This is a genomic window from Chitinivorax tropicus, from assembly GCF_014202905.1.
Taxonomy (GTDB): Bacteria; Pseudomonadota; Gammaproteobacteria; order Burkholderiales; family SCOH01; genus Chitinivorax; species Chitinivorax tropicus.
In genome coordinates this window covers 114,978-230,320 of sequence record NZ_JACHHY010000002.1, presented here as the reverse complement: position 1 = coordinate 230,320, position 115,343 = coordinate 114,978, and the positions used below count along the sequence as shown (strand labels likewise).

Here is a 115,343-nt window from a genome sequence, read left to right as displayed (position 1 = left end):
TCGAGGTGACCATACCACGCCACTGGGCGAATTCCATATCGTGGCGATCAGGCGCCCCCACCGATATGACGCTTTCTATGCCCTGGATTACCCACAGCCCGCCCACGCGGCATTGGCCCTTGCTGATGGCAAAATCCAGCCCGCCACGCAGGCGCGTATTGCACGAACCAAGCCATTCAGCTTGCCGCCTACCGATACGCCGTTGGGCGGGGGGATCGGTATCCATGGTATTGGCCGAGGCTCGTTGGCTGTGCATCAGGCCTTCAACTGGACCAACGGCTGCGTGGCCTTGACCAATGCGCAGCTCCACGAATTGGGGCATTACATTGGCGTGGGGACGCGGGTGGTGATCCAGGAGTAGCAGCCGGTCACTTCATCATGGTCTTTTTAAACATGCGATCGATTTTTTCATTTGCCTCTGCCACCCCGCTATTGGCCGCCTTGGCGTCGTTCAGGGCTTGATCCGCCTTCCGGTTGGCTTCCAGCGCCAGTTTGCGCGCATCATCGGCAGTCTGGCTCACACTGTCTGCCTTGCGGGCGGCGGTGTCGATTCGTAGCGCGGCTTGGTCGGCAATCCGTTTGGCATCCATGGCGGCGGTTTCCGCGTTGACAGCTGTGCGCAGTGCTTGGTCGGCGGTCGATTGGGCTCGTTGCACAGAGGCTTTCAGCGCTTCGATGTCGCTGCTGCTTGAACAACCTGCCAGTGCGAGGGCCGCGAGCAATGTGCAGGCTGACAGAATGAGACGATGGGTCATGATGTTCTCCTGAATGATCAAAAGCGATGGATGGCGAAGGCTTGGTTGACCGGTTTCATGCTGCACAGCCTGTGTCGCGGCCACAAACCACCAAGCATGGATCGCCATGCTGTGTGCTTTGTTCCTCTGCCCAAGCCTAGGGCCATGTGAATATGGGCACAAAACCAAGTCAACAACACTTGATTACCGCAAATGATGTGGCCCGGCATTGACACCGGTCAGAGCTTGTTCACTTGCTGCGAAGACCGTTGGGAGTCGTTCAGGTCAGCGCCACCAAGGCTCGCTCATCTTCAACACCCCACGCTGCAAATCATGCCAGGCCTGTGGATGATAGGCTTGTAGGTGGCGATGGTCCCGATCCCAATCGAAATGTTGGGAAATATGGTGGATGAAGCCGATCGGCAACGGCTCGAATTCAGACAGACCCACCATCAGCTCGCCTTCGAACAAGGACTTCACATCTACGTTCAGCAAAATGTCGTCGTCGATGACCTCGTCAAATGCCCGGATCGCAATGTCTTCACCCTCGTCCTCGATCAGGCGGAAGAGTTCATCGACTTTGGCCAGTGCGCTTGCTTCCTGCATGCGTACCTTCAGGTAATCGACAGTGCTCGGGTCCTTCTCGGCCAGCCAGTTACCAGGCTCGACCCAGCCATAGTGGTTGAGCAGCATCTTGACGAAGTCGTCCTGCACATCACGATCATCACAGGCCAGATAGAGCATGCCATCCTCAAACATGGTCTGGTGTAATGCCTGTTCGACCAGATAGGGATCCGTGGTCATCTGGCGGAAGCGCTGGATGGCCTCGTCCACTTTGTTGGCTTTGTTCAGATCCGACAGCTCGTAAATCCATGGACGGAGCTTTTCGACGATCGGCTTTTCGTGTTCGGGGACGTCTTCCAGTGGCTCATGGATCTTGCCGCAGTGTGGGCAAGGCTGGCCGCGCTCTACCTGATGCATCTCGGACTCGATAGGTGCCTGAGCCGCCGCCTCGACCTCGAATGCGGTACGCTGCGCCTCGAATTGCACCTGCTCAAAGGCATCTCTCAGTCGTTGGAAACCCTGAGGGTCATCTTCTGGCCGGGTGGTCTTCAATAACTGTGCATAGGCGCGTTTGATTTCGCGCAGATCCTGGGTTGGCTCAATGCCGAGTGTGTGCCAAGGGTTCATCGTGTCGGGTTCATAGAAAGGCGTGCCATGATATTCCGTGGCCCATTGCAGCCTGCATTGCCAGCTGGCATCGTTGTCGCATGTGCAGTTTGCCACGGAGGCGGCGTGTTGCGAGTTGGACAATCCATACTTGCCCAGGTTCGTGGGGGTTATATCATGGTTTACCCAGAAAAATGGCGATGTTGATCAAATTTCAGCCAAATTTGCTGCTGACTGCACGCAGCATGCCAAAACTGACCCAGACCACCCACCACCAGTTTCTGCTCCACCATGTGGATGTCGGCTGATCTTCATTCACCCGGTCGGTTCGGATGCGCCAATACAGGGTGCCAAAGCACAGCACCCAACTGATCGGCGCCAAAACGGCCAGTCGGAATGGCAGATCCACCGCCGCCAACACAATCGTCAATCCCAGCGTCGCGGGAATGGTAAACAAACAAGCCTGAATGCCTTGCCTGAGGAATCGGAAGCCCCGCTCAAATGCAACAGGGTCTTTTTTGAGGAGGCGCTGGCTGAGCCGTTCATCCCATGGCTTGATATATCGTCGCCAGAACCAGGGTAGACATGCACTCGCGGTCAGACCAGCCACAAAGAGCGCCAGCAGCAATAGCAGGAACAAGCCCAGTCGGGGGGTCTGGCTGTTCAGGGCCACCACCATGGCAAGTAAGGTGGCCATGATACCGATGGTGATGATGGGTTTGATCGGCTCTTCACCCAGGTGGGGTTGATCTTGCCGGTAGAAATCAACCGTTCTGCTATCGAATTCATCCAACAATACAGGATGTGTTCGCTGCCAGTTTTCGATCAGGTAGGCACCAGCCATCTGATTTTTCATATCGAGTGCTTGGAACTGTAATTTCAGTCGATTGTAAGGTCGCAGTAGCATGGTGGCCGCCAAGCTGAGCGGCTTGACCCATTCGGGTTTCAACCCGGCTTCTTGTCGCCGGGCGATGGCATGCAAGCGGCGGCGTTCCTGGGCCATGTCCAGGCGCCAAGCCAATTTCTGCCACGATTCCAGATCCGCATCGCGTAAATGCAAGTTGCGGTGATGCCATTCGAGATGTTCGGCAACCAGCAGTGCAACATCGTCTGAGGGGTGGGCGTCCGAGGCAAGCCATTGCATCAGATACACCTCGAACAGCACACGGGCATCAATCGACTCAAGCGCTTCGTTGCCCAGCGCACGTTGAAAAGCCAGCTGTATTGCCTGATCCCCCTGCTGGGCGGACTCGACGATGGTTTTCACGGCAGCCTGTGCAACGCCTGCTGTCTGCGCATATCGCATCCCTGCCAGCAATGGCGCCAAGGTGCTGGCGTGGCGGTGGCCAGGCTTCAGCCAGTCAAAGAGATCAGCGACGTGTTCCATGAATCCAAGAGACAAGGATTTGGCTGTCACACAGAGATTGACCAGTAAGTCCTCCAACTCGGCACGCCCTGGCTCCCCGACATCGGTCAACGCGATGTGCAAAACGGTAATGCCTCGTTTAGGGTCGTCATCAATGGCGCCGGCAAGCTCGCGTTGCCATGTTTGAGAGGGCTCGCACCTGCTCTCTTCGTCTGTTTGCACCACAGGCTCGGTGTCTGATTCGGGCTCATTGTGGTGTGGTGTGGTGGCCTCTGCGATATCCTTCGCTGTCACGGTGGTAGCGCCAACAGCCTGGGCATGTTGCATGCCAGCCAGCAGGGAGGATAAAGCCTCAGCATGTCGGTGTGTCGGGTTTGACCAGTCAAACACGTCCACAGCATGGGCCAGGAATGCCAGAGACAGTGCTGGGGCGTTGTTGCAGAGCATGACCAGCATGTCCTCCAGCTCGGCCTGCCCGGGTTCGCCGACATCATTCAACGCGGTTTGCAAGACCGCAATACCCCTTCTCGTTTCGTCACAGATCGCGTTGGTCAGCTCCCGTTGCCAGGGCAGGTTGCGCACCGGCGCGGCGGTGTCTGTCTCTGGTATGGGTGCGTCAGTCGGTTGTTCACATTCCGGCGGGCTGGGGGCGGGGTTGGCCTGATGCATGGCCCAGTGCTGCGCCCAGTCGTAGGCATCACGCAGCAGCTGGAAGCCTTGCGGGTCGTCGTCAGGGCGTGTGACCTTCAGGCGTTTTGCATAAGCACGTTTGATTTCACGTAGATCGGGGGTAGGGTCAATCCCTAAAATTTGCCAAGCAGTCATATCTGTCTACAGCGCGCCAACCACCTTCGCACCGGACTGGCACATGACCTGTCGATTTCCTGCAGTGGCAAACGTCGTTAAAAATTACAGCTGGTGATGCCTTCTATTATTACGCTTCACCCGCAAAATGTCATGAAAGATATTGTTTAACATATGTTTATGTAAATAGCTACCACTGCTGGTCTACAGCAGTGCCAAGTGTATCGCTGGCTTGGGGAAAGCGGTAGTGGATCAATGCGGCTGCGATCCGACGATTGGGCGTGGTCAGATCAGTTGATTGGTGATTCTCTGTAGGATTCGCTACAAAGAAATCTCCAGCATCAGCCGCTTGAGGACATCATGAGCGAAAAACGGGTATACGCCCGCAAGACGATTCGTGGCACCGGTAGCATTGCAGACGCACGAGGCGAGTCATGGGAGCCTGTGACCATTTTTGATTTATCACAAGGTGGTGTCGGGTTTCATACCAAATCAAGTTTGACAGTTGGACAAGCCAGAATGCTCAGGTTCTCGATTCCAATTGAGCCACCACTGGAAGTCAGCACCACCATTCGGATCGTGTACTGCACCCCACACCCGCATTTGGGGGGATATCGTGTGGGTGGGGAATTCAAAAAACTGGATCAGGAAAAACTCGACGCCATCATCATGCTGGTCAACCACCATTGAAGGCCGTTGCAGGTGATCTTGCTGCGTGGCCACATCAGCTCCGCTCCTGCCTGGCTCAAAATGTGGCTACCATATTGCATTGGCGGCGAGCGCCGTCTTTTCCTGTAGATGGAGCCCCAGATGCGTTTTGCCCTTTTGCCAGTCGCTTTGCTTCTCGGTTGGTCAGCCCAGGACAGCCATGCAGCTGACCGGTTGACCGATCTACCTTTTGCTACACGATCTGAAGTCTTTGCTCCCCAAGCGATGGCAGCCACCAGCCAGCCACTGGCGACTCAGGTTGCGCTGGATATCCTGCGGCGGGGTGGCAATGCCATCGATGCCGCGATTGCAGCCAATGCAGTGCTGGGCCTGGTCGAGCCGACCGGCTGCGGAGTAGGTGGCGATCTGTTTGCCATGGTATGGGATGCAAAAAGTGGCAAGTTGCACGGGTTGAATGCCAGTGGCCGTTCGCCGCAGGGGCTGAGTTTGCCCCAGCTAAAGCAGGAGCTGGCCCGCCAGCAGCTGAAGGAGATTCCTGCCCTGGGCCCATTGCCGGTTTCCGTGCCAGGAGCGGTGGATGGTTGGTTCGAGCTGCATCGACGTTTTGGCCGCTTGGGTATGGGTGAGATCCTGGCGCCCGCCATCCAGTACGCCAGGCAAGGGTTTCCGGTGAGCGATGTGATTGCATATTACTGGCAGCGCAATGTCCAGGCATTGATGCAATACCCCGGCATCCGCGAGCAATTCACCAAAGCAGGTCAAGCGCCACAAAAAGGGGAGCTTTGGACCAACCCCAACCTGGCCCAAACTTATGAGCAATTGGTAACGGGTGGGCGAGATGCGTTCTACCGCGGCCAGATCGCCAAGACCATAGCCGCTTACATGAAGCGCAACGGGGGTTATCTGAGCGAGGCTGATTTGGCCCAGCACCGCAGTGAATGGGTCGCACCAGTCTCTACTCGTTATCGTGGATACGATGTGTGGGAGCTGCCGCCGAATACCCAAGGTATTGCTGCGTTACAGATCTTGAATATTCTCGAAGGTTTTGATCTGAAGCAGGCAGGTTTCGCCAGTGCTGATCATGTCCATTGGTTTGTCGAAGCCACCAAACTCGCCTTTGCCGACCGGGCCCAATACTATGCCGATCCTGACTTTGCAAAAACACCGGTTTCCCAATTGATCGGTAAAGATTATGCCGCCACACGCCGCAAATTGATCCAACCCAATCACGCTTTGGCGGCTGTTCCGCCTAGCAATCTGGCATTGAATGAAGGGGACACCGTCTATCTGACCACTGCTGATGCAGAAGGCAACATGGTGTCGTTGATTCAGAGCAACTACCGAGGCATGGGCTCAGGCATGGCCCCGGAGGGCTTGGGGTTCATTCTGCAGGATCGCGGCCAGATGTTCAGCCTGACGCCTGGCCACGCCAATGTGTACGCGCCGGGTAAACGCCCCTTCCATACCATCATCCCGGCTTTCATCACCCATCAGGGCAAGCCTTGGGCCAGCTTCGGTGTGATGGGGGGCGCCATGCAGCCACAAGGCCATGCCCAGATCGTCATCAATCTGATCGACTTCGGGATGAATCTGCAAGAGGCAGGCGATGCTCCGCGTATCTACTGGGAATCGGCCATGGAGCCGACCGGTGGTGAGATGACGGATGGCGGGACGGTCTATCTTGAGAGCGGCTTCCCGCAAACGACATTACGTACCCTGCAGGAGCGCCACCACAAACTGGGTAGCAACCATGGCGCATTTGGGGGCTATCAGGCCATCCGACGATTGGACAGTGGTGTATGGGTCGGGGCGTCAGAATCACGGAAGGATGGTCAAGCCGCAGGGTTCTGATCCACTGGATGTGGTGTCCGGATTGATCTGGACACCACATCAGACTCAATGACCGCTGCCTGCCTCATCTGGCTCGTCTTCCTCCGCCGTATCCCCTTTTGTCGGCTCAACATACCGTGCCATCATCTGCTCGCGGCTGCTGGGGGTCTCCAGGCTGAGGCGCCCAAGCACGCCACCACGAAAATCAGTCAGCAGGATCAGCGACGCCTTTTCAAGATCGAGATCACCACCTTTCTTCCGGCAACCCCTGCGCAGTGCAATCGCCTCGACGACCGCAACACCGTCCATCCCGTCCAGATTCAAGTTGTAACGTTTGGCAAGGGCCTCCGGGTAGCAGGCCAGCAGCATGTCCGCCAGGGCAGCGGCCACCTCTTCCTCCAATACCGCATTGGTACCAACCGCATGGCAGGCTGCCAGCATGAATCCATCCAATGGATAGCGGATCTTCGGCCACAGTAAGCCGGGTGTGTCATACACCGTCAGGCGCGGGCTGATGTCGATGCGCTGCTCGCTTTTGGTGACGGCGGGTTGGTCACCGACCTGAGCGACTTTGCGCTTGACCAGCGCATTCATCATCGTTGATTTGCCCACATTGGGAATGCCCATGATCATCATGCGCAGCGGTTTGACATTGTCGTCACGATGAGGGGCCAGTTTTTGTGCCAACGCCGGTATCTTGGCGACATCACTTGGTTTGGCACAAGAGAGGGCAACAGCCGTGACATTTTTCTCCTGCTGGAAATGGGCGAGCCACTGGGCCGTCGCGACAGGGTCGGCAATATCGCTTTTATTAAGAATTTTCAAACACGGGCGCTGTCGCTCACGGCGCAACTCGTGAATCATCGGGTTACTGCTTGCAGCGGGGATTCTGGCATCAACCACCTCGATGATGACATCGACCTTCGCCAGGGTCTTGGCCGCTTGCTTGCGAGCAGAGGCCATGTGACCAGGAAACCATTGAATGCTCATAATGTTTCATGAATACAGGATCAAGCCTTGATTATCGCATCTTCCGCCCACAACAACCGAGCTTACCCATGAAAACTGCCCATTTCCCAAAAACCATGATGGCCGTTGCCATGGCAAAACGGCGATGGCAGGGCACCATCGCCGTGGTAGCGCAGATCAATTGGGTGCGAAGGTTTATTTTTTGATCGCCTCTTTGGCTTGTTCCACGGTCTGATTGACTGAATCCCTGACCTCATTCACCGTGTCCTTGGTCTTATCCATAGCCGATTTCGCGGTATCACGGGCTTGTTCGGATGCTTCAGTCACAGCCTCTTTGGCTTGTTCACCCACTTCTTTCAAAGTCGCCTCACCTTCTTTCGCCACATCCTGTGCAGACTCTTTGGCGGCCTCGCCCAGCGATTGAGCTGCTTTCCCTGCGTGCCCCGCTGCATCCTTGGCTGCATCCCATGCCTCATTGGCCGACTCTTTGGCCGCTCCGACATGTTCATCTGATTTGTTACATCCCATCAATGGCAGTGTGCACAACAACAGGGCCAGCAGTTGCTTGATCATTTTGGGGCTCCTTTCCGTCGCTTGGTTGACAGTGAGACAAATCGACTTGCTGGGGGTTCCATTAGTATCTACGCTGCAAGCTGAATGTTATTTGAATGCAGCGTAATGAAAATGGAAATTCAGCCAATGAACAAAATAAAACTCCTTTTTCTGGCAATTACCACCATGTTTTTGTTTGGTTGCGGCAGGAGTGGGCCATCCTCACCTTCATTGAAAAGGGAGCAACTGATGCAGGTGGTTTTTCCCGGTTGGGCGGCAAGTGGTGACAAGCAGAAGCAATGGGTTGAATGGAAGGAAACGCATAGTGACCAGCCCAAATCAGAAAAGCCTACATTCAAGAAATATGAATTTTTCGTTTTGCCAGAATTCGTGATCAGATTGAAAGAGGATAGCGCCATATTGATCACCCACTCAGAAAGCCCTGAGACAATGAAAGCAAGAGAGGAAGGTGGGTTTTTGACGCCAGAAGAGATCGCCATTGGCGCATATTGGTTCAAGAAAGTTGGGGAGAATTGGTATCTTGATAAGCGACTTGATGAGGCTATTTCTATAAGAGGTGACTTAGTAGATGTCATTAGAATATCAAAGCAGGGGTATGCGCTGGTGGTAGGTTCTTTCTATAAGGCAATGGGGTACGATATTGAATATATAAACTTTTTAGAGGTATACGATGGCGGGTTAAGATTCATGATGGATGATCCAATTTACTCGCACGCGGATAATTTATATAAATCAAGTGACTGTGACAAATTATTCAGCTTGCAGCCCGGTCAATCGATACTTGAGAAAGCCAGTCCTAAGAGCCATGATGTCTGTTTTGAAGACGAAGGGAAATGGAAGATCGCGGCGGAAGGTGATCAACCTGGTGATCTGATCGTCAAAGTCAATGGTAAACATGAGGTATCGGTTGATCTGGGCGCAGAAACGGTTGATGACGAAGTGGATAAGGGTAATGATGTCGATCACACTTTCAGGCGTAGCTGGAAGCCGGTGTCTGGTAAAATTGTCTATCAATACCAAGGTGGAAAGTATATTTTCCACTCCTCCACAAACCCAGAAATCTCCCTTTCCCATTAACGCCATACTATGACGCGATATATCGATTTCACTTTTTTGTTTGCCGAGCCCGACGAGGCGGAAGCCTTTGCCGATGACTGCGCTGAGCTGGAGTATCAGGTTGATATCAGCGAGTACGACGGTGATGATGATCGATATGGCTGGATTGCGATTGTGACGCTGAAAATGGAGCCGCATTCTGCTCCAATGACCGCAGCCGAGATAGCCATGCGTGGTTTCGCCACGCGCCATGGTGGGCGCTATGCCGGGTGGGCATGAGTCTTCAGTTGGATGGTCTGCTCACGGACGCGGCGGAAGAGCGATGACTTGAACTGACCCGGGGCACGCCCCATATGATGCAGATGCGCTGGTGCCATGTGGTCGCCAGGCATTTGAGTCAGGAGCCCTGATGCGGTCGCCCTTGTTTTTGCTGATTGCGGTCAGCTTGATTACCCTGCTGCACCTGTTCGTAGGTTGGCAGCTGATTCCCATGCTGATGTTGAGCGAAGTCGGCCAATGGCTGGCCTGGGCCATGGTGGCCGCTGGCAGCGTATTGATGCCTCTGGGCCTGCTTGCACCTGCCATTCGGTATCAATCCTGGTCCGACCGGGTGGCCTGGATCGGGTTGACATCAATGGGGTTGTTCTCATCCCTGCTGGTGCTGACTTTGCTGCGTCTTGTCGCGCTAGGGGCAGCGGGCTGGCTGGCATGGCCGGTGAGTCAGCCTGTTCTGAGTTACAGCGCTTGGCTGGTGGTCGGGCTGAGTGTGGCGATGAGTGTCATTGGCTGGGTCAATGCCCGGCGCCGCGCAGCGGTAATCGATGTCGACATACCCTTGCCCAACCTCCCGCTCGCCCTGCATGGTTTCACCATCGCGCAGATCACGGACATCCACGTTGGCCCGACCATCAAGCATGGATACCTCAGTCGGATCGTCAGCGCGGTGAATCATCTGGAGGCAGATCTGATTGCCATCACGGGTGATCTGGTAGATGGTCGTGTGCCGCAATTGGCAAAGCACACCCAGCCGCTCGCCTGGTTACGTGCCAAACATGGGGTGTATTTTGTAACCGGCAATCACGAATATTATTCAGGTGCCCACGCCTGGATTGACGAGCTGAAGCGGCTTGGCCTCACCGTGCTGATGAATGAGCACGTGGTGATCGACCACCAAGGCGCGGCATTGGTGGTCGCCGGGGTGACTGATTACACCGCACATCATTTTGACCCTAGCCATCGTAGTGACCCGCATCAGGCGGTGGCTGGTGCGCCCATCGGGGCCATCAAGCTGCTGTTGGCCCATCAGCCTCGTACCGCTGCCGTTGCGGCAGCGGCAGGATTTGATCTGCAACTATCAGGCCACACCCATGGTGGGCAGTTTTTCCCCTGGAATTGGTTTGTCCCTTTGCAGCAACCTTTCACAGCTGGTCTGCATCGGATCGGCCAACTGCTGATCTACATCAGTCGGGGGACAGGCTACTGGGGGCCTCCCAAGCGATTCGGTGCTCCATCAGAGATCACCCGCTTGCGGCTGGTGCCGATGGCTGGTACAAGCAAGGCATGAGAAAAAAGACCTTACTCAGCTGGAGCAGTGGCAAGGACAGCGCCTGGGCCTTACACGTATTACGGCAGCAGCCTGAATATGATGTCGTGGGCTTGTTCACGACAGTGAACGCTGTCTTTGATCGGGTCGCCATGCATGCGACCCGTTCCCAGTTGTTGCAACTGCAGGCAGCAGCAGCTGGCCTGCCCTTACATATCATTCCTATTCCCTTCCCCTGTTCAAACGAAGCCTATGCACAGGCCATGCAAGCTTTTATTGATCGAGCCAAGGCCATGGACGTGACATGTATGGCATTTGGGGATCTGTTTCTGGAAGATGTCCGGCGCTATCGCGAGGCACAGCTGCAACCGACCGGCATTGAGCCGGTCTTCCCACTGTGGGGGCAACCAACCGACCAGCTCGCCGCGACCATGTTGCAAGCGGATATTGAAACCTATGTGTGTTGCGTCGATCCGCGCCAAGCACCTGTCCAGCTGGCCGGTCAGCGATGGGACGCCCCATTGCTGGCCAGCTTGCCCGCTGGAGTTGATCCATGTGGCGAGCGAGGCGAATTCCACACCGTGGTAGTGAATGGCCCGTTCTTCAGCCACCGCATTCCCATCAGGGTAGGCGAAGTGGTCGAGCGAGATGGTTTTGTGTTTGCGGATATCATCCCCATGCAGGAGGGTATATGTCGCTGACTATTTGGGTGGATGCCGATGCCTGCCCAGCGGCGGTGAAAGAGATGCTTTACCGCGCGGCAGAGCGTGTGCAATGCCAGTTGGTGCTGGTGGCCAATCAGTTTCTGCGTGTTCCGGCCTCTCCCTACATCCGCTCACAACAAGTGCCAAAAGGGTTCGACGTGGCCGATCATCACATTGCAGACAGCGTGACAGCGGGCGACCTGGTCATCACCGCTGACATTCCCCTGGCGGCGCTCGTAGTGGAGAAAGACGCTTTCGCATTGAATCCAAGAGGTGAGTTGTACACGCATGAGAACATCCGCCAAGCACTCGATATGCGTAACTTCATGGATACCCTACGTGCCAGCGGCGTCGAAACCGGCGGGCCAGCCGCATACAGCCAGACAGATCGCCAGGCATTTGCCAAGCAATTGGATCGGTTTCTGATGCGGGGCATACACAATCGTAGATGAATTAGTGAAAAAAACACTTTCTAAAAATCCAGTTTTGTCGCACAATGCCAACCGCAGGATTTTCAAGCAGAATTTGTAAGCCGTTGTAGTGGTTGAAACCGTACCTCAGTTCGCCGTTCCCCTTGATTCTCATGCATAACTGGGCGAAGCCCGTCATTTTTTCACCATTGCTCAAAAGGGATATACTCATGGCAACAGGTACCGTTAAGTGGTTCAACGACTCCAAAGGTTTTGGCTTTATCAAACCCGATGATGGTGGCGACGATTTGTTCGCACACTTCTCTCAAATTCAGTCCAACGGCTTCAAGAGCCTGGCTGAAAACCAGCGCGTGAGCTTCGAAATCACCACTGGCCCCAAAGGCAAGCAAGCCTCGAACATTCAGCCGCTGTAATCGCTCGCTGATTGGTCAAAAAAGCCCGGTGTGAACCGGGCTTTTTGCATTGTCTGGCATGCTGTAGTTGATCAAAGATTTGGCAGACTGCTTGAGTCACTTTTTGTTGGTTTATTCAGGGTATCTCCACCGATGAAACAGATTTCTTCCTCACAGCTTCATGAGCTGGCGGCACAAGCCCAGCGTTCGCCACGGCGTCGAGCCAATCTAAACCTCCACCCGGTGCTGGATGATCCCATCCAGCGGTTGGCGATTGCCATGGAGCCCGATACCTATGTTCGGCCTCACCGGCACCCGCATACCTGGGAGTTGTTATACCCATTGAAGGGGCGATTCGTTGTATTGCATTTTGACGAGCAGGGGGTAGTGACCGACCGTTGCGTGTTGGGTGAAGAGGCCGCCGTTGTCGAAACCCCGGCGGGGCAATGGCACGCAGTTCTGTCTCTAGATGAAGGTGGCGTGATTTTCGAGGTGAAACATGGCCCATACCAGCCGTTGCTGGAGGTGGATCAGGCCAGCTGGTCGCCTGCTGCTGATGCATCTGACGTAGAGACCATGCTGGCTTGGTATGAGCAGGCCCTGGTGGGCGATTCATTTGCAAAACGAGGGTGATGCAATGGCATTGAAAGCAACTATTTTCAAGGCCCAGCTGCAGATTGCTGACATGGATCGTCACCATTACCAAGACCATCACGTTACCTTGGCGCGACATCCGTCAGAGAATGATGAGCGTATGATGGTCAGGTTGCTGGCCTATGCCTTGTATGCCGACGAACGTCTGGATTTCGGCAAAGGGCTTTGTGACGATGAAACGCCCGACATCTGTTTGATGAATCTGACCGGTGAGATGGCACTGTGGATCGAGTTGGGTCAACCAGATGAAAAGCGCTTGCGCAAAGCATGTAGTCGGGCGGCCCGTGTTGTGGTGGTGACGTATAGCGGTAACAGTGCAGATATCTGGTGGGATCAGATCAAGGGTAAGGTAGGTCGCCTGGAAAATCTGACGGTCTATAAGCTGCCCAATGGTACGGCAGCAGACCTGGCCAAGCTGGCACAGCGCTCAATGCAGCTACAGTGTACGATCCAGGAAGCACAGGTCTGGCTGACAGATGGTGCGGAGACAGTTCAGGTGGACATGGCCACAGCCAAAGTCATGTGAGCATGCGCCAAGTCGGCATCGCAGCATACTGACTTGGCTGTTGAAATGGCGGGTCAAGCGTCTTTTTTCAGGCACTCGCTCATGAATTTCTTCCGCTCATCCCCTTTTTTGCCCTCGGCTTCTTTATTGCAGGAGGCCATTTTCTCCTGCTGTGTTTTTTTCTTGTTTTTCAGGCATTCACTCATGAACTGTTTGCGTTCATCCCCTTTTTTACCTTCAGCATCCTTATTGCATTGAGCCATCTTGTTTTGCTGTTTATTGGGGGCATCCGCTGCGTGGGCTACGGACAGAGTCAGCATCAGGGTGGCGAACAGGGCAGTGATCAGCTTCATGGTTTTCTCCTGGATATGAGTCTTGACGCGCCTTGGCGTCGCATGCAGTCTGTCGTGCAGCATAGCAGAGTTTGTCATTGGCATGTCAGACATGCCTTTCATGCAGATGTCAGGTGACAAGGGGTCTGGAACTCCGGAAAATGTCGGGCATCCAACATCTTATCCATCACTTGCCGGAGCCCCGAATGTCCAACCGCCTCCTCCGCACTTCCATTGCAATGGTCATGTTGGTCGCTTTGTCCGCTTGTTCGCCATTTGGCGGCGGTGACAAGGCACCTCAACTGGAAATGACTTCTGTCAAAGGGCAGGCGGTGTCGATGCCGCCCAAGGGCAAGGTGACCTTGGTGAACTTCTGGGCAACCAGCTGTGGCACTTGTGTCAAAGAAATGCCGCAATTGGTGGCGACATACAATAAATATCGCGAAAAAGGCTACGAAACCGTGGCTGTTGCCATGAGTTATGATCCGCCGAACTATGTTCTGAACTATGCTGAAAAGAATCAGCTTCCGTTTCCCGTGACATTGGATGTACAGGGCAAGGCTGCGGAAGCCTATGGCGGGGTGATGGTGACCCCGACAACTTACCTGATCGACAGGCGCGGCAATATCGTTCAACGGTTCATTGGTGAGCCGGATATGGCGGAGCTGCACAAATTGATCGAGGCCAAGCTGGCGGAACAAGCATGATCGCCAACTGTTGATGGAGTGATCTTGGGGCGGTTGCGGGGCCGCGTCGGAACAGGTTCGGTTGAGGAAAGGATGATCGGCATGATTACCTGGAAAAAGCACTTCCTGTATCAGATTGACTATCAGCATTGGGCAAATGATCAATTGTTTGCTGCGATGGATCAGCTGGATGAGCGCGCACTGAATCAATTAGGCAATTTGTATTACGACACTGCGTTGGGAATGGCCAATCATATGTTGGTGACGCTGCTCAATTGGTGGGCCCGAATGCAAGGTATCGTTGCCCCCCATGCCCAGACGACGCAATTGCATGCTGACTGGCGTGCGATGAAACAGGCGCTCAGACAAGAAACCCGTGCTTTTCAGCATTGGTTGGAAAAGCAGCCGGAGCAATTTTTCGAAGACAGCATTACCTATCACAACACCGCCAATCATCAACAGACCAGCTGGGTGCCTGATGTGTTGACGCACGTCATGACCAACCTGGCACATCATCGCGGGCAGCTGGCGGCCATGGCAACCCGCCAGGGGGCTCCGCTGCCAGAGATGGAATTCATTGCCTATCGGCGTGAAATGGCGGATCACCTGATGCGTCTGAAAGAGCAGCAGGTTTGAAATACCTTGATTCCAGTCGAGTAGGGTATGATCGTCTGCCTCGCAGAATCAGATCCAAATCATGCTTGATCAACCGATAGTCTTTGTTGACCTGGAAACGACTGGTGGATCAACCACCGCAGACCGCATCACGGAAATAGGCATTGTCGAGGTGGGGGTAGATGGTGTCTCGGAATGGAGCACCCTGGTCAACCCGCACATGGCCATCCCACCCTTCATCGAGAAATTGACTGGCATCAGCAACGACATGGTGAAAACTGCGCCGAGCTTTGCAGAGGTGGCAGGTGATTTGGCACAGCGGCTGGCCGGTAAGTTGTTTGTGGCCCATAACGCCCGGTTTGACTATGGGTTTCTCAAAAATGAGTTCAAACGCCTGAATGTCACCTTCCGCGCCGACGTGCTTTGTACGGTCAAGCTGTCTCGGCGCTTGTATCCACGTGAGTACAAACACAATCTCGATAGCATCATTGCCCGCCATGATCTGCCAATCGAAGCGCGTCACCGTGCATTGGCCGATGCACGTGCGCTATGGCTGTTTTTGCGCAAGGTTGAACAAGAGCAGCCTGCTGAGCTGAAGGCCGCCATTCTGGAGTTGATCAAACAGCCTGCACTGCCACCATTTCTGGATCGCGACGTGGTGGAGGATCTGCCCGAGTCCTGTGGTGTCTACCTGATGTATGGTGAGAACAATCTACCCATCTATGTCGGCAAAAGCACCAACATCCGCAAACGGGTACTACAGCACTTCGGCGCTGACACACAACACGGCAAGGAAATGCAGATTGCCCAGCAAGTGCGGCGCATCGATTGGATCGAAACCGCAGGTGAATTGGGGGCCTTGCTCACCGAGTCGCGACTGATCAAAGAGCTGCAGCCGACGTTGAATCATCGGCTACGTCGAAACAATGAGATGTGCGCCTGGCAATTGCAGGAAATGGAAGATGGTTTTTTGCGACCCAAGCTGGTCTATGCGCAGGATCTGGATTTCGGCTGGCAGGAAAACCTCTATGGGCTTTACCACTCGCAGCGCGAGGCTCACAACACGCTACGTAAGATCGCTGAAGTCAACCAGCTCTGTCTGATCCGCCTGGGGCTGGAAACCGCCAACCGGAAAGCATTGAAGCCCTGTTTCGCCTATCAGTTGCGGCGTTGTCGCGGTGCGTGCATCGGTCGCGAAGAAGCCGGTATGCACAATATCCGCCTGTTGACGGCGTTGAGCAAAGTGCGGGTCCAAGTCTGGCCATATGGAACAATCATCGCGCTCCGCGAGAGAGATGCCCTGGGGGCTCGTCAGGATCTGCATATCGTTGACCACTGGTGCCATCTGGGTACGGTCAGTGATGAAGCAGCCTTACAGGCGTTATTGGCCAGCCCCCCGAAACCACGCTTTGATATTGACACCTATAAGCTGCTGACCAAATACCTGAAGCATGCCAAGGCCGAAGACATTGTGATGCTGAATTGTCCAGTGGTATCAGTGGCCGACTGAGCAGATTCGTCATGACTATTTTTTCAAACGGTCGCTTGATTGAATGGCAGGGGCAAGGCATGATGCCCAGACTCATTCTTTGGAGCCTGATATGTCAACGATGAAGCTGGATAAACAGGACAGCACCTATGTGCTGACCCTGACCAATGGTGTGCGTGCCAATACGCTGACAGACGACGTGTTGGATGAATTCCATGCCGCACTGGATCAGATCGAAGCCGATCAAGGCAATGCGGCCTTGGTGCTGGCCAGTGATGATCCCAAGTTCTTCAGCAATGGTATCGATCTCGACTATATCCAGTCCAAGGGGATGGACTATTTGTTCACCCGCTTTGTGCCGCGCCTCGATCAGCTGTTGCTGCGGGTGGCCTTGCTCAACCTGCCGACCATCGCCTGCCTGACTGGCCATGCCTATGCGGGGGGGGCGCTGCTGGCTGCCGCATTCGATTTCCGCACCATGCGGGCCGATCGTGGTTTCCTATGTTTTCCAGAGGTGGACCTGAAATTGGGCCTGAGCCCGGTGATGACGGAAATCATCAAGTTGTTGCCGAATGAGCAGGCCCGTTTGGAGCTGGTGTTGACCGGGCGCCCCATGGGTGGGGAGGAAGCGGCCAAGCGGGGCATTGTGGATGTGGCTTTCTCTGTAGATGACTTGGTGCCGCAGACGCTGGAAATGGCAGCCAAATTGGCAAAGAAAGACCGCCGTACCTATGCCCAGATCAAGCACGGCTTCCGCGCACAGCTGCAAGGGCTGGTGGATTCCAGTAGGCGTTGATACTCAGATTGGTTTGAATTGAACCAGCCACACCTCTGGTGTGGCTGGATCTGATGTGACGTGTTGGTGGCATGGTCACGAAAAGAATGTAACGATGCAATACCACGCAAAATGACTGGTTTAGCCGGTCAGTTGGCAGGTTTCAGGTAGGTTTCCATGAAACGTAGGGTATGCCCCATGACGGCGACCCGATTCTCACGTTTTTGTACCCCATGGCCTTCGTCACTGAGCAGGATCAGCTCGGCGGGCACATTTCGCTTTTTCGCAGCTTCATACATCTGCACGGCCTCGCCAACAGGTACGCGCGGGTCGCTGACGCCTTGGACGATCATCAACGGTGCCTTCAATTTCTCAACATGGTTGATGGGGGACAATTGCACCAATGCGTCCTTGTCAGTATCTGGGTTGCCATATTCTGCAATCCGCAGCTGGCGGCGGTAGGAGGCTGTGTTCTGCAGGAAGGTCATCAGATTGGAAATACCAACCGAGGAGACGCCCGCATCATAGGCCCCTGCGAACAGCGTCATACCAATTAGGGTGGCATAGCCGCCATAGCTGCCGCCCATGATACCGATCTTGGGTGCTTTGCCGTCTTTGCCCCAGTTGGCGCGGATATAACGGGCAGCGTCTTCGATATCCGTGATCACATTCAGGCGTTTCGGGCCATCGTCCATGGCCAGCCAGCTTTTGCCATAGCCATCTGAGCCACGGACATTGGGTGCGGCGAAGATGAAACCTGCATCAACGAACAACTGTGCGTAGGTGGAAAAGCCCGCAGTTGTCTGCCCTTCCGGCCCACCATGGAAATACACCACCACAGGGCAAGGGCCAGGTTTGCATTGTGCCGGGCGTCTGACAAACATCGGGATTGGCGTACCGTCACGTGCAGGGTAGCTTTCCAGTGATGCATTCGCAAAGTGGCGGGTCTCGACTTCTGGCGTCATCGGTTGTTGCCACTGGGTCAGTTTGCCGGTCTTCCACTCGTAGACATAACTGACTTTGGGCATTGTGGCTTTTTCGACCGTCAATACCGAATAGCGACCATCAACGGAGTGACTGCCTGCGGTGACGTGATCCACGTCTTTGAAGACCGGCAATTTGAGGGGGGTGAATGTGCTGGCGTCCAACGCGGTCAGACGGGTGTAGCCGCCTTCGTTGGTGGTGTAGGTCAGGTGCTGGCGGGCCTTGTCGAGTGAGAAGTGGCTGATGTCCCACTTGATCTCAGGCGATAACGGCGTGAATTGCCCTGCCTTCCAACGATACAGGCGACGGAAATCACCGAATTTCGAGGTCAAAACGATCAACTCCCCTGCCTTGCCACCATAGCGGGCTGCGAATTCGGCTTTTTCACCTTGTCCGAATAGTGGCAGCAGTTGTTTGGTCTGGGGCTGATACTCGAAATATTCGGTGATGACGTTGGACAGCGATTTCTCCAGCAACATACGCCCATCTGATTGATGGTCGGCAATCAGCCACAGCCCGGGTTCATTCAGGATCTGTTCCTTCTCGCCACTGGCGATTGAATAGCGGTAGATCGCATAGCTATCCGTGCGTTGGTCATTGGAACGGTAATAGATGAAGCGGCCATCTTTCGAGGCAAATTGGAATTGTGTCTGCACCCCTGGCTTATGTTGGATTTCCATCAATGGCCCACCGTCGGCGGGTTGCAGGTAGAGCCCTGGGTTTTCTTCTCCCTTGCGGTCGCGCGAAATGATCAGGAACCGGTCATCCGCCGTGATACCCACCAACTGGGTGGCATCTTCGCCGCCTGTCATCTGTACAGGGAAGTGTTGCGGGCCATCCAACCGCCAGACTTGCGATACCCCTGTCACCCGCCACGAAAAATACAGCCGCTTGCCATCACTGGTGAGCATACCCGCACCGGGGCTGGAAATATCCAGCATGTTCTGGATGCGGCGGCTCAAATTGGCATCGAGTGGCTTGGGCCGGAATTGCTCAATGGTTTCCTTGGCAACGCTGTCTGCCCCTAAGCCGGTGTATCCATCTGCGAGTAGTGGGTTGGCAAGCAAGCTTGTCAAAAGCGGCCAGATGGTTCGTACTGCAAACTTCATAGTGGAGCGGTCCTTCGAGTGGGTACCTGCCGCGTGATGGCAGCCAACAGGCGGGGGTATTGATCATGATGGAGATGGTGGGCGGTCAGGATGAAAGTCGGCAATCAACCGCCACCCCGGATGGTAACCATGTTGAATGGCTGCCCGCAATGACAGTCATCTGCCAATACCTATGGTGCCCCTCAAATTCCGCTGACCTGGCCAGCTTTCAAAATCGGGTGAGACGATAAGCCGCCCACTCTTGATGGATCAAGTGCTGATGCCGGGAGCTGAGGGCTTGTTGTTGCTCCTGATCTTCAGCAGTGGTGTGGCGGGTGGAGAAGAACCACGCCACCAGGCAAGTTAACCATTTCATGATGATCTCCGCAGTGTCGAATGTGCGGAGGCGAACTGCGCGCTCGCTCGTCTCCTGAATGTCATGCAAGCCATGTCCTCACGTCTGAGGAGGCTTGTCTGAACGATAACACTTGTCCAAAATGCATGAGAATTGGCAAATGCACAGAGTAGGCATGCAAAAATGAATGACTGGGATGACTGGCGGGTGTTTCTGGCGGTGATGGAGGCGGGCAGCTTCACCAAGGCGGCGGAGTGTTTGTCGCTCAATCAACCGACAGTCGGGCGGCGCATTGAAGCGTTGGAAAACCAACTGGGCGAGAAGCTGTTCCAGCGGCATGCGCGTGGCTTGCGTCCCACCGAGCTGGCGGACAAATTGCTGCCCCATGTCCGGCTGATGGCGGACGGCGCGACCTCGGCGTCACGTGTGGCCGCGAGTCAGGGGGATTGCATCCAAGGCGTGGTCACGCTGTCTGCAGCCCCTGCAGTGGCGAATGGCTGGTTGGCCCGCAAATTGGCTGATTTCCATTGCCGCCACCCTAAGCTGGAGATCTCGCTGCAGGGCAATTCCAAGGTGGTGGATCTGAATGCGGGCGAGGCCGATATCGCTATCCGGTTGTTCCGCCCTGATGAGCCGCAGCTGGTGATCCGGCGCTTGGGCGTAGTAGCCAACCGCTTTTATGCGCACCCGGATTATCTGGCCAGCCAAGGCGAGCCCTATACGTTGGGTGACCTGGCAGGCCATGACATGGTGGGGTTCAGCGATATGCTATCGAGCTATGAAATGGTATGGCTGAACCAGCACATACCCGCCAACACCCGCTATGTCTTGAAGACCAACCATGCCATGACGGCCATGCAATTTGTGTCGGCAGGCGGGGGAATCGCCTTGCTGCCAGACTATGTTGCCACGCTGAACCCTGCATTGAAGGTAGTATGCCCGGAAACGGTGATCCATTTGCGAGACATCTGGCTGGTCATGCACCGTGATTTGGCGAAAACGGCGCGCATCCGGGCACTGGCGGATTTTCTGATCGAAGCCTTCGACAATGACCCGCTTTGGCAAGGTAAAGCGGCAAACCCAACAGACGGGGCTGCCGCAGGTTGAATCTGCGTCGTTCAGCCCATCAACTGCTCAGCGTAGGCCATGAGCGCATCCAGCACCTGGGCTTGGTCTGGCGTCATGGCCGGATCGGCCTGTAGAAGCTCGATCTTGGCCAAGTAGTCGTCGATCGTCAGGCTGGCCCCACCAGCTGGGTCAGTCAAGCGCCACTCCCGGTACTCGGCCCACTGGGCGGCTTCGGCATCTGATAATGTCTCGGGGAAGTTACGGGCACGATAGCGAAACAGTAGCTCCGGCAGGCGGCTGTCCTCAAAATCGAAATGCTGTCGCGCCAGCTCTACGGGCGTACTTGCCCTGATCTTGTTGATCTGGGCTTTGTCTTTCGGGCCGAAAAATCCACTGTACAACATCTGATCAGGGTCGGTCAGCGGCTCCCGCTCCGGTCGCTCGAACACCGTTGCCAGTTTCTGCGACAAGTCCCATTGGCGTAGCATCTGCCAATGCGCTTCACATTGAGCCCGATCCACCTGCCAGCGCTCGGCCAGCTTGGGTTCCAACAGTTTGGCCGACGCCACTACCGGACACTTGTTGAGGTGGATGGTTTTCAAGGGTAAGCGGCCTACCCCCTCCGGCAGCTGGTCGGCTTTGGTGAACAACCGCTCACGGATCGCGTCGATATCCAACTCAAACAAGGGGGTCGGGTCAGCGCGTAAATCGAACACCACCACTTCGTTCTTGTTGGTGGGGTGCATGGCGATGGGTGCCACCAGTGCCAAGCACCCTTGTTCGACTGGATACATGCCTGACACATGCAGCAACGGGCGTTTTTCCTGCAAATCGATCAGCTCACCGACTTTACGCTTGTCCCGCATCTGGTAGACATAATCATACAGCTTGGGTTGGGTTGTCTTGATCAGCTTGGCCATGGCAATGGTGGCCAGCACGTCAGACAACGCATCGTGCGCTGCATCGTGCTGCAGGCCGTTGGCTGCAGACAGTTGCTCCAGCTTGAAGCTGGGCCTGCCGTCGTCGTGGGTGGGCCATTGAATGCCTTCCGGGCGCAGCGCCCAGGTCAGGCGTACCATATCCAGGATGTCCCAGCGCGAGCAGCCATGTTGCCATTCGCGTGCATAGGGGTCGTAGAAATTCCGATACAGCAGGTTACGTGTGAATTCGTCATCAAACCGCAGCGTGTTGTAGCCCACCCCGCATGTGCCAGGGGCAGCCAGCTCATCGTGGATGCGAGCGATGAACTCGGCCTCTGTCACCCCTTGTCGGGCGGCATGCTGTGGGGTGATGCCAGTGATCAGGCAGGATTCCGGGTCGGGCAGAAAATCCTCTGCTGGCCTGCAATACAACATCAATGGTTCACCAATGATGTTCAGATCTTCATCAGTACGGACGCCCGCAAACTGGGCGGCCCGGTCACGGCGCGGGTCGCGCCCGAACGTTTCATAATCGTGCCAGTAGAGAGTGGTTGTCACAGCAGTAAATCAGGTCGATGCCAAGTGCTGGCAATGGGTTGAAAGAGAGGCATGCCGTCAGCGGCCTTTGTCGCTGGCGGCATGATAAAGCGGAATCATGGCCTTAGGTCAGAGGCAGATCGTGCCATCACCAATATAAACCACCCGGCCCCCGACATGGATCTGATCATGGTCATCCAATGTCAGGTACAGATGGTTGATGCGATGGATCATATGGCCTTGTTCAACAGTCAGTCGCAGCGGCCCTTTGACGCCATTGGCCAGCAGCCAGCCCCCGAGATTGGCGCAGGCCGATCCGGTACCAGGGTCTTCGCGCGCCATCCCTTGCACATCAAAGAAAAAACGCGCGGTGACGATATCGCCGTCACGATGCCACAACAGTGCATTGGTCCACCCGACTTGGTTGCGGGTATGGTTCTGCATCAGTGCGTAATTGGGCTTGGCTGCGAACACCGCCTGCTTGCTGGTCAGGGGAACAATGGTCTGCTCAACACCGGCATTCACAAACATGGCTGGTGCATCGAAATCACTGGCGGCTAGGTTGAATGCCGCTGCCAACTCCGCTGGGGTGGCCGGAACCGTACGCCAGCTGGGTGCCCTGGCCTGCAATGTCCACACATCCCCACATGCCTGCACTGGTATGACACCGGCGCGCATGGCCAGTGTCACCTGGTCGCCTGTCTGGTGAAGGTGCCTGACAATATGTGCCGTACCCAGCGTAGGGTGGCCCGCAAATGGCAGCTCCCCATCAGGTGTCAGAATGCGCACCGCAGCTGTTGCCTGATCGGATGGCAACAAAAACGTTGTTTCAGACAGATTCAACTGCTGCGCGATGGCCTGCATGTCTTCATCAGACAACCCGCTACCATCTTCAAACACGGCCAGCTGATTACCAGCAAAACGCTGCTCCGCAAACACATTGACCAAGTGATATCGATAGCTGCGCATGATGGCCTCTTTTGAGATGGGATGGCTGGCAGTGTCGCATCGGATGGAAGTGGTTTCAAGCGGTAGCGCCCACTGTGTTGCGGGTTGTAGCATGAGCAGCAGAATCCCCGCCATGCCCGCATACGCTGAATCGGCAAATCACCGGGCCGTGCAGTTGTAAAACCAGCCGTGGCGGAAGCCAGGGTGGGAGCAATCAAGGAAGTAGGCGGCGATACTCGTTGCTGAATAGCAAATTACCAGCTCGATGTGTTTGGACGTTGACCCGTTCAGGGGAAATGCTGGTCTGCAGGAATTCGATGGTGTGTGGTGTCCAGGGGGCTGCGCTGCAAAAATGTATTGAAATGGTATTTTCTTTCCATTCAATGTCGAAGCAGATGGCTGTCTCACCAGTGTTCTGAAATCGTAGATCCTTATGGCCATATACCACTGTGGCGTCGGCGCCCAGCGGCGCAAAGCGGTTTGTCTCAGTGTAGATGTCCAGGCTGTGCGGGTGGCGCTCAACAATGGCGAGGCCCGCTTGCAGGGCGGCCAGGTACAACATTCCACTGAGTTGGCATAGCCCGCCGCCAACACTGGTGCTGACTTGGCCATTGATCAGCATCCGGCCTGCCTGGTAACCACGGGCTGCGGTCGGCTGGCCGATCAGGGTGGAAAATGAAAAGATCTGGCCGGGCAGGATCAACCGATGCCTGATCAGCTGCGCAGCCAGTTGCAGGTTGTGTTGTTTGGCGGCGGTGTGCGGCCCAGGCAGGATGGGTTGTTGAATCGACCAGCGCCTGGGAAGGACTTGTCGCCGTCCCGCAGTGGTGACCAGCTGACGGGTAGTGCCTGTCAGCTGGTCGCGTAGCCATCGCCAGCCGACCCGGATGGACAGTTTGATCGGGTCTGGCAGCTGTCTGGCGGCATGTCGGATGAGGTGCTTCATGCTTTTTCAAGACAGATGACGAGGTATGAAGACCATTCCGGCATCAGGCGGCTCAGGGCGCGATCCACCAGGGTCATATAGGAGCGGATGGCTCTGGGCAGGCGATGGATCGGGAGCCACAGCAGGCCAGTGTGGGTTTTCAGGCGGAACCCTTGGGCCATGTGGGTGATGTCTTGCAGGGTATAGCTGGTGCTGCCATGCCACGCCCCAGCAGGTGTTGCGCGAGTACGCTTGCCACGCCTGCGGGCGGAGGGGAAATCCAGGATCAGCAGGCCGCCAGGCTTGAGGACGCGATGTGCTTCGTTCAGAATGCGGGCGCAGATATCGGGCTCCAGATGCATGAGCAGATGAAAGGCGAACACCGTTTGTACGCTTTCATCCGGCAAAGGCAACTGCTGGGCGGTGGCATGTATCAAGGGTCGTTCTGGCCATTTCTGACGGGCCTCGGCCAGCATATTGGCGGATAGATCAATGCCGATGTCCGCGAATGCCAGCAACCGACCTGTTCCACAGGCCAGGTCTGCGGTGGGGGCGTGTCGGGTTTGGGGCAGCCAGCTACTCAATATATGGCGTTCGGCCTGGTCGATGAATCGACCATAGCTGTTCCCGAATCGATCATGGTCGTATTCCCTTGCCAGCTGGTCGTAGTATTTACGAATCAGATCCATTGAACCGTGCAAACCTGCCAATATGTCGTCATGAAAAGGCCCGCCATGGAATTGGCGGGCCCGCTGAATAGATCGCGAAATATGCGCTTGCCACTATAAAGCGTTTGTCATGGTTTCGTCACGTTGAGGCGCCAGACGGTCGAACGTCAAATACAGAACCGGTGTGATATACAAGGTGATCGCCTGCGATACGATCAGGCCGCCTACCACCGCCAAACCCAGTGGGGCACGCAATTCGGCGCCTGCGCCCAGCCCGAGAGCAATCGGCAAGGCACCCATCAGTGCTGCGAATGTCGTCATCATGATGGGGCGGAAGCGTTTGATACAGGCTTCCCGGATGGCCGACGCCGGATGCATTTGCGCCGTGCGTTGTGCTTCCAGTGCGAAGTCGATCATCATGATGGCGTTTTTCTTTACGATGCCGATCAACAGCAGGATACCAATCGCAGCAATGATGGTGAGCTCCTGACCAAATAGCATCAAGGTCAGCAGCGCCCCGATGGCTGCGGATGGCAGCCCAGCCAAGATGGTCAGTGGGTGGATGGCGCTTTCATACAGCACGCCCAGTAGGACATAGATCACCAGAATCGCCAAGGCCAATAAGACGGTCTGGCTGCCTTGTGTCTCTTGGAAGGCCGCTGCATCGCCTGCCCAGCTAGTGATGATGGTACCGGGCAGGCCGATTCGCGTCTGTAGCGTGTTGATATGTTCGGCGGCATCGCTGAGCGGCACGCCAGGCGCCAGGTTGAATGACAGCGTCACAGCCTGTAGCTGGCCTTGGTGGTTAACGGCGGTGGGCCCGGCCACCCGATCGACACGGGCGATGGTATCCAATGGGATCAGTTGGCCTGCCTTGCTGCGCACATACAATTTGCCCAAATCGTATTCATTGCGCTGGTGGGCGTCATCGACCTCCATCAGTACCGAGTAGTCGTCAGTATCGGCAAAGATGGTTGACACCTGGCGCTCGCCATAAGCCGAGTACAGTGCTGTGCGGATACTCTGCATATCGATGCCCAGCATATTGGCACGCTCCCGGTCGATGTGGAGGCGAGCCTGCAGGCCTTTCAGTTGTGCGTCCGACGCCACATCACGGAACAGCGGGTCATTGCGCATGGCCTGCAACAGCTTTTCCGCCCAGGGGTTCAGCTCGTCAGCCTGCACGGCCTGCAGCACATATTGATAGCGGCTCTTGCTGCCCCGCCCGCCCAGGCGCAGGTTTTGTACGGGGTTCAGAAACACGGACAGACCCGGCACTTTACGTGTTTCCCTGCGCAGGTCTTCCAGTACCTCATCCAGTTTGCCACGCTGGGCCTTGGGCTTCAGATTGATGAACAGACGGCCAATGTGTTGGTTGCCCTGCCCACCGCCGACTGTGTTGTTTACGGTATCGACAGCTGGGTGTTTGGCGATCAATGCTGCGACTTGCTGCTGTAACTTGACCATCTCGTCATAGGGCAGATCTTGACGCCCTTCGGTGCTGACTTGAATCAGGCCGGTATCCTCTTGCGGGAAAAAGCCCTTGGGAATGGTGACGAACAGCCATGCAGTGACAGCAAAGGTGGCCAGTGCCAACAGCTGCATGCTGCGGCGGTGCTGCAGCGCCCAATCCAGGCTCCGCACATACCGATCAGCCATCCAGTTGAACGCGCGTTCAAAGCTCCGCACCAGGGCGGTTTCCGGCGGCAATTCGTGCTCTGCTTTCAGATAACGGGCGCACAGCATCGGGATCAATGTGAGCGACACCATGGCAGATGACAGAATCGCCAGAGTGACCACAATCGCGAATTCATGGAACAACAGGCCGATGGTGCCTTGCATGAAGAAGATCGGAATGAAGATGGCCACCAGGCTCAACGAAATCGACAGAATCGTAAAAGCGACCTCTTTCGAGCCTTTCAAAGCAGCTTCAAGTGGTGCCATGCCCGCTTCGACATACCTGACGATGTTTTCAAGCATCACGATGGCGTCATCAACTACCAAGCCAACAGCCAGCGTGATGGCAAGCAGTGAAATGTTGTTGAGACTGAGGCCCAGCCAATGCATCAATGCCACCGCCGACAATAAGGAAACCGGCAACGAAAGAGCTGGAATGACGGTTGCCGCCGCACGCCTCAGGAACAGGAAAATCACCATGACCACCAGCACAATGGTCAGCGCGAGGGTCAGGTTGACGTCGTGAATGGATTCGCGGATGGACTGGGAACGGTCATTCACCAGCTTGATGGTCACGGAATCCGGCAGTTGGCTGGCCAGCTTGGGCAAGGCGGCTTTGATCTCATCAACGGTGGCAACCGTGTTGGCATCGGGTTGGCGAAGCACCGCCAGGCTGATCGAGCGGGTGCCATTGATCCAGCTACCGACCCGCAGGTTTTCAACACTGTCCTCGACGGTCGCGACTTCATCTAACCTGACCGGCTGGTTGTTGCGGCTGGCCACGATCAGCTGGGCGAATTCGGCGGCATTGGCCAAAGGCTTGTTGGTGCTGATGGTCATGACCTGCTGTCTACCGGTGATCACGCCCAATGGGGTATTGGCATTGGCGCTACGAATAGCCTGGGCCAGCTCATCCAATGTCATGTCGCGTGCGGCCAGCTTGGTGGGGTCAACCTTGATCCGTACCGCGTAGCGCTTTTGCCCATTTACCTGCACCTGCGCCACCCCGCTCAGTGTGGCGAGATTGGGTGACACCAGGTTTTCGGCATAGTCATTCAACTGTGCAAGCGACATGGCTGGCGAGCTCAATGCCAAAAACAAGATGGGGGAGTCTGCCGGGTTGACCTTACGATATGACGGTAGAGAGGTCATCTCCTGCGGCAGACTGCGTTGCGCCCGTAGCAGAGCAGCCTGGACATCTGCCGCCGCTGCATCGATATTGCGGTCGGGGGCAAACTCCAAGGTGATGGAGGTGCTGCCCAGCGTGCTGGATGAGCTGATCACATTCAGCCCGGCAATGGTCGAGAACTGCTTTTCCAGCACTGACGCAACCGACGATGCCATAGTCTCCGGGCTAGCCCCAGGCAGGTTTGCTGAGACATTGAGCGTGGGTGTATTGAAAGAAGGGAGCGCAGCAATGGGCAACGCGTACCAGGACAAGATACCTAGCAGCACGGCGCTCAGCGTCAGCAGCACGGTCGCGACGGGGCGTCGTATACACAGTTCAGACAGATTCATGAGGAGGCTTTGATAAACGGTTGGGTATTTTCGCCCACCAAGTGCATGGCTGTAATCACAGTTTCAATGCTGGCAGCGAGTTTTGCCAATTTTTACATCTGGCCGTGTCAATGTCTTGTCGACCGAAAGCCGATGAGGAGCGCGGGTAGCGTGAGAGGGGATGGAAGCCAGGGTGAGGGCCACCCCGGCGCTGGTGGCCACAGGCCAATCGTCGTTCTACGAACGTCAGCGCGTGATGAGCTGACTCAATCGCGCCAGCATCTGCTCGGTGCCAGTGGTGACCGGAAACCCACAGGACAAGCGTAGACAGTGCTGGTAGCGCCCGGTTGGCGAGAAGATCGGCCCCGGCGCAAAGCTGATATGCTCCCGCGCGGCGCGCTCGTGCAGGGATAAGGTATCCAACTCATCTGGCAGCTCTACCCACAGCACACATCCACCTGCTGGTTGTGAAATACGGGTGCCGCTGGGGAAATGGCGCAGCACCAGCTCGCTCATATCAGCTACTTGCTGCGCCAATGAGCGACGTAGCTGGCGCAGATGATGTTCATAACCACCGGTTTCCAGAAACTCCGCCAATGTGTGCTGAAGTACATTGGGCATCACCCCGCTGTTGAGCAGCTTCAGCTGCTCGATTTGAGGCCGATATCGCCCAGGCATGATCCAGCCGTCTGAAAAGCCGGGTGACACCGTCTTGCTGAATGAGCTGACCAGAATGACGTTCCCGTCTTGATCATAAGCCCTGAGCGGCAGAGGGCGGGGGCCGCTGAAATGCAGGTCACCAAAGACGTCGTCCTCGATGATCGGCACCTGTCTGGCCGCCATCAGCTCAACCAGTTGGCGCTTGCGCTCCGGGCTCAGCGTCACGCCCAATGGGTTGCTGGCATTGGGCACAATGAACAATGCCTGCACCGCATGGTCGCGTGTGGCCAGCTCCAGCGCTTCCAATGAAATACCGTGGTGCGGATCGGTGGGGATTTCCAGCGCCTTCATGCCCAAGGTTTCGATCAGCTGCAGCATCACAAAGTAGGTGGGCGATTCGACTGCGATGGTGTCACCGGGTTTGGCAACCGCCCGTAGCGCCAGATTCAATCCCTCCATACAACCATGGGCCAGCAGGATATCGTCCTCAGTGGCAGAGAATCCCAAGTCCAGATACCGTCTGGCGATCTGCCGACGCAAGGTTCGGCTGCCACGCAGCCGACCATTGGCAGAGCACTCCGGGCGGGCGTTCCGGGCCTGCCTTGCCAGTATCTTCATCAGCTTATCCGTCGGATAGAGCTCTGGGCTTGGGTTGGCTGAGGTCAGCGGCTCCATCGGCGGGTTCTGGCACGATTCCCGTACCTTGGCTACCACGGCATTCACACCCATGAAATTCGAAGGCGGAATATGCGCCGTCACCGGCGCAGAGGGTGTCAGAATAGACTGTTTACGGACAAAGTAGCCAGATTGAGGCTTGGCCTCGACCAAGCCTTTGTTCTCCAGCGTGCGCAACGCAAGCGTGACCGTTGAAATGCTCAATTCACGTTGCTTGGCGATCTGCCGGATGGATGGCAGCCGTTCCCCTGGTTTGAGAATGCCGTGCCGGATGGACGCCATCAGCTCGTCGGCCAGGCGTTGGTAAAGCAGCTCAGAGCGTTGAATTGTGTCCATGACGACGTCCTGTCCTAAAGAAGGTATTTACAAAATGTCCGTACTTGCCCATTTGCCTCAGCCATTTTGTAAACAGCTCCCATTTTTGCAAAATGAGTGGTGAACTCCTGCTGCTATGACACAGTAAAGTATCGTGATTATCAAGGATTGGAATAAGATACAGTTGAGTGGTCAGCAGACCGGTACAGTCGAATATGTGAAACTGTCCACCTGGCTACGGATTTTCTCTATATAGACAACTTCTTGAATCCATCCACCTTGCCTACCTATCGTGAATTTCTCAATGCAACAGGGCTGGAACCTGTTGATGCCAGAGCGCTGATCTGTCATGCACTGGGTGTCAGCCCCGCCTGGCTGGCGGCTCGCCAGCGGGATGCCATGCCGTCAGATGAAATCGAGCGTGTCAGCCCCGCCATCAAACGACGCCAACAAGGTGAGCCGGTTGCTTATATTGTCGGAACGCGGGAATTCTATAGTCTGGAATTCGCCGTCAACCCCGCCGTACTGATCCCCAGGCCAGAAACGGAACTGCTGGTTGATGAAGCCCTGGCGCGGATACCAGCAGAGACAGCGGCGACGGTGTTGGATCTCGGCACCGGTAGTGGAATCATTGCCGTCACCATCGCACATCACCGCCCCAGAGCGCTCGTCACAGCGGTGGATGCCTCGGCACCCGCATTGGCGGTGGCCCAGCAGAATGCCAATCAGCATGCGCCCGCCAATGTCACCTGTTGCTTGAGTGATTGGTATCAGGCATTGCCAGGCAATCGACTATTTGATGTGATTGTCTCCAACCCGCCCTATATCGTGGCAGAAGATCCGCACCTGGCGCGGGGGGATCTGCGTTTCGAGCCGATCTCGGCACTGACCGACCACGCCGATGGCTTGGCCTGCATCCGCACCATCACCCAAGGGGCAGTCGATCGCCTGAAACCTGACGGTTGGCTGCTGTTCGAGCATGGCTATGATCAAGGTCAGGCGGTGCGACATCTGTTGCAGCAATATGGATTCATTAAAATCAATACCTTGCAAGATCTTGCAGGGATTGATCGTGTGACACTCGGCCAATTGCCTGGATCAGGATTTGGCGATACAATTCCCGAGTAATTTGTTGGGTTATTTGACAGGAAATCGATATGGATATTCAGGCCGTCATTCAAGAGCAAGTCAGCAGCAACCCGGTCGTGTTGTATATGAAGGGCACCCCGACATTCCCGCAATGTGGTTTTTCAGCCAATGCGGCAGGCATTCTGAAAGCCTGTGGCGTGACCAGTTATCTGTCCGTCAATGTATTGGAAAATCCTGAAATTCGCCAGGGAATCAAGGAGTTTTCCAACTGGCCGACCATTCCCCAGCTCTACATCAATGGCGAATTCGTTGGCGGCTCTGACATCATGCGCGAGCTGTTCGATTCAGGTGAATTGCAGCAGATGCTGGCCAAGCGCTGATCGACGCTTGCTTGCAATCAACCCGGCGATGCCGGGTTTTTTTATGCCTGCGTGGCAAGGACTGGATGGTGATTGATTACATCACAAGGTATCTTGCATACGATAGGTATTTTTTTTGGCAAGGTATCTTGCGCCGCAAGATACCTTGCGCTACACTGCAAACACTGAAATACGAACTGCGTGAAAGCCACGCAATTGAACAGCTAATTCATGATCAGGAGATTGAAATGCGTACAGCTCAATTTGCAAAAATCAATCCGGTGGTACAGTTTTCTTTGGCAAGCGTACTGACCGTGGCACTGTTTCTAGGTATGTTGTCTACAGTTGATTATTCAATGAATGGTTTCAACGATTGGGTTGCCATGCCACAGCGACATATGGTGGCCAGCCAGCAAGTGGCTGATTGGAACGACAGCGAGAATTGTGTAAAGCAGAAAGCCGTCAGGGACGTGTGATAGGAGCATTGTGACTCTGATTCGTACAAACCAAGTCCGGCAGGTGTATCTCCCACTCTCTCTTTCTGCGGCTGCTTTGCTTGGCGAGTACACGTCTCTTTTGACACGGTGGGCCTAACGCTCCACCGTGTTTTTTTTCATCCTGCCCATTCATTTTTTGTTCATGTCATTGTCTTAAAATGTGGAAATATATGCCATCAGTGGGGGGATATCATGACAGGAAAGGAACGATTGAACCGGTTGCATGATCAACGTTGGCAACTGCTACCTTCTCTTCTGCAGCGCAATGCCGACAAAGCGCCCCGCGACCATGCCGCCCACCTCTATGAAGCGCTTGGGTATCTGATTCAAGACAAGCGTTTGTCGGAATCAGCCAGGACAACGCTGCGGAAATGGCTGGAAGCAACCCACTTCGACCGGCTCGCCAACCGCACTGCGCAGTGGGTAGAGCAATATGGTTATATGATGGATGGACAGTGCGTTTCAAAACCACCTGGTGAGCAAGCCGGTAGCCTATACCGTCGGGTGTGGATGGAGTGGCTGAGTTTCATCCAAAAGGTCATTTCAGCCCGATCCAGCTTTGATCTGTTCAAAGCAGGCAATCGTCTGATTCCTGTCTTGACCCAGGGTCATCGAGAGCTGGATAATCTGTTTGCCCGTCCTTTGCCCGAGGTGGGGCATGGTTTACCCGACACGGCCTCGATCGCTGATACGCCCTTCTTATTGCGGCCTAAACACAGGGTCGAAAACACAACCGGCAAGCCAAGCTGGGCGTGGCCTTTCTCCAAAACGACTGTTTTCATTCCAAAACGGATGATCCGTAAACCGATTGGTAATCCAGATACGCAGTCTGGCTATTAGGTTGTCCTGAAAGCGCCATGCCATTTGCTTCGGCGTGAGCCATATAATCACGCCGATAGCGTCTGGAAGGCCGTGAGGTGGCTTGATTGTGATGGCGAGCAGCCGGTAGGCTTATAGCCCCACGACCCGATAGACAGGAGCCAGCATGTCCATCACGCCGTCTCAACAGACCCGTCTGCCGATGGGTGTCTGGGTGCTGGGTGGCGTCAGCTTGTTGATGGATGTCTCGTCCGAGATGATCCACAGCCTGCTGCCGATGTTCATGGTTTCGACGCTGGGCATGAGCCTGCTGATGGTCGGGCTGATTGAGGGGCTGGCAGAAGCCACGGCCTTGATGGTGAAAGTCTTTTCTGGCGCACTCAGTGATTATTGGGGAAAGCGCAAGGGGCTGGCGGCATTGGGCTACGCAATGGGCGCCCTGACCAAACCTCTATTTGCATTGGCGAATGGCGCCGGGCTGGTGTTGACGGCGCGGGTAGTGGATCGTATCGGTAAAGGCATTCGCGGCGCACCACGTGATGCCATGTTGACTGACATGGTGCCTGCCGCACAGCGCGGGGCAGCATTTGGTTTGCGACAATCACTCGACACGGTGGGTGCCTTTTTGGGGCCGTTATTGGCGGTGGGCTTGTTGTGGGGGTGGACGAGCGATGTGCGGGCCATATTTTGGGTGGCGGTCATCCCAGGTGCATTGGCTGTCGGCTTATTGCTGATCGGTATCCGCGAACCGATCGCCGTTGGAAGGCAAAGTAATGGCCACCCTATCAGCCGGGCCAATCTCATGCTGCTGGGGCGGGATTATTGGTGGGTGGTCGCGTTGGGGGGAGTCTTCACCCTGGCGCGGTTCAGTGAGGCATTTCTGGTGTTGCGTGCACAGCAAAGTGGCGTAGCCCTGATGTGGGTACCCTTGGTCATGGTTGCGATGAATCTGGTGTATGCACTCACCGCCTATCCATTCGGCAAATGGTCCGATACCCGCAGCCCCGCACAGATCCTGCTTGGTGGCATGGTGATGCTGATGGTGGCTGATCTGGTATTGGCCTGGGGCACCCACTGGCTGGCCGTGCTGGCGGGCGTGGTGTTGTGGGGCGTGCATATGGGCATGACCCAGGGCGTGCTGGCGCGTATGGTGGCAGATGCCGCGCCCACCACATTGCGTGGCACGGCCTTTGGCTTGTTCAACCTGAGCAGTGGGGTCGCCATGCTGGTATCCAGCGTGGTGGCGGGTGGGCTGTGGGATGCCTATGGCCCGGTCGCGACCTTTCTGGCTGGCGCCCTGTTCTGCCTGCTGACCTGCGTGTTGTTGGGGGTCAGATATAGCAGAGTGGGTTGATGGTCGGTCGTGCTGACACAATCTAAGCCCCCCATGTGACAGGGGCGTCCTCTGCCAATGAGCGTTCCAGTAGATCCAACAAAGGGAAGGCGCGTTGGTGCAGGCTCACTGCCATCTGCCGTATTTCTTCCTGCGCCTCGTTCTGCTCTTCCGCATCATCAGCTTGTGTTGCAGATTGGCCTTTGTCAGTGTGCATGGCTGTTTTCAGTGTGGAAATGGCTTTCGGTAATTGCTCCACAGTAAAAATTCCTTGTCTGTCCTCACCATTTTTTCCCAACAGATTCAGCAAAGGCTGGGCATGCTGGCCTAGCATCAGCACCTCGCCACAGCGTGTGGATTTGAATTTGTACAGCATGTTTTCACCTCATTGTGTGCCCGCAGCACGGAAAATGCCTGGGAAGCCTCATCAGTAAACGATTTACAGGTGTTTATACAGTCAACAATCGTTACAATCCTGTGACTGGAAAAACCATGGTCTGTTTGGGTTCATCCAGGTCGGTTGAAAATAACCCGTTTCATCATAGCGTCACGGACAAGGAACGAGCATGACGGTTCACATTCGTTGCAGCATTGCCGAAAAGATCGGCTTTGCCTCCCATCAACATTCTGTACCAGTTTTACGTGAATTGGAGCTGGTTCATCTGGGTGATACGCAGCTGAATGATCTGGTGCTGACCTTGACGGCCTCACCATCATTTCTCGTCCGTAAGACATGGCAGATCGACCGCCTGAACCCAGGCGTGACCCTCACGATCACTGATCGGAACTTGATGCTGGATGCAACCTTGCTGTCCTCGCTCACCGAGGCGGTCAGCGGACAGGTGATCATTCAACTGCGGCAGGGTGATCAGTTGCTGGCCTCGGCCTCTGTTTCGACACAGGTGTTGGCCAAGTACGAGTGGGGTGGATCGGAATCGATGCCTGGATTGCTGGCGGCCTTTGTCATGCCTAATGATCCGGCGGTGGATGGTGTACTACGGCAGACATCGGATGTGTTGCGCCGCTCTGGCCAGCCCGATGCAATCGAGGGCTATCAACGTGGCGAACGTCAGCGGGTATGGGAAATTGCTGCAGCGATCTGGTCTGCTCTTTGCCAGCAATCGATCCGGTCGGTGCTGCCGCCAGCCAGCTTTGAGTATGGCGGGCAAAAGGTGCGCCCCCCTGGGAATGTACTGGAGCACCGCGTGGCGACCTGTCTCGATAGTGCGCTGTTGTTTGCGGCGGCACTGGAGCAGGCTGGCTTGAACCCCGTACTGGTGCTGACCCGGGGGCATGCCATGGCTGGTGCCTGGCTGCAGCCCCAGGAATTCCCTCATCTGTTGATCGATGATGCCGCTACGGTACGCAAGCGGATCGATCTGCAAGACCTGATCGTTTTTGAAACCACCCTGGTGATGGAAGCAAACCCGCCGTTATTCAGCCAGGCGATCCGGGCTGCTTCGCACACCTTGCAAGACGACGACGCATTCGTGATGGCTTTGGATATCCGTCGGGCGCGTATGCAGCGGATTCTGCCACTGCCGGTCGTGGTCACAGCCCCATCTGCCATGGGGGGTGAGTCTGTACAGCATCGGCCACTGGAGCCCGCCCCACGACTGCCCGCATTTGATTCGGAGGAGTCGGGCATGGCCGCCGGCCCACTGGACAAATTGGCAATGTGGCAGCGTAAACTGCTGGATCTGACAGCCCGCAACCGATTGCTGCACCTGCCCGAAAGCAGTAAGGCAGTGCCGCTGCTATGTCCGGCGCCCACCCAGCTGGAAGACCTGCTGTCAGCTGGCAAGCGGGTCAAGATCGTCCCGCTGCCCGAGCTGGATTTGGCAGGCCGGAATGCAGCTCTATACCACCAGCAGCATCAAACCGATTTGCAGGCGCAACTGGCCAAAGCCGCCTTGGGCCGTGCAGAAGTGCTGTCTCCACTGGCGGCGGACAAGCTGGATGCGTTATTGGTGGATTTGTACCGCAAAGCCAAGAGCGATCTGGATGAGGGGGGGGCCAACACGCTGTTTCTGGCGTTGGGTTTCTTGAATTGGCACAAACATGGTGACAGCCGGATCTATCGGGCACCGTTGATCTTGCTACCGGTCAAGCTGGAGCGGAAGAGTGCGCTGTCTGGTGTGGTGATGACCTTGGGCGAGGACGAACCCCGCTTCAACCTCACCCTGTTGGAGCTGTTGCGGCACGACTTCGAGCTGAACATCGCTGGCCTGGAGGGTGAGCTGCCGCGCGATGAAAGTGGGGTGGATGTGGAAGGTGTATGGCATATCATCCGCCGCGCCGTGCAGGATCTACCGGGTTTTGAGGTGGTGACCGATCTGGCGCTGGGCACCTTCTCGTTCGCTAAATATCTGATGTGGAAAGATCTGGTGGATCGCGCTGATCAATTGATCGGCAACCCGGTAGTGAATCACCTCATCCATGGCAATGGGGTCGCCTACCCCACACATGGCGGGTTTCCCAATGCCCATCGCCTAGATGAAACCATCGCCCCTGAGCAGTTATTCACCCCATTACCGACGGATTCTTCTCAGTTGGCAGCCATCGTTGCCTCGGCCCAAGGGCACAACTTCGTGCTGGATGGCCCACCCGGCACAGGTAAGTCACAAACCATCGCCAACATGATTGCGCACAACCTGGCGTTGGGGCGGCGAGTGCTGTTCGTGGCCGAGAAGATGGCTGCGCTGAATGTGGTCTACCGCCGCTTGGCGGAAAAGGGGCTGGGCGAGTTCTGCCTGGAGCTGCACTCCAGCAAGGCCTCGAAAACCGAGGTGCTCAAACAGCTGGATCGGGCCTGGGATGCGCGAGACAGCCTGTCTGACGAGGCATGGGCCAAAGAGGCGGCAGAGGTGCAACGGCTACAGGCCCGCCTGAATTCCTTCATCCAACGGCTACATGAGCCCTGGCCCAATGGCTGGACGATCTTTCAAGCCATCGGTCGGGTGATTCGAGACGATCGACCTGGCCTGCCTGTTCTGCAATGGCCCGCCGACCATGTCCACGATGAACCGACCTGGCAGCGCTTGCGTGAGGCCGTGCGGCGGCTGGCGCTGAACGCGGGCGTGCTGGCAACCCGTGCGCCCGGCCTGCAACGCCTGACTCGCACAGAATGGTCGAATGCCTGGCAACAGACTGTCTGCCTGGCGGCACCAGCGTTGTTGACTGCGCTGGCGCAACTTCAGCAGTTGGTGAAACAGCTGGTTGATCAATTGCACCTGCCACCGGTACCGATGCAACCCGTAGCAGTGGAACAACTGGTACGGCTTGGGCAGTGGTTGCCCAAGGCCCATGGCTTGAACCTGAGCGTGGCATTTTCCAGTGATGCCGTGGCCACACTGGAGGTCGCGCAGACTGCACTGACGCAGCTGGCCAGCTACCAACAGCTCAGTCAGACCTTGTCTGTCCGTTATCCGGCTGACGCTTGGCGACGCATCGATCTGGCCCAATTGGAACGCGACTGGGCGACCGCCTCGGGCAGATTCTGGTTCTTGGCCGATTGGGCCAAGAAGAAACTGGCACAACGCCTGATGGCGCAACTCGCGTTACCCGCCCTGCCGGACTTGGCCCGTGATCTGCCGATCCTACGGCAGCTGGTATCCTGCATGAATACCTTGGATGCCATGAGCCCCAAGCTGGCTGGGGTGTCTGGCTGGGACACAACCAACAGCGACCTGACCAGACTGAAGCAATCCATCGAGATGGCCGAGACGATTCGCCAGATGATGCGTCAGATGTCCACCACACCGGAGCAGCTGATGAGTCTGCGGCAGTCGTTGAGCCGGGTGATCATCGATGCGAACGCTTTGCTGGCCCCCGGTGCAGCCATCGCCACAACTGCCAACCAACTGGAGCAGACATGGCGTGATTGTCAGGACAAGGCGCAACAATTCATCACGCAGGCGGCGCTCGCACCAGCGTTATCGCAAGACTGGCGAGCCATGCATGAGGTGGCACTGACGATCCACCAGCATGCTGGCCAGCTCAAGGCCTGGTGTGACTGGCAACGTGCCCGTCAGGAAGCGCTCTCGCTGGGTTTGCAACCCCTGCTGACCGCTTTGGAGCAAGGCCTGTTGAGTGGTCGCGAGCTGGAAGACGCATTCGAAATCAGCTATGCGCGCTGGTTTGCGGCCAACCGAATAGATGCTGACCCGATGTTGCGGCAGTTTGTCGCACTGGAGCATATGCACGATATCGACACCTATCGCAAGCTGGATGATCGGTTGTCGCAGTTGGCCGTGCGCTACACCCGCGCCCGGCTGTGTGGGCAGATACCGGCGCGTGCCGAGGTCAGCAAGCAAGATGGTTTTGCCGTGCTGAAACATGAATTGCAGAAACAGCGGCGTCACAAACCAATCCGCCAACTGGCCAGCGAAATGGGCGAAGCCCTGCCGCGCCTGGCACCCTGTATGTTGATGAGCCCGCTGTCGATCGCGCAGTATCTGCCGCCCAATCAAACGCTGTTTGACCTGGTGATCTTTGATGAAGCGTCACAGATTGCGCCATGGGATGCCATCGGCGCAATCGCCAGAGGCGCACAGGTCGTGGTGGCGGGCGACCCCCGCCAGATGCCCCCCACCAGCTTTTTCAGCCGCAACAGCAACGATGAGGAAGAGACCGCCGCTGACCTGGAAAGCATTCTCGACCAATGCCTGGCGGCAGGCATCCCCCGCCATAGCCTGACCTGGCATTACCGGAGCCGACATGAAAGCCTGATCGCGTTCTCCAACCATCGCTATTACGACAATCAACTGATCACCTTCCCGGCATCGGTCACCCGTCACAGTGCGGTGGAGTGGCATCGTGTCGAGGGCGTATATGCGAAAGGCAAAGGGCGCACCAACGCTATCGAAGCCAAAGCCATGGCGGACGAAGTCGTCAAGCGCCTGACTGATCCAGCTTTCGTGCGGGCTGGCTACAGCATCGGCATTGTCACCTTGAATGAGGAGCAGTGTGCTCTGGTTGAAAATCTGCTGGATAAGGCCAGGCAGCAGCAGCCGGAGCTGGAGCGCTTCTTTGGTGACGCCACCACTGAGCCGGTTGTTGTCAAAAGCCTTGAAAAAGTACAAGGCGATGAGCGGGATGTGATTCTGCTGGGCGTTGGTTATGGCCCGACCGAGCCAGGCGCACCTGTCATGTCAATGAACTTTGGCCCCTTGAATCGGGAAGGCGGCTGGCGCCGGCTGAATGTCGCCATCACCCGTGCGCGCCGAGAGCTGCTCGTGTTCACTTCATTTGACCCGTACATGATCGATCTCCACCGCACCAGCGCACGAGCTGTGCACGATCTGAAGCACTTTCTGGAGTTCGCCCAACGCGGCCCCCGTGCGCTGGCAGAGCAAGTGCGCGGATCGGTGGGCAGCTATGACTCGCCATTTGAGGAAGCTGTGGCGAATGCGTTACGTGAACGAGGTTGGCAGGTGGTACCGCAGATTGGCGTGTCGAGATTCCGCATCGATCTGGCGATTGTGCACCCGGATCGGCCCGGCGATTATCTGGTCGGTATCGAATGTGATGGCGCAACCTATCACAGCGCAGCCACGGCGCGTGATCGCGACAAAGTCCGCGCGGCCATTCTGAAAGACCTGGGCTGGCAATTGCTGCGCGTCTGGTCAACGGACTGGTGGGTGGACAAGGCCGGGGCACTGGTACGGTTGGATGAGGCGATCCGGTCGATACTCCAGACATCGCGCCTACAGGACGGCTTGGCGATGGACACCGATGATGACGAGCCTGGCATCGTGACGGATAAAATCGCGACGGCGTGAGAAGCCGTTTGTAAACTGAGCCGAATGATTGAATGGATGTGGCGATTGTCATATCACCACTTGCAGGCCAATTCCTTCATCAACACAGGTCTCTTCCCTCGGAAGAGGCCTGTTTTTTTACTGGGCCACCCACTACGTGGAATTGTCGTGGTATCGCTGTAATCCTTATCCAGACTTATTCTCCGCAATTCAATATTGACAGCCACCTGGGCCTGTTTCCACCGTTTATCCTTCTGCATGAATTGATGTAATTTTTGATCAGTTTTACTACATTTCAGGCCCGAAAATTGCATACCTTCCCCTTTTCAGTAATACCAATCTAGTTTTTTTTACATTCCAATTTTTGCAATAACCTGATGTATGTAGGTGATTTTGCCATTCAACTAATTTCGGATGAATAATACAACTTGCAATCCAGAATGGTACCAATTAAGAATGAACCACATGCTGTTACAGCATGTATGAAAGTGGTAATCAAATTATTTTCTGAAATAAAACCAAAAAACCCGCAGCCAAAGCGGAACGATGGAGGATGTTCAATGATGAACCGCAGCCAATTAGGCGTGGCGGTGGCGGCAGCATTGCTTGCCATCGGCGCGTCCTGGCCGGCCCATGCCGGTCAAAAGGGGGCAGTGCGTGCGTTGTCAGAGGTCGCCGCCTGTCCTGCAGTTTGGAAAGCCGACAGTGTCTACACCGTTGGAGATCGTGTGTCCTACCAGAGCAAGGAGTATGTGGCGCGCTGGTGGACCAGGGGGGATATCCCCGGTGCCAGCGAGCCTTGGACTTTGGTTGGCGGGTGTGGAGATGGGGGCGGTGGTGAGCCCCCGCTGACACAGGTGCCCCCACCAACGGGGCATGCGCTATGTCGCCCTGATGGCTTGTATTTCAACCCGAATGTGAATGTGCCCTATTGCCAAGTGTATGACACGGAAGGGCGTGAAAAGATGGGCAACGCCAAGCGTCGGGTGATCGGCTATTTCACCTCTTGGCGTACCGGTAAGGATGGCGCACCTGCCTATCTTGTCAAAGATATTCCGTGGGACAAGGTCACGCATATCAATTTTGCGTTTGCCCATGTCGATGGTAACAACCGGCTCTCGGTCGGGAATGCCGCAGACCCAAACAACGCGGCAACCGGCATGCAATGGCCAGGGGTGGCTGGGGCCGAGATGGACCCCAACCTACCTTACAAAGGCCATTTCAACCTGCTCAATAAATTCAAGCAGCAATACCCCCATGTCAAAACGCTGGTCTCGGTGGGGGGCTGGGCTGAAACGGGCGGCTATTTTGGCGCGGATGGCAAGCGCGTCAGCAGTGGTGGGTTCTACAGCATGACCACCCATGCCAATGGCTCGATCAATCAGGCCGGGATCAATACCTTTGCGGATTCTGCCGTGGCGTTTTTGCGCCAGTACGGCTTCAATGGTGTCGATATCGACTATGAGTATCCCACTTCGATGAGGGATGCGGGCAACCCGCTGGATTGGGTGGTGGCCAATGCTCGTCGAGCCGGGCTCAATGCCAGCTACAACGCGCTGATGAAGACGTTGCGTGAAAAGCTGGATGCTGCCGGAGCGCAGGATGGCAAGTATTACCTGTTGACAGTGGCTGCGCCGGCATCGGGTTATCTGTTACGTGGCATGGAGAATTTCCAGGCATTACAGTATCTCGATTACGTCAACATCATGAGCTATGACCTGCATGGCGCCTGGAATGAGTTTGTCGGGCCTAACGCCGCACTGTTCGACGATGGTAAGGACGCTGAGCTGGCACGGTGGAGTGTCTACACGACACCTCAGTACGGTGGAATCGGCTATCTGAATACCGACTGGGCTTATCACTATTTCCGTGGTGCGTTGCAAGGCGGGCGGATCAATGTTGGCGTGCCTTATTACACCCGTGGTTGGCGTAATGTGTCAGGGGGCACCAACGGCCTGTGGGGCCGATCGGTGGGCAGCAATTGTCCTACTGGGTTGACCAGCTGCGGAGATGGTGCCCGTGGCATCGACAATCTCTGGCATGACGATGATGAACAGGGCCGTGAGGTGGGGGCGGGCTCCAACCCGATGTGGCATGCGAAGAACCTGGAAAAAGGGCTGCCTGGCAGTTATATCGGCGCATATGGTCTGACACCTGATACCGACCCGGAAGACCGTCTGACCGGCACCTATACCCGATATTACGACAACACGCTGGTCGCGCCCTGGCTGTGGAACCCGCAAAAGCAGGTTTTCCTGTCCACTGAAGATGAGCAATCCGTACAGAAGAAAGCGCAATGGATTGCCAGCAACAACCTGGGTGGTGTCATGTTCTGGGAGCTGGCCGGGGACTATGAATGGTATCCCAGCCGCAACGGCGGACGAGGTGAGTATTTCATGGGCAGCAAACTGACCCGCGCATTCGCAGATGCCTTCACGTCAGCCACGCCCTATGGCAATAAGCGCAACCCGCGCACCATTCCCAATGCGGCGATCGATGTTGGCTTCGAGCTGTTGTCCTATCAACTGGGCGATAGCAATTACCCGATCAACCCTACCTTACGCATCACCAACCGCTCCAGCGTCATGTTCCCTGGCGGCACTGAGTTTCAGTTCGATCTGGCGACTGCCGCACCAGCCAATGCCAAAGATCAGTCTGGCTACGGTCTGAGCGTCATCCAGGTTGGCCATGCTGGCAACAATGTGGGCGGCTTGAAAGGGGATTTCAATCGGGTATCGGTCAAATTGCCGAATTGGAAAACACTGCCAGCGGGCGCCTCGACGGACATCAGTTTTGTGTATTACCTGCCGCTGTCAGGGCCAGCCAACTATACCGTCACCTTGAATGGCAAGACATACGCCATCAGGGCCGAACAACCGTATCTGCCGTATCTGAAGTAATAGAAAACTGTCCATCCTGAACCTTCTGGTTGCGGGAAAGTCAGTGTGTTGGTCGTAGCGTGAGCCGATTGCCGGTCGAGCAACATGGCCGGCAAGAAGCGCGACATTCAAAGAGCTGGACATAAAGAGGAGATGTATATGCGTTACGTTGTTCAATCTGCGCTGGGTGTATTGGCAGGTGGAGTGGGGTTGCTGATGATGTCATCAGTGGCACAAGCTGCCAGTTGCTCCGCATGGGATGCTGCCAAAGCTTATGTTGGCGGGGAATACGTCAAATATGACAACAAAGCCTGGCGAGCCAAATGGTGGTCTCAAAATGAGGTTCCTGGCTCCAACCAGTGGGGCCCTTGGGAAACGAGGCCCATGTCCGAGTGCACGGATGATGGCGGCGGCGGGGGTGGTGGTGGTGGCCCAGCTGAGCCACCAGAGCCAACCCCGACAGTAGGCAAGCATGTGGGTGCCTATTTCACTCAGTGGGGGATCTACGCCCGTGGCTACCCTGTCCGCAAATTGGTCGATAGCGGGGGTTACAAGAAGCTGACCTTCCTCAACTATGCCTTTGGCAATGTCTATGCCGATGGGAAGTGTGGGATGGTGACCAGGACAGAAAGCGGCAGTGGCGATGGCGGAGATGCAGCAGCGGATTACCAAAAAACGTTCAATGCAGATCAGTCGGTCGATGGCGTGGGGGATCAATGGTCGGATAAGCTGCGTGGTAATTTCAACCAACTGCGTAAGCTCAAGTTCAAGAACAACAATCTGAAGGTGTTGATCTCGTTGGGTGGGTGGACTTGGTCTCGCAATTTCGGCAAATTTGCCGCGACCGCTGCGGGCCGACAAGCCATGGTTGCTTCGTGCATTGATATCTACCTTAAAGGCAACCTGCCCGTGGTAGAGGGAGCAGGTGGCCAAGGTGTGGCACGCGGTATCTTCGATGGTATCGATATCGATTGGGAATTCCCTGGAGGCGGCGGGTTGGCCGACAATTCCGTCGATCCGAACGACAAGCGCAATTTCACCTTGTTGATGGCTGAGTTCCGCAGGCAGCTGGATGAGTTGGGGGCGAAGAACAAACGGCGTTATTACCTGACCGTTGCAGTGGGGGCTGGTGCCGATAAGATCCGCAACACCGAGCCAGGCGAGTACAGCAAGTACCTCGACTGGGTCAATGTGATGACCTATGACTTCTTTGGTGCATGGGTTCCCAGCGGCCCAGCGCAGTTCCATTCGCATCTGTATCGCGACCCCGCTGCGCCGAACACGGGCGATCAGGCTGCATACAATGTGAATGATGCCGTGCAGGCGTTGGTGAACGCTGGTATGCCAAGGGTCAAACTGAACGTTGGTATTCCATTCTATGGCCGTGGCTGGCGCGGTGTGGCCGCCGGGCCCAATGGCAATGGGCTCTACCAAAGTGCAGGCGGCGCTGCGGCGGGTACCTATGAAGCGGGTATCGAAGACTATAAGGTACTCAAATCACGTAGCGGCTCCCGTTTCTATCACCCAGTCACCAAGCAGTTGTGGTTGTACAACGGGAACGAGTTCTGGAGCTATGACGACCCAACTGTGATCGGCACCAAGCTGAACTATATCAACCAGCAAAACCTGGGTGGTGCGTTTACTTGGTCGCTGGACGGCGATGACCCACAAGGCACATTGTTGAATGCAGTATCCGCGCTGAGGGGTGGCCAGTAAGCCCCTGGTGGGCGGCCCCATCTGGGGCCGTTTCACCTGATCCCATGATCCGCGTCGAAGTCATGATGGCGTGGATCATGGAACCAAGCTACCCCATCTTGCAGGTCATCTGGCCGACAAGGTGGGCAATCGATCAGGGGATGATTCTTCTTGATGGCAATGACAGAGCAGGGCAACCTGCTCTTTTGTTTTGATCAATCCTTGAGGATGCGAGCCCGCAGATTCAAACCCTGGAAGGTCGGCTTGCCCACCACCGTGAAATACAAGTAATGCTCCATGCTTCCGGTGTTTTCAAGCGTCACGGTTTCCTGATTTCCGATTCGGGCAGACATGGCCAAGTGGTTGGTTTCGGTCGGCCATGGGCTGCTATGGGCGTACAGCACGACATCCCCCACGCCACCGCTGGTGCTGACGATGACACGCTTTGAACCAGCTGGCATTAAGATCCAATAGTACTCCATGCTGCCGCTTTGGCCAGTGCGCAGGCAGAGATTGGAGAGTTCGTCCCGCCGTTTCGGGCATTTGCTTTCCGCGTATTCCTCAGTCGGTTTGCCGCCCTGATCTGCTTCAAGCGTGGCCGAGAGCGATACATCACTGAAAGGTTGGCGGGCTTTCAACATGACATGATAGCGCCCTGGCGCGGGCTGTCGTATCTCGATGGACTCGTTGTTGCCGGCACTCGTCGATTTCGCCAGATAATGCTGCTCAGTCGGCCAGCCACTGGCATTTTGCAGATACAGATCCACATCGCCAGCCCCGCCCGAAGTGCTGAGGCGCAAGGTTGCGGTGTCCTCAGGCACTTGAATGAAGTAGTACGGGTTGAGCTGGTTATCCAATTGCTTACGGACACAGCCATGCGTCAGCTCAGCAGCATTGGACGGACAATGGCCATTGGTCGAGTCGCTATGCTGCTTCACCGTGACTTGCAATGTGATCGTGCTCGACAGCACGCCATCTGTCACCGATACAATCACCATGGCTCGGCCTGTCCTGCCAGCTGCGGGCGTGATTGTCAGGTATCGCTGATCACGGTTGCCTTGCACTACCAGCCCGGACACGGGCAGCAGATTGGTGTCATTGCTCAGCACGTTAAGCTTGAGCTTGGCTGGGTTGGTTTCCTTGTCCCCGATCAGGAATGGGATGGGCGCAGAGGTGCGATTGGCAAGAATTACCTGGGCGGCAATTGGGCTGATGGTGGGAGCGGTGTTCTTGGTGGGCTTGGCTGCCTTGGCATCGGCAAATATGGCGGTGGAATGGGCAGTGGTCAGCCAGTGGCGGAACTCAGCATCGTATCGAGAGCCGATTTTCTCGATCAAATCCAGGTAGCCCGCGTAGTCACCGGTGCGCATCCGTTCGATGATCCGCTCGACATCATCACGGTGGCGCTCGAACATGAAACGAACCGCCAGGTAGGCCTCATGTTGGTTGGCGCCATCCGGGTTGTAGGAAAGCTTGAATATCCCACTGAGTGGGGGGAGTGGCCTACGAGCAGCTGCGAAAGCCTCATCAAAGTCATTTTGCCGGACAAAATATGCCGCGAAACCCTCCACCCACCACGCAGTCGGCAGGGACATGACTTGGTTGAAGTCGCCCTCCATATTGAAGCGGCCATTCAGATAGTGGGCAAATCCGTGGTCAAGATTCCAGATCTGGAATCCTGGCTTGAGCCAAGAGGCTGCATAGCTGATGAACCGTGCTTGATTGCCCGCGTTGGCAGGCTGGCCCTCTAGATATATCCCGCCATTGTGGGTATCGATACCGAAAATGGCCTGCCCATAACGGGCATACTGTCGATAATCATCAAACACGACCACCTCCAGATGCTTGTTCTGGTCGTTGGCTGCAGGTGGGGTCTGGGGGGTATCACCGTTGCCAGACAGGCTGCTGTGGAACTGCGACTCCCTGGCACCAATCTGTTTGCAGGCAGATACGAATTGCTCCGGTGTCATGCGCTGGGCGCGAATGGTCACTGTCGGACTGCATCGATGAGCCATGGGCAGTGCAATACGCGCCAGGGTTTGTCTGAAATCACAAGTGCCGTAGTATTTACAGTTTTCCTTGTCAAAGTATTCGGCACTGGATGCCGCCGCCAACCAGATATCCGAGCCTGCGCCGACCATGTCATTGTCACCAAAGACGGTACGCAGCAGTGGTTGCACTTGCGGCTTTCGTTCGCTGTGCTGCATGAAGCGACTCATTTCCCTGACCGCGTTGGCGAGCATGAAAGCAGAGTCCGTATTGCGCAGGTCGATGTTGCGGCGATAAAAGTTGTAAAGGGTATCAACATACCGACGATCATGTTTCACCAGCTGCGTGAAATCGTCATGTTGATGGCCATGGAAAAGCACCATGAATACGTTATTGATCGCGTTCTGCATCGTCCCATGGCGGGCGTAGCTTGCGTCAAATCGGTTCAATAGATCGAGCATCTGCGGCAGGAATCGAGCGTTTTCCGATGCGCTGTCGATCAGGGTGACCACTTCGCCCAGCACAGCGCCATTTTCACGCGAAACATCGCGGGCGGCACGATTGCTGAAAAAAGCATCCAATGCGGGTTGCATGGCACGGCGTAATGCATCGCTATACCCACCGATCTGGCCTCTGTTGTACCACTGCGTGTAGTACCCGGCCCGCAGGAACACGGCTATCTGGTGGATCTGGCTATCATTGTTGCCTTTATAGCCTTGGGCCAGTCGGAGGAATTCGCTGGCGACCGTGATCATCTGGCGCTCGCCGAAGACCACCTGCGCATCCGGGCCAGCCAGGCGGAACAGGCTGTTCATGCAATTGATCGATGATCCCTTGACGCTTTTGATCAGCGCTTGACCCTGCGCTTTAGCAAGCTCATCCCGACGGCAAAGGGGATCATCGGCTTCTACTGGGTAGCGGTGATCGGGTTGGCTGGCGCGGCTTGTTGTCTCATCTATGAAATCCAGGCGCGGCGCGGGTGCCGTGACCGTCCCGACAATCGCTTGTGTATAGGGGCTGGGTGTGGTTGCCCCACGAGGAGGTTGCAGCGCATCATTGGCAGACGACACACCACAAAAAAGTGCCAGTGAAACAGCCAGGGCTGACGCAAAGGGGCGGGCGATTGAGTCGAGCATCGATTCATCCCCCCAAATTTTTTGCAACAAATCAGCAGACATGATCTGAGTAAGGTTCATAACATTGGCATGGCAACATTTCAATCTGATCAAATCGACATTAATCAATTGTTAAACAATGACTTGAATCGATTTTTCGATCGTTCTTTTCCTCGGGCCATGGTTGGGCTGATGCTGATTGGCCTGATGTTTTTTATTCTTCTGAATTTTTGCATGAGCCAGGTAGAAAAAGGCTTATAAAGAGCTTGTTAAGAGTTTTCTTGTCTATATGGGCCAGATTCCAACCATGCGGAAAGTATTCTACTTAACATTATTTTTTATGCCAATTACATTCGGATGAGTGCGGGAGCACCTCTGGATATGTCAGAACGGTGATGTGTTACTGAAGGAGGGTTGAAATATGAAGCGGCGGTTACCTCCGCTGGCAGAGCTTCAAGCATTCGAGCTGGCTGCTGAGCGGCTTTCTTTCAAGGAAGCGGCTGGTCTGCTGCACCTGACACCCAGTGCAATCAGCCACCAAATACGTGAATTGGAAACGTTTTTAGGTGTGACATTGTTTCATCGACTGAATCGCAAACTGGCCCTGACCGATGCGGGAAATCAATACTATGCCATTGTCAAAGATTCGCTGGAGCAATTGCGGCTAGGAACGGATCTGTTGCGTGGTGACCCGCTGACCCAGCGGGTTGTGGTGTCGGTGGCACCGTTTGTCGGGAGCGAGTTGATCACCCCTCGTCTGTCGGAATTCGCGCATTCCAATCCACACATCGACTTGGTGATCCTGGCCGAGCAGGCAGCGCGTGATCCTGGGCGGGGTGAGATCAATATCGGGTTGCGGCTGGGAAATGGCCGTTGGCGTGGTCTGCACGCCGAGCACCTGATGCAGATCGATGTGATACCCGTCTGCGCCCCCAGGCTGTTGAATGAATGTCCACCTTCACAATTATTGGAATCCGGCCCGCTTCTGCACCCGGCGCTGCCGACAGATGCCTGGGCGAGATGGTATCAGGCGAGGCATCAAGTCCGGTCCAAGCCATTGCAAGGGTCAGTTTTTGACAACTATCTCGGGCTGATCACCGCTTGTGAGAAAGGGGCAGGTGTGGCATTGGGTATGCTGCCGCTCATTGAGCCCATGTTACAGTCCAAGCGGTTGGTATCGCTGGATCACAAACCGGTGCCCACGGGCTTTGGCTATTATCTGGTCTACCCACAAGGGCATCGTTTGAGTGCTGCGGAGCAGATTGCTATTACTTGGCTCAAGCAAGTCATGATGGGCCACCGGGCCTCGTCTGTTTTGCCTGAGGATGGGTAGTGAAGGCGATCAGGTGAAGAAAATTCATCTGAATGGCCGGGAAAATATCGTTTGTCGCCTCCCTCTCGTTCACCACACAATCGGATCAGCATTGTTTGATGACTGGCATGTGGCATCACCCGCAGCGGCTGGTCGCACGACTCATATCCGAAAGCAAGTGAGGTGTCGTCATGCACAACCTGACCCTGGAGGCGGCTGATGGTTATCGCTTGGCGGCCAGTCTTTTTTCACCGGCGAAGCCCAATGGCCTGGCAATTGTCATCAATAGCGCAACTGGTGCGCCACGCCGCTACTATCAGGCATTTGCAAGGTATCTCTCGCATCGTGGTGCAACCGTATTGACCTTTGACTATCGGGGCATCGGGGACAGCCTGGATCATCGCTTCGATTTGGCTGGGTTGCGTATCCGTGATTGGGGGGCGCATGACTTTGATGCTGCTGTGCGCTGGCTGCTGGCAAGGGTCGAACACCAACATCTGGCGGTGATCGGTCACTCCATTGGTGGCCAGTTGCTCGGCCTGTCACCCGCCATCGCACAATGTTCTGCCGCATTGACGATTGCGTCGCAGATTGGGTACTGGCGCCACTGGCCCGGGATGTTACGGCAGTGGCAGATGAGAAGTATCTTCAGATGGGCCATGCCGGTGGTGGTGAAGCAGTTTGGTAAGCTGCCTGGTTTTGCCATGGGCGGTGTTTCGCTGCCTGCGGGGATTGCCCTGGAGTGGGCGCGTTGGTGCCAGCATCCCGATTACTTTGTCGATGAGCACAACCAGCCCTTGCCCACCTATTTCCATCGCTTCCACGGGCCGATCCGGCTGTATTCATTTGGCGATGATCTGTTCTACGCCCCGCCATTGGCGGTCACCGCCCTGGCCGCTCGCTTTGGGCCGCAGCAAGCCAGTGTCGTTTTCAGGCAGCCTGCTGACTGGCAACTCGCCAAACTCGGCCACTTTGGTTTTTTCAAGTCTGCCACGCCTGAACACGTCTGGGCTGAAACCGCAGACTGGCTCGAATCACAGACCGTTGCACGAGTACATGCGCATGCGGCCTGAAAAGGTGCGCCCATCTGGCTGGCGCCTACTAACGGATACTCACCAGCCAGTTCCCATCACTTTGTTGCGTCATGTCGCACTGTACTGGCAGAAATTTCTCAATGACCGCCAAGTTGGTGACCAAATGATCGGAACGGACATGGGTGGTCAAGGTGCCGCCACCGGCCAGTGCCATTGGCATGACCAGCTGATCCGCCAAATACTCACCAACACTCGCGTGGCTGTCGAGGTAAAGCTTGGCTTCTTTGGCAACCTGATCCGCAACTCGCTCTGCGGTCACACCCTTTTCACCCAACGCCATGAATACCTCGGTCAGATGATCGTGTTGTACATGCAGCAACAGTGCATTGCCTGGGCCTTGTGCAGCGCCGATGTCCCGGGTACAGGTATCGACACAGGTGATCTGTGCTTTGACCTGCTCCAGCTCACGCGTCGCTACGCGATATGGGACGCCAGCGATGATGGCGGTAGCGTGGATCGCCCGTCTGCTGCCCCGGTCAGGTAGGTGCAGTGGCTGTAGCGCATGACATGGGTGGACATGGGCTTTGATCTCGCCCCCTCCTGCCGGGAAAAAGCCATGCTTTTTCAGCTCAAGTTGTGTCGAGACACCCATGCTTTGCATCAGAGGTAGCCAAGCATCGATCAGAAAGTCCGCCGGTGGTGCCATGGGGTTGTGCGTGCCCCCGCTGACAGTCAGTTGGCTGTCACCATCGGCAAACCATAGTGCCGGCAGAACAGTCTGCAGCACCAGCGTACAGCTGCCCGCCGTACCGATTGCAAAATGATATGTCCCAGCTTGGATGCGACCAGGCCTGAACTGCAGTGTATGGGAGCCCATTTCAGCCCCGCTGATTTCTGCGTCACAGATCTGGGTCGCAGCATTGACTGCGGTCAGATGCTGGCGCAACAAGCCAGGCTTGCTCCGACGGGCGCGGATTTTATCAATGCGAAAGGGGATACCGGTGATCATCGACAAGGTCAGCGCGGTGCGGAGCACCTGCCCGCCACCTTCGCCCTGCGAGCCGTCCAGTTCGATCCAATTTTCTGGTTTATTTGTCATATCCATCGTTTAAATTCGTTTCGTGTTGTTTCCCTGAACCACAACAACGCTAGATTCGCTAGAATGCGGATGCTATTCAGTTAAATATTCACCTTTAATCAGTTATATACGGATGTGATTGATAATTGACAATCACGATCTTCCAGATTTTGTCTTGCACCAATGCGCAATCGGTAACTCATGGTCAATAGTGTATTTTCCAGGCTGACTGGTTTCGTGCAGCCCTTTGTCGTGCTGGTGGGGCTGATGGCAGCCATACCCCGTCATGTCCATGCAACAGACTTTGTCGTCGGGTTGCCCGAGAAGGACATTCCGCCATTCAGCTTCAGTCAAGGTGGTCAATTGGCAGGCATCTATCGTGACCTGTTCGATAGATTGAATGCGCTGACCGGCGATACTTATCGCTATGTCCATATCCCCGCCATGCGCCTCATGCGGGCGTTCGAACAGGGGCAGATCGACATAGAGCCTGGCGTGAATCCGTCATGGCGGGATGGCCAACATGTCGAGTCCATCTACAGCGTGCACTTTGCGCGGACGACGGATGTGCTATTGATCCGCAATGGCGTGCTGAAGCCGACCTCGTTAAGCCAATTGTCAGGCGCGACGATTGGCACGGTACGTGGTTTTGTTTACCCCGGTCTGGAGGCCAGTTTCAACAACCGGCATTTCAACCGTGATGAATCGTCAGACGAATTCCAATTGCTGCTCAAGTTGGCTGCCAATCGTTACGACTATGCCGTGGTGAATCGCTCGATTGCTGACTACTGGCTACACAATCGGCCTGCCGCCGCACCCTGGCGTGTTGGCTTGGTAGTGGGTGAAGCCGATGTCATGCTGCGCATGCAACCCAAGCACAAAGCGGCATTGGGCCGCATCAACGCCGCGCTGACCAAGCTCAGGCAAAGTGGCGAAATCGAAGCGATCTACCAGAAATACCAGTGAACAGGTTGTCGGCCCTGGCCTGCCTGTGCGCTGAGTTTGGCTCAACGTCTTCCCACCAGAATGGCATCTTGCAATAACCGATCCAGCGCCTGGCTGTCACCAGCTGGTTTGCGGTAGGCCAAATCACGCTCCGCGCCTTGCAGGTGTTTGTCGATGAATGCGTGGATCAACGGCCATCGAGGCCCAGACGCCGCTTCCCCAGCTTGCATCTTGACCTTGAGCAACGCATTGATCTCATCCAGCAACGCAGATTCGGTGATCGTGCCCTCGACCAGCTCAGCAAAGCGCATCGGGGGTTTGCCCAGCCCGGCATCGATCCAGTTCATCGCCAGAATGGGCCGGAGCACGTATAGGTATTTCTTGAGTTTCACAAGGTCACCCGTCAGATGCTCCCGGTTATTCTTGATAGCCATCGCTTGGTAGTGATGCCTGACTCGTAGCGGAAAGTAAAACTGGTCTGCCAGTTCGCGTAATCGAGCCGTCGTTTCAATTTCCTCCCGATAGATGACCGGTGAACACAACCATTCCAACAGTGTCGGGTTCGAACGATGCAGCAACTGCAATGCCTTGCGTAGCTCCCAGCCACTGATATCCAACTCATCATTGATCGGCAGCTCGATCACATCCCGCTGTGGTTCAACCTGTAGATACCAGTCCAGCTGATGTACGTATACAAAGCGTACATCGTAATCGCTATCCGGCGAAGCGAACCCCCAACCGCGACTGCCGGATTCACAAGCAAACAATACGCGGACATGATGCTGTTCCTCGATCAGCCTCAACTCGGCTTCGATGCGCTGGCGTACTGCTGGTGCAATGGGATGAGCAGAGAGAATGGTCATGATGATTTACCCCTTCACACACACGACTTGTTTCAAAGTATGCACCACCTCCACCAGATCACGCTGTGCATGCATCACATCATCGATATTTTTGTAGGCCATCGGGATCTCATCAATCACATCGCGGTCTTTCCGACATTCCACGCCCTCTGTGGCCCGAACCTGGTCGTTGACCGTGAAGCGACGCTTGGCCTCGGTACGGGACATGGTGCGGCCTGCTCCGTGGCTGCAGGAACAGAACGCCTCTTCGTTCCCCTTACCACGCACGATATAGGAACGCGCACCCATTGATCCAGGGATGATACCCAGCTGGCCTTTTTGAGCGGATACCGCACCTTTACGGGTGATCAGCACATCCTGCCCGAAGTGATGCTCGCGCTGCACATAATTATGGTGGCAGTTCACGGCTTCCACAGCGGCCTCGAATGGTTTGGTGATCACTTTACGGGCAGCGGTGATCACGTTACGCATCATCACTTCGCGATTCAGCCGTGCATAGCCTTGCGCCCATTCCACCGCCTCGACGTAGTCATTGAAATGATCGGTTCCCTCGGGAAAGTACGCCAGATCACGATCTGGCAGGTTGATCATCCATTTACGCATGTCTTCGCGAGCCAGCTCGATGAACAAGTTGCCGATGGCGTTCCCCACACCACGCGAACCGGAATGCAGCATGAACCAGACGGTATCGGTTTCATCCAGGCATACTTCGATGAAATGGTTGCCGGTTCCTAATGTTCCGAGATGCTTGTGGTTATTCGTTTTGTTCAAAGTCGGGTATTGATCCGTGATGCGTTTGAAGCCTGGCTGCAAGGTCGCCCACATATCATCGACCAGTGCGGGTGGCGTATCCCATGCACCTTTATCACGTGCACCCATGGTCTTACCATGAGGCACGGCTTTTTCGATCGCGCTACGTAAGGGGCCAAGGTTATCCGGCAGATCACGCGCATTCAGCGTGGTTTTGGCGGCCATCATGCCACAACCGATATCCACCCCCACCGCAGCGGGGATGATCGCTCCAACGGTCGGGATCACGCTACCGATGGTGGAGCCTTTACCCAAGTGCACGTCAGGCATCACCGCCAACCATTTGTAGATGAACGGCATCTTGGCGGTATTGATCAGTTGTTGACGGGCATCGTCTTCTACAGGCACTCCCTCTGTCCACATTTTGATGGGCTTGGTACCTGCTGGATTCATCACTTGATAATTGTTTTGCACGTTGTTTCTTTCTTCAAATGCAGGGTGGCATGGTGATTCAGGCAATCAATAAGCCCTGCAATATATGGAGGTGGATCGCACAGCATTTTCGGCTGTCTCGTACCACCAATTCTGTTGCTTTATTGTTCCGACTCAGCGAAACGTTTTCGGGCCGATGTCACGACCGTGAATGAGCGTGGTTTCGGCTGCATTCACCAAAAACGGCGCACGACAAGATAAACAAGACTTCACAGCCTGACGGCTGGGCCGGGTTTGAACCGGCTCAATCCAATGTAGTCCTGCAAGCATTCGTGCTTTAATCTTGAGTAGTCTGATTGACCAGACAACTTGAACCAAAAGGCGACAAAAAGAGCGAGCGTGGCACGCCGGGTTTCCGGTGCGGGCTGCCAGGCCCGCAAGGCCAAATGGGTGGCTGTACTCCCACTCGCATTCGCCCTATAAAGGGGCCAGCGACAAAATTGAAGAAACAGTCCTGCTTGCGCAGGCGTGCTCTGCCACTGAGCTACCACCCCACAGGTCTGGAGCGGACGGGACTCGAACCCGCGACCACGTCGTTCATAGCGATGTAGTTTCTTCAGCATTCGCTGGTTGAATCATGCGCGACAAAATTTGCTGAGATACTTACTTGTGCGTCTATCCATTTCGCCACCAGCTGCCAAGCAGCTGGGCGGGACTTGAACCCGCACGGGTTACCCCGCAAGTTCTGGCTGGAATGTAATCTCAGTTGCATTCGCGCTTAAACTGGGTGAAGCGTTGGCGACAAGTCATGCCAAGACGTAAGCATTTGGGAAAAATGGAGTCTTAAGCGGCATTCGCCATTGCTTCTTCAAACAGGTTCATTTTCTCTGAGTGGTTTTCCATTCACCCAGGCTTATCTCTCCTTCAGTCCAAGCTGACCGATTCAATCAGCTGTACCCAATGCCCAGGCTGCATCTGGCCAGCGGCAAAGCTGGCGATCAGCTTGAACACATCGTCCCCAAACCCGCCAATATTCAGAATATCATCGCGCTCTTGTGCCTGTGTGGTTGCATAAGGCTGGATATCGATACAGACCAGTCTGGCCAGGGGGTTGCGTTGCTTGATCAAGGCCCACTGACGCATGGTCTCCGTTGCGCCGTGGCGACGGTCATCCACCCAGGATTCGTTGTCTGAGACAATCACCACCGTATCCACCAAGGCTTTCTCCTGGTTCAGCTTGGCCAGCGGGGCCGAGCAGTTGGTGCCACCACCGCCGATGGCGGCCAGCTTCTCGGCATTGGTGATCACGGAATCCCGTGGATTCAGCTTGATGCCCACCACCTTCACTTCAAACGGCATCGCCCGGGCTGCGGGGTTTTTGCGCAGGATGGCGGCGGCCATCAAACCTGCGACATCGATACAGCGGACAGCCGTGGTGGCACCTTGCCGGTAACCCGTTACTGGCGATTGCATAGAGCCTGACACGTCTGGACAGACAACCACATTGCCCGCCAGGGATGGCACATTGTCCAGTGCGGCTTCCATGGCATCTTGCAGTGCCTCGCGAACCGTGGCCGGCACAGTCTGACCGGCCATCTTGTACGCTGCCAGCAGTTGGTATGGAAAGGCGCGTGCCCTGGCGACCAGCTCCGGGTTGGCCAGCTTGGCTGCGATCTTCCCGGCCATACCTGGGATGTCGAACACGCCATGCCGGGCGAAGGTATTCAGATTCATCCGTACCATCTGCCAACCACCTTGTTCCGCAATACGCGCCCATTCTTCACGGCCCAGCGCCAGTGCAGTCAGCATCTGGAAAGGGACATTGGGCAAGGTGGCAGACTTGTCCGCTTTATACGCCTCGAACTGCTGCACGATCGCCGGCAGGTGCTCGGTTTGATAAGGCCGACCGATCAACCAGGCGAAGAAAGCCTCGCGACTCAGGCTATCTGGCTTGGGGTGAACCATCTTCACCACGTCCGCCAGGCTTGGCGTATTGCCCACTGCAGCTTGCATCAACTTCTCATCGCTTGCCTGATTCAGCCATGCTTGCACCAGCTTCTTGGGGCGGGTACCCAGCGATTTACGACCCACCGCACCGCTACGGAGAATCTGTACGAATTGACGCAACATCCGACCATTGTCGATGACGCGCTTGAACACCGGCGCCACATACTGTGGCCCTTTGACTGTCAATACCGCTGCCAGCAGGGCAGGCATGTCTTTCATATAACCTTTTTCGCGACAGTAGATGGCTGCTTTGGCGATGAACTCGGCCTCCACTTCATCAGTCAGCCGCAACACCTCGGCCAGCTGCGCCTCCGCATTGGCGTAATACGTGTTGTTCAAGCAACCGGTGATGGCATATTGAGCCAGCGCGTGCTGGGGGCTCAGTTGATAAGCAATGCTGCCTGACGCATTGAGTGTCGTGTGGCGAGGCTGCATTGTGCCGCGTTGTGTTTGAAACAAGTGAGTATTCGCCATGATGTCTTCCTGTCTGTATCCGCCCCGCCATCGGGTTGCGGCAAGTGATCGTTTTGTCGTTGATGGCGCTCTCATTGCAATGTGCGTGCCAGGCCATCTGGCATGAAATCGAAAATTCAATAACTATTTGATATTTAATAAGATAAAAAATAATGAAGCGATGCAGGAATAGACGAGCCAGATAACGAGATCATAAAATGACTATACTTAAAGATAGCAATTTATAAATTTGGATAAAATGAAAAAGACCGTAGTGATCGGCTTCATCGGCTCGGTATTGGATTATGTCGGCAAAGGTAGCCAGCGCTGGGAGAAATGGCGGCCCACGGTTGGCCTGTGTCAACAAGAGGATCTGATCGTGCATCGTCTGGAGCTGTTGCATGATGAACGCAGCCAATTCCTGGCGCACCGGGTGGGGGCGGATATTGAAACCATCTCGCCCGAGACAGAAGTCCGGCTCAATTGCATCACGCTGAAAGACCCGTGGGATTTCGAAGAGGTCTATGCGCTGCTGCACGACTTCGCACGCAGCTACCCATTCAGGCCGGATGAAGAGGACTATCTGATCCACATTACCACCGGCTCACATGTGGCGCAGATCTGTTGGTTTCTGCTGACCGAGGCCCGTTACCTGCCCGCGCGGCTGGTGCAGACCTCGCCGCCGAGGCGCAAAGAAACGCCAAATGGAGTGGGTACCTATGCCATCATCGATCTGGATCTTTCCCGCTATCACAAGATCGCCACCCGCTTCGCGCAAGAGCAGCAAGCGACGGTATCGTTTTTGAAGTCTGGCATTGCCACCCGCAACCCCCAATTCAATGGAATGATCGAGCAGATCGAGCGGGTTGCAGGGCGATCCCGCGCACCGATGTTGTTGATCGGCCCGACCGGTGCGGGCAAGTCATTCCTGGCAAAACGGGTGTACGAGCTGAAGCGAAACCGCCACCAGCTGACAGGTCGGTTTGTAGAGGTGAACTGCGCCACGCTGCGTGGCGACAGCGCCATGTCCACGCTGTTTGGTCATGTCAAAGGCGCATTCACCGGTGCCCAGACAGATCGGGCGGGTTTGTTGAAAAGTGCCGATGGCGGCTTGTTGTTTCTTGACGAAATCGGTGAGCTGGGGCTGGATGAGCAAGCCATGTTGTTGAAGGCGATTGAGGAAAAGACCTTCTTCCCCTTTGGCAGCGACAAGGAGGTCACCAGCGATTTCCAGCTGATCGCCGGTACGCACCGCGATTTGCGGCGCTGGGTAGCAGAGGGCAAATTCCGCGAAGACCTCTACGCCCGCATCAATCTGTGGACATATGAAATACCCGGCTTGGCCGCCCGCCATCAAGACATCGAACCGAACCTCGACTTTGAACTGGAACGTTTTGCCAGTGAACAAGGCGAGCGGGTGCGCTTTCACGCCGAAGCCAAGCGCCAATATCTGGGCTTTGCCACCTCCGCCGATGCGTTGTGGACGGGCAATTTCCGCGAGCTGTCGGCCAGTGTCACCCGCATGGCCACACTGGCTGAGTCAGGCCGCATCACCGATGCAGTGGTCAACGAAGAGATCAGCAGGCTACGCCAGACCTGGCAGCTGGCGGCACCGGCAGATGAGCTGGACAGCCTACTGGGAGAGGCTGCCGAAACCCTCGACCAATTTGATCGGATGCAGTTGCAAGCCGTCATTCGGGTCTGCCGACAAAGCAAAACCTTGTCTGAGGCGGGGCGTTGGCTATTCAACGTATCGCGGCTTGAAAAAGATAAGCCAAATGATGCAGACCGCCTGCGAAAGTACCTGGCGAAGTTTGGCTTGAGCTGGCAGGCTCTGCAAAACATCTGAGCAAACTGCACCCGATTGACGCAACCCGCCCGGGCTATGGCACACTGCGCTAGGCCACGTCAGTCTTGCCTCTCATTGAATACCCTTTCCCCATGCCGACCAGGGCTTGCCGCTTGGCAACGCTGTCGGCCCACATGACATAAGGAGACCTGCCATGCAGCGCCTGCTATTGATTCCACTGATCCTGCTGCCCATGTTGGCAACGGCCAGGCCCTTGACCGTATGTACCGATGCCAGCCCGGAAGGGTTCGATGTCGTGCAATACAACTCGCTGGTGACCACCAATGCCTCGGCAGATCCGCTGATGAACAGGTTGGTCGAATATGATGCGGCCAGCGGGCGGGTCGTGCCGGGGCTGGCTGAGAAATGGTCGGTGAGCGATGATGGATTGGCCTACACCTTCACCTTGCGCCCCAAAGTCGCCTTCCACACCACGGAGTATTTCAAACCCAAGCGCGGGCTGACTGCCGATGATGTGGTATTCACCTTTGAACGCATGCTGAATCCAGAGCACCCTTGGTTCAAGACCGCACCCAATGGCTACCCGCACGCACGCTCCATGCAGTTCGACAAATTGATCAAAGCCGTGCGCAAGATCGATCAACAGACAGTCCGATTCGAGCTGAATTACACCGAGGCCACCTTCCTGGCCTCACTGACCATGGGCTTCGCATCGATCTATTCAGCCGAGTACGCCGAACAGCTGCAAAAAGCAGGCACCCCCGAGCAACTGAACCAAAAGCCGATTGGCACCGGGCCGTTCGTCTTCAAACGTCACGATAAAGACAGCGTGATCCGCTTTGACGCCAACCCACACTACTTCGCTGGCGCACCCAAAGCGGAACGGCTGATCTACGCCATCACCCCGGATTCAGCAGTGCGGGTGCAGAAACTCAAAGCCAACGAATGCCAGATCGCCATTTCACCCAAACCCCAAGACGTGGATGCAGCCCGTCAAGTGGCCCAACTGCAAGTGCTGGAGACACCCGCCTTCATGACGGCCTTTGTCGCCATGAACAGCCAGCATCCGCCATTCGACAACCAACAAGTCAGACAAGCCATCAACCTCGCATTTGATCGGCAAGCCTACCTGGCGATGGTATTCGGCAACAGCGGGCAAAGCGCAGCAGGGCCACTGCCTGCCACCAATTGGGGGGTGGACAAGACAATCTCCCCCTATCCACAGAATCTGGCCAAGGCGCGGAAGCTACTGGCCGATGCAGGTCTGGCCAATGGGTTCAGCACCACCATCTGGGTGCGACCCACCGGCAGCGTGCTGAACCCCAACCCCAAGGCCGGTGCGGAGCTGCTGCAGGCTGATCTGGCCAAGATCGGCATCAAGGCCGAGGTCAAAGTGATCGAATGGGGCGAGCTGATCAAACGAGGCAAAGCCGGGGAACACGACCTGCTGTTCATGGGCTGGGCAGGTGACAATGGCGACCCGGACAACTTCTACACCCCGCAATTCGGCTGCGCCGCCGTGCAGTCCGGCACCAACTTCGCCCGCTACTGTGACGAAAAGCTGGACAAGCTGATCGCTGACGCCAAACGCACCTCGGACAGCAAACAGCGAACCCGCCTGTACCACGCTGCCCAGCGCATCGTGCACGAACAGGCGCTCTGGCTGCCACTGGCCCACCCCGTGGCCAGCGTACTGGTTCGCCAAGGCATCACCGGCTATCAGGTCAACCCATTCGGCAGACATGATTTCTCACGAGTGAGCTGGAAGTGATGTTGCGGTGCCAGCGTGCAAGGTAGGCCAAAGGGCTCTGTAGAATAAATCTTGAACAGAGCGAGCTTCCCATTTCCCAAACGGATTTACGCTACAGGTACCTTGCACGGGTGGCCAAGTATGCTGAAGTGGTTCAAGAGGGCGGCGCGCACTTGCAGCTCCGCCACTTGACCATCGAAGCGTCGGGCCACCACCTTTTCATCCTGCCGTTTGAGGCCATGCATCTTGGTTTCCGCATTGATGCCCAGATGCACCTTGTGCCATGGCTGGCGATATTCCGCGCCATGCGGCTTGGTTTTCCACTCGCCGTTGCCTAGCATCTCGATGCCTGTACTATCCACCAGCAGATGCAGCACACCTGAGCTTTTCTGGCCGGGAATCTTGACCTACCGCGTCTGCTGTAACACCAATCCAAACAGATTCTTGATGGTCGGACAGAATTGAATGGTGGCACCACTATCGGTCTGCGTCCGTCCGTATTTGTCCAGTAGCGTCGTCTGCCATGACAAACTTACTTATGCCACGACCTTGACCACCATGCTCGTGCAGCCTACTATATTTATTTGGCATAAATATAAAAAGGCAGATATAACATGGGCGCTGTGATCGTCGGATTTCCAGAGTTGTCGGATAATGATCTGGTGTTGGATGAGCAGGAAACCAAGGAAGTATTGAAATTCTTCTGGCCTGATCGGGCCAGCAAAATTGATGGTTTGGTCGCTGGTAATGGTTTGCGTCGCTTTGCTCAGCAGATGCTGATGGCGGCCATTGAGGCGAGTTATGCAATGGGGTATTTGGACAAGTTAACCGACGTGCTGGCGAAGCGTAAGCCTAGTATGAATTTGAAAAAACTTGGGCAGAAGCTGGCTAAAAAATTTGCCAAGCATTGGTGGAAACACACCAAGCAGCAAAATCTGATGGATGCTGAAATCTACGATACTGTACGCCATGCGCTGGCCTATAAGTATCGGCTCAAAATAGACGAATTTGCCGAAGGTATTCTGGCGGCCAACCGACTTTCCCCATTCCACATCGCAAAAAACACCATTGTGCCGGTGCGGTGGGGATGAAATGGCCAACATTCGGAAGATAGTCGGCACGGGTGTGGCTGTGCTCGCGCTTGGTGGTCTCGCAATGAACCTGCACTGGCTGGCCACCACTGACATAGTCTATTTGATTGCCTGCGCAGAGGCGCAAAATCAGCCTAAACAGTGGAATTGCCGCATGGGGTTACGCTATGTACGCCCCACCGCGCAGGATATGCAGGAGCTAAACCTTGCGGCATGGCCGGCATTCATTACGCCCACTAGTGACCCAGAACTGCGAGAAGCACTGTTGACCCGCTTTATCGACAGGGGCGGCAATATCAATGCCACCAATACGGCTAAATACCCTGCCTATCAAACTGCGCCACCAATGATCAATGGTATGACTGCCTTGCATATGGATGCGTTGGCCGGCAACGTGGAAGCGGTCAAATTGCTGTTACGACTGGGTGCCGACAAAACCATGCGGACATCGACCGGTGATCGTGCGCTCGACTATGCCCTGCGGGCCAAGGCGAAGTACAACGAGCCCAAGTACGACGAGGTGATCCGCCTGCTGCAGTAACCCCCGTAGCGGTGCCAGAAACCTGATCGTCACCCATTCTCTGACACGCCCCCTCAAGTCAGGACATTAGCCGCCCCGCACAATAGGCGGCATGAATACAGCACCCCCCGTCATTGCCATCTTGACCGCCAAGGTTGCCCTTGGCGGTAACAAAATCCAGCTGCTGCCAGCGGGCGAGTTCCGCACGGGTGAGGGTCGGCCCTATGAATACCCTACTTGGCGGTTGGACGACCCCATCGCCGCGTTGGTCATCCGCTGCCGGGCGGAACGCGCCAACGCGCGTGTGATTGAGTACTAAAGGGCTCAGTTAAATAAAGCCTGGACAGGGCAAGTTTCGCGTTTCCTAAACGGATTCACGCCACCGCCACCGTGTACAGACGGCCCAGCATCTTGATACCTGTGCCATCCACCGGCAGATGCAGCGCGCCTGAGCTTTTCTGGTCGGGAATCTTGCCCTATGGCGCCTGCTGCCACCTGGACAACGTGCTGTAAGCCGCGCTGAATAAGGGTCTGGTCGTAGGCTTTCCAGCGAGTGGTTTGCTAGTGTTTCGGAACGGGCTTGGTCATGGTGTTATCTTACCAAGTCGCAACGCTGGCGGATTTGTGCAACAGTGCCGAACCATATGCACAACAGGTTTCAAACCGCTCTAATTGGCACAGCCGTCTTCCGAAAATTACACCGTCGGCAGTGGGAGTCGTAATGGCGTGGCGGCTGCCATCGATTTCCCAATGGTGTCGTGGTCTTCAGCCACGTGGTAGCTGATGGCGGGTGACGGATTGTGGGGAAAGGCAACTGTGCAGGTGTGATAGTGCGAGTCCTGGCTGGGCGTCGCCACACATGAAGATATCAATGGCGGCGAAGCCGGACTCTGGCCAGGTGTGGATGCTGATATGGGACTCTTGCAGTAATAGCATGCCGGTGACTCCCAGCCCCGGCCCAAAGTGATGGAAATGGGCGTGTATCGGGGTGGCCGCTGCCGCAGCTGCGGCCTGACACAACATCACCTCGATCTCGGCTGGGTCTGACAATAGGGCTGCGGATACGCCATGAAAATCGGCCAGCAGGTGCTGGCCGAGTGCGGGCGCGGCGTGGTCATTCATTATTTGTGCCCGCTGCTGCTGCCCGACCAGCCTGATCCACCGGAGCCCCAGATCCTGGTGGATCGTCCGTCATTGGTATTTGATACATTGATGACTGTGGTGATCAGCACCACGAATAATCCATAGATGATGTATACAAAGCGGCTCATGGTGGTCTCGGCGGCTATATTCAATATGATGCATGACTGTCGTCATTGTATACCAGCAGCGGTATGTCAACAGTATCTAATGTGCGTCTGTCCGGAAGCGGATGCTGACTAATAAGCCATGTGGCTGGGCGTCGCGTAGCACTACGTCGGCGGCGTGGCGGTTGGCAATTTCGCGGACGATCGCCAAGCCCAAGCCGCAGCCTTCGATCTGTTGGCTGACCCGGTAAAAGCGGTCGAATACCTTCTCTTTATCGCTGTCGGCTATGCCGGGGCCGTCGTCTTCCACCTCCAGTGTGGTGCTATCTGAGCCGGCCAGCACTCGCAGGGTAAGGGTACAACCTTTGCCCGCATAGCGGATGGCGTTGTCCACCAGATTGGTCAGCATTTCGCGTAGTAAGGTCGAGTTGCCGGAAATGATCTGTGGCGGCACATCGGCGTAGCATTCCAGCTCCAGGCCGCGATTCAATACTCTTGGTGCCAGCTCTGCTGCCAGGTCGCGCACCAGTCGTGTCAGATCCAGGGGCTCTCGGGGCATGGCGTTTTGTTGATCGGGCTCGGCGCGGGCCAATGTCAGCAGTTGGTTGACCATATGCACAGTGCGTGAGGCGCTGGTATGGACGTGCTGAAGGCGCTGCTTCAGTGCGTGTGGGTCGGTTTCGTTCAGCGCCAGCTCAGTCTGCGATTTCAGCCCGGCCAATGGCGTGCGTAGCTGGTGGGCGGCATCAGCGATGAATCGACGTTGATAGCTGATGTTATGGGCGACAGCGGCCATCAGGGTATTCAGTGCGCGGGCCAGCGATCGGACCTCTGCAGGTGCGCTGGTGATCTCGATCGGTGCCAGATCGAGCACTGTCCGGTTCTCCACCAAGCGGCGCAGGCGGCGCAAGGGCGACAGGCCGTGGCTGACCCCGCCCCATACCAATAGGCTGGTCATCAGCATCAGGATCGATAGGGGCAGTACCGTGTCCACCAGGATGTCGTGCGCCATGCGTTTACGCAGGGTGATGCCTTTTGCGACCTGCACCAGCAAGGTCTGGGGCGCCTCAGCGGTGCCAACTGACATGAACAGGGCCGCCAGCCTGATCTTTTGACCATTCAACATCCCATCATAGAAATAAGGATGGTTGTATTGTGGGTTTTGCAGGTGCGTGGGCTGAGGGAGCTTGTCGTTGCCCAGAATGAATCTGCCAGGCGGGGTGCTCACCATATAGAACACACGATCTTCCGGCTCTTCCTCCAGGATTTGCTGCGCTGCACGCGGGAAATCGATGAACAGGCCATCGCCCAGTGGTTTGACCTGCCTCGCCAGGGCGCGGGTGGATTGGAACAGGCCCTGGTCGATGGCGATATTGGCGTACCGCAAGGCTACGGTGTACGCGACATAAATGGCCGCTGACCACAGCACGATCTGCGGCACCAATAGCCACAGCAAGAGCTGCCGGCGTAGTGACAAGCCTGGTGCAGATCGACTGCCTTCAGTCTTCCCCATGCTCGACTTCCAGCAGGTAACCCAGCCCCCGTACAGTTCGGATGCCGACCTGGTAGGGCTCCAGTTTTTTGCGCAGGCGATGCACATACACTTCGACTGCATTGGCACCCACCTCGCTGGCGCCCGAGCCGAATTCGGTCGCGATCTGCTCTTTGGTCACCACTCGGTCACGTTGTGAGATCAACACATCCAGCACGGCCAGCTCACGGGCGGATAGGTCCAGCGGCACATTGTCACACCAGGCGCGTTGTGCAGCGCGATCCAGTTTCAATGGCCCCAGCTGTTGGGCCGAAGGCGGCAACAGGTGGCTGCGCCGCAGAATGGCTCTGAGTCTGGCTTCCAGCTCGATGAATTCAAAGGGTTTGGTCAAATAGTCATCGGCCCCGGCGTCCAGCCCGGCCACGCGGTTGTCCAGGCCATCCAACGCGGTCAGCAACAGAATCGGTACGGTGGGTTTCAACATGCGCACACGCCGCAGTACGGTCAAACCATCCACTGATGGCAGGCCGATATCCAGTATGGCGGCAGCGTATTCTCGGTTGATCAGCAGGCGCTCAGCCTCTGCGCCGTCTGCACAGTGCTCAACCTCAAAGCCTTTACGGGATAGGCCAGCCTTCAAGGCATCGGCCAGGATTTCATCATCTTCTGCTAGAAAAAGGCGCATAGTGTGTTTTACCGTCAGGCAACAAGCGGATTCGTGTCAGTTTAGGTTGTGTTGAGATGGTTTCATAGCCCATAGGCTGGCGGCCCGGTTGTTTTCACTGGCAAGCCAGATGCGGCAATGCAACAGATTATGATAGTGTGTCATGAAAGCAATGGGTGCACATGCCTTCAAGCCAGCATACCAATCTGTACATCTCACTGCGCTGCGCTTGCCACTGTCGCCCGATCTACCCAATCTAGTATGAAGGAACCATAGCAATGAACCGCGTGCGTGCTATTCGCGAACTGGGTCAACAGATCTGGCTGGATGATCTGTCTCGTGGCTTGATTGAATCCGGCGAGCTGAACAGGTTGATCGGAGAAGATGGGCTGGCCGGAGTGACCTCCAACCCCGCCATCTTCCGCCAAGCCATTTTGAAAGACCCGCGCTATATCGACGCCAAAGCGGCTTTGCCCGCCAGCCTGACTGACCCGGAGGCGCGTTTTGAAGCCCTGGCCTTGCCTGATATCCAAGCCGCCTGCGATGCTTTTCTGCCACTCTATCAAGCCAGTCAAGGCGATATGGGCTATGTCAGCTTTGAGGTGTCCCCTTCGCTCGCACACGATGCTGCGGGCACGGTGGTGGCGGCCAAGCGACTGTGGCAGACCATCGATCGGCCCAATGTGATGATCAAGATCCCGGCCACCGCAGCCGGCTGCCAAGCTATCACCGAGACACTGGCAGCAGGCATCAATGTCAATGTGACGCTGATGTTCTCCCCCGAGCATGTCGAGCAGGTTTTCGCCGCCTATGTCGCTGGCCTGCAGGCGCGCGTGGCGGCTGGCTTGCCGGTCGATCACCTGCGTTCGGTCGCCAGTGTGTTCATCAGCCGGGTCGATACCAAGATCGACGCGCAGCTGCCCGACAGCGCCGCGCAGTTGAAAGGCAAGCTGGCCGTGGCATCCGCGCAGGTCGCTTACCAGACCTGGCGTCAGCACTTTGACCCACAGGGATCATTCAAAGCCCTGCATGAGCAAGGGGCTCGCCCGCAATCCCTGCTATGGGCCAGCACCGGTACCAAAAACCCCGCTTATAGCGATGTGCTGTATGTCGAGACTTTGATCGGGCCGGATACAGTCAACACCGTGCCGGGTGCGACACTGGCAGCCTTCCGAGATCATGGCCAGGCCGCCCGCACGCTGGATGCCGACCCAGACCGTGCCCAGCAGTGGGTCACGGATGCCGCAGCCATTGGCATCGACCTGAATGCAGTGGGCCGCGTGCTGCAAGACGAAGGGCTGAAGCTGTTCGAACAAGCCTTTGCCGAGCTGTTGGCCGCTGTGTGATCGGTTACAGCCGATAACCGAACTCGGGGCCTGCTACTGGTAGCAGGCCCTTACCATTTCACGAATGCAATCACTTTGTCATCGGGCTGGTGGATATGCCGTATCGTCATACACTCAACGTCAAATTGCTGGCATGGGCCGCCAGCGCCATGATCCTGACTGGTTGCGCGACCACGCCCAGCACACCGGCGCCGATTGTCGATGGGCAAGTGATGCCTGCGCCCGTGGCCCAACCCGCTCCCGCACCAACGACGCCGGTGGCATCTGAGCCCGCCAGCAGTGCCCCATATGTGGCCCCAGCACCGCTGCCACCCGTGGCGACACTGCCACCGGTGGCGCCGGTTCCGCCCAAGCAACCTACCGCTGAGCAAGAAAAGCAAGGGCGAGCACTGCTGCATGCCTTGCTGCCAAGCAAAATGAAAGACCGTGGTGGCTGGGCTGATGATATTTTCAACGCCTTCACCGCATTGAAAATCCCCTATACCCCAACATATTTTTGCTCTGCCCTGGCCGTAATCGAGCAGGAATCCACTTGGCAGAGTGATCCGGTGGTGCCTGGGTTGGACAAGATGGTCTGGCAGCAGATGGAAGAACGCGCCGCCAAATATGGTATCCCGGGTTTTGCCATACAAGCCGCCATGCTGAAGACCTCACCGGATGGGCGCAGCTACAAGGCACGCATCGATGCCCTCAAAACCGAAACCCAGATGAACCAATTGTTCGAGGATATGGCGAGCGAAGTCACCAGGCTGGGGTTGCCGATGCCGATGAAGAACCCGATCCGCACTGGTGGGCCGATGCAGGTCAGCGTGGAATTCGCAGAGGGCCATGCCCGTGTATGGCCCTACCCCTATACAGTCAAAGACAGCATCCGCCACGAGGTGTTTACCAGGCGTGGTGGTGTCTATTTTGGCATTGCCATCTTGCTGCATTACCGCAACAACTACCCAGCCATGATCTATCGCTTTGCCGACTACAATGCAGGGCGCTTCTCCAGCCGCAACGCGGCTTTCCAGCAAGCTATCGGCAGGTTGCAACGTGACAAGTTATCGCAAGATGGTGATCTATTACGGTATGAACAGGGCAAGCCCGCCGCAAGCCTGAGTGAAACCGAGCTGGCGCTGCATAGCCTCGGTGAGCAGTTGGGCTTGTCCGATCAGGAGATACGGCGCGATTTGATGCAGGAAAAGACCCTGCAATTCGAGCAGACTGCGTTGTACCGAGCCGTATTCGAGCTGGCCGAGCGCAAAGCCGGACACAAGCTGCCGCGCGAAGCCATGCCGCAGATCCGCCTGAACAGCCCCAAGATCACCCGCAAGCTCACTACTGAATGGTTTGCCAAGCGTGTCGATGGGCGGTACCAGACCTGCCTGAAACGAACCCCTGCCGACCTCGGCTTTTGATTCATTTGTCATTCAGTGACATGGCGGATAATGCAAGCCATGAAAGGCACACAGCTTGTGCCAACTGGACGAAGGGATAGATCATGAACAAATCGATGATGATTGGGATACTGGTTGGGGCTGCTGGTGTAATCGGCGGTGGTGCGGTGGCAGGCTATCAATACATGAAGGGCCCCGAATACGCAGACGTGCTCAGCGCACTGCCAGTCAAGGAAACCGTCAAGACCCCTGTGGAAAACTGCCGTGATGTCACCGTCACCCATCACCGCGCCGTGAAGGACAACAACCAGATCGCGGGCACCGTGATCGGCGGCGTGGTCGGCGGCGTGCTGGGTCACCAGGTGGGTAACGGTCGCGGCAACACAGTCGCGACAGTTGCGGGTGCCGTGGCAGGTGGCTACGCTGGCAACCGCATCCAGAAGAACATGCAGGATGGCGACACCTACACCACCACCCAACAGCGTTGCAAAACCACCATGAAATCAGAAGAGAAGTTGGTGGGTTACGACGTGAAATACCGTCTGGGTGATGCGACTGGCTCGTTGCGTCTGGATTACGACCCGGGCCCGCGCATTCCAGTCAAGGACGGCCAGCTGTTGTTGGCGCAAGCACCGGCCAATACTGGCCCAACCCAGCAGCCTGTGACCATCAGTAAATGACCTGTCAGACCAAGCAAAACCCGCCATCCACATGGCGGGTTTTGTTTTTTCGGGACACTCATCACGCGATCCGCTATGATCAGCCGTCATAAAGCAGTGCCGCTTTGACCATTTTTTGGCATAAACATATGCAAAAGCAGTCTTTGTTTGGCCAAATCAATCCATTAAAGTGGCTGGCTGGAAAATAGTCTGGGTACACAGACTCGCACGGTGAAACCACTCATGGCTGCATCCCAGCCTGCCAACACCTCTGCCAGTTGTGCCCAGTATTGCAAATCTGCCCGGTTCTGATCACGTATGCTCACGCTCAATGAAAAGAGGCTGACTCACCTCAAACAACTGGAAGCCGAGTCGATCCACATCATCCGCGAAGTTGCCGCCGAGTTCGAGAACCCGGTCATGCTGTATTCGATTGGCAAGGATTCCGCCGTGATGCTGCATCTGGCCCTGAAGGCCTTTTATCCCGGCAAGCCCCCTTTCCCGTTGATGCATGTCGATACCACCTGGAAATTCCAGGACATGATCAAGTTCCGCGACCAGATGGCCAAAAAGCACGACTGGAAATTGATCGTGCATACCAACGAAGAGGGCGTCAAAGCAGGTATCAACCCTTTCACCGCTGGCAGCGCCAAACACACTGACGTCATGAAGACCGAGGCGCTCAAGCAGGCCCTGAACAAATACAAATTCGATGCCGCCTTTGGTGGCGCCCGCCGCGATGAAGAAAAATCCCGTGCCAAAGAGCGCGTGTATTCCTTCCGCGACAAAAACCACCGCTGGGACCCGAAAAGCCAACGACCCGAGCTTTGGAACATCTACAACGCCAAAATCGACAAAGGGGAAAGCATCCGGGTCTTCCCCTTGTCGAACTGGACCGAACTCGACATCTGGCAATACATCTTTCTGGAAAACATCGAGATCGTCCCGCTCTACTTCTCTGCCGAGCGCCCGGTGATCGAGCGTGATGGCACGTTGATCATGATCGACGACGACCGCATTCTGCAGTATTTGAGTGACGAGGAAAAAGCACGTATCCAGACCCGATCCGTCCGCTTCCGCACACTGGGCTGTTACCCGCTGACTGGTGCGGTGGAATCCACAGCGGCCACGCTGCCCGACATCATTCAGGAAATGCTGTTGACCAAAACCTCAGAACGCCAGGGCCGTGTCATCGACCACGATTCCGCCGGCTCGATGGAAAAGAAAAAAATGGAAGGATACTTCTGATGTCGCACCAATCAGACCTCATCGCCGACGACATCCTGGGCTACCTGAAGCAGCACGAGAACAAGGATCTGCTGCGCTTCATCACCTGTGGCAATGTCGATGACGGCAAATCCACCTTGATAGGCCGTCTGCTGCACGACTCCAAGCTGATCTTCGAAGACCAGCTGGCGGCCATCCAGCGTGACTCACAAAAATACAACACCACCGATGACGACATCGACCTGGCACTGCTGGTCGATGGCCTGCAGGCCGAGCGCGAGCAAGGCATCACCATCGACGTGGCCTACCGCTATTTCTCAACTGAAAAGCGCAAATTCATCATTGCTGACTGCCCTGGCCACGAGCAATACACCCGCAACATGGCAACCGGTGCCTCGACCAGTAACCTGGCCATCATCCTGATCGATGCGCGGCGCGGCGTGCAGACCCAAACCCGCCGTCACAGCTTCATTGTCAGCCTGCTGGGCATCCAGCACGTCATCGTTGCTGTCAACAAGATGGATCTGGTCGATTTCGACGAGGCCGTGTTCAACCGTATCCGCGATGAATATCTTGCCTTTGCCGAACAGCTGGCCATCCCTGACATCCACTTCGTGCCCCTGTCCGCGTTGAAAGGCGACAACGTCGTCAGCCGCTCCAGCCGCGCGCCTTGGTATCAAGGCCCGACCCTGATGACCCTGCTGGAAACCATCACCGTCAACCACGACGTGCACCTGAACTCCTTCCGCTTGCCCGTACAGTACGTCAACCGACCCAACCTCGATTTCCGTGGCTTCTGTGGTACCGTGGCAGCGGGTGAAATCCGCCCGGGGGAAACAGTCGTGGCGCTGCCCTCCGGCAAGTCCAGCAAGGTCAAGGCTATTGTCACCGCAGATGGCAACCTGCCCCACGCCTTTGTCGGCCAGGCCGTCACTCTGACGTTGGAAGATGAAATCGACATCTCACGCGGCGATCTGATCGTCAAAGCCAACGAAACTCAACCGAATGTCTCCAACGCATTCGATGCCCATATCGTATGGATGAACGAAACCCCGCTACAAGTCGGCAAAGAGTACGCCTTCAAGTTGGCTGGTAAACAGGTCTTTGGCCGGGTCGAGCGCATTCTGCACCGCATCGATGTCAACACCTTGGCCGAATCCGACACCGAGCAACTGGCCTTGAACGAAATCGGTCTCTGCCGCATCACTGCCAACGCTCCTGTTGTCTTCGACCCTTACCGCGAAAGCCGCAGCACCGGCAGCCTGATCGTCATCGACCGCTTGAGCAACGCCACCGCCGGCGCAGGCATGATCACCGCTGCAGCCACTGCCCAAGCCGCCAGCGCTGACCTGGACGAACTCAGCCGCCTCCGTGCGTTTGAAGTTGAACTGAACGCCCTGGTCCGCAAGTATTTCCCGAGTTGGGAAGCCAAAGACATCAGCAAACTACGCTGACTCACGCTGCCCGTCGAACAGGGTTTGACGGGCAGGGACTCCAATTACTGCCAAAACCCACGCAACCACGCGGTTTTCAGCGCGATTGGTCCTTGGCTTGTATGGTAATTTGTATTGGAGTTTCAGATCAAGTTGGGGCTTCATCTTTGCGCGTGTCTCTGTGTCTGCAGTGTCGGCGTGAAGAGGCCGAAGTGTCAGCCTGAGGGTGACAAAAAAGGACAGATAGACACACGCCCTGACAAAAATCGTGCCAGCTTTGCGAAAAAACCCAAGACCACCTTTCGAGGGATAGCCTTGGGCTTCTTTACTTTCTTGAGTTAAGTCTGACTTAGGGCTTTCGCAGAACTGCTACCTCAGGGACTCTATCCACAGATTACCCCCTTACCCCCCATCACCGCATCCCTGAACGACATCGAGCAAGATAGTTGGTGGCCTTGGTCACTGTCACCCAGTGGCGCCTCAGTGAAAGTCACGTCGCCTGTCTCAATGGCCGTGTCCTTCTACACGACCATCAACTGCGCCAAGTTTAACCCCATGCCCTATGTCATGGCTGCCGCTTGGAGGCGTAAAGAGGTGAGTATTCTTGGGTGATACCAATGGACATTCTATCTTCTACCAAAGGCCCGTAGACCTTAAGATTTGATGTAGCGAAAATTGAACGCCCGGGCATTCTCATCTACTGGTTTTATATGTCCGGCAGAGCGCAATTTTTGAAGTGCCGACTTTACCTTCTGCATGTCGTCCTCGCCTGTCAATTGACGAACAAGCTTATTGGTTATCTCTGCGGCAGGGTGTTCGCCAAGGTAACCCAGAATAACCTCTTCAACGGAGGCGATTCTTTGGTGTTTTATCGTTACAACAAACGCGTTCTCTTTCTCTTCAAAGAAAGGTTCAACCAGCCCTGCCTTTCGAAGTTCATTCTTGGCGGTATCGAGCCCTTCGCCGATGTCATGATTCACCGGGTTTGGCAAGTTGTGTAGCATACGTACAATATTGGGGTTTCTTGAAAACCGCTCCTGATAGAGGTTGTCAATGCTCATGTAGCCGGGAAGCTTGCCCGGACTCTGAACCTCGATCCGATTGTCGAATACCCGAACATGAATATCATCGTTCAAGCTGTAATCGCGGTGAATTACAGCATTAACCAAAATCTCTCTTAGAGCCTCAGATGGGTATTGCAGCTTAACCAAGCGCGCTCCGTCCTGAAACGCAGCACCATCAATGTAATCAGCCACCTGTTCAATGGTTTTGCGAATTACCTCTTCGATTCCGCCATTTATTGTTCTGGGCATCTCTTGGAGCTGCTCTCTCTTGTACTCCTTATCGGTGGTGCGAAGACGATACACCTTAACAGCGCATCGAGTATCCATGGTGGCCTGGGGTTCTTCATCAAAGAGGAGCACGCATCCGACATTTGGAAGTCGCTTATGACCTTGCGAGGTCAGCAATCTTTGCTTTCTCAAAAAATCAGCTGGTTGTAAGTTAGTGCCGACTCGTTTCATATATTCGGAAAGTGCTTCGCTATCAACAATCTCATCTATTTCAGAATTTATAACGGGCTTCTTTTCATACAATTCTGCGCCTTTTGAATAACCAAGCTGCGTGATTCGCTCGCCTTTAATTTTCTTTTTCCCAGCGTTGACGCGAATGTAGCAATCGCCAGAGGCGGTGTAATGGACTTTTGGGCTTTTGGGGATAGAGAGATGAAGGATTAATCCTTTGCCAGCAGTGTTGAGAAATTCGACCGAAACGTTTTCGACTGCTGGTTGCGTCTCTTCAAGTAGCGTAGAGATGATGTCATTTGCCTCTTCGGGCTCTGAGAATCCGTCAACACGCTCTCCAGCACATGACTTGTCCTCAATCCCAACATACACGTCTCCACCATCTGAATTGGCGAATGCGACAAATGTCTCTTGAAGTTTCGCGGGGGCAATTCGTTTGCTTTTCACATCATTGAAGTGATCTTCATTCAGTGCCAAAAGTGCTTGAAGGTCATCTTTAAGAATTGCAGAAATTTCCACTGGAGCCCCTTCATCAAGGTAGTCGGAAGAAACTGACCGCCGGGAGGTGAAACTGGCGACAGTTACGCAAGGTAAATTAATTGATTGGCATGACGTTATCAATTCTAAGTCTGTTCAGCAAGGCTTAGATACAAGTGAAGCCGCACCTGCTTCACCGACGTCTCCCCAAATTTGAGTAGCACCACACTTTAGAGTCCAAGGCTAATTTACCTGATTTCTCCGCGAGTGATTTGGCGTAGGCCGCTGGTATCAAACCGCCCAGCGCTTTCTTGGGTTTTTCGGTGTGGTATTCCCTTCTCCAGGCCTCGATAACGACCTGCGCATGCCGCAGGCTGGTGGACCAGTACTCGTTCAGGCACTCATCCCGGAAACGCCCGTTGAACGATTCGATGTAGGCGTTCTGATTGGGCTTACCCGGCTCGATGAGGAAGAGCTGAACACCACGAGCATGTGCCTAGGCGAGCATGGCGCGACTGCAGGACTCCTGGCCGTTGTCGATCCTGCCTTGGGCAAGCCGCGTGTCTGCGCCAACTGGCCGAGGACGCGCGTCAGATGCACACCGCTCATCGCACGCTCCGGCACTATGGCGACGGCCTCGTGCGTGGCATCAACAACGGTCAGGCTCTTGATGGCACGCCCCTCTGCCGTCCGGTCGAACACCAAGTCCATCGACCAGACCTGGTTGGCGGCCAAGGGGCGGGCCAGTGGGTGACGGTCTGCCGCCGGCACCTTCTTGCGCTTACGCCGGCGAATTTGCAGACCCGCCTCGGCACAAGCGCGGACGGACGCAGACATAACCAAGACGTGCCATGAGGCGATTGCCGCACAAGGCGCAAGCAGATGCATGCCGATGCGCAAAAATGCTGGGCCGTCCGTGCACGATGGCGTAAATCTGCTTGGGGTAAGGGGAAACTCGTCCTGCCTGGGATTTGTGCAACAGAGCCATACCAGGCGCAGTGCTCTATATAAACAGCCCCCAACTTTGTTTGGATATGAAGGCATTTCTGTTTTCAACAGCGCAAATACTGGATGTTATATACGTGACCGTGGCCACATTCATCACAACATCAGCTCGCCGGCACCCAGATAGGCAACGCGTCCGCCGACGTAGATGTGGCGGGCTTGATCGACTTCCAGCCGGATTGTACTCAGCCGGTTGATGGTGTGGCCTTGGCGGATATCTAGCCGGATCGGCCTTGGTACGCCGTTTGCCAGCAGCCACCCGCCCAGGTTGGCACATGCAGACCCGGTGCCATGGTCTTCGATCAGGCTGCCACGATCCGTGTGGAAGAAGCGGACGCTGACCAGGGCTTCGTCCCGGTGCCAGACATACACTGCCGCTTGGCCGTTCCGGTTGGCGGCAAATTGCTCCAGTACGTAGGCTTTAGGTGCGCAGCGCATGATGGCGTCACGACTGGCCAGGGGGACGACCAATTGCTCGGCCCCGGTGCTGACAAATAAGGCGGTGCCTGTGATGTCTTTGACCTGCAGGCCCAAGATCGCGGCCAGTTGTTGGCTGGAGAGGTTACAGGCACGGTAGGTGGGTGTTTTGGCTTGGAATGTCCAGATGTCGTTCTCGTGCCAGACTGGGACGATGCCGATGTGGGTTTCCAGTGCAATCCGCTGGTTGGCTTGGTTGCGGATGATGTTCCAGACATGGGCGCTGCCCAGGGTTGGATGGCCGACAAACGTTGATTCGGCTGCTGTGTTGAAAATACGGATGCGTGTGTCGGCGGCCTGGGTCGGGGGAAGGAAGAACGCGATCTCTGGCAGGTTGAGCTGCCGGGCCATGGCCAGCATGGTGGCGTCGTCCAATCCGCTGCCGTCTTCGAACACCGCGAGGGGGTTGCCGGACAGCGGTGTCTCGGCAAAGACGTTGACAAGGTGGAAGCGATGAATGGTCATGATGTGGCCTATATCCGGATTTCACCCATGCCCTGGGGCATGACCCGGCCACCTACGAAGACCCGACCATTTTCATCGACTTCCAGATAGATGCGGCAAGGCCGGCCAATCTGATCCCCTTGCGCAATGACTGTGCGGGTTGGAACCTGCTTGTGGGCATACAGCCACCCGCCTAGATTGGCGGCGGCTGAGCCGGTGCCGGGGTCTTCGATCAACATGCCGTTGACGATGGCAAAATAACGGGCGGTGATTTGCTCCCGATCACGATGCCACACATAGACTTTAGCCAGCCCGAAACGATTGGCCGCGTGCTGTAGCATTTCCTCTGGGCGTGGTTGGCAGCGTGTCACGGATTCGCGGCTACCCACCCGGATCAGCAATTGTTCATTGCCGGAGTCCACAAAAAAGGAATTGGCCTTGAGATCGGCCACGGGCAACGACAGCATGCTGGCCAGCTGACTATTCGATGCAGCAGGCCGCCGCAGGGTTGCGGCCCGCACCTGGAGTGTCCAGCGTGAATCACGGAACCACAGCGGCACGATTGCTGCTTTGGTTTCCAATGTCATCAGATCCTGCCCGCCCTTCAAGCGGCTGATCACCTCTGCTGACCCCAGCACCGGGTGCCCGGCAAAGGGCATTTCACCCCCCGGGGTAAAGATGCGCACCTTGGCATGGGCTTTATCACTGTGTTGGATAAAGGTCGTTTCGGAGAGATTCATCTGCTGCGCCAGGGCCAGCATCAGCTCATCGCTCATTTCGTAAGCGTACTCGAATACAGCCAGTGCATTTCCCGTCAGAGGCGCTTCAGCAAATACGTTTACGATATGGTATCGATAAGTCAACATCGGTTAACCGGGGCTATTAACTACTACTTGAACAACAAACACAATGGATCGATGAGTGGCCACATCATCTATGCTCTGGCCCCTGATTCATGGGGGCTGCCGCGTGTGGCTGAAGTATTGGTTGTCAGCCTACAACCAGCGCGGCACGGACTGCATGTATCGTTGGTACGATTCACCAAATCTGGTTTGCAGCGCTGCTTCTTCCAGCGGGATCTGCACACGATTCAGATACATGGCCAGCACCCATACCGCGCCACAAGCGCCAAGCGAGGGAAAATACACCGCCCAGGCAGCCTGAATCAGCACAAATCCCAAGTACATCGGGTTTCGGGTCAGGTGGTAGATGCCCACCACGACCAGTGTGGATGCCCGATCCGGATGGACAGGGTCAACCGTCGTCTTGGCCAGTCGAAACGACACAACACCCGCCACGCAGCAACCGATACCTGTCACCACCACCAGCACCGTCAACCAAGTATAGGCGGTATTCATCGCCCCGCCTGCCAGCCATCAGGTCATGCCGGCCAGCGCCACAACCAGTGCGAGTGGCGGGATGGGCGGTGCTTTCATGCGGGCTGGCGGTTGCCGAGTGCGTCCAGCAGTTTTTGGTGGATGCCACCGAAGCCGCCGTTGCTCATGACCAATATGTGATCCCCTGGCCGTGATGCCGCCACCACGGCTTGAACCAGCGTGTCCAGCTGGTCAAATGTCCGCGCTTGCTCACCCATTGGCGCCAGCGCCGCCGCAACATCCCAGCCCAGATTGGCGCCATAACAGAAGGTCAGATCTGCCTCGCGCAGGCTGGCGGGCAGCTGGTCTTTCATGGTGCCCAGTTTCATGGTGTTCGAGCGGGGCTCCAGCACGGCCAGAATGCGCGCCTGGCCGACTTTACGGCGCAACCCGGCCACGGTGGTATCGATAGCGGTCGGATGGTGGGCGAAATCGTCATAGACGGTCACCTCGTTTTGTACGCCTTTGATTTCCATGCGACGTTTGACGCTCTGGAACTGGCTCAAGGCCACAATACCCACATCCACCGGCACGCCGACGTGGCGTGCGGCGGCCAGCGCCGCCAACGCATTCATCTGATTGTGTTCGCCCAGCAGGCCCCATTGCAGTCGGCCCTGGTGCTGGCCGTCCAGCAACACGTCAAACCCATCGGCGTGCTGTGTGCCGATCTGCCAGCCTGCTCTACCACCGATATGTTCGACCGGCGTCCAACAGCCTCGCTGCAAGACTCGATCCAGGCTGGCTTCTCTGCCGTTGGCGACAATCAGCCCCTGACCAGGAACTGTCCGTACCAAGTGATGGAATTGCGTTTCGATGGCGGCGAGATCAGGGAAGATATCGGCATGGTCGTATTCCAAATTGTTCAATACGGCTGTGCGCGGGCGGTAGTGCACGAATTTCGAGCGTTTGTCGAAGAAAGCTGTGTCATATTCATCAGCCTCGATCACAAAGAAGGGGCTGCTGCCACCTGGCTCCTGCCTAGGCTCGCCTGGCAGTCGGGCCGACAGGCCGAAATTCTGCGGAATGCCGCCGATCAGGAACCCTGGCGCCAGGCCGGCATATTCCAGAATCCATGCTAGCATGGACGACGTGGTGGTCTTGCCATGGGTGCCCGCCACCGCCAACACCCACTTATCATGCAACACCTGTTCAGCCAACCACTGTGGGCCGGAGATATAGGGGAGGCCCTGGTTCAGAATGGCTTCCATCAAGGGGTTGCCCCGGCTGACGACGTTGCCGATCACGAACACATCAGGCTTCAAATCGGTCTGTGAGACATCAAAACCTTGAATCAGCTCAATCCCTTGCGCCGCCAACTGTGTGCTCATCGGCGGGTAGACGTTGGCATCGCACCCTGTGACACGAAAACCAGCCTGTTTGGCAATGACGGCGATGCCGCCCATGAATGTACCGCAGATACCTAATATATGGATGTGCATGGATTTATCTGAAGTCGTGTCAACACAATCTTAAAAAAACGTCTGTAATATGCCGCCGCAGCTGCGATCGGGAGCCAAGCTCTGCTGGCGTCCCTCATGCATCAGGCATCCAACCCAGCACTGGCATGCTGCTGGTTGATTGGTAGTTGCCCACGTACACCAAACAGATGGCGTGCCTGATTCAACAAACGACATACCACGCCTGCGCGAGGCCCTATGACCAAGGTCACCGCGCAGATCAGCCACAGTCGCCAAATTTGGATTATCCGGCATCCTTCAACACAAGCAAAGCATGGGTTGCAGTTGGCATAGTTGATCGGTCTACAGGTGCTGAAAGTGGCCAGCTTGGTTATGATGTCGCTACAGTGTGAATCTGTTCATGTATCAGTCATATAAAACCAAGCGGTGATGACATTGAACGGGTTCGGATAATAACGATTTCACCCGGCAACTACTCATGGCATCCCGACTCAATTCACCCGCTGATATTGCCCGCATGGCATTGAAGCGCCTTGCAGAACTTGGCCTCGCCCCGACGCCACAGAATTATACGAAGTTCTACAACGAAATTGCCGGTATTGCCCCCGCTGTCAAAGAGGAGGCGGAGCAAAGCAATGTCCAGTTGGTGGCCAACGTACAACATGTGGTGCAGGAAGCTGCAGACACAACAGGTGGCTTGGCAGATCTGATCAGAGATCACAATGACGACATCAAATCTTCCATCCATTCCTTGCAGAATACACAAGACACACCTGAAATGATGCGGCTGTTGCAGGCCATCGTCCATACTGCGACCAACATGCATGACACCGTGGAGGACAGCCACGACAGCCTGCGAGAGCTGACTGCATCGCTGAACCAGATGCGTGATGACCTTGCCGCCAGCCGCCATGCGCTGGAGCGCGATCCGCTGACGGGTACGCAAAATCGCCAGGGGTTGGATATGTTGCTGAATCGAGAAGTTCAGCGCTGCCGCACCTATCAGGCCAAATTATCTGTTGCGCTGATCGATCTGGACTTCTTCAAACAGATCAATGATCGTTTTGGTCATCATGTTGGCGACAAGGTGTTGATCCATGTCAGTAACATCACCAAGGCTGTGCTGCGTGGGAATGATGTGCTGGTGCGCTATGGCGGTGAAGAGTTTCTGATTCTGCTGCCGGAGACAGACCTGCACGGGGCCAAGTACTTGCTGGAGCGGCTCCGGCTGGTGTTTCGCAACAATGCGGTCATGCATGAAGGCAAACGTATCGATATCAGCTTCAGTGCCGGGTTGGCGCAATTGGCAGCCGATGAAAACGGACATGCCTTGATCCTACGTGCCGATCAGGCGTTGTATGCGGCCAAAAACGCCGGGCGCAACACCATTATCGCCGCGCCGGAGCACGTGGCCGACCGGTAAGCATCTGCTGGTCTGCTCGCGCTCGTCGTTGGATATGATCCCCGTCAATCTCATCACCGGCTTTCTAGGCAGTGGCAAAACGACACTGATTCAACACCTGCTGTTACAAGCACCCAGAAATGAGCGATGGGCGGTGTTGGTCAATGAATTTGGCAAGGTCGGGATCGATGGCCCGTTGCTCAGCCAGCCGGGCCTGCATATCAAACAGGTGCCTGGCGGCTGCTTGTGTTGTATCAGCAGCCCCCTGTTCCGTGTTGCATTGAACAGCGTGATCCGCCAAGTCAAGCCAACCCGCATTCTGATCGAGCCCTCGGGGCTGGCCCACCCGGCTGCGATCCGGGCCATGCTGGCCGAGCCAAGTTACCAAGCCATTCTCAGGCCCGCCGCCACACTTGCCTTGGTGGCGCCCAGCTCGCTACAAGATGTTCGCATTCGCCAGCATCCTCTGCTGGCTGCGCAATTGAATGCTGCAGACCTGCTGATTGCCAGTCAAACCGACAGGGCTCAACCTGATGATTGGGCTTTGCTCGATGAGCTGTTAAGTGGCCTGGCCCCCCCAAGGTGGATTGATGTGACCATCCGAGATGGTCAACTGGATAAGGCTTGGCTTGATCATCCGGTCAGCGCTCCTTGTCCGGTCCAAACCAACCTGCCACAACCATCGTTGCTGGCGGGCACCGCCAGCCGAGCAGTGTCCTTTGGCATGCATTGCCAGCGCCAACCGGAGGGGTTGGCCATTGGTTGGCGCTGGCCAGCGGAACGGCAATTTTCAGCAGCCAAACTGCTGGCCTGGGTAAATGTACAATTCGAACAGGGCTGCCTGCGGGCCAAAGGGATTGTGCAGACCGAACATGGTTGGCAGGCCATCAACCAAATGCCGCAATCATCTCTGGTCACACCGGCCCAATGGCGGCACGATAACCGGTTGGAGTTGATTTTCCCCTCACAGGCGCAGGTTGACCCCACTCTGCTTGATCAGGCCTTGGGCGACTTGATGGTTTGAATCGCCCTGTCCGCACGACGCAAAACAGCATGCTCAATGCGTATCCAGCGAGGGGTTGGTTCCCAGGAAGGGGGTGTTTCGCATTTCGCCACTGGGCGCATACACATCTGCTGGAATCAGAGAATACAAAGCCGCTTCGACAGGCTTTCCAGCCAATTGCAAACGATTACGGGCATTGGCTTCAAAGGCAGCGCCAGCATTGTGTGCCGCTTTGCGGGCTGCCATGTTGTCAGTCTTGATCGCCAGCTCGACTCTGGCCAGATTCAATACGTCAAATCCAAATGCGGCCACCAGCTTCATGGCGGAAGATGCCACACCCTGGCCGCACGCATCAGTGCGAATCCAGAAATTCATACTGGCATAACGATGGGTCGAGCTGACCGTGTTCAGCCCGACATTGCCTAGCAGCATATTGTCCTCCACGCGCTCCACCGCGAAATCAAAGGCGGTGGCATGTTGCCAGGCCCCAATGCGGGACACCACCCAGATTCGCGCATCGTCCAGGGTATAGCCTACCTTGAACCAGTTCGTCCAGGCCGCCAGCTCTTGACGCGAAGCCATCACCGCCCAGAAATAGGGCGTTGCATCATCCAGTGTGTAAGGGCGGATGCGGATGCCATTACGTTGCGCAAAATACGGTGGAACGGGTGGATTGGACATGATTGCCCCTTAGTCGTGAGTATCCGTACCAAAAATCTTGTCGCCGGCATCGCCCAGGCCCGGCAGGATATAGCCGTGCTCGTTCAGGCGCTCGTCAACGGCTGCTGTATATAATGGCACATCTGGGTGGAGCGTATTCACATGGCGGACACCCTCCGGTGCGCTCACCAGGGTCAACGCACACATCCGCTTACAACCAGCCTTTTTCAGCGCGTCGATAGTGGCGCACAAACTACCACCAGTTGCCAGCATCGGGTCCAAAATCAACGCGATCCGCTCATCAATGTGCGAAGCCAGATTCAGATAATAAGCATGGGGCTGCAGCGTATGCTCATCGCGCTTGATGCCAATCATGCTGACGGGCGATTCCGGCAGCATGGCTTGCACCCCTTCCAACATACCCAAGCCAGCCCGCAGAATTGGCACCAAGGTTGGCGCAAGCGCGGGCAAACGAGGTACAGACAACCTACCGCTCCAGCATTCGATCTGAGCGGTATCCAATTCGATGTCGCGGGTTGCTTCGACGGCAATCAGGCGGGATACCTCGGCAACCAGGGCCCGGAAAGCGGCGGGGGTGATGCCTACTTCCCGCATCAGTCCTACTTTGTGTCGGACCAGAGGGTGCCTGATTTCAGTGATGTTCATGAGCGCTCCTGATTATTATGGAACCACCAACGTCATTTTGCGAACTCAGTGCACATGTGGTGCCGTAAGGGTACGCGATGTACATGGGTGATGTCCTGCGATGGGTGAATGAATTGAACAGTGCGGCGATATGGGCTTTGACTGCGCGCCTTGAAGCAACGGATACAGTGGGCAACGGCTGTCTTCATCTAGAAAATTGCGCGCTCGGTGTGGGTAAGCTCTGAATAGGCTGCCAGCGATCCCAAGTCAGCCTGTCTGCATCTGTCCTAAACGCTATTTTAAGCAATAATTGACGCATACCAACCAAAAATCCTGAACTCCACCCCCGGCCCTGGGATGGGGCAGATTTCACCAGTACGGATAAATCTGAAACGTTTCAATGACATCTGCTGCCATGATATGCGATCCATCTTGGTGCAACGGACAAGCCTTCACCATCATGAGCCAAGCGCTTCCTATGGCCAGTGCACTATACTGATGGCGACATAAGCCCGCCAAGTTGCTGATATCGCAATGCAAAAACAATGGGTTTGCATACTTGCCAAATTTTACCAAAGTGATAGCCTTGCGCCTTTTTTGTGAAAGACCCGAGACATGTCGACGAATCTGGACGAAATCAAACGCGCCTACGCTGAAGCCGACTGCCTGGTATCCCCAGCAGAAATCGAAGCCGCTCTCGACGATATGGCTGAAACCATCACGGCCAAATTGGCTGATTCCAATCCGCTGGTGTACTGCGTGATGAATGGTGGCCTGGTGATTGCGGGTCGATTGATCTCCAAGCTCAATTTCCCGCTGGAAGTGGCCTATCTGCACGCCACCCGTTATGGTCATGAGATCAATGGCAACTACCTCGATTGGCGCGTGCGCCCCACACAGGATATGCGTGGCCGCACCGTACTGGTCATCGACGATATTCTGGATGTCGGCACCACCTTGGCGGCTGTCATGGATCACTGCATTGAAGAAGGCGCCAAGGAAGTGTTGTCCGCAGTGCTGGTGAATAAGCTGCATGACCGTAAGGCACGCCCTGGCATGAAGGCGGATTTCGTCGGTGTCGATGTCGAAGACCGTTTCCTGTTCGGCTGCGGCATGGACTACAAAGGCTATTGGCGTAATGCACCAGGGATATACGCGCTGAAAGGCCACTGATAATATTCCGCTTTCCTGAAGCTTGGCCGTACCATGTGCCATTGCACAGGTGCGGGTAAGCTGCCATCAGCCCCCTGCACCAGTACAACAGACACTCCCAACCCATGGCTGGACGGCTGAGCTTGAGACGTGCGAGTGCACGTCTCGATATTGTTCGTCCCATGAGGAGAAGGAGAGCATTTTGCGTAAGTACATCATCGGCGGTTTGGTCGCAGCCCTGCTGGCGGCACCAGCATTCGCCAACACCAAGAATCCTGCAGTACAGATCAACCTGACTGTACGCGATACCACCCCAAAATTTGTCGCGTTCTACGACACCACCACCAAAGAAGCGCCATCCAATGCGGATCGTCGCTGGGTTGTCTGGCGTTTTTTCTATGACTACGCCACACCAGCCAATACCAAACCCCAGGAACGCCTGGAGACGGTCTATCCCAAGTATGCTGGCGTGATCGACGGCATCCGTGGAGGGTTCAGCGGCCTGCAACCGAATCCGCAAAGCGTGTTCTCCGCAGTCGTGCAAAACCTGTATCTGGACAAGCCGGTCGCTTTTGAATTCAACGCCTATGTAGGCATGTTCGAAAGCGGCATCTGGTCGAACACCGATGGCAAAGCGATCCAATTGTATCTGCCGCTGGAGCAACCAGCGGATGAGCGTGCCGTGCAAATGCCCCGTGAAATCGCGCGGGTACTGTACCAGCACATGAAAGGCATGTTGCCGAACGGCCCGCAGACCGTAGTCGAAGGTATGCTGTTCGAAGGTATTGCCGCCCATGTTGCCAAAGCCGCGGCACCCAGCTTGAGCGATGCCGCCAGCATGGGATTGACTGATGCTGAACTGAAAGCCGCTGAAAGTCACAAAGCGGATATCATCAAGGCGGTCAGAAGTGCGTTGAAGGCTAAAACTGTCAGCGTGGATGGCGTGAGCAAACCCACGGTCTATGGTGGTTGGCTGCTGGTGGCAGACCTGATGAAACGCAACAATGTCAAAGCTGGTGATATTGCGCGCAAGCCATTGGCCGAGATCATGCCCAACATTGAGGAATCGCTGGGTAAGCTGGCCAAATAATCAAGTGCCGGTATCGCAAGAAAAAGGGGAGATACACTCCCCTTTTTGTTTGCCTTGTCAACAGGATAGGCGCTCTTTGGGGCGGTTTGATGGCCAGGTGACATTGCCAGGATTGTTGTGTCCCACCCCAGGAGCCTCGGCCATGGTGATATTGAGGTTCAATATCTTTGAAATTCATGTAGCCACATACATGCATCATGTTCAAATCGGGTTATCGATTATTAACTTGCTGAAAATCAACAATAAAGTGTGTTGCATCACGAATTCGATTTGATGTATGCTATTGGGCTTTTCTGCCGGTCGTGCCAGTTGCATGGCAACGTTTGGGTGGCTGACCAAACCAACTTATCGGGGGGATTTCCCACCGCACTCTTTGCAACAGTGGTTTGGTGAGTCACACACTTGCCTGGCGGCAGACAGCGGCATCATTTGCCCTGGTTGCCAATCAAGCCAGCCCGGATCAATTGTCTGTATCGATATTCAGGAGTTTTACATGTCCAAATCCCCCCTGCTCGCAGCCATGATGGCCCTTGCCCTTGTCGGGTGCGCTACCGATGGCAGCCAAGGTGGCGACGTCAGCTCAGTTGCGGGTGCACTGAGTAGTGTGAGTGGCGCTGGCACCGGTGCCACCAAAGGCGAAAGCCGCATCAGCGCTGCAGGCGATCTGCTCAATGCCGCCACAGTGTCAGATAGTGAATTGAAAAGTGTTTCCGCTCAGCAGATGGCTTACTCTGACAAGCAAGCACAAGTTGCGCCAGCGAAGAACAAATATGCGAAGCGGCTGGCACGCCTGACGGCCAAGCACATGAACGAAGATGGCATGAAGTTGAACTTCAAGGTTTATCTGACCAAGGATGTCAACGCATTCGCCGCACCGGATGGCAGTATCCGTGTCTACGCCGGCTTGATGGATCTGATGAATGACGATGAGTTGCTGAGCGTCATCGGCCATGAAATCGGCCACGTCAAACATGGCCACAGCCTGAACGCATTACGGACTGCCTATGTGACCTCAGCTGGCCGTAAGGCTGCCGCTGGCGCGGGAGGCGTGGTTGGCGCTTTGGCGGACTCGCAACTGGGCGCATTGACTGAAGCACTGGTCAACAATCAGTTCTCACAAAGCCAGGAAACGCAGGCTGATGACTACGGCTTCGAGTTCATGAAAAAGTACAAGTACAAGGCCGCAGCCATGGAAAGTGCATTCCGTAAGCTTGCCCAGATGAGCGGCAAGTCATCGACTTTTGACAAGATGATGTCAAGCCACCCCGATGCCGAAGGGCGTGCCAAGCGGGTCAAGGAAAAGCTGTCCAAAGGCGGTTGAGCATGGCCGGGCACTGTTAGCCAGGGTGGTGAAACCCAGCCAGCAGCATCTGACATGAGATGAGGACGGGCACCCAATGCGGTGCCCGTTTTCATTGCCAGGTTTTGCCGACATGGCCCCGTTAATGGCGCAAAATGGGATGAAAGAAAATAGCGGCATGATCGACCAATGGACACTGTGTCACTTCAGGTTGTGCACAGCGCGTAAATCGACCGCCCTCATGTCGATGAACATCGTCAACACGGGAATGCAGGATGTTACCCAGTCAACTTTCACCCAGAGCCCTATTGATGGCCAAGATCATGGTCTTTCTGATCTGCCTGTATCCGCTTGGGCGGTTGCTCACATTGGCTTTGACAGATCATCTGGGCGCCAATCCGATTGAATTCATCACCCGGTCAACAGGCACCTGGACCTTGGTCGGCATATTGCTGACGCTCGCTATCACCCCTTTGCGGCGCCTGACAGGGATGAGCTGGCTATTGAAGCTACGCAGAATGCTGGGGCTGTTTGCCTTTTTCTATGCCAGCCTGCATTTGACAACCTATTTGTGGCTGGATCAGTTTTTTGACTGGTCAGCTATCGTTCGCGACATTGTCAAACGCCCATTCATCACGGTGGGGATTGCGGCTTGGCTGTTGCTGCTGCCCCTGGTGCTGACCTCGACCAATCACATGATGAAAAGGTTGGGGCGCCGGTGGGGACAACTGCATCAAGTGGTGTACGTGATCGCGATATTGGGTGTTTTGCATTATTGGTGGCTGGTCAAGCGAGACCTGACTCAGCCCATGATCTACGCCGTCGTACTGACCTTGTTGCTGGGGATAAGGATCTGGTATCGATTCTGCCAGAAACGCCCTGGTTGATGTATCGGGGCGTGCGCGGTATCAACATGGGCAAGAATCTGGGCTTGCCTTTCAACCGACATCCGGATCAAATAAAGCCGTTTAACTTTTCTGAAATGGGACATCTATGATTCACGCACTTCTCAGGCCAGCGGCATTTGTCGCATGTCTGCTCCCGGCTGTGGCCCATGCGGCTGATGATCCTTACCTTTGGCTTGAGGATGTGATGGGCGAAAAAGCCCTGAAATGGGTCGAGGAGCGGAACGCGCTGTCCTTGAAGGAGCTGATGGGTAAGCCTGACTATCAGCCAATTCACGACAAGCTGTTGTCGATCTACAACTCCAAGGAGCGCATTCCTGGCATCACCAAGATTGGCGAGCATTTCTACAATTTGTGGCGTGATGAGCAGCATGCCCGGGGCCTGTGGCGCCGCACGACCATGGCAGAATACAAAAAGGCGGAACCCGCCTGGGAAACGGTGCTGGATCTCGATGCGGTGGCCAAGGAAGAAGGCGAGAACTGGGTTTGGCATGGCGCCAACTGCCTGGAGCCCAAGGGACGCTATTGTCTGATTTCGCTATCGCGTGGTGGGGCAGATGCGGATGTGGTACGCGAGTTTGATACTGTCACCAAGCAATTTGTCAAAACCGGGTTCACCTTGCCTGAGTCAAAAGGCGAGGCCCGCTGGATCGACCACAATACCTTGTTCGTGGCTCGTGACTTTGGCGAAGGCTCAATGACTGATTCCGGCTACCCACGGTTGGTCAAGCTCTGGAAACGAGGCCAGCCATTGGCCGAGGCCAAAACCTTGTTTGAGGGTGTGCGCACAGACCTGGCTTTATCTGCCTCCAAGGATTTCACACCGGGTTTTGAGCGGGAGTTGGTCACCCGGTCCATCACCTTTTACACCAGCGAGCAGTTTCTGCGCGACCGACATGGCAATCTGATCAAGCTGGAGAAGCCAGACGATGCAACAGCCATGCCTTTTCGCGACCAGATTCTGATCAAATTGCGTTCGGATTGGGATGTGAATGGTCAAATCTATCCGCAGGGTGCGTTGATTGCGATGGACTTCAACCGGTTCCTGAAAGGTGAGCGTCAATTCTCGATACTGTTCGAGCCGCATACCCGCAAGTCATTGGATGGACTCATTGCCACCAGATCGGCCCTGCTGATCAATGAATTGGATAACGTCAAAAACCGGGTGTATGAGTTGAAACGCCACCGGGGCAAGTGGCAGCGACGTGCGGTCGCCTTGCCGGCGTTCGGGGCAATTGGGTTGGCGCCTGTGGACCCGGATCGGTCAGACGACTATTTCATCACTTTGACTGATTTCACCACCCCCACCACGCTGTTGATGGGTACAGTTGGCAGTGATCAGCGTACACCGCTCAAGCATATGCCCGCGTTCTACGATGCGAAAGGTATCAAGGTGACCCAGGAGGAAGCAACCTCGAAAGACGGCACCAAGGTTCCTTACTTCCTGGTGATGCACGAAGATACCAAGCTGGATGGCAAAAGCCCAACCATCCTCTATGGCTATGGCGGGTTTGAGGTGTCACTCAAGCCCGCCTATGCAGCCAATGTCGGGGCGAGCTGGTTGAACAAAGGTGGGGTGTATGTGCTGGCCAATATCCGTGGCGGGGGCGAGTTTGGCTCAGGCTGGCATCAGGCTGCGCTGAAGGAAAATCGGCAGCGGGCTTACGATGACTTCATTGCCATCGCAGAAGATCTGGTGGCCCGCAAGGTGACCTCCCCTGAGCATCTGGGCATCATGGGGGGCAGCAATGGTGGGCTGCTGGTTGGGGCGGTCATGGTGCAGCGCCCTGATCTGTTCAAGGCGGTGGTCTGCCAAGTACCTCTGCTCGATATGTTGCGTTATAACAAGCTGCTCGCCGGCGCATCTTGGATGGGCGAGTATGGTAACCCGGAAGACCCTAAGGACTGGGAGTACATTTCCAAGTATTCACCTTATCAGAATGTGAAGGCTGGGGTGAAATATCCACGTACACTGTTCACGACCTCGACCCGTGATGATCGGGTACACCCAGGCCATGCCCGTAAAATGGTCGCACACATGACCGAGCAAGGGCATGACGTGCTGTACTGGGAGAATACCGAGGGTGGCCATGGTGGTGCCGCCAACACCGCACAGCAGGCCAAGATGTGGGCGTTGACCTTTACCTTCCTGTTGAATGAGCTGAAGTAGGCGCTGGCCATGTGATACCTGAGTGGCATCACATGGCGCGGACCTGCCTTTGGGAAAGAAGGCTTGGCGTGGCTTGTAAACCTTACCAGCCGCGCCAGACCGCCACACAGCTTTTGAATTCACTATATAATTCCGCGACCCACCTATCCATCATCCAAGCCAACACACATCATGGCCGAACCCAATTCCGTCGGTATCGTCACAGCACAAACAGCCCATTTCGATCAACCGCTGACGCTGATGAGTGGCGCGGTGCTGCCTGCTTACGATCTGACCTATGAAACCTATGGCCGACTCAATGCGGACAAAAGCAATGCCATCCTGATCTGTCATGCCTTATCTGGCCACCACCACGTTGCTGGGCGCCACCGGCTGGACGACAAATCTCCAGGCTGGTGGGACAATATGATCGGCCCTGGCAAACCCATCGATACCAACCGGTTCTTTGTGGTCGGGGTCAATAACCTGGGGGGCTGCCATGGCTCGACTGGCCCCTCCACGATCAACCCTGACACTGGCAAGCCATATGGCTCCCGTTTCCCGCTGGTGCTGGTGGCGGATTGGGTCAATGCACAGGCCCGTCTGGCAGATTACCTGGGCATTCAGCAGTGGGCGGCTGTCGTGGGTGGCAGCCTGGGCGGTATGCAGGCGTTGCGCTGGAGCATCAGCTTTCCTGAGCGCATCCGGCATAGCATCGTGATCGCCTCTGCGCCCAAGCTGACTGCACAGAACATCGCATTCAATGATGTAGCGCGGCAGGCCATTTTGACCGACCCGGATTTCCATGGTGGTGATTTCTACGAACACCACACCGTGCCCAAGCGAGGGTTGCGGCTGGCGCGCATGTTGGGTCATATCACCTATTTGTCGGATGACGGCATGGGTGAGAAATTTGGCCGGATGTTGCGCTCTGGTGAGTACAAGTACGGCTTCGATGTCGAATTTGAGATCGAAAGCTATCTACGCTTTCAAGGGGATCGTTTCTCCGGCACCTTCGATGCCAATACCTACCTGATCATGACCAAGGCGCTGGATTACTTCGACCCGGCCCGCCATTACGAACACAGTTTGTCCAAAGCCTTGGAGCAGGCCAAAGCCAGATTCCTGGTCGTCTCCTTCACCAGCGACTGGCGTTTCTCACCGGCCCGCTCCAAAGAGATCGTCAAAGCCTTGCTGGATGCGAAGAAGCACGTCAGCTATGCCGAAATCGAATCAGCACACGGTCACGACGCCTTTTTGATGGATGACAAGCCCTATCACGATCTGATGCGCGCTTATATGACCAATATCGCCAAGGAGTGCGCCGCATGAGCCGCCCAGTCACCAACAAACTGCGCCCCGACCTGTTGCGCATCGCCAATTGGATCAAGCCCGATACCCGCGTGTTGGATCTGGGATGCGGCGATGGCTCCTTACTGGTCCATCTGCGTGATACCAAGCAGGTCAGCGGCTATGGGGTGGAGATCGATGTCAGCAATGTGATTGCCTGCGTAGCCAATGGGGTGGATGTCATTCAGAACGACTTGGATAGCGGGCTGGCTGGCTTTGAATCGGACTCCTTCGATTTCGTGGTGCTGTCGCTGACCCTGCAATCGATGCGCCATGTCGAAAGGGTGGTGGAGGAGATGCTGCGTGTCGGCCATGAGGCGATTGTCACCTTCCCGAATTTCGGCTACTGGAAGAACCGTCTGCAGATTTTTCAGGGCCATATGCCTGTGTCGGAAACCATTCCTTATGAGTGGTACAACACCCCGAACATCCACTTGTGTACGGTGCGTGACTTCGAGTTCTTTTGCGAGGCACGCGGTATTCACCTGTTGGATCGCGTGGTGCTGCACGAGGGGGTAGATGTGGACATCCTCCCGAATCTGTTCGGCAGCTTGGCCATATACCGTATCCGCCGTCCCTGATGCATGCTTGGCGGCTCGCCCGTCAAGTCTCACTTTCGTCACCCCGGATTTCTTTTACGGGGCGAGTCGTTTATTGTTATCGGATGTCTCAAATCAAATCTCTTCTCATTGCAGGCGCGAGCGGCCTGACAGGCCGTGCCTTGCTGGACATGGCATTGAACGACGCGACATTGGAGCGGGTCTGTGTGTTGGTACGCCAACCATTGGGGATTCAACATCCCAAGCTGACCGAGCTGGTCATCGATTTCAACGAGTTGGAGCATTATCGTAGCGTATTGAAGGCCGATGCTTTGCTCTGTTGCCTGGGCACGACCATTAAACAAGCTGGAAGCGAGGCCCGTTTTAAGACGGTGGATTACTTCTACCCCTTGCAGCTGGCGATGATGGCGAAAATGAATGGAATCCGACGATTCGGTGTCATCTCCTCTTTAGGGGCCGATGCCCATTCCCGCCATTTTTACCTGCGCACCAAGGGGCAATTGGAAAAAGCCTTGACGGCGTTGGCGTTTGATCGGCTGGTGATCGCCCGTCCATCCTTATTGATCGGGCAACGTGCCGAAGTCAGGCTGGGTGAGCGCCTTGGGCTGATCGTGGGCAGACTGGCGGGTGGATTGTTGCGCGGCAAATGGGCGCGATATCGACCGATCTCAGCCCAGGCGGTGGCCTGGAATCTGCTGGATGCCATCAAATCAGATAGTGGGCAGCAGACACTGGAATCGGATGTGTTGGCTGCGCATTTTGCAGCTGCTCACCCATGACCACCCCACCCAGGCTGAACGTGATTGGTGCCGGGCGGGCTGGGCGCGTCATGGCCAGGCTGCTTGTCAGCCAGGGCCTGATGACATTGAATCAAGTGTGCAACCGCGAGTTGCGCTCTGCCCAGCAAGCAGTGGCCTGGCTGGGCAGTGGCAGGGCTGTTGACCAGTTCAGCCAGCTGTCATCTGCCGACATCTGGCTGGTCGCCACGCCTGACGACCAGCTGGCGTTAGTTGCCACACAATTGGCAGCCTTGGGCATCCTTCATGAAGCAGATCGGGTATTTCACCTGTCTGGCTCACATTCTGCAGATGTCTTGGACGCCCTACACCACCAAACCGCCCACTTGGCCAGCCTTCACCCTTTGATGAGCTTTGCCAACCCTGACTTGGCATTCGCTGGGTTTGCCGGAACCTATTGTGCGGTGGAAGGCTCGCCAGCGTGGGCCGATCAGCTGCAACAGTGGGCCACCCAATTGGGCGGCATCTCTTTTGCGCTGACGGCACACCAGAAAACGCTCTACCATGCCGGGGCGGTGCAAGCCTGCAACCATTTGGTGGCGTTGCTGGAAACCAGCCTGCAATGCTTCGAGCTGGCAGGCATGCCAAGGGCTGCTGCGTTGCAGGCGCTACAGCCCTTGTTGATCGGCACACTGAACAATGTACATCACCTGGGGACGGCAGCTGCCCTGACCGGGCCGATCGCCCGAGGCGATGTGGGCGTGGTGGCCAAACATGTATCAGGGCTGGATGCGCAATTGCCACAGGTCGCGCTGATCTATCGGCAGCTGGGCCAAGTTGCATGTGAACTGGCGGCGCAACAAGGTGGGGCCGCCGCCGCTCAATTGCAGGCAATCCGCCGATTACTGGGCGCTGGCGATATGGCAACCTAGCCTACCATACCGCGCCCAGGATGCTCAGCCTAGCCCCATTACTTGCTGAAACAGCGCTGGTGAAGGCCAGCCTAACCCGGCTGGCCCATTCAGTCATGGCCGATCTGCGCACCTTGTCGCCAAGGGGGCCGGGCCAGGCGCCTCCATCAGAAGCCCTCGCTATCGCATTGTGAACAGATGGTGGAAATTGGCGACCTCCAGCACTTGTTTGACTGTGCCTTGGGCATTGGACAAGACCACTGGCTTGTTGTCCATCCGTTCACGTAGTAGCAACAACATCCCCAGGGCCGAGCTGTCCAGATATTCAACCTGCCCCAGATCGATCTCCAACTCGGAAAAATCACCGCTCTCCAGCAGGGGCGTATATTGGTTCTTGAATTCTCGATAGGCGTCAAAGGTGAAATAACCTGCCAAGATCAGCTTCATCTTTCTGTCACTGCGTTCAGTTCGGATTTGCATGGTGTCTCCAATTGTCAGTATGGTTGGCAAGCCTTTTGATTATAGACAGCCTGCATGGCCAAGCACCCCTGGGTGTGGGGCCATCATGTGATTGGACGTGGCTGGCCACTGTGATGGTATCGATTTCTGCTGGTAGATCAAGCGCATCCGCGCATGATCACATCTACCCAGCGCCACCGCACCAGGCCTTCATCGAAACGATTTCATCGTTTGTGCCAACTGACCATATCAGCCCGATCTCCGGAACCAAGTACCCGATGCGATGCTCTACCTCAACGCCAGGCAATGCAGTGTTACCTGGGTTCTGTTGATCGTGTTTCATGGCCCGCTCAGACATCATGTCGAACAGCTGGATACGCTCTGCCACGCTGGGTTACGATTCCGTGAGATAACCCAGTATGCTCAATCCAGCTATGCCATTCCTTTCCACCCAATCCTGTTTGAATTCATGATGAATGCTCCCCGCCTTGCCGCTTTCCATCGTATGTCCATCATTTTTCTGCTGGGATTCGCATCGGGCCTGCCGATAGCGTTGACTGGGCAGGCCATGCAGGCCTGGCTCACCCTCGATGGCATCGATATCGCCACCATCGGCTTTTTGAGCCTGGTGGGCTTACCGTATACCTTCAAGTTTCTGTGGGCGCCGCTCATGGATCGTTTCGAGCCTCCTTTTCTGGGTAGACGGAGAGGGTGGCTGGTACTGACCCAGCTGGCCCTTGCCGGTACATTGGCATGGATGGCGGCCAATCCGCCCAAAGCCGATACCACTTTGTTTGCGCTGATCGCACTGGGGGTGGCCTTTCTCTCCGCATCGCAGGATGTGGTGATCGATGCCTATCGAACCGATGTGCTGAAACCCAATGAGCGGGGCCTGGGCTCATCGTTGTCGGTGTTTGGTTATCGCTTGGCCATGATCTTGTCAGGTGGTATCTCGCTGATCTGGGTCGATAGCGCACAAGGTTTCGGCTGGAGTTGGCCACAGGTATACAGCCTGATGTCTGGCATCATGATGGCCGCTGCTGTGGTGTCTTTACTGGCTTTGCCATCTGTTCCGACTACCGCCACGCCACCTCGCACTGTTGCAAGAAATGATGTCGTGGGGTTCCTGGCAGTGCTCATGGCCGTGGTATTTGGCTATCAGCTGACCAACTGGCTGGGCAGCCCGTTAGCCAAGCAGCTTGTTTCGCTGCTTGTCACGCCAGACCCCATCACCCATGCCTTACCTGTCCACGCACAGAAATGGGCGGATCTGATCAGCTTGCTGTTCGGCATCATGATCACCTTGCCATTGGCCTGGAGTGCCGCCAGAGTCGCACGCTTTGAAACGCTCAATCAATCACTGTCCAGCTATTTCAGCCAGCAAGGGGCGACAGCCTTTCTAATATTCATCATCCTCTACAAACTGGGTGACGCATTTGCCGGTGCGCTCACCACGCCGTTCCTGATCAAGGGCATGGGTTTTTCAACGGCTGAGGTCGGCGTGGTGAACAAAGTCATCGGCATCTGGCTGACCATCATCGGCGCGTTGGTAGGGGGAGTATTGATGGCATGGCTGGGTTTGTTCCGGTCGCTGCTGTACTTTGGCATCCTGCAACTGGTATCGAACGTAGGCTTTTATCTGGTGGCCTTGCTAGGTAAAGGGGCGTGGGGCAGCTTCGAGCTACCACCCTTCGATTGGGTGATCGTCTCGCTGAAGCACGCGTCTGAGGTCGATTATCTGCTGCTGTCAGCCGTGGCATTCGAAAATGTGGCGAGCGGGATGGGCACCAGCGCTTTTGTGGCATTCCTGATGGCGTTGTGCAACCAGCGTTTCACGGCAACCCAATATGCCTTGTTATCTGCCTTTGCTGCGGTTGGCAGGGTGTGGGTGGGCCCACTGGCCGGAGTGTTGTCTGAATCGATCGGCTGGCCCAATTTCTTTATCCTGTCGATTCTGCTGGCGGTGCCGGGGATAGTGATCTTGGTCTGGCTCAAACAAGAGGTGAGCCGGCTGGATACCCCGGCGGTCGATCCCTTGGCGGATGACTAGCAGCCAGCCAAATTATTGATTCAGCCCTCAGAAGTTTGAATTTTTCTGTCAAGGCGTGGTCTATTGTGCATGGATAAAGAAGACGCTCGTCAACAATCACTGGAACAGCTGCACGAACGGCGCAAGCAAGTCGTGCGTCTGCATAAAAGCGACCTTGGCATCATACAGATCGTCGAACTGTCAGGGCTCAGCTATCCGACCGTACGCAACACCATCAAGCTGTTCGAGGCAGGCGGCTGGCCAGCCATCAAACCTGCGGCACGCGGCCACCAGCACGGTGAAGGCTGACGGCTCAGCGCCGATCAGGAAGCCGCCATTGGGCGCATCATTCGCGACAGTCGCCCCGAGCAGTTGAAGATGGATTTCTATCTGTGGAGCCGCGCCGCTGTCAGGGAGCTGATCCGGCGCGAATACGGGATCGAACTGGGCGTGTGCACCGTCACCCATCAGGGCAAGATGCGCTGGATGATTATTGACAAGGCATTCAATGCGGATCGGCTGATTGAATTTCTGGCGTCCCTGATCAAGGAGACCGAGCGCAAGGTATTCCTGATTTGGGACAATCTGCGTGTGCACCACAGCAAACCGGTCAAAGCATGGCTGGCAGAACGTACCGCGCAAATAGAGGTGTTCTACCTGTCAAGTTACAGTCCAGAACTGAACCTGGAAGAGCGGTTAAACGCCGATCTCAAACAGGCCATGGAAGCGCGCACCGATACGTATCAAAGCAAAATTGCGCGAAGCACAATGAACACATGACGCAGCTGGAGCAATCCCCGGAGCGCGTCCGAGCCTATTTTCAGGACCCGGTAGTCAAGTATGCGGCGGGTTAAAACATCAAGGGGCCGGATCAATAATGCCCATCAGCTTGGTTTGACTGATAAGTACGCCTACCCACAGTGATGCTTTTTCTGTCATTAAAGAACAAACCCGGTCGTGCCGGGTTTGTTCTTTTCATACGCTACCCAACAAGACTTACTTGACGATCTGCGCCAGCTCGCCTTTGGCGTAACGGTCGGCCATCTTTTCCAGGTTGATGGCTTTGATCTTGGAGGCTTGCCCCGCCGCACCGAAAGCCTGATAGCGATCGATACAGATATCGCGCATGGCGGTGATGGTTTCCTTCAGGTATTTACGTGGGTCGAATTCGCTCTTGTTCTGCGCGAGGAAGCGACGCACTGCACCGGTGGAGGCCAGGCGCAGGTCGGTGTCGATGTTGACCTTACGCACGCCGTGTTTGATGCCTTCGACGATTTCTTCAACCGGCACGCCGTAGGTTTCCGGCATGTCGCCGCCGAATTCGTTGATCACCTTCAACCACTCTTGGGGCACGCTGCTGGAGCCGTGCATGACCAAGTGGGTGTTGGGGATGCGGGCGTGGATCTCTTTGATGCGGCTGATAGCCAGGATGTCGCCGGTGGGGGGGCGGGTGAATTTGTAGGCACCATGGCTGGTGCCGATGGCGATTGCCAGGGCGTCAACACCGGTGTCTTTCACGAAGCGGGCGGCTTCTTCCGGGTCGGTCAGCAGTTGGCTGTGATCCAGTGTGCCCTCGGCGCCGATACCGTCTTCCTCGCCAGCCATACCGGTCTCCAGGCTGCCCAGGCAGCCGATCTCACCTTCGACCGATACACCGCAGGCGTGCGCCATATCGACCACGCGCCTGGTGACGGCGACGTTGTAATCGTAGTCGGTGGGGGTTTTGCCATCTTCACCCAAGGAGCCGTCCATCATCACTGAGCTGAAGCCCAGCTGGATGGAGCGCTGGCAGACTGCCGGACTGGTGCCATGGTCTTGGTGCATGACGACCGGGATATGGGGAAACTCTTCGACCGCTGCCAGAATCAGGTGGCGCAGGAAGGGGGCACCGGCGTATTTGCGCGCGCCAGCAGAGGCCTGCACGATCACTGGGGCATCGACTTTGTCTGCGGCCTCCATGATGGCGCGCATCTGTTCCAGGTTGTTGACGTTGAAGGCTGGCAGACCATAGCTGTATTCAGCTGCATGATCCAGCAGCTGGCGCATCGAGACGAGTGCCATTGTTTTTCTCCTGTTCGTTACTAAATTGTCATCCCTCGCCGTAGCCTTGTGCTACGGGGCGGGCGGGGTGCCCGCCTGGTATTTTCTTGACCTTCAGCTCAGTGGCTGCTGTCTATTGTTGACGTGCACGACGTCTGCGGCGCCACCACCAGATGATGGGGGCAGCCACCAGTAACCAGGGGATGGCTGATGTGATGAAATGGATCACATCGGCCAAGCCATTGGTCAAATTGTAACCCGAGCGGCGCCACGCGTTGCGTAGCGGCTCCCAGATGCCCCGCTCTGCAACGGTGCGGATCGGCTCAAAATTAATGTTGATGGCCACTTTTTCAGTTTCGTTGGCCAGCGCTTTCCGCATGCCGGTAATGCGATCGATCTCGGCTTGGGTATCGGCCAGCTCTTTGTGCACCGCCAATACATCAGCCAGCTTGCCGTCCTTGCTGGCGATCATCTGCCGCAGTCGGTCGCGAAGCTCGATGTAGTTCTTCAGGCGGGCTTCAACATCGACCACTGCATCGGTTTTGTCCTCTGTTGTGGTCTGCTGGGAGAGAATCTCGCCACCTTGTTTCAGCACGTCAAAGAATGCGTTCACCTGCTTGGGCGGCAAGCGCAATGAGAGCGATGCGCTGGGCAGGTGATCCTGCTGATTTCGCTGCAGGCTGGCGTCGAGAATCTCGCACCCCAATGACAGGCACTTTGCTTGTGCGGTTTGCCAGTTTTTCTCAACTTGATCCGCCTCACTTTCCAACGTCAGGAAATGATGAACCGCTAGATAGCGCTGGGGTGTTGCCTCTGGGCCTGCGGACGCCCCTTGCTTGGAAGAGGCGTCGAGCTGGGCGCTGCCTGCTGCGGGCAGGCCATCTGCTGCTTCCGCTGCCGGGGCAGGGGCCGACATGGGTTCGGCTTCCTTTTTGCCGCAAGCCGTCAACAGCGCGAGGCTGATCAAGAGACTGCAACTGAGCAGGCGTATCATGGCTTATCCGTTGGCGCGTTGTGCCAGAATCTCGACTGCCGGCAGGGTCTTGCCTTCGAGGAATTCTAGGAAGGCGCCGCCACCAGTTGAAATGTAGCTGATCTGCTCGGTAATGCCATACTTGGCAATTGCCGCCAGGGTATCGCCACCACCGGCAATCGAGAAGGCTTTGCTGCTGGCAATGGCCTTGGCCAGCGTCAGGGTGCCTTGGCCGAATTGATCGAATTCGAACACGCCCACTGGGCCGTTCCACACCACAGTACCGGCTTGGGCGACGATATCAGCCAGCTGTTGGGCGGATTGGGCGCCAATGTCCAGAATCATGTCGTCAGCGGTCACCTCCGCCAGTGCCTTGGGTGTGGCGGTGGCGGTTTCGGTGAATTCGGTAGCGCAGATGACATCGGTGGGCAGCGGTACATCCCCACCTCGGGCGCGCAGCTTGGCGATGACAGCACGCGCGGCATCGACCAGATCGGGCTCGGCCAGCGATTTGCCGATTTGCTTGCCCTCGGCCAGCAAGAAGGTATTGGCAATGCCGCCGCCTACGATCAATTGATCGACTTTGTCAGCCAGCGCTTCGAGGATGGTCAGCTTGGTCGAGACTTTCGACCCTGCCACAATCGCCACCAGGGGGCGGGCGGGCTGTGCCAAGGCGCGGCCCAGGGCATCCAGCTCGGCAGCCATCAAAATGCCAGCGCACGCCACGGGAGCGAATTTGGCCACGGCGTAAGTAGAGGCCTCGGCACGATGCGAGGTGCCAAATGCGTCGTGTACGAATACATCGCATAGCTTGGCGTAGGCTTGGCCCAATTCATCTTTGTTCTTCTTTTCGCCCACATTGCAGCGGACATTTTCCAACATCGCCACCTCACCAGCTTTGAGCGACAGCCCCTGGCTCTGCCAGTCGGCCACCACCGGCACGGTCTTGCCCAATAGCTCCGACAGGCGCGCTGCCACAGGCTTCAGAGTATCTTCTTCGGTCAGTTCGCCTTCGGTCGGTCGGCCCAGGTGGGTCATCAGAATCACGCTGGCGCCTGCCTTCAGGCAATGTTCGATCGATGGCAGGGAGGCACGGATACGGGTGTCATCACCGATCACGCCTGCTTTCACAGGGACATTCATGTCCACACGGATCAGGACTTTTTTATTGGCGAGGTCGAGGTCGGTCAGTTTACGGAAATGCATATTCAGGCTCCAGAATTCAGGGTTCAAGTCAAAGCCGTGGGGGTAGGGGCTGATTCTATGCGATAACCCGCTTGTTGTAGCGAATTCATCGCGGCCTCCATGTGCTCGGCCTTGATGAGCAGGATATCGGTGTCAAATGTCGAGATGGCGAAAATGGAAATACCCGCCTGGGCCAAGGTGCCGGATAGCCCAGCCAGAATGCCGGTCAGTGAAAAATCCAGCGGGCCGACTACGGCCAATGCCTGCCAACCGTCTGATCGATGGGTCGAGGGCAGGGTGATGTAGCTTGGGATCACCAGGGACAACTCCTCGTCAGTACGGGTGATCGAAAACCAGGAGGCAGAAAAGGCTGCGGCTGGAATGGCGCTATCAACAGGCCAGCGGTGTATGGCAAATGTGTCGTTCAGGCGTCTTAAGGTGAGCATCTGAACCTGCGGTCCCAGACTATGAAGATGTCGTATTTTACGCCGAGGCGGGGGGATGTCCTAATCCACACTGGCGTATGCATGAAAACAACGGGAGCCGGTCGTCCGGGCTCCCGTTGTGTCAGTGCGTGGAATTACTTGGCTTCCATCATTGCTTTTACGGTACGCAGCATCTGGCAGGAGAAGCCCCACTCGTTGTCATACCACGACGAGACCTTTACCAGATTGCCATCCATCACCTTGGTCAGCGTCGAATCGAAAATCGAAGCTTCGCTGGTGTGGTTGAAGTCGATCGACACCAGTGGCAGGTCGTTATAGCCCAGAATGTCTTTCAGATAGGTGTCGGATGCGTCTTTCAGAATGGCATTGACTTCGTCTTTGGTGGTGCTGCGTGCGGCAACAAAGCTCAGGTCAACCATCGACACATTGATGGTGGGCACCCGTAGTGCATAACCATCGAGTTTGCCATTCAGCTCCGGCAAAACCAGGCCGACAGCAGAGGCCGCACCGGTCTTGGTGGGGATGATGGATTGCGTGGCGGAGCGGGCGCGGCGCAGGTCTTTATGGCGTACATCAGTCAAGACCTGATCGTTGGTATAGGCATGCACAGTGGTCATCAGGCCTTTCACCACGCCCAGCTTGTTGTGAAGCGGCTGAACCAGCGGCGCCAAGCAGTTGGTGGTGCAAGAGGCATTGGAAACGACGGTCATGTCGCTCTTCAGCAGGTGATGATTGACGCCATAGACGATGGTGGCATCCACGTCCTTGTCACCAGGCGCTGAAATCAGCACCTTTTTCGCACCGGCCTCGATATGGGGCAGGCACTTGGCCTTGCTGGTGAATGAGCCGGTGCATTCCAAGACCACGTCGATCCCCAGATCACGCCAGGGCAGTTCTGCTGGATTGCGGGTTGAGAAGAATTTGACGTTGGCGTCGTTGATACGTAACCAGCCGCCATCCACATCGGCTTTCACATCGGCGTTGAAACGCCCGTGTACCGTGTCAAAGCGCGTCAAGTGGGCATTGGTGGCCAGATCGCCAGAGGCGTTGACCGCTACCACCTTGAATTCGTTGGTCTTGTTCAGCTCGTAAATCGCGCGCAGCACGTTGCGGCCAATACGTCCGTAGCCGTTGATTGCGATGCGGATAGCCATGTTGGTTCAATCTCCTGAAACAAAAAATACAAAAACTGAGGTCGATTATTGTTGTTATCCGGGCCTGGCCAACCCGGATGACCGGATTGACCAGATTGTCCGCTTGGTGTTATTTGCCGATGACCGTCTGTGCGGTTTTCACGACATGTTCTACTGTCAGACCAAAGTGCTTGAACAGTGCGCCAGCCGGAGCTGACTCACCGAAGGTGTCGATACCGACCACACCGCCTTCCAGTCCGACATACTTGCGCCAGTAGTCGGTGACGCCTGCTTCGATGGCAACACGAGGTGTGCCAACGGGTAAGACTGCCTTGCGGTATTCAGCATCTTGTTGATCAAAGATGAAGGTTGAGGGCATCGACACAACACGCGCCGCAATCTGCTGATTGGCAAGTTCGGCTTGTGCCTTCAACGCCAGCTCGACTTCCGACCCGGTGGCGATCAGCACCACATCCGGCTGCGCTTTGAATGACTCACGCAAGACATAGCCACCCCGGCGGATATTGCTCAGGGTGCTGGTTTCGCGCGGCACATGGGGCAGGTTCTGGCGGCTGAAGATCAGGCAGCTTGGGCCGCCATTGCGCTCGATGGCCATGGCCCAGGCCACGGCGGATTCGACTGCATCGGCAGGGCGCCATACATCCATGTTGGGAATCAGGCGCAGGGTGGCTGTCTGCTCGACGGGCTGATGGGTGGGGCCGTCTTCGCCCAGGCCGATCGAATCATGAGTAAAGACAAAGATCGGATTGATTTTCATCAGCGCGGCCATGCGCAGGGCGTTCCGTGCGTATTCGCTGAACATCAGGAAAGTCGCGCCATAGGGGCGTACACCACCATGCAGCGTCAAGCCATTCATGATGGCAGCCATGCCAAATTCGCGCACGCCGTAGTACAGGTAATTACCACCGTTCTCTTTTGCCACCCCTTTGGCACCAGACCAAAGCGTCAGGTTGGAGCCGGCCAAATCGGCAGAGCCACCGAGTAACTCTGGCAGCTTGGGGGCAAAGGCAGAAATGGCATTTTGTGATGCCTTGCGGGTGGCGATGGTTTCCGCCTTGGCATCCACGGCTGCAATGGTCGATTGTGCATGAGCTGCCCAATCAGCTGGCAACTCGCCCGCCATGCGGCGCAGGAATTCCTTGGCCAGCTCGGGGTGAGCCTGTTGGTAATCGGAAAACAGACTGTTCCAGCGAGCCTCTTGTGCCGCGCCACGGGCCTTGGCATCCCAGCCTTGGTAGACCGCGTGCGGCACGTGGAATGGCTCATGCTCCCACCCCAGGTTGGCGCGGGTGGCGGCAATTTCGGCATCGCCCAGGGGCGCGCCATGGCAGGATTCCGTGCCGGCTTTATTGGGTGAGCCCTGGCCAATGATCGTTTTGCAGCAGATCAGAACAGGTTTGTCACTTTGTTTGGCGTCTGCAATAGCGGCGTCCAAGGCTGCAAAATCGTGGCCATCGACATTGGGAATCACCTTCCAGCCATAGGATTCAAAGCGTTTCGGGGTGTCGTCGGTGAACCAGCCTTCTACTTCGCCGTCAATTGAGATACCGTTGTCGTCGTAGAAGCAGATCAGTTTATTCAGCCCCAGGGTGCCGGCCAGCGAGCAGGCTTCATGTGAGATGCCTTCCATCATGCAGCCATCGCCCAGGAAGACATAGGTGTGGTGGTTGACGATGTCGAAGCCTGGTCGGTTGAACTCTGCCGCGAGCACTTTTTCGGCAATGGCCATGCCGACTGCGTTGGCAATGCCCTGGCCCAATGGGCCGGTGGTGGTTTCGATCCCTGGCGCATAGCCGTATTCGGGGTGGCCGGGGGTCTTGCTGTGCAATTGGCGGAACTGTTTGAGGTCGTCGATCGACAAGTCGTAGCCAGTCAAGTGCAGCAGTGCATACAACAACATGGAGCCATGGCCGTTCGACAGTACGAAGCGGTCGCGATCAGCCCAGCCAGGGTTGGCTGGATTGTGCCGTAGTTGGTGGTTCCAGAGTGATTCTGCAATATCGGCCATGCCCATGGGCATGCCAGGGTGGCCTGAATTGGCTTTCTGAACGGCATCTACTGCCAGGAGTCGGATAGCATCGGCAAGTTGCTTGCGAGTCGCCATGTAGATCGGTTTCCTCGTGATACCCATAGGCAGTTTCGACTCCCCCACGGCCAGGGTACGGGCTTTTGGTGGAAGGCTGTCTGCGTGGGTGGGGGCATCCAATTACACACAGCCGACCGTAAAAATCCCGCGATTATCGCCTTTTCAGCGTTTTCGGGCAAGATTGTCGAAAAAAAACATCGAGTTATGGCTTTAATTTTCGTTGTAAAACTACAAGGCGAGTCATTTGCGTGGATTCGTCAGTAAGCATCTGTTTTCATGGTGTGACGCCACCTGAAAACGGTGTGTTCAACTGTTGATTTGGTAGCACGAGTTTCACCGACACCGGGTGTCGATGAGGCGGTAAAAAGACCGCCGTGGTGGCGACTGGCTTGTATCCGGCCTGGTCGGCGGTGCTGGGCGTTGTCATGCCGGAACGATTGAAAAAAATGTACAGCTCTCCTACCATCCTTCAATATACAAATGAATGGACTATGTCATGGCCACTTTTGAGCATGGAACCAGCCTACCAGCCTATCGTATTGTGAGTGCCAATCATGGGTGGCTCTGGCTGACCCGTTCTTTTCAACTTTTCAAACCTCAGCCTGGGCTGTGGATTGTATTCACATTGATCTTCTTCATCATTCATGCCATGGTCACCAGCGTGCCCTATATAGGTGCGCTGGGCAATATACTCAGCCCGATCCTGTTTTCGGGCATTGTTGCGGGCTGCTTGGCCATCGAGCGCAATGAAGAGCTGGAGTTGGGTTACCTGTTTGCAGGCTTTCGCCAACGCACTGAGCAATTGGCGGTGATTGGTGTGGCAGCGGTAATTGGTACGTTGGTGGTCACCTTGGTTGCCTTTGCGCCGGCGCTGTTGGTTGGCGGGACTCAGCTGTTTGCCAATGTGGTGGCAGGCGATATGTCATCGATGCACAATCTGGGGGTATTTGGCGGGCTGATCGTCATTGCCTCCCTCTTCATCTTTGCGGCCTTGATGTTAGTGCTGAACATGACTTTATGGTTTGCGACTTGTTTGCATGTTTTGCGTGACGTGCCGCCAGTGGAGGCGCTTAAGATAGGCCTGGAGGCGACTTATCACAATCTGGCACCACTAGCGGTCTATGCCGTATTGGGTGCGTTGCTGACTATGCTTGCCATCATCCCGGTCGGTTTGGGTCTGTTGGTGATGTTCCCTTTGATGCTGATCAGTGGCTACACCACATTTCAGGATGTGTTTGCTACAGAATGAAGCAGGTGGCTTGGCGTTCAGCGTCCGCCACGTAGCTTGTCTGCGTGGCGGATCAGTGTTTGTTGATAGGTCTGCACCAAGCGCTGGTACTTACCATTCGACGGCTCTTGCTTACGGACTTTTTCCAGGTACTCCTTGGCCAGCTGCATGTAGCTGGCGTGCCAGCCTTGGGTGTTCACATAGGCAAGCAGCGCATTGATGCTGTTCAAGGTGACCTGGACGTTTGCCGGCATGTCGGTGACCGCTTGGATAAACAGCTGGACAGCGCCCTCCAGGTTGCCCGCCTTGGCCAGAGTGACCGCTTGGTTATTGATGCTGATGAGGTCGGCATTGGCTTCTTCGATCAATATCTGCCCTTTTTCTGTGCGCCCGATCGACTCGTAGAGCCCGCTGATACGGTTCAGAATATCGTTGTCTTCATTGCGGTTCTTCAGGACGCCACGAACCAATTGCTCGGCTTGGGCTTCGTCCCCTGCGCGATAGCAAGCTTCGGCCAGATCCAAGGTATAGCGTTCGGGGACTTCGCCCCCCAATAGTTGGAATTGCTTCTGAGCCAGCTCCAATGCGGTGTGTGCCGCATTCTTGTCACCAGCTTTCCCGCTCACCAGGCTTTCCATCACATAGGACACCATTACCGCATTGGGGTCTTTGGGGAAGTCTTTGCGGACCTCGCTGACAGTTTGTTGAGCGGCTTTGATATCGCCTTTGTCGAGTTGAACGCGACTCAGATCCGCATAATCACCGGGATCGCGCCAGAACGAATAACGCGCCAGCTGGATCGTCTGCTTCAATGCCTGCTCAGCGACGCCGTAGTCCTTATTGCGATGCGCCAGCGAACCAAGCTGTTTCTGACGCTGCACGATGGTGGGAGAGATCCGCACTGCGTTTTGCAGCACATGTTGGGCGCGCTCGAATTCGCCCTGTGCGGCCAGGATCTTGGATAGCCAGTCGTAGGCCTCCATGACCTGGCCGTTCTCTTCGAGCACCTCGTTGAACAGCTGCTCGGCCAGGGCGTAATGCTTCAGATGGAATTCCGACTTGCCCAGCCCCATCTTGGCCCAGGCCAATGGTTTGACCAACAGCACCTGTTTGTAGGTCTGCCGCGCGGCTTCGTGATCGCCGATCTGTAGGCACATCCGACCTTTCAGCTTCATGAAATCGAGGGCGTATTGATGCTTGTTGCGAATGTGGCGGTTGCATTCCTCGATCGCACGCAGGTATTCGTGCCGGAGAATGAAATCATCGACACACTCGAATTCACGCTTTTTGCGGATAGCTCGATCCAGCCTGCGGATCAGCGCATCACCGGTAAAAGGCTTGAGCAGGTAGTCATCTGGCGCCTGTTCAACCGCGCCAATCACATTCTGCGCCCGGCGCTCGCCGGTGATAATCATGAAGACACAGGACTGTTTTGCCAGATTGCGCAGCTTGATCTCTTCGATCAGGTGCAGACCATCTGCCGGGTGTTCCAAGTCGTAATCGCACAGGATGATGTCGATATCCTGCTTCTGGATCTTGGCAAGGGCATCCCCCACGCGCGTGGCAAATTCGACCTTATTGGCACCGATTGCCGACAAGGTGAACGCCATTGACTGGCGCATCTCTGGCACATTATCAACCACCAGAAAGAGTTGCTGCGCATAATTGATCTGTTCGTGATGTGGGTCATCCATCTGTCGCGAGTTTTGCAGCGCGATGTCGGTCAGGGCATTGGGCAGGCGGTTCACGGCAGTGGGCAGTTGTGATAATGGCGATATCATTATTTTAGCTGATCACTGGCGTGAAGTCTGGCAACTGGTGGGCTGTGCTGGCACGCCTATCACATACCTCGCAACCTGTTATGTGAGATGCCATGCCTTTCCCTGTCTGCTTGAAAGGCTAAGTTGTATGTGCGAGCAAAGCGCAAAGCGCAAGGCGACAAGACGGGTTGTCAATGGATTCAGCCAATCAGTGTGGCTATCTCTGAAGATCGCGGCTGCTTTGCCTGAAAGAATATAAGGAGGAAAAAATGAAAGGGCGAGTATAAACTCACCCATTTTTTGTTTGATATCAGTATATTACAGCATCATCAATTTGTCGTGGATACATGCCCACCCACCAGGCTCACGAATGATCTGTAGTGAATTGTATTCCCCGCCCCCAAGTTTTCTTGGTGCAAATTTGGACAAATGCCGCCTGGTAAACAATTCCTGAATGATCTGTGTAGCTGGGCCTGTTCCACCGTTCAATTGTTTCAAACCACACAGCAGCACCTGTTCTTGGTGGGCGCGCCAATGTATCTCCATCGACAGTGCTCCGACGACATAAGGCAAACTATTTGCATATCCGATTTTGCCTATTCCAGCCAATCCGCCCAGTGCCGCTGACGCACCACTCAATCCTGTGGCAGCGGCGCCGCCAGCTTCCCCCAGACCTGCACCCACCGCCCCCAGAAATGAAGAGCCTAGTTGTATGCCGCGCATGCCTACCTTCATCGCTTTCAGTTTGATGACCAGAGCCAACCAGTCCGCAATGGTCTTGCTGGATCGATAGCGTTTGGCAATTGCATGCAGTTTCACCAGATGTGCGCCGGTGCTTGCCAATGCGCCGGTATGGTTGACCACCCCGGCAATATCAACAACCGATACAGCAGATAAAGCGGTGGAAGCGGTACCTACTGCCCCAGAAAAAACTTGCTTGTGTATACGGCTCTTCAGGTAATCCTTGGTACACGGCGATCCTCTGCCACCAAGGTCATTCATTACAAAATACAAATTGTCAACAGGATCTTCGTTTTTTCGACATAGTTTTACAATGGATTGAACAAGCTGGCATGCCCCTCCCCCGACACTGACGGTAGAAACACCGCCTAGCGCTGCATTGATTGCAGCTTGGGCTGCAAGGCCTGCATCGACGCTCGGCGCAACGGATTCAATTCCCGCAAGCACCCAATCATCAGGGCCATACCCGCCGACAATACCCTTCAACTGCTTTTTGCCTACGATTCCCACAAAAGTACTCCTTCCCATTCCACAACATATTTATGTCAATACCTGCAACATGCATGAGTTAAGGTAGGAAATGGTCGGAAAAGTTCCACAAATGGGGTCTGTAGTCATTTTTGTCAAATTCACTTGTCCCGGGTGACGAGATGGCTTGTGGACATTTCTCCCTACCTGCAGCCTGTGTTGTCTGGAGGGTCTGACCACCGAGCCTCTCCCCTCAAAGGCAAGCCGCTATGTGGATCATTTGCATTGGTTTGACAGAACCACCCTGCATCCAGAGGTTGTCAACAACCTAACCCCTATTGCTGAGCTGATCAGGTGCTCGCATGTTTCGCGCCGCAGAGGCGCTGAGCGTGTGCTTTCTTGGGGGGTAGCAAGTGTGCGAGTCATCAAATACTACCAAACCCGGCCCAGGTGCCTGCGAATCGGTGGTGTGGGTATGCGTGGCCGGTTTGGCGCATGCTTTGCGTTGCTCCCCGATCTGTGTGGCGGGCTCGGCTTGGGGGCAGCGTGTCGATGCAGACTATGAATGTGCGGCGTGCTGATCAATCTGCCGTGGTTCAGTCGGGAAAAACAAACTACTGGGACGCTACTAGCGACTGGGAGTCGGTGAGGGGAAAAACCAGTTATGTTGCATGGATGCTGGCATTTTTCAGCGATGCTGTCCCCTCACGTCGATGGGTTTCAGGAGGATGCGGTGAGCATGTCAACAGAACGAAGCGTCAACCACTTGATCCCATGGCTGCCACCAAAATTGACTTGCACATGGGCCCCGCCGCCACTGCCTTCGCAGTCGATAATGACGCCAACCCCGAATTTGGCATGGAGCACGCTTTGCCCAATGTGAAAGCCATGCTCTGCTTGTGCTGACCGGGTGGGGCGCGCAGATGAATTGCCGGCTGGCGCAAAACCGCCCATCTTGGGGGCAGGTTGTGCCTTGTTGAGCCAATGGAGCAGGTTGGCCGGGATTTCAATCAGAAAGCGGGAGCCCACGTTATATCGTGTCTGGCCATGCAGCATGCGGCTTTGCGACAGGGTCAGATACAGCTTTTGCCGGGCACGGGTGATGGCTACATACATCAGTCGCCGCTCTTCCTCCAGGCCTGCTGGATCGAGCGATGCATTTTCGTGCGGGAACAAACCTTCCTCCAGCCCGGTGATGAATACCGCATCGAATTCCAGCCCCTTGGCCGAGTGGACGGTCATCAGCTGCAGGGCGTCCGCGCCAGCATCTGCTTGATGATCACCCGCCTCCAACGAGGCATGCGCCAGAAACCCAGTCAGTGATCGGTCATCGGCTTCTGCCAGATAATTCATGGCTGCATTGATCAATTCATTCAAGTTGTCGAGGCGGTCCTGACCATCTTTTTCCGAGTGATAAAACGCCCGTAGCCCGCTCTGATCCAGCATCATGTCAACTTGTTCAGGCAAGGTCAGGCCCTCGCTACGACGCCGCATGTCCTCGATCAGATTCACGAACTGGGCCACCGCTGCACCACTGCGCCCACTACCGCCCCCTGAGCAGGCGGCCTGCCACAAAGACGCCCGAGACAGCCGCGCGTTGCTTTGGATGCTTTCAATGGTTCGCGCCCCGATCCCACGGGTCGGGAAATTGATCACACGTAGCAGCGCGCCATCATCGTCGTTGTTGGCAATCAACCGCAAATACGCCAGCGCATGTTTGATTTCCTGCCGTTCGAAAAAGCGTAGGCCACCATACACCCGATATGGGACGCCGGTTGAGAACAGTTGATGCTCGATGACGCGAGATTGGGCGTTGGATCGATACAGAATGGCCATGTTCTGCAGCGCTAGCCCTTCGCGATGCAGTTGCTTGACTTCTTCCACGAGAAAAGCCGCTTCATCGAGGTCGGTGCTGCCTTCGTAAACCCGTAATGGTTGTCCGCTGCCAGCTGATGTCCACAGATTCTTGCCCAGGCGGGTGCCATTGTGTTGGATGAGTGTGTTGGCTGCGTCCAGGATATTGCCGAATGAGCGGTAGTTCTGCTCCAGCTTGATGACATTCTTGACCTGATAATCGCGCTCGAAATCGAACATATTGCCGACTTGTGCACCGCGAAAGGCATAGATGGACTGGTCATCATCCCCCACCGCGAAAATGGCTGCCTGATCGCCTGCAATCAACTTCAGCCATAGGTATTGCAGCTTGTTGGTGTCTTGAAATTCATCCACCAGAATATGCTGGAAACGCTCGCGGTAGTGGTCGCGCAGCATTGCGTTGCGGGTCAGCAATTCAAAGCAGCGCAGCAATAGCTCTGCAAAATCGACGGCCCCTTCGCGTTGGCATTGCTCTTCATATGCCGCATACAGCTCGACCAGTCGCTTGGTGAAATCATCGTATGGCACCACCTGCGCCGCTCGCAGGCCAGCCTCTTTGTTGCCATTGATAAAGTGCTGCAATTGCTTGGCTGGATATTTCTCGTCATCGATATTGAGTGCCTTCAGCAAGCGCTTGATCAGGGATAGTTGATCCTGGCTGTCCATGATCTGAAATGCTTCCGGCAACCCTGCTTCGCGGTGGTGTGCACGCAACAACCGATTGCAGATGCCGTGGAATGTGCCGATCCACATTCCACGGGTATTGATCGGCAGCATTGCTGAAATACGGGTCAGCATCTCCTTTGCAGCCTTATTGGTGAACGTCACCGCCAAAATGCCCTGAGGGCTGACCTGCCCTGTTTGCAGTAACCACGCAATCCGCGTCGTCAACACCCGCGTCTTGCCACTCCCCGCCCCAGCCAGAATCAGCGCTGCTTGTTTAGGCAACGTCACAGCCGCCAATTGCTCGGGATTCAAGCCTTCCAATAGGGAACGAGAGGTCATGGTGTACAAAGATACAGGTGGAAAAATGGCATTTTAGCTGGAGTTGCCAGAAAGAGGTATCCGCCCGTGATAGACGCCATGCCAACAAAAAAGCCATGGCGTGGCCATGGCTCTGATGTGGGAAGCCTATCCGGCTTATGTTTTCTTTTCCTTGCAGCTGCCATTCATGCACTGCACCATCAAACGCCGGCCTGAGCGGCAGTCCACTTCATACATCTGCTGCACACCTTCCTGACCAATCAGCCATGCAGCCCCGTGACAGTCTTGGCTGGCAGCGTACTGCTCGGCAACATATGACCATTCTCCAAATTTCCTGCTTTTGGCTCGCATGGGCGGGGAATTGTCTGCTTTGTGAGGAGGTATGACCTGACTCCGTTCGCCTGCCAGCTCCTTGGCTTCCAATAGCGCATGACGGAGCTTGTTCATTGCGTCTGCGCTGGCTCGTTTAGCAGAAAGAGGGAAATCTGATTTGAATTCACTAAATGAGGCATGACCAGCTCCCTGAGCGACATTTTGCCAAATTTGATTTCCCTCACTATCTGTCATCACAGAGCTGATTGTGACGGTGAAATCCGTTGGTGGCCAAGTGAACATGCTTTTTGAAGAGGAATGGGTTGAAATGGTAGGTGTCAATATCAAATCAATACCTCCAATTTTATTGGCTTCTGCAATGGAGCTGGCGGCTTGCACTTTGCTGAACACGTCACTCAACACGGAAGACAATGAAGCTTCCAAATCGCGGTATGGGAAATAGCTGACCTTATCGCCACCACCAGCTGCGGTGGTGACTTGTTTCGAGCGCTGCGCCTCAGTCATCACATAGGCAACGGTGCGGTTGATTTTGTCATTGGGCGATGTTGCTTTCACCGTGCCCGCCGCTGGAGTAATGACAATGCGGTGAGAGCAGCCCATCATGATGGTGGCGAGACTCAGTACGATGATCAGTCTGATTGAGTTGAGCATGGGGAAGTCTTTATTTATAAAATGAAAAATTATTGATTTTTATATGTTTTATAAAAATGTGATGGCTTGGTAATGGCCACACATTGGGATGGGGCGATTTTAAATCGCATGGCCGGAAGGTATAACCGGTGGAGTGGCAGCAAGTGTGGCATTCATTTATTAACCATGTGATGCCTTGTGTGCAAAGGATATGCTTAACTATGCCAATTGACAGATTATATTTGAATTAGCTAATGAAGCAATATTTTCATGTCTGAATGTATCCATTCAATGGGTTTTGTATTTCCATGTCATTAATTTTAATTGATTTATGATGATGCAATAAAAAAGCCCTTCTGAGCGAAGGGCTTGTGGTGTAGGTGGCGAATGAGAGATCAGGTGTTGTAGCCCAATATGGGTGCCAAGTCTCGCTCTGCCTGTGCAAAACTGACGCCACGTCTTTCCGCATAATCTTCAACTTGGTCTTTGTCGATTTTGCCAACGGCAAAATACTGGCTGGCAGGGTGACTGAAATAGAAGCCACTGACAGCAGCAGTGGGCAGCATGGCGTAGCCTTCGGTCAGGGTCATGCCGATGCTGGGGGCATCGAGAGCTTTGAATAGCGCTGTCTTGGCGGTGTGGTCTGGGCAAGCTGGGTAGCCAGGAGCCGGGCGGATGCCGACGTATTTCTCGTCAATCAACTCATCATTGTCGAGTCGTTCGTCGGATACGTACCCCCAAAGCTCGGTGCGGATCTTGGTGTGCATCAATTCTGCGAAGGCTTCCGCCAGCCGGTCTGCCAGTGCTTTGACCATGATGGCGCTGTAGTCGTCGTGGGCTGCTTCAAAGCGCGCCACATGGGGCTCGATGTTGAGGCCTGCGGTGACTGCAAAGGCGCCGAGGTAGTCTTGTCTGCCGGATGACTTGGGGGCAATGAAATCCGCCAGACAGTAATTGGGCTTGCCCTCGGCCTTTTGATTTTGCTGGCGCAGATTGTGCCAGGTCAGCAGGGTTTCGCCGGTATCGGGGTCGTAACATTCGATGTCGTCACCCACGCTGTTGGCGGGGAACAAGCCGATGACGCCATTGGCCTGCACCCAGTTCTCGTCGATCAGCTGTTTCAACATTTTCTGTGCGTCGGCAAACAGGCTGCGAGCCGTTTCACCAACGACCTCGTCGTCGAGGATGCGTGGGAATTTGCCGAACAGCTCCCATGCATTGAAGAAGGGGCTCCAGTCGATGAAGTTGGCAATCTCCGCCAGCGGGTAGTGTTCAAATCGCTTGACGCCAATGTGCTTGGGTTGTGGCGGGGCGTAGCTTTGCCAGTCGATCTTGACGGCATTGCCACGTGCTTTGTCCAGGCTGAGCAGCGGGGATTTTTCACGGTTGGCATGGATGGTGCGGATGTTGTCATACTCGGCAGCCAGCTTGGTGACGAACTCGTCTTTCAGTTCATCGGACAATAGATTGGAGCAGACGCCGACTGCACGCGATGCGTCTGGCACATAGACAACCGGCTGGGTGTAATGGGGGGCGATCTTGACGGCAGTGTGGACCTTGGAGGTCGTTGCGCCGCCGATCAACAAAGGGACATCAAAACCTTGCCGGGCCATTTCCTTGGCGACATGGCTCATCTCCTCCAAGGATGGGGTGATCAACCCAGACAGGCCTATGATATCAGCGCCAACTTCGCGTGCCTTGTCGAGAATGACCTGTGAGGGCACCATGACACCCAGATCGAATACCTGATAGTTATTGCATCGCAAGACGACACCGACAATGTTCTTGCCAATGTCGTGTACATCACCTTTGACGGTGGCCATGATGATCTTGCCTTTGGCTGGGGCATCCTGCAGGCCCAACCGGATCTTTTCCTCTTCGATGAATGGCTCCAGATATGCCACGGCTTGTTTCATGACGCGGGCTGATTTCACCACCTGTGGCAAGAACATTTTGCCGGCACCGAACAGGTCGCCCACATGGTTCATCCCGGTCATCAGTGGCCCTTCGATCACATTAATGGGGCGGGGGACTGACTGGCGGGCTTCTTCGGTGTCTTCGACGATATAGGTGGTGATGCCTTTCACCAATGCATGGGTGATGCGATCCTGCAGCGGGCCCTGGCGCCAGCTCAGGTCTTCAGTCTGGGTCTGGCTGGCATCGCCTTTGAATTTTTCCGCCAGGCTGATCAGATGCTCAGTGGCATCGCCACCATCTTTGGGGGGGCGGTTCAAAACGACGTCTTCAATGCGCTCACACAGTGCGGCTGGAATTTCCTCATACACCTCCAACGCCCCGGCATTGACGATACCCATCGTCATGCCTTGTTTGATGGCATGGTAGAGAAAGACGGCGTGGATCGCCTCACGAACCTTGTTATTACCACGGAATGAGAACGAGACATTCGACACGCCGCCGGATATCTTGGCGTGAGGTAGATTTTCCTTGATCCAACCCGTGGCACGGATGAAATCCAGGCCATAGAGAGCGTGCTCGTCGATCCCAGTCGCGACCGCAAAAATATTGGGGTCGAAGATGATATCTTCAGGTGGGAAGCCGATCTCATTGACCAAGATGTCGTAAGAACGTTTGCAGATCTCAATCTTGCGGGCAAAGGTATCAGCCTGGCCTTGCTCATCAAAGGCCATCACGATGACTGCTGCACCATAACGACGCACCAACTTGGCGTGGTGCACAAACTCGTCATAGCCCTCCTTAAGCGAGATCGAGTTGACAATGCCTTTGCCTTGCACGCACTTCAGGCCTGCTTCGATCACGCTCCATTTCGAGCTGTCGATCATGATTGGCACCCGCGAAATATCCGGCTCGGCGGCAATCAGGTTCAAAAAGGTGACCATGGCTTTGTGGGCATCCAGCATGCCCTCATCCATGTTGATGTCGATCACCTGTGCGCCGTTCTCGACCTGTTGCCGGGCGACATCCAGCGCAGTGGCGTAATCCCCCGCAAGGATCAGCTTGGCAAAGGCGCGAGAGCCTGTGACGTTGGTGCGCTCACCAACATTGACGAATAGATCGCGGTCACCAATATTGAAGGGCTCCAGGCCAGATAAGCGGCATTTCTTTTCGATGTCAGGCAATTGCCGAGGAGGGACCATTGCCAGTGTCTGCACCATGGCGCGGATATGGTCGGGTGTGGTGCCACAACAACCGCCGACGATATTGACGAAGCCCGCCTCTGCCCATTCCTTGACTTGTTCTGCCATGTCATCGGGCGTCAGGTCGTAACCGCCAAAGGCATTGGGCAGGCCGGCGTTGGCATGCACTGAGACATAGGCACTGGAAACCCGCGCCATCTCTTCCACATAAGGGCGTAACAGATCAGGGCCCAGCGCGCAGTTCAGCCCCATGCTGAGTGGCTCGGCGTGGCTCAACGAGTTATAGAAAGCCTCGGTGGTCTGGCCTGTCAACGTACGGCCTGATTGATCGGTGATGGTGCCGGAAATCATCACCGGCAATTCAAAACCCTGCTCATCAAAGAACTGCCTGATGGCGAACACTGCCGCTTTTGCGTTCAAAGTGTCAAAAATTGTCTCGACCAACAGCAGATCCGCACCGCCATCGACCAGGCCGCGAATCGCCTCGGTATAGGCCTCCACCAGTTCATCAAATGTAACGTTGCGGAACCCAGGATCATTGACATCGGGGCTGATGGAGCAGGTGCGGTTGGTGGGGCCGAGTACGCCTGCGCAGAAGCGGGGTTTGGACGGGTTTTTCTCCGTCTCCGCTTCGCATAGCGTTTTGACCAATCTGGCTGATTCATAATTGAGCTCATAGACCAACGCCTGCATGTCGTAGTCGGCCATTGCGACTGATGTACCATTGAAGGAGTTAGTCTCGATGATGTCGGCACCCGCATCCAGATAAGCCTGATGGATTGCTGAGATGATCTGCGGCTGAGTCAGCACCAGCAGGTCATTATTGCCTTTCAGATCGCTGGGCCAATCCTTGAATCGCTCCCCGCGATAGTCAGCTTCATCAAGCTCGTACCGTTGAATCATGGTGCCCATGCCACCATCAAGTATCAGAATGCGGTCAGCGAGCAGGCGTTTCAGTTCAGCGGTACGGTTCACAGGCATGTCAATGACTCTGGTGTAATGCAAATTGATGAAAGTTTTCAATTTTAGCATGGCAAACCACGCTCGAATGGTACAGGCTAAAGAAATGAAAGGTGTTCATTGGTATGCTTTCAATCGCATGTCTGGTATTTGACAGCCCCCATGGCCTGTTTCATGCTTTGAGAAATGCGAATTGAGGGCTGTACCCGGATGGTCAGGGTGAGTCCGGTCTCACGGCGCTGGTTGCCGTGCTATTTCCAGGCGGAAGCCTGCGGCTTTTTTCCGGTCGATCCCACAAGCAAGGAGATGCCGTGGCTGTTTGATACCAGCCATGGTGAAGTTAAGGTCATGGAACTTGGACAACAAATCATATGGGCGCTATGTGCAGTGCTGGTGCTGGCCATTCTGTATTGGCTGGTCAAGCGGCGTCGCGTCTGGAATCAGCGCTATGGGCCGTTGACCAAACTGGACCTGGTTGCAGAGGCTGAAATCCTGCTCCATTACAAGCGGTACTCAGAAGCGATTCAACTGCTGCTGGAAGCACAGCTGCGGGACCCGCGCAATATGCATGCCAAACTGCAGCTGCTACGTTGCTACGCTAAATTGAACAATCGTGACGAATTCGAACGGGTTGCGCGGGATGTTTATCCTGCGCTGATCCAGAACAAATTGATTTTGTGGGATAAAATTGCCAGGGCTGGCCGTAAGATGGACCCAGACAACCCGTTGTATCAGCCCAGCGGCAATACGCAGCAAGGGCGGTCCTGACATGATCATTTATCTACATGGATTCATGTCTGGCCCGGGCTCATTCAAGGCCACGCAGATGCGTGACTTCATGGCTGAACAGGGCTGGGCGGATGAGTACCAGTGCCCGAAGCTGTCACCCTATCCTGCGCAAGCGATGGCAGCGCTTTCGGAATTGATTGCGGCATTGCCAGTCAAGCCTGGCCTGATAGGAAGCTCATTGGGTGGATACTACGCCCTGTATCTGGCCAGAAAATTTGAATGCCGTGCGGTGTTGGTCAACCCTGCCATCAAGCCCTACCAAGATCTGCAACGGTTTCTGGGGCCACAAGTCAGCCCTTATACCGGCGAGGCATTTACGCTGACGGAAAGCCACATGGACGAGCTGAGGTCTCTGGAAACACCATCCCCTGAGCGGCTGGCAGACTATTGGCTGCTGACACAAACAGGTGATGAGGTCCTGGACTATCGATTGGCTGTGGATAAGCTGATGGGGGTCAACATGACTATCGAAGTGGGTGGGGATCATTCATTCGTGCACTTTGAGCGCCATCTGCGACACATTGTGAATTTCCTCACCCACGCCGGGACATGATGCCTCGGTGGCCTGGGAGATCTAGCCAGCCGGAGCCAGCACTCGAATGCGAGTACCCAAGCATTCAACCACCTGATTGGCGCGGATCTTAGCTGTCTTCCGGCTCTCTGGTTGTCCATCCACCCGGACTTCTCCGTTGGCGACCAATAGCTTCCCCATGCCGCCACTGTCTGCAATGCCGGTCAGTTTCAGCAGTTGATGGAGTTCGACAAAGTCGTCACGTAATTCAAATTCGATTTCAGTCATCAGTTTTCATTCAAACAAGCGATCAACGCACAGGGTAAGGGCTTATCCAGTTTGCTGC

General features: G+C 55.7%; 95 protein-coding genes and 4 pseudogenes (1 of these 99 only partly in view). 54 read left to right on the top strand and 45 right to left on the bottom strand.

All coding sequences use genetic code 11. The annotated features are described in order from the left end of the window. On the top strand, positions 1 to 361 hold the 3' portion of the coding sequence (locus HNQ59_RS02355; RefSeq protein ID WP_184034687.1) for a L,D-transpeptidase family protein. It extends 182 nt beyond the left edge of the window; 361 of the gene's 543 nt are visible here — the last part of the coding sequence; the start codon falls outside the window, past its left edge; it ends in the stop codon at positions 359 to 361. Between the two features lie 7 nt (positions 362 to 368). On the opposite strand, the gene HNQ59_RS02350 is transcribed toward HNQ59_RS02355, so the two are convergent. From HNQ59_RS02350 to HNQ59_RS02340, 3 genes and pseudogenes are all read right to left on the bottom strand, one after another. Next, positions 369 to 755 (bottom strand): alanine-zipper protein, encoded by a 387-nt coding sequence (locus HNQ59_RS02350; protein WP_184034685.1) that lies wholly within the window; start codon positions 753 to 755, stop codon positions 369 to 371. 1,029 nt (positions 756 to 1,784) lie between these two features. Continuing rightward, a pseudogene (locus tag HNQ59_RS02345) lies at positions 1,785 to 1,925 on the bottom strand (J domain-containing protein); the annotation flags it as partial. Positions 1,926 to 2,118: 193 nt separating this feature from the next. Further along, positions 2,119 to 4,095, bottom strand: a complete 1,977-nt coding sequence (locus tag HNQ59_RS02340; protein WP_184034683.1) for a J domain-containing protein — start codon at positions 4,093 to 4,095, stop codon at positions 2,119 to 2,121. A gap of 339 nt (positions 4,096 to 4,434) precedes the next feature. Here HNQ59_RS02340 and HNQ59_RS02335 point away from each other — a divergent pair, with 339 nt between their 5' ends. Next, positions 4,435 to 4,764, top strand: coding sequence for a PilZ domain-containing protein (locus HNQ59_RS02335; RefSeq protein ID WP_184034681.1), 330 nt, complete (start codon positions 4,435 to 4,437; stop codon positions 4,762 to 4,764). A 108-nt stretch (positions 4,765 to 4,872) separates the two neighbouring features. After that, positions 4,873 to 6,594: a gamma-glutamyltransferase gene (gene ggt, locus HNQ59_RS02330; RefSeq protein WP_425491316.1), complete on the top strand. Its 1,722-nt coding sequence runs from the start codon at positions 4,873 to 4,875 to the stop codon at positions 6,592 to 6,594. Positions 6,595 to 6,639: 45 nt separating this feature from the next. Here ggt and ylqF read toward each other — a convergent pair whose 3' ends face one another. After that, complete coding sequence (ylqF, locus tag HNQ59_RS02325) at positions 6,640 to 7,563, bottom strand: ribosome biogenesis GTPase YlqF (RefSeq protein WP_184034677.1); 924 nt, start codon at positions 7,561 to 7,563, stop codon at positions 6,640 to 6,642. Between the two features lie 174 nt (positions 7,564 to 7,737). Further along, a complete protein-coding gene (locus tag HNQ59_RS02320; protein ID WP_184034675.1) occupies positions 7,738 to 8,115 on the bottom strand; it encodes a hypothetical protein in 378 nt (125 codons plus the stop codon). A gap of 105 nt (positions 8,116 to 8,220) precedes the next feature. On the opposite strand from HNQ59_RS02320, the gene HNQ59_RS02315 reads away from it, so the two are divergent. From HNQ59_RS02315 to HNQ59_RS02280, 8 genes are all read left to right on the top strand, one after another. Next, the gene (locus tag HNQ59_RS02315) at positions 8,221 to 9,192 is read left to right on the top strand and encodes a hypothetical protein (protein ID WP_184034672.1); all 972 of its coding nucleotides are present in this window, start codon (positions 8,221 to 8,223) and stop codon (positions 9,190 to 9,192) included. 9 nt (positions 9,193 to 9,201) lie between these two features. Continuing rightward, on the top strand, positions 9,202 to 9,450 hold the full coding sequence (locus HNQ59_RS02310) for a ribonuclease E inhibitor RraB (RefSeq protein WP_184034669.1): 249 nt from the start codon (positions 9,202 to 9,204) through the stop codon (positions 9,448 to 9,450). A gap of 130 nt (positions 9,451 to 9,580) precedes the next feature. Then, positions 9,581 to 10,735 (top strand): metallophosphoesterase, encoded by a 1,155-nt coding sequence (locus tag HNQ59_RS02305; RefSeq protein ID WP_184034666.1) that lies wholly within the window; start codon positions 9,581 to 9,583, stop codon positions 10,733 to 10,735. Beyond that, positions 10,732 to 11,415 (top strand): Dph6-related ATP pyrophosphatase, encoded by a 684-nt coding sequence (locus tag HNQ59_RS02300; protein WP_184034664.1) that lies wholly within the window; start codon positions 10,732 to 10,734, stop codon positions 11,413 to 11,415. The genes HNQ59_RS02305 and HNQ59_RS02300 overlap by 4 nt, the downstream gene beginning before the upstream one ends. After that, positions 11,406 to 11,870, top strand: coding sequence for a YaiI/YqxD family protein (locus HNQ59_RS02295; RefSeq protein ID WP_184034661.1), 465 nt, complete (start codon positions 11,406 to 11,408; stop codon positions 11,868 to 11,870). Before HNQ59_RS02300 ends, HNQ59_RS02295 begins: the two co-directional genes overlap by 10 nt. Positions 11,871 to 12,058: 188 nt before the next feature. Further along, positions 12,059 to 12,262 (top strand): cold-shock protein, encoded by a 204-nt coding sequence (locus tag HNQ59_RS02290; RefSeq protein WP_184034658.1) that lies wholly within the window; start codon positions 12,059 to 12,061, stop codon positions 12,260 to 12,262. Positions 12,263 to 12,394: 132 nt separating this feature from the next. Continuing rightward, on the top strand, positions 12,395 to 12,874 hold the full coding sequence (locus HNQ59_RS02285) for a WbuC family cupin fold metalloprotein (RefSeq protein WP_184034656.1): 480 nt from the start codon (positions 12,395 to 12,397) through the stop codon (positions 12,872 to 12,874). A 4-nt stretch (positions 12,875 to 12,878) separates the two neighbouring features. Then, on the top strand, positions 12,879 to 13,421 hold the full coding sequence (locus HNQ59_RS02280; RefSeq protein WP_184034653.1) for a YaeQ family protein: 543 nt from the start codon (positions 12,879 to 12,881) through the stop codon (positions 13,419 to 13,421). Positions 13,422 to 13,474: 53 nt separating this feature from the next. Here HNQ59_RS02280 and HNQ59_RS02275 read toward each other — a convergent pair whose 3' ends face one another. After that, a complete protein-coding gene (locus HNQ59_RS02275; RefSeq protein ID WP_425491315.1) occupies positions 13,475 to 13,855 on the bottom strand; it encodes a PsiF family protein in 381 nt (126 codons plus the stop codon). Between the two features lie 83 nt (positions 13,856 to 13,938). Here HNQ59_RS02275 and HNQ59_RS02270 point away from each other — a divergent pair, with 83 nt between their 5' ends. The 4 genes from HNQ59_RS02270 to HNQ59_RS02255 all read left to right on the top strand — a co-directional run bounded on the left by HNQ59_RS02270 (position 13,939) and on the right by HNQ59_RS02255 (position 17,318). After that, entirely contained in the window at positions 13,939 to 14,439 is a 501-nt protein-coding gene (locus HNQ59_RS02270) for a peroxiredoxin family protein (RefSeq protein ID WP_184034650.1), read from the top strand. 81 nt (positions 14,440 to 14,520) lie between these two features. Next, positions 14,521 to 15,054, top strand: coding sequence for a DinB family protein (locus HNQ59_RS02265; RefSeq protein WP_184034646.1), 534 nt, complete (start codon positions 14,521 to 14,523; stop codon positions 15,052 to 15,054). A 61-nt stretch (positions 15,055 to 15,115) separates the two neighbouring features. Next, positions 15,116 to 16,543: an exonuclease domain-containing protein gene (locus tag HNQ59_RS02260; RefSeq protein ID WP_184034643.1), complete on the top strand. Its 1,428-nt coding sequence runs from the start codon at positions 15,116 to 15,118 to the stop codon at positions 16,541 to 16,543. Positions 16,544 to 16,634: 91 nt separating this feature from the next. Further along, positions 16,635 to 17,318 (top strand): enoyl-CoA hydratase/isomerase family protein, encoded by a 684-nt coding sequence (locus HNQ59_RS02255; protein WP_184034640.1) that lies wholly within the window; start codon positions 16,635 to 16,637, stop codon positions 17,316 to 17,318. Between the two features lie 128 nt (positions 17,319 to 17,446). Here HNQ59_RS02255 and HNQ59_RS02250 read toward each other — a convergent pair whose 3' ends face one another. Together HNQ59_RS02250 and HNQ59_RS02245 are read right to left on the bottom strand one after the other, a co-directional pair. Beyond that, positions 17,447 to 19,390, bottom strand: a complete 1,944-nt coding sequence (locus HNQ59_RS02250; RefSeq protein WP_184034637.1) for a S9 family peptidase — start codon at positions 19,388 to 19,390, stop codon at positions 17,447 to 17,449. Between the two features lie 208 nt (positions 19,391 to 19,598). Continuing rightward, positions 19,599 to 19,745: a hypothetical protein gene (locus HNQ59_RS02245; protein ID WP_184034634.1), complete on the bottom strand. Its 147-nt coding sequence runs from the start codon at positions 19,743 to 19,745 to the stop codon at positions 19,599 to 19,601. 162 nt (positions 19,746 to 19,907) lie between these two features. Between HNQ59_RS02245 and HNQ59_RS02240 the strand changes: the two genes are divergently transcribed. Further along, positions 19,908 to 20,831, top strand: coding sequence for a LysR family transcriptional regulator (locus HNQ59_RS02240; protein ID WP_184034632.1), 924 nt, complete (start codon positions 19,908 to 19,910; stop codon positions 20,829 to 20,831). A gap of 11 nt (positions 20,832 to 20,842) precedes the next feature. On the opposite strand, the gene sbcB is transcribed toward HNQ59_RS02240, so the two are convergent. The 6 genes from sbcB to HNQ59_RS02210 form a co-directional block, all read right to left on the bottom strand. Continuing rightward, positions 20,843 to 22,270, bottom strand: coding sequence for an exodeoxyribonuclease I (gene sbcB / locus HNQ59_RS02235; RefSeq protein ID WP_184034629.1), 1,428 nt, complete (start codon positions 22,268 to 22,270; stop codon positions 20,843 to 20,845). 108 nt (positions 22,271 to 22,378) lie between these two features. After that, complete coding sequence (locus HNQ59_RS02230) at positions 22,379 to 23,311, bottom strand: PhzF family phenazine biosynthesis protein (protein WP_246490813.1); 933 nt, start codon at positions 23,309 to 23,311, stop codon at positions 22,379 to 22,381. A gap of 100 nt (positions 23,312 to 23,411) precedes the next feature. After that, positions 23,412 to 24,143: a VanW family protein gene (locus tag HNQ59_RS02225; protein WP_184034623.1), complete on the bottom strand. Its 732-nt coding sequence runs from the start codon at positions 24,141 to 24,143 to the stop codon at positions 23,412 to 23,414. Next, complete coding sequence (locus HNQ59_RS02220) at positions 24,140 to 24,811, bottom strand: class I SAM-dependent DNA methyltransferase (RefSeq protein ID WP_184034621.1); 672 nt, start codon at positions 24,809 to 24,811, stop codon at positions 24,140 to 24,142. The genes HNQ59_RS02225 and HNQ59_RS02220 overlap by 4 nt, the downstream gene beginning before the upstream one ends. Before the next feature lie 93 nt (positions 24,812 to 24,904). Next, positions 24,905 to 27,985, bottom strand: coding sequence for an efflux RND transporter permease subunit (locus HNQ59_RS02215; RefSeq protein WP_184034618.1), 3,081 nt, complete (start codon positions 27,983 to 27,985; stop codon positions 24,905 to 24,907). Between the two features lie 225 nt (positions 27,986 to 28,210). Further along, positions 28,211 to 29,635 carry an aminotransferase-like domain-containing protein gene (locus tag HNQ59_RS02210; protein WP_184034616.1) on the bottom strand — a complete coding sequence of 475 codons (1,425 nt, stop codon included), beginning with the start codon at positions 29,633 to 29,635 and terminating at the stop codon, positions 28,211 to 28,213. 243 nt (positions 29,636 to 29,878) lie between these two features. Between HNQ59_RS02210 and prmC the strand changes: the two genes are divergently transcribed. The 5 genes from prmC (at position 29,879) to HNQ59_RS02185 (ending at position 33,732) form a co-directional block, all read left to right on the top strand. After that, on the top strand, positions 29,879 to 30,742 hold the full coding sequence (prmC, locus tag HNQ59_RS02205) for a peptide chain release factor N(5)-glutamine methyltransferase (protein ID WP_184034613.1): 864 nt from the start codon (positions 29,879 to 29,881) through the stop codon (positions 30,740 to 30,742). 29 nt (positions 30,743 to 30,771) lie between these two features. Beyond that, positions 30,772 to 31,083, top strand: coding sequence for a Grx4 family monothiol glutaredoxin (gene grxD, locus HNQ59_RS02200; protein WP_184034611.1), 312 nt, complete (start codon positions 30,772 to 30,774; stop codon positions 31,081 to 31,083). A gap of 65 nt (positions 31,084 to 31,148) precedes the next feature. Further along, positions 31,149 to 31,538: a hypothetical protein gene (locus HNQ59_RS02195; RefSeq protein ID WP_221320160.1), complete on the top strand. Its 390-nt coding sequence runs from the start codon at positions 31,149 to 31,151 to the stop codon at positions 31,536 to 31,538. 213 nt (positions 31,539 to 31,751) lie between these two features. Further along, a complete protein-coding gene (locus HNQ59_RS02190; protein ID WP_184034605.1) occupies positions 31,752 to 32,399 on the top strand; it encodes a hypothetical protein in 648 nt (215 codons plus the stop codon). A 145-nt stretch (positions 32,400 to 32,544) separates the two neighbouring features. Next, complete coding sequence (locus HNQ59_RS02185) at positions 32,545 to 33,732, top strand: MFS transporter (protein WP_184034602.1); 1,188 nt, start codon at positions 32,545 to 32,547, stop codon at positions 33,730 to 33,732. A gap of 22 nt (positions 33,733 to 33,754) precedes the next feature. Here the strand turns inward: HNQ59_RS02185 and HNQ59_RS02180 are convergent, their stop codons facing one another. Further along, positions 33,755 to 34,087: a DUF1840 domain-containing protein gene (locus HNQ59_RS02180; protein WP_184034599.1), complete on the bottom strand. Its 333-nt coding sequence runs from the start codon at positions 34,085 to 34,087 to the stop codon at positions 33,755 to 33,757. 190 nt (positions 34,088 to 34,277) lie between these two features. Between HNQ59_RS02180 and HNQ59_RS02175 the strand changes: the two genes are divergently transcribed. From HNQ59_RS02175 to HNQ59_RS19480, 4 genes are all read left to right on the top strand, one after another. After that, positions 34,278 to 39,494, top strand: a complete 5,217-nt coding sequence (locus HNQ59_RS02175; RefSeq protein ID WP_184034596.1) for a DUF4011 domain-containing protein — start codon at positions 34,278 to 34,280, stop codon at positions 39,492 to 39,494. Positions 39,495 to 40,033: 539 nt separating this feature from the next. Beyond that, positions 40,034 to 42,373, top strand: coding sequence for a chitinase C-terminal domain-containing protein (locus HNQ59_RS02170; RefSeq protein ID WP_246490812.1), 2,340 nt, complete (start codon positions 40,034 to 40,036; stop codon positions 42,371 to 42,373). A 138-nt stretch (positions 42,374 to 42,511) separates the two neighbouring features. Next, positions 42,512 to 44,068 (top strand): glycosyl hydrolase family 18 protein, encoded by a 1,557-nt coding sequence (locus HNQ59_RS02165; protein WP_184034593.1) that lies wholly within the window; start codon positions 42,512 to 42,514, stop codon positions 44,066 to 44,068. Between the two features lie 44 nt (positions 44,069 to 44,112). Further along, positions 44,113 to 44,262: a hypothetical protein gene (locus tag HNQ59_RS19480; protein ID WP_221320159.1), complete on the top strand. Its 150-nt coding sequence runs from the start codon at positions 44,113 to 44,115 to the stop codon at positions 44,260 to 44,262. Here HNQ59_RS19480 and HNQ59_RS02160 read toward each other — a convergent pair whose 3' ends face one another. Then, positions 44,263 to 47,172: a M9 family metallopeptidase gene (locus HNQ59_RS02160; protein ID WP_184034590.1), complete on the bottom strand. Its 2,910-nt coding sequence runs from the start codon at positions 47,170 to 47,172 to the stop codon at positions 44,263 to 44,265. It abuts the gene before it with no gap. A 400-nt stretch (positions 47,173 to 47,572) separates the two neighbouring features. On the opposite strand from HNQ59_RS02160, the gene HNQ59_RS02155 reads away from it, so the two are divergent. Together HNQ59_RS02155 and HNQ59_RS02150 are read left to right on the top strand one after the other, a co-directional pair. Continuing rightward, positions 47,573 to 48,484, top strand: a complete 912-nt coding sequence (locus HNQ59_RS02155) for a LysR substrate-binding domain-containing protein (RefSeq protein WP_184034587.1) — start codon at positions 47,573 to 47,575, stop codon at positions 48,482 to 48,484. 170 nt (positions 48,485 to 48,654) lie between these two features. Continuing rightward, positions 48,655 to 49,536: an alpha/beta hydrolase family protein gene (locus HNQ59_RS02150; RefSeq protein WP_184034585.1), complete on the top strand. Its 882-nt coding sequence runs from the start codon at positions 48,655 to 48,657 to the stop codon at positions 49,534 to 49,536. Positions 49,537 to 49,564: 28 nt separating this feature from the next. On the opposite strand, the gene rtcA is transcribed toward HNQ59_RS02150, so the two are convergent. Then, on the bottom strand, positions 49,565 to 50,602 hold the full coding sequence (gene rtcA, locus HNQ59_RS02145) for an RNA 3'-terminal phosphate cyclase (RefSeq protein ID WP_425491314.1): 1,038 nt from the start codon (positions 50,600 to 50,602) through the stop codon (positions 49,565 to 49,567). Positions 50,603 to 50,776: 174 nt separating this feature from the next. Between rtcA and HNQ59_RS02140 the strand changes: the two genes are divergently transcribed. Continuing rightward, positions 50,777 to 51,541, top strand: coding sequence for a substrate-binding periplasmic protein (locus HNQ59_RS02140; protein ID WP_184034582.1), 765 nt, complete (start codon positions 50,777 to 50,779; stop codon positions 51,539 to 51,541). Between the two features lie 41 nt (positions 51,542 to 51,582). Here HNQ59_RS02140 and HNQ59_RS02135 read toward each other — a convergent pair whose 3' ends face one another. From HNQ59_RS02135 to HNQ59_RS02125, 3 genes are all read right to left on the bottom strand, one after another. After that, the gene (locus HNQ59_RS02135) at positions 51,583 to 52,383 is read right to left on the bottom strand and encodes a nucleotidyltransferase domain-containing protein (RefSeq protein WP_184034579.1); all 801 of its coding nucleotides are present in this window, start codon (positions 52,381 to 52,383) and stop codon (positions 51,583 to 51,585) included. Positions 52,384 to 52,389: 6 nt separating this feature from the next. Continuing rightward, complete coding sequence (locus tag HNQ59_RS02130) at positions 52,390 to 53,586, bottom strand: RtcB family protein (protein WP_184034779.1); 1,197 nt, start codon at positions 53,584 to 53,586, stop codon at positions 52,390 to 52,392. Between the two features lie 903 nt (positions 53,587 to 54,489). Continuing rightward, on the bottom strand, positions 54,490 to 56,046 hold the full coding sequence (locus HNQ59_RS02125; RefSeq protein WP_184034576.1) for an RNA-binding protein: 1,557 nt from the start codon (positions 56,044 to 56,046) through the stop codon (positions 54,490 to 54,492). 238 nt (positions 56,047 to 56,284) lie between these two features. On the opposite strand from HNQ59_RS02125, the gene rtcR reads away from it, so the two are divergent. Both rtcR and HNQ59_RS02115 read left to right on the top strand, forming a co-directional pair. After that, complete coding sequence (rtcR, locus tag HNQ59_RS02120; RefSeq protein WP_184034573.1) at positions 56,285 to 57,874, top strand: RNA repair transcriptional activator RtcR; 1,590 nt, start codon at positions 56,285 to 56,287, stop codon at positions 57,872 to 57,874. A gap of 154 nt (positions 57,875 to 58,028) precedes the next feature. Next, positions 58,029 to 59,606, top strand: a complete 1,578-nt coding sequence (locus tag HNQ59_RS02115) for an ABC transporter substrate-binding protein (RefSeq protein WP_184034570.1) — start codon at positions 58,029 to 58,031, stop codon at positions 59,604 to 59,606. 227 nt (positions 59,607 to 59,833) lie between these two features. Here HNQ59_RS02115 and HNQ59_RS19970 read toward each other — a convergent pair. Continuing rightward, positions 59,834 to 59,992: pseudogene (locus HNQ59_RS19970) on the bottom strand (IS5/IS1182 family transposase); the annotation flags it as partial. 207 nt (positions 59,993 to 60,199) lie between these two features. Here HNQ59_RS19970 and HNQ59_RS02105 point away from each other — a divergent pair. The 3 genes from HNQ59_RS02105 (at position 60,200) to HNQ59_RS02095 (ending at position 61,515) form a co-directional block, all read left to right on the top strand. Next, positions 60,200 to 60,676, top strand: a complete 477-nt coding sequence (locus tag HNQ59_RS02105) for a hypothetical protein (RefSeq protein WP_184034567.1) — start codon at positions 60,200 to 60,202, stop codon at positions 60,674 to 60,676. Position 60,677: 1 nt separating this feature from the next. Continuing rightward, a complete protein-coding gene (locus tag HNQ59_RS02100) occupies positions 60,678 to 61,217 on the top strand; it encodes an ankyrin repeat domain-containing protein (RefSeq protein WP_221320158.1) in 540 nt (179 codons plus the stop codon). Positions 61,218 to 61,308: 91 nt separating this feature from the next. After that, entirely contained in the window at positions 61,309 to 61,515 is a 207-nt protein-coding gene (locus HNQ59_RS02095; protein WP_184034561.1) for a phage protease, read from the top strand. A gap of 446 nt (positions 61,516 to 61,961) precedes the next feature. Here HNQ59_RS02095 and speD read toward each other — a convergent pair whose 3' ends face one another. The 3 genes from speD to HNQ59_RS02075 all read right to left on the bottom strand — a co-directional run bounded on the left by speD (position 61,962) and on the right by HNQ59_RS02075 (position 64,620). After that, positions 61,962 to 62,318, bottom strand: coding sequence for an adenosylmethionine decarboxylase (gene speD / locus HNQ59_RS02085; protein WP_184034559.1), 357 nt, complete (start codon positions 62,316 to 62,318; stop codon positions 61,962 to 61,964). A gap of 225 nt (positions 62,319 to 62,543) precedes the next feature. Further along, positions 62,544 to 63,956 (bottom strand): sensor histidine kinase, encoded by a 1,413-nt coding sequence (locus HNQ59_RS02080; protein ID WP_184034556.1) that lies wholly within the window; start codon positions 63,954 to 63,956, stop codon positions 62,544 to 62,546. After that, positions 63,943 to 64,620 carry a response regulator transcription factor gene (locus HNQ59_RS02075; RefSeq protein WP_184034553.1) on the bottom strand — a complete coding sequence of 226 codons (678 nt, stop codon included), beginning with the start codon at positions 64,618 to 64,620 and terminating at the stop codon, positions 63,943 to 63,945. The genes HNQ59_RS02080 and HNQ59_RS02075 overlap by 14 nt, the downstream gene beginning before the upstream one ends. Before the next feature lie 257 nt (positions 64,621 to 64,877). Here HNQ59_RS02075 and tal point away from each other — a divergent pair, with 257 nt between their 5' ends. From tal to cysN, 5 genes are all read left to right on the top strand, one after another. Then, positions 64,878 to 65,945 carry a transaldolase gene (gene tal / locus HNQ59_RS02070; protein ID WP_184034550.1) on the top strand — a complete coding sequence of 356 codons (1,068 nt, stop codon included), beginning with the start codon at positions 64,878 to 64,880 and terminating at the stop codon, positions 65,943 to 65,945. Positions 65,946 to 66,040: 95 nt separating this feature from the next. Next, the gene (locus tag HNQ59_RS02065; protein ID WP_246490811.1) at positions 66,041 to 67,348 is read left to right on the top strand and encodes a DUF1615 domain-containing protein; all 1,308 of its coding nucleotides are present in this window, start codon (positions 66,041 to 66,043) and stop codon (positions 67,346 to 67,348) included. A gap of 83 nt (positions 67,349 to 67,431) precedes the next feature. Next, complete coding sequence (locus tag HNQ59_RS02060; RefSeq protein WP_184034547.1) at positions 67,432 to 68,007, top strand: glycine zipper 2TM domain-containing protein; 576 nt, start codon at positions 67,432 to 67,434, stop codon at positions 68,005 to 68,007. A gap of 297 nt (positions 68,008 to 68,304) precedes the next feature. Continuing rightward, positions 68,305 to 69,234, top strand: a complete 930-nt coding sequence (gene cysD, locus HNQ59_RS02055) for a sulfate adenylyltransferase subunit CysD (protein ID WP_184034544.1) — start codon at positions 68,305 to 68,307, stop codon at positions 69,232 to 69,234. Then, positions 69,234 to 70,667 (top strand): sulfate adenylyltransferase subunit CysN, encoded by a 1,434-nt coding sequence (cysN, locus tag HNQ59_RS02050; protein ID WP_184034541.1) that lies wholly within the window; start codon positions 69,234 to 69,236, stop codon positions 70,665 to 70,667. The genes cysD and cysN overlap by 1 nt, the downstream gene beginning before the upstream one ends. A gap of 632 nt (positions 70,668 to 71,299) precedes the next feature. Here cysN and HNQ59_RS02045 read toward each other — a convergent pair. The 6 genes and pseudogenes from HNQ59_RS02045 to mpl all read right to left on the bottom strand — a co-directional run bounded on the left by HNQ59_RS02045 (position 71,300) and on the right by mpl (position 77,387). After that, complete coding sequence (locus HNQ59_RS02045; protein WP_184034538.1) at positions 71,300 to 72,688, bottom strand: ATP-binding protein; 1,389 nt, start codon at positions 72,686 to 72,688, stop codon at positions 71,300 to 71,302. 151 nt (positions 72,689 to 72,839) lie between these two features. Continuing rightward, positions 72,840 to 73,456: pseudogene (locus HNQ59_RS02040) on the bottom strand (integrase core domain-containing protein); the annotation flags it as partial. A gap of 291 nt (positions 73,457 to 73,747) precedes the next feature. After that, positions 73,748 to 74,593 (bottom strand): PhzF family phenazine biosynthesis protein, encoded by an 846-nt coding sequence (locus HNQ59_RS02035; RefSeq protein ID WP_184034535.1) that lies wholly within the window; start codon positions 74,591 to 74,593, stop codon positions 73,748 to 73,750. 8 nt (positions 74,594 to 74,601) lie between these two features. Further along, positions 74,602 to 75,438 (bottom strand): PhzF family phenazine biosynthesis protein, encoded by an 837-nt coding sequence (locus HNQ59_RS02030; RefSeq protein ID WP_184034532.1) that lies wholly within the window; start codon positions 75,436 to 75,438, stop codon positions 74,602 to 74,604. Between the two features lie 129 nt (positions 75,439 to 75,567). Next, positions 75,568 to 75,930, bottom strand: a complete 363-nt coding sequence (locus tag HNQ59_RS02025) for a methyltransferase family protein (RefSeq protein ID WP_246490810.1) — start codon at positions 75,928 to 75,930, stop codon at positions 75,568 to 75,570. A gap of 74 nt (positions 75,931 to 76,004) precedes the next feature. Further along, positions 76,005 to 77,387, bottom strand: a complete 1,383-nt coding sequence (mpl, locus tag HNQ59_RS02020) for a UDP-N-acetylmuramate:L-alanyl-gamma-D-glutamyl-meso-diaminopimelate ligase (RefSeq protein WP_184034529.1) — start codon at positions 77,385 to 77,387, stop codon at positions 76,005 to 76,007. Between the two features lie 457 nt (positions 77,388 to 77,844). Here mpl and HNQ59_RS02015 point away from each other — a divergent pair, with 457 nt between their 5' ends. Together HNQ59_RS02015 and HNQ59_RS02010 are read left to right on the top strand one after the other, a co-directional pair. Beyond that, positions 77,845 to 78,789 carry a GGDEF domain-containing protein gene (locus tag HNQ59_RS02015; protein WP_184034526.1) on the top strand — a complete coding sequence of 315 codons (945 nt, stop codon included), beginning with the start codon at positions 77,845 to 77,847 and terminating at the stop codon, positions 78,787 to 78,789. 34 nt (positions 78,790 to 78,823) lie between these two features. Next, on the top strand, positions 78,824 to 79,792 hold the full coding sequence (locus HNQ59_RS02010) for a CobW family GTP-binding protein (protein ID WP_184034523.1): 969 nt from the start codon (positions 78,824 to 78,826) through the stop codon (positions 79,790 to 79,792). A gap of 33 nt (positions 79,793 to 79,825) precedes the next feature. Here the strand turns inward: HNQ59_RS02010 and HNQ59_RS02005 are convergent, their stop codons facing one another. Together HNQ59_RS02005 and upp are read right to left on the bottom strand one after the other, a co-directional pair. Next, positions 79,826 to 80,452, bottom strand: coding sequence for a GNAT family N-acetyltransferase (locus HNQ59_RS02005; protein ID WP_184034520.1), 627 nt, complete (start codon positions 80,450 to 80,452; stop codon positions 79,826 to 79,828). Positions 80,453 to 80,461: 9 nt separating this feature from the next. Beyond that, positions 80,462 to 81,097, bottom strand: a complete 636-nt coding sequence (upp, locus tag HNQ59_RS02000; protein ID WP_184034517.1) for a uracil phosphoribosyltransferase — start codon at positions 81,095 to 81,097, stop codon at positions 80,462 to 80,464. A gap of 594 nt (positions 81,098 to 81,691) precedes the next feature. On the opposite strand from upp, the gene HNQ59_RS01995 reads away from it, so the two are divergent. The 9 genes from HNQ59_RS01995 (at position 81,692) to HNQ59_RS01955 (ending at position 91,251) form a co-directional block, all read left to right on the top strand. Beyond that, positions 81,692 to 82,249 carry a hypoxanthine-guanine phosphoribosyltransferase gene (locus HNQ59_RS01995; RefSeq protein ID WP_184034514.1) on the top strand — a complete coding sequence of 186 codons (558 nt, stop codon included), beginning with the start codon at positions 81,692 to 81,694 and terminating at the stop codon, positions 82,247 to 82,249. A 181-nt stretch (positions 82,250 to 82,430) separates the two neighbouring features. Beyond that, on the top strand, positions 82,431 to 83,318 hold the full coding sequence (locus tag HNQ59_RS01990; RefSeq protein ID WP_184034511.1) for a hypothetical protein: 888 nt from the start codon (positions 82,431 to 82,433) through the stop codon (positions 83,316 to 83,318). 493 nt (positions 83,319 to 83,811) lie between these two features. Next, positions 83,812 to 84,639: a M48 family metalloprotease gene (locus tag HNQ59_RS01985; RefSeq protein ID WP_184034508.1), complete on the top strand. Its 828-nt coding sequence runs from the start codon at positions 83,812 to 83,814 to the stop codon at positions 84,637 to 84,639. Positions 84,640 to 84,929: 290 nt separating this feature from the next. Then, positions 84,930 to 85,505, top strand: coding sequence for a protein-methionine-sulfoxide reductase heme-binding subunit MsrQ (locus tag HNQ59_RS01980; protein WP_246490809.1), 576 nt, complete (start codon positions 84,930 to 84,932; stop codon positions 85,503 to 85,505). Positions 85,506 to 85,611: 106 nt separating this feature from the next. Then, positions 85,612 to 87,693 (top strand): prolyl oligopeptidase family serine peptidase, encoded by a 2,082-nt coding sequence (locus HNQ59_RS01975; protein WP_184034503.1) that lies wholly within the window; start codon positions 85,612 to 85,614, stop codon positions 87,691 to 87,693. Positions 87,694 to 87,864: 171 nt separating this feature from the next. Continuing rightward, on the top strand, positions 87,865 to 89,004 hold the full coding sequence (gene metX, locus HNQ59_RS01970; RefSeq protein WP_184034502.1) for a homoserine O-succinyltransferase MetX: 1,140 nt from the start codon (positions 87,865 to 87,867) through the stop codon (positions 89,002 to 89,004). After that, entirely contained in the window at positions 89,001 to 89,603 is a 603-nt protein-coding gene (gene metW / locus HNQ59_RS01965) for a methionine biosynthesis protein MetW (RefSeq protein WP_184034500.1), read from the top strand. Before metX ends, metW begins: the two co-directional genes overlap by 4 nt. 83 nt (positions 89,604 to 89,686) lie before the next feature. Further along, positions 89,687 to 90,361: an NAD(P)H-binding protein gene (locus HNQ59_RS01960; RefSeq protein ID WP_184034498.1), complete on the top strand. Its 675-nt coding sequence runs from the start codon at positions 89,687 to 89,689 to the stop codon at positions 90,359 to 90,361. Beyond that, positions 90,358 to 91,251, top strand: coding sequence for a Rossmann-like and DUF2520 domain-containing protein (locus HNQ59_RS01955; RefSeq protein ID WP_184034496.1), 894 nt, complete (start codon positions 90,358 to 90,360; stop codon positions 91,249 to 91,251). The genes HNQ59_RS01960 and HNQ59_RS01955 overlap by 4 nt, the downstream gene beginning before the upstream one ends. Positions 91,252 to 91,410: 159 nt before the next feature. On the opposite strand, the gene HNQ59_RS01950 is transcribed toward HNQ59_RS01955, so the two are convergent. Then, entirely contained in the window at positions 91,411 to 91,710 is a 300-nt protein-coding gene (locus tag HNQ59_RS01950; protein ID WP_184034494.1) for an STAS domain-containing protein, read from the bottom strand. Between the two features lie 451 nt (positions 91,711 to 92,161). Between HNQ59_RS01950 and HNQ59_RS01945 the strand changes: the two genes are divergently transcribed. Then, on the top strand, positions 92,162 to 93,739 hold the full coding sequence (locus HNQ59_RS01945; protein ID WP_184034775.1) for an AmpG family muropeptide MFS transporter: 1,578 nt from the start codon (positions 92,162 to 92,164) through the stop codon (positions 93,737 to 93,739). A gap of 69 nt (positions 93,740 to 93,808) precedes the next feature. Beyond that, positions 93,809 to 94,572, top strand: a pseudogene (locus HNQ59_RS01940) (transposase). Between the two features lie 142 nt (positions 94,573 to 94,714). Here the strand turns inward: HNQ59_RS01940 and fba are convergent. The 6 genes from fba to tkt form a co-directional block, all read right to left on the bottom strand. Then, positions 94,715 to 95,779, bottom strand: coding sequence for a class II fructose-bisphosphate aldolase (gene fba, locus HNQ59_RS01935; RefSeq protein ID WP_184034491.1), 1,065 nt, complete (start codon positions 95,777 to 95,779; stop codon positions 94,715 to 94,717). A gap of 112 nt (positions 95,780 to 95,891) precedes the next feature. Then, positions 95,892 to 96,752, bottom strand: a complete 861-nt coding sequence (locus HNQ59_RS01930; RefSeq protein WP_184034488.1) for a DUF4349 domain-containing protein — start codon at positions 96,750 to 96,752, stop codon at positions 95,892 to 95,894. Between the two features lie 3 nt (positions 96,753 to 96,755). Then, complete coding sequence (locus HNQ59_RS01925) at positions 96,756 to 97,937, bottom strand: phosphoglycerate kinase (RefSeq protein ID WP_184034485.1); 1,182 nt, start codon at positions 97,935 to 97,937, stop codon at positions 96,756 to 96,758. A 23-nt stretch (positions 97,938 to 97,960) separates the two neighbouring features. After that, the gene (locus tag HNQ59_RS01920) at positions 97,961 to 98,362 is read right to left on the bottom strand and encodes an ACT domain-containing protein (RefSeq protein WP_184034482.1); all 402 of its coding nucleotides are present in this window, start codon (positions 98,360 to 98,362) and stop codon (positions 97,961 to 97,963) included. 134 nt (positions 98,363 to 98,496) lie between these two features. Next, positions 98,497 to 99,516 carry a type I glyceraldehyde-3-phosphate dehydrogenase gene (gene gap, locus HNQ59_RS01915; protein ID WP_184034481.1) on the bottom strand — a complete coding sequence of 340 codons (1,020 nt, stop codon included), beginning with the start codon at positions 99,514 to 99,516 and terminating at the stop codon, positions 98,497 to 98,499. A gap of 109 nt (positions 99,517 to 99,625) precedes the next feature. Next, positions 99,626 to 101,620, bottom strand: a complete 1,995-nt coding sequence (gene tkt, locus HNQ59_RS01910; protein ID WP_184034480.1) for a transketolase — start codon at positions 101,618 to 101,620, stop codon at positions 99,626 to 99,628. A 478-nt stretch (positions 101,621 to 102,098) separates the two neighbouring features. Between tkt and HNQ59_RS01905 the strand changes: the two genes are divergently transcribed. Then, a complete protein-coding gene (locus tag HNQ59_RS01905; protein WP_184034479.1) occupies positions 102,099 to 102,851 on the top strand; it encodes a BPSS1780 family membrane protein in 753 nt (250 codons plus the stop codon). 17 nt (positions 102,852 to 102,868) lie between these two features. Here the strand turns inward: HNQ59_RS01905 and HNQ59_RS01900 are convergent, their stop codons facing one another. The 5 genes from HNQ59_RS01900 to metH form a co-directional block, all read right to left on the bottom strand. Further along, positions 102,869 to 104,611: a tetratricopeptide repeat protein gene (locus HNQ59_RS01900; protein ID WP_184034478.1), complete on the bottom strand. Its 1,743-nt coding sequence runs from the start codon at positions 104,609 to 104,611 to the stop codon at positions 102,869 to 102,871. A 297-nt stretch (positions 104,612 to 104,908) separates the two neighbouring features. Then, positions 104,909 to 105,841: a hypothetical protein gene (locus HNQ59_RS01895; protein ID WP_184034477.1), complete on the bottom strand. Its 933-nt coding sequence runs from the start codon at positions 105,839 to 105,841 to the stop codon at positions 104,909 to 104,911. Positions 105,842 to 106,519: 678 nt separating this feature from the next. Next, positions 106,520 to 108,679 carry a UvrD-helicase domain-containing protein gene (locus tag HNQ59_RS01890; protein ID WP_184034476.1) on the bottom strand — a complete coding sequence of 720 codons (2,160 nt, stop codon included), beginning with the start codon at positions 108,677 to 108,679 and terminating at the stop codon, positions 106,520 to 106,522. 135 nt (positions 108,680 to 108,814) lie between these two features. Continuing rightward, complete coding sequence (locus HNQ59_RS01885) at positions 108,815 to 109,642, bottom strand: hypothetical protein (RefSeq protein WP_184034475.1); 828 nt, start codon at positions 109,640 to 109,642, stop codon at positions 108,815 to 108,817. 374 nt (positions 109,643 to 110,016) lie between these two features. Continuing rightward, positions 110,017 to 113,718, bottom strand: a complete 3,702-nt coding sequence (gene metH, locus HNQ59_RS01880; protein ID WP_184034471.1) for a methionine synthase — start codon at positions 113,716 to 113,718, stop codon at positions 110,017 to 110,019. A 327-nt stretch (positions 113,719 to 114,045) separates the two neighbouring features. Between metH and HNQ59_RS01875 the strand changes: the two genes are divergently transcribed. Together HNQ59_RS01875 and HNQ59_RS01870 are read left to right on the top strand one after the other, a co-directional pair. Continuing rightward, positions 114,046 to 114,465, top strand: a complete 420-nt coding sequence (locus HNQ59_RS01875; protein WP_184034468.1) for a type IV pilus assembly protein FimV — start codon at positions 114,046 to 114,048, stop codon at positions 114,463 to 114,465. Between the two features lies 1 nt (position 114,466). Then, a complete protein-coding gene (locus HNQ59_RS01870) occupies positions 114,467 to 115,039 on the top strand; it encodes a YqiA/YcfP family alpha/beta fold hydrolase (RefSeq protein WP_184034465.1) in 573 nt (190 codons plus the stop codon). Between the two features lie 21 nt (positions 115,040 to 115,060). Here HNQ59_RS01870 and HNQ59_RS01865 read toward each other — a convergent pair whose 3' ends face one another. Next, entirely contained in the window at positions 115,061 to 115,285 is a 225-nt protein-coding gene (locus HNQ59_RS01865; RefSeq protein ID WP_184034462.1) for an RNA-binding S4 domain-containing protein, read from the bottom strand. Positions 115,286 to 115,343 lie beyond the last annotated feature (58 nt).

Bases quoted from the DNA above. Each gene is read 5' to 3' on its own strand.
- HNQ59_RS02095 (WP_184034561.1), top strand. From the start codon at position 61,309: ATGAATACAGCACCCCCCGTCATTGCCATCTTGACCGCCAAGGTTGCC.
- HNQ59_RS02100 (WP_221320158.1), top strand. From the start codon at position 60,678: ATGGCCAACATTCGGAAGATAGTCGGCACGGGTGTGGCTGTGCTCGCG.
- cysN (WP_184034541.1), top strand. From the start codon at position 69,234: ATGTCGCACCAATCAGACCTCATCGCCGACGACATCCTGGGCTACCTG.
- HNQ59_RS02300 (WP_184034664.1), top strand. From the start codon at position 10,732: ATGAGAAAAAAGACCTTACTCAGCTGGAGCAGTGGCAAGGACAGCGCC.
- rtcR (WP_184034573.1), top strand. From the start codon at position 56,285: ATGAAAAAGACCGTAGTGATCGGCTTCATCGGCTCGGTATTGGATTAT.
- HNQ59_RS01975 (WP_184034503.1), top strand. From the start codon at position 85,612: ATGATTCACGCACTTCTCAGGCCAGCGGCATTTGTCGCATGTCTGCTC.
- rtcA (WP_425491314.1), bottom strand. From the start codon at position 50,602: ATGGATATGACAAATAAACCAGAAAATTGGATCGAACTGGACGGCTCG.
- HNQ59_RS02075 (WP_184034553.1), bottom strand. From the start codon at position 64,620: ATGCGCCTTTTTCTAGCAGAAGATGATGAAATCCTGGCCGATGCCTTG.
- HNQ59_RS02270 (WP_184034650.1), top strand. From the start codon at position 13,939: ATGTCCAACCGCCTCCTCCGCACTTCCATTGCAATGGTCATGTTGGTC.
- grxD (WP_184034611.1), top strand. From the start codon at position 30,772: ATGGATATTCAGGCCGTCATTCAAGAGCAAGTCAGCAGCAACCCGGTC.
- HNQ59_RS01885 (WP_184034475.1), bottom strand. From the start codon at position 109,642: ATGCTCAACTCAATCAGACTGATCATCGTACTGAGTCTCGCCACCATC.
- HNQ59_RS02165 (WP_184034593.1), top strand. From the start codon at position 42,512: ATGCGTTACGTTGTTCAATCTGCGCTGGGTGTATTGGCAGGTGGAGTG.
- metW (WP_184034500.1), top strand. From the start codon at position 89,001: ATGAGCCGCCCAGTCACCAACAAACTGCGCCCCGACCTGTTGCGCATC.
- gap (WP_184034481.1), bottom strand. From the start codon at position 99,516: ATGGCTATCCGCATCGCAATCAACGGCTACGGACGTATTGGCCGCAAC.
- HNQ59_RS02060 (WP_184034547.1), top strand. From the start codon at position 67,432: ATGAACAAATCGATGATGATTGGGATACTGGTTGGGGCTGCTGGTGTA.
- HNQ59_RS02180 (WP_184034599.1), bottom strand. From the start codon at position 34,087: ATGCTGTACAAATTCAAATCCACACGCTGTGGCGAGGTGCTGATGCTA.
- HNQ59_RS02305 (WP_184034666.1), top strand. From the start codon at position 9,581: ATGCGGTCGCCCTTGTTTTTGCTGATTGCGGTCAGCTTGATTACCCTG.
- HNQ59_RS02350 (WP_184034685.1), bottom strand. From the start codon at position 755: ATGACCCATCGTCTCATTCTGTCAGCCTGCACATTGCTCGCGGCCCTC.
- HNQ59_RS02265 (WP_184034646.1), top strand. From the start codon at position 14,521: ATGATTACCTGGAAAAAGCACTTCCTGTATCAGATTGACTATCAGCAT.
- HNQ59_RS02315 (WP_184034672.1), top strand. From the start codon at position 8,221: ATGAAAATGGAAATTCAGCCAATGAACAAAATAAAACTCCTTTTTCTG.
- HNQ59_RS02335 (WP_184034681.1), top strand. From the start codon at position 4,435: ATGAGCGAAAAACGGGTATACGCCCGCAAGACGATTCGTGGCACCGGT.
- HNQ59_RS02210 (WP_184034616.1), bottom strand. From the start codon at position 29,635: ATGGACACAATTCAACGCTCTGAGCTGCTTTACCAACGCCTGGCCGAC.
- HNQ59_RS01905 (WP_184034479.1), top strand. From the start codon at position 102,099: ATGGCCACTTTTGAGCATGGAACCAGCCTACCAGCCTATCGTATTGTG.
- HNQ59_RS02255 (WP_184034640.1), top strand. From the start codon at position 16,635: ATGTCAACGATGAAGCTGGATAAACAGGACAGCACCTATGTGCTGACC.
- mpl (WP_184034529.1), bottom strand. From the start codon at position 77,387: ATGCACATCCATATATTAGGTATCTGCGGTACATTCATGGGCGGCATC.
- fba (WP_184034491.1), bottom strand. From the start codon at position 95,779: ATGGCACTCGTCTCGATGCGCCAGCTGCTGGATCATGCAGCTGAATAC.
- HNQ59_RS01920 (WP_184034482.1), bottom strand. From the start codon at position 98,362: ATGCTCACCTTAAGACGCCTGAACGACACATTTGCCATACACCGCTGG.
- HNQ59_RS02185 (WP_184034602.1), top strand. From the start codon at position 32,545: ATGTCCATCACGCCGTCTCAACAGACCCGTCTGCCGATGGGTGTCTGG.
- HNQ59_RS02080 (WP_184034556.1), bottom strand. From the start codon at position 63,956: ATGGGGAAGACTGAAGGCAGTCGATCTGCACCAGGCTTGTCACTACGC.
- HNQ59_RS02170 (WP_246490812.1), top strand. From the start codon at position 40,034: ATGATGAACCGCAGCCAATTAGGCGTGGCGGTGGCGGCAGCATTGCTT.
- HNQ59_RS01985 (WP_184034508.1), top strand. From the start codon at position 83,812: ATGTCCAAATCCCCCCTGCTCGCAGCCATGATGGCCCTTGCCCTTGTC.
- HNQ59_RS02260 (WP_184034643.1), top strand. From the start codon at position 15,116: ATGCTTGATCAACCGATAGTCTTTGTTGACCTGGAAACGACTGGTGGA.
- HNQ59_RS02155 (WP_184034587.1), top strand. From the start codon at position 47,573: ATGAAGCGGCGGTTACCTCCGCTGGCAGAGCTTCAAGCATTCGAGCTG.
- HNQ59_RS02140 (WP_184034582.1), top strand. From the start codon at position 50,777: ATGGTCAATAGTGTATTTTCCAGGCTGACTGGTTTCGTGCAGCCCTTT.
- HNQ59_RS02160 (WP_184034590.1), bottom strand. From the start codon at position 47,172: ATGCTCGACTCAATCGCCCGCCCCTTTGCGTCAGCCCTGGCTGTTTCA.
- HNQ59_RS02230 (WP_246490813.1), bottom strand. From the start codon at position 23,311: ATGCTACAACCCGCAACACAGTGGGCGCTACCGCTTGAAACCACTTCC.
- HNQ59_RS02250 (WP_184034637.1), bottom strand. From the start codon at position 19,390: ATGAAGTTTGCAGTACGAACCATCTGGCCGCTTTTGACAAGCTTGCTT.
- HNQ59_RS02015 (WP_184034526.1), top strand. From the start codon at position 77,845: ATGGCATCCCGACTCAATTCACCCGCTGATATTGCCCGCATGGCATTG.
- ylqF (WP_184034677.1), bottom strand. From the start codon at position 7,563: ATGAGCATTCAATGGTTTCCTGGTCACATGGCCTCTGCTCGCAAGCAA.
- HNQ59_RS19480 (WP_221320159.1), top strand. From the start codon at position 44,113: ATGATCCGCGTCGAAGTCATGATGGCGTGGATCATGGAACCAAGCTAC.
- HNQ59_RS01955 (WP_184034496.1), top strand. From the start codon at position 90,358: ATGACCACCCCACCCAGGCTGAACGTGATTGGTGCCGGGCGGGCTGGG.
- cysD (WP_184034544.1), top strand. From the start codon at position 68,305: ATGCTCACGCTCAATGAAAAGAGGCTGACTCACCTCAAACAACTGGAA.
- HNQ59_RS02310 (WP_184034669.1), top strand. From the start codon at position 9,202: ATGACGCGATATATCGATTTCACTTTTTTGTTTGCCGAGCCCGACGAG.
- HNQ59_RS01875 (WP_184034468.1), top strand. From the start codon at position 114,046: ATGGAACTTGGACAACAAATCATATGGGCGCTATGTGCAGTGCTGGTG.
- HNQ59_RS01995 (WP_184034514.1), top strand. From the start codon at position 81,692: ATGTCGACGAATCTGGACGAAATCAAACGCGCCTACGCTGAAGCCGAC.
- speD (WP_184034559.1), bottom strand. From the start codon at position 62,318: ATGAATGACCACGCCGCGCCCGCACTCGGCCAGCACCTGCTGGCCGAT.
- HNQ59_RS02065 (WP_246490811.1), top strand. From the start codon at position 66,041: ATGCCGTATCGTCATACACTCAACGTCAAATTGCTGGCATGGGCCGCC.
- HNQ59_RS01945 (WP_184034775.1), top strand. From the start codon at position 92,162: ATGAATGCTCCCCGCCTTGCCGCTTTCCATCGTATGTCCATCATTTTT.
- HNQ59_RS02190 (WP_184034605.1), top strand. From the start codon at position 31,752: ATGACAGGAAAGGAACGATTGAACCGGTTGCATGATCAACGTTGGCAA.
- HNQ59_RS02245 (WP_184034634.1), bottom strand. From the start codon at position 19,745: ATGAAATGGTTAACTTGCCTGGTGGCGTGGTTCTTCTCCACCCGCCAC.
- HNQ59_RS02295 (WP_184034661.1), top strand. From the start codon at position 11,406: ATGTCGCTGACTATTTGGGTGGATGCCGATGCCTGCCCAGCGGCGGTG.
- tkt (WP_184034480.1), bottom strand. From the start codon at position 101,620: ATGGCGACTCGCAAGCAACTTGCCGATGCTATCCGACTCCTGGCAGTA.
- tal (WP_184034550.1), top strand. From the start codon at position 64,878: ATGAACCGCGTGCGTGCTATTCGCGAACTGGGTCAACAGATCTGGCTG.
- HNQ59_RS01890 (WP_184034476.1), bottom strand. From the start codon at position 108,679: ATGACCTCTCGTTCCCTATTGGAAGGCTTGAATCCCGAGCAATTGGCG.
- HNQ59_RS02030 (WP_184034532.1), bottom strand. From the start codon at position 75,438: ATGTTGACTTATCGATACCATATCGTAAACGTATTTGCTGAAGCGCCT.
- HNQ59_RS02320 (WP_184034675.1), bottom strand. From the start codon at position 8,115: ATGATCAAGCAACTGCTGGCCCTGTTGTTGTGCACACTGCCATTGATG.
- HNQ59_RS02340 (WP_184034683.1), bottom strand. From the start codon at position 4,095: ATGACTGCTTGGCAAATTTTAGGGATTGACCCTACCCCCGATCTACGT.
- HNQ59_RS01900 (WP_184034478.1), bottom strand. From the start codon at position 104,611: ATGATATCGCCATTATCACAACTGCCCACTGCCGTGAACCGCCTGCCC.
- HNQ59_RS01925 (WP_184034485.1), bottom strand. From the start codon at position 97,937: ATGCATTTCCGTAAACTGACCGACCTCGACCTCGCCAATAAAAAAGTC.
- HNQ59_RS02025 (WP_246490810.1), bottom strand. From the start codon at position 75,930: ATGAATACCGCCTATACTTGGTTGACGGTGCTGGTGGTGGTGACAGGT.
- HNQ59_RS02290 (WP_184034658.1), top strand. From the start codon at position 12,059: ATGGCAACAGGTACCGTTAAGTGGTTCAACGACTCCAAAGGTTTTGGC.
- HNQ59_RS02225 (WP_184034623.1), bottom strand. From the start codon at position 24,143: ATGAAGCACCTCATCCGACATGCCGCCAGACAGCTGCCAGACCCGATC.
- HNQ59_RS01980 (WP_246490809.1), top strand. From the start codon at position 84,930: ATGGCCAAGATCATGGTCTTTCTGATCTGCCTGTATCCGCTTGGGCGG.
- HNQ59_RS01865 (WP_184034462.1), bottom strand. From the start codon at position 115,285: ATGACTGAAATCGAATTTGAATTACGTGACGACTTTGTCGAACTCCAT.
- HNQ59_RS02135 (WP_184034579.1), bottom strand. From the start codon at position 52,383: ATGACCATTCTCTCTGCTCATCCCATTGCACCAGCAGTACGCCAGCGC.
- HNQ59_RS01930 (WP_184034488.1), bottom strand. From the start codon at position 96,752: ATGATACGCCTGCTCAGTTGCAGTCTCTTGATCAGCCTCGCGCTGTTG.
- HNQ59_RS02220 (WP_184034621.1), bottom strand. From the start codon at position 24,811: ATGGATCTGATTCGTAAATACTACGACCAGCTGGCAAGGGAATACGAC.
- HNQ59_RS02005 (WP_184034520.1), bottom strand. From the start codon at position 80,452: ATGTCCAATCCACCCGTTCCACCGTATTTTGCGCAACGTAATGGCATC.
- HNQ59_RS02215 (WP_184034618.1), bottom strand. From the start codon at position 27,985: ATGAATCTGTCTGAACTGTGTATACGACGCCCCGTCGCGACCGTGCTG.
- upp (WP_184034517.1), bottom strand. From the start codon at position 81,097: ATGAACATCACTGAAATCAGGCACCCTCTGGTCCGACACAAAGTAGGA.
- HNQ59_RS02175 (WP_184034596.1), top strand. From the start codon at position 34,278: ATGACGGTTCACATTCGTTGCAGCATTGCCGAAAAGATCGGCTTTGCC.
- HNQ59_RS02275 (WP_425491315.1), bottom strand. From the start codon at position 13,855: ATGAAAGGCATGTCTGACATGCCAATGACAAACTCTGCTATGCTGCAC.
- HNQ59_RS02130 (WP_184034779.1), bottom strand. From the start codon at position 53,586: ATGAATCCAGCAGGTACCAAGCCCATCAAAATGTGGACAGAGGGAGTG.
- HNQ59_RS02125 (WP_184034576.1), bottom strand. From the start codon at position 56,046: ATGGCGAATACTCACTTGTTTCAAACACAACGCGGCACAATGCAGCCT.
- HNQ59_RS02285 (WP_184034656.1), top strand. From the start codon at position 12,395: ATGAAACAGATTTCTTCCTCACAGCTTCATGAGCTGGCGGCACAAGCC.
- HNQ59_RS02195 (WP_221320160.1), top strand. From the start codon at position 31,149: ATGGTGATTGATTACATCACAAGGTATCTTGCATACGATAGGTATTTT.
- metH (WP_184034471.1), bottom strand. From the start codon at position 113,718: ATGCCTGTGAACCGTACCGCTGAACTGAAACGCCTGCTCGCTGACCGC.
- HNQ59_RS02280 (WP_184034653.1), top strand. From the start codon at position 12,879: ATGGCATTGAAAGCAACTATTTTCAAGGCCCAGCTGCAGATTGCTGAC.
- HNQ59_RS01950 (WP_184034494.1), bottom strand. From the start codon at position 91,710: ATGCAAATCCGAACTGAACGCAGTGACAGAAAGATGAAGCTGATCTTG.
- HNQ59_RS02150 (WP_184034585.1), top strand. From the start codon at position 48,655: ATGCACAACCTGACCCTGGAGGCGGCTGATGGTTATCGCTTGGCGGCC.
- HNQ59_RS02035 (WP_184034535.1), bottom strand. From the start codon at position 74,593: ATGACCATTCATCGCTTCCACCTTGTCAACGTCTTTGCCGAGACACCG.
- HNQ59_RS02105 (WP_184034567.1), top strand. From the start codon at position 60,200: ATGGGCGCTGTGATCGTCGGATTTCCAGAGTTGTCGGATAATGATCTG.
- metX (WP_184034502.1), top strand. From the start codon at position 87,865: ATGGCCGAACCCAATTCCGTCGGTATCGTCACAGCACAAACAGCCCAT.
- HNQ59_RS02240 (WP_184034632.1), top strand. From the start codon at position 19,908: ATGAATGACTGGGATGACTGGCGGGTGTTTCTGGCGGTGATGGAGGCG.
- HNQ59_RS02010 (WP_184034523.1), top strand. From the start codon at position 78,824: ATGATCCCCGTCAATCTCATCACCGGCTTTCTAGGCAGTGGCAAAACG.
- ggt (WP_425491316.1), top strand. From the start codon at position 4,873: ATGGAGCCCCAGATGCGTTTTGCCCTTTTGCCAGTCGCTTTGCTTCTC.
- HNQ59_RS01870 (WP_184034465.1), top strand. From the start codon at position 114,467: ATGATCATTTATCTACATGGATTCATGTCTGGCCCGGGCTCATTCAAG.
- HNQ59_RS01960 (WP_184034498.1), top strand. From the start codon at position 89,687: ATGTCTCAAATCAAATCTCTTCTCATTGCAGGCGCGAGCGGCCTGACA.
- HNQ59_RS02115 (WP_184034570.1), top strand. From the start codon at position 58,029: ATGCAGCGCCTGCTATTGATTCCACTGATCCTGCTGCCCATGTTGGCA.